Source organism: Pseudomonas sp. QL9 (genome assembly GCF_041409665.1).
Lineage (GTDB): Bacteria > Pseudomonadota > Gammaproteobacteria > Pseudomonadales > Pseudomonadaceae > Pseudomonas > Pseudomonas knackmussii.
Window position 1 is genome coordinate 5,548,216 of sequence record NZ_CP166971.1, and the last position, 112,385, is coordinate 5,660,600.

General features: G+C 66.1%; 96 protein-coding genes and 1 pseudogene (2 of these 97 only partly in view). 45 read left to right on the forward strand and 52 right to left on the reverse strand.

All coding sequences use genetic code 11. The annotated features are described in order from the left end of the window. Positions 1–198, forward strand: the end of a protein-coding gene (locus ACA097_RS25830; protein ID WP_371366945.1) for a LysR family transcriptional regulator. It extends 702 nt beyond the left edge of the window; 198 of the gene's 900 nt are visible here — the last part of the coding sequence; the start codon falls outside the window, past its left edge; its stop codon occupies positions 196–198. Between the two features lie 130 nt (positions 199–328). Then, positions 329–829 (forward strand): VOC family protein, encoded by a 501-nt coding sequence (locus ACA097_RS25835; protein WP_371366947.1) that lies wholly within the window; start codon positions 329–331, stop codon positions 827–829. Positions 830–844: 15 nt separating this feature from the next. Here the strand turns inward: ACA097_RS25835 and ACA097_RS25840 are convergent, their stop codons facing one another. After that, positions 845–1,708 (reverse strand): methyl-accepting chemotaxis protein, encoded by an 864-nt coding sequence (locus ACA097_RS25840; RefSeq protein ID WP_371370576.1) that lies wholly within the window; start codon positions 1,706–1,708, stop codon positions 845–847. Further along, positions 1,703–2,515, reverse strand: a pseudogene (locus ACA097_RS25845) (MCP four helix bundle domain-containing protein); the annotation flags it as partial. The pseudogene ACA097_RS25845 and the gene ACA097_RS25840, both read right to left, overlap by 6 nt. Before the next feature lie 544 nt (positions 2,516–3,059). Here ACA097_RS25845 and ACA097_RS25850 point away from each other — a divergent pair. From ACA097_RS25850 to ACA097_RS25885, 8 genes are read left to right on the forward strand one after another with little or no spacing between them, the layout of a single operon-like run. Further along, positions 3,060–5,462, forward strand: coding sequence for a type VI secretion system Vgr family protein (locus tag ACA097_RS25850; RefSeq protein ID WP_371366949.1), 2,403 nt, complete (start codon positions 3,060–3,062; stop codon positions 5,460–5,462). Further along, positions 5,459–6,274: a DUF4123 domain-containing protein gene (locus tag ACA097_RS25855; RefSeq protein ID WP_371366951.1), complete on the forward strand. Its 816-nt coding sequence runs from the start codon at positions 5,459–5,461 to the stop codon at positions 6,272–6,274. Before ACA097_RS25850 ends, ACA097_RS25855 begins: the two co-directional genes overlap by 4 nt. Continuing rightward, complete coding sequence (locus ACA097_RS25860; RefSeq protein WP_371366953.1) at positions 6,267–6,785, forward strand: DUF3304 domain-containing protein; 519 nt, start codon at positions 6,267–6,269, stop codon at positions 6,783–6,785. Before ACA097_RS25855 ends, ACA097_RS25860 begins: the two co-directional genes overlap by 8 nt. Next, on the forward strand, positions 6,773–9,316 hold the full coding sequence (locus tag ACA097_RS25865) for a phospholipase effector Tle1 domain-containing protein (protein ID WP_371366955.1): 2,544 nt from the start codon (positions 6,773–6,775) through the stop codon (positions 9,314–9,316). The genes ACA097_RS25860 and ACA097_RS25865 overlap by 13 nt, the downstream gene beginning before the upstream one ends. A 37-nt stretch (positions 9,317–9,353) precedes the next feature. Then, positions 9,354–9,875 (forward strand): DUF3304 domain-containing protein, encoded by a 522-nt coding sequence (locus ACA097_RS25870; RefSeq protein ID WP_371366957.1) that lies wholly within the window; start codon positions 9,354–9,356, stop codon positions 9,873–9,875. A gap of 28 nt (positions 9,876–9,903) precedes the next feature. Next, positions 9,904–10,161, forward strand: coding sequence for a PAAR domain-containing protein (locus ACA097_RS25875; protein WP_160287342.1), 258 nt, complete (start codon positions 9,904–9,906; stop codon positions 10,159–10,161). After that, positions 10,158–11,288, forward strand: coding sequence for a hypothetical protein (locus ACA097_RS25880; protein ID WP_371366959.1), 1,131 nt, complete (start codon positions 10,158–10,160; stop codon positions 11,286–11,288). Before ACA097_RS25875 ends, ACA097_RS25880 begins: the two co-directional genes overlap by 4 nt. Then, positions 11,272–14,643 carry an ImcF-related family protein gene (locus ACA097_RS25885; protein WP_371366961.1) on the forward strand — a complete coding sequence of 1,124 codons (3,372 nt, stop codon included), beginning with the start codon at positions 11,272–11,274 and terminating at the stop codon, positions 14,641–14,643. The genes ACA097_RS25880 and ACA097_RS25885 overlap by 17 nt, the downstream gene beginning before the upstream one ends. 46 nt (positions 14,644–14,689) lie before the next feature. On the opposite strand, the gene ACA097_RS25890 is transcribed toward ACA097_RS25885, so the two are convergent. Next, complete coding sequence (locus ACA097_RS25890) at positions 14,690–15,628, reverse strand: alpha/beta fold hydrolase (RefSeq protein ID WP_371366964.1); 939 nt, start codon at positions 15,626–15,628, stop codon at positions 14,690–14,692. 164 nt (positions 15,629–15,792) lie between these two features. Then, positions 15,793–16,749 (reverse strand): LysR family transcriptional regulator, encoded by a 957-nt coding sequence (locus ACA097_RS25895; RefSeq protein WP_160287338.1) that lies wholly within the window; start codon positions 16,747–16,749, stop codon positions 15,793–15,795. A gap of 118 nt (positions 16,750–16,867) precedes the next feature. On the opposite strand from ACA097_RS25895, the gene ACA097_RS25900 reads away from it, so the two are divergent. Next, positions 16,868–17,710 carry a type 1 glutamine amidotransferase domain-containing protein gene (locus tag ACA097_RS25900; protein ID WP_043252840.1) on the forward strand — a complete coding sequence of 281 codons (843 nt, stop codon included), beginning with the start codon at positions 16,868–16,870 and terminating at the stop codon, positions 17,708–17,710. Positions 17,711–17,726: 16 nt separating this feature from the next. Then, positions 17,727–18,449 carry an SDR family oxidoreductase gene (locus tag ACA097_RS25905; protein ID WP_371366966.1) on the forward strand — a complete coding sequence of 241 codons (723 nt, stop codon included), beginning with the start codon at positions 17,727–17,729 and terminating at the stop codon, positions 18,447–18,449. A 1-nt stretch (position 18,450) separates the two neighbouring features. Here ACA097_RS25905 and ACA097_RS25910 read toward each other — a convergent pair whose 3' ends face one another. Both ACA097_RS25910 and ACA097_RS25915 read right to left on the reverse strand, forming a co-directional pair. Further along, on the reverse strand, positions 18,451–18,615 hold the full coding sequence (locus ACA097_RS25910; RefSeq protein ID WP_167333369.1) for a hypothetical protein: 165 nt from the start codon (positions 18,613–18,615) through the stop codon (positions 18,451–18,453). Between the two features lie 126 nt (positions 18,616–18,741). After that, a complete protein-coding gene (locus ACA097_RS25915; protein ID WP_371366969.1) occupies positions 18,742–19,314 on the reverse strand; it encodes an HlyD family efflux transporter periplasmic adaptor subunit in 573 nt (190 codons plus the stop codon). Positions 19,315–19,637: 323 nt separating this feature from the next. Here ACA097_RS25915 and ACA097_RS25920 point away from each other — a divergent pair, with 323 nt between their 5' ends. Then, a complete protein-coding gene (locus tag ACA097_RS25920) occupies positions 19,638–20,246 on the forward strand; it encodes a ribonuclease (RefSeq protein ID WP_371370577.1) in 609 nt (202 codons plus the stop codon). Positions 20,247–20,287: 41 nt separating this feature from the next. Here the strand turns inward: ACA097_RS25920 and ACA097_RS25925 are convergent, their stop codons facing one another. Beyond that, complete coding sequence (locus ACA097_RS25925) at positions 20,288–21,616, reverse strand: OprD family porin (RefSeq protein WP_371366971.1); 1,329 nt, start codon at positions 21,614–21,616, stop codon at positions 20,288–20,290. 538 nt (positions 21,617–22,154) lie between these two features. Beyond that, complete coding sequence (locus ACA097_RS25930; protein WP_371366973.1) at positions 22,155–22,622, reverse strand: YbaK/EbsC family protein; 468 nt, start codon at positions 22,620–22,622, stop codon at positions 22,155–22,157. Positions 22,623–22,884: 262 nt separating this feature from the next. Between ACA097_RS25930 and ACA097_RS25935 the strand changes: the two genes are divergently transcribed. The 6 genes from ACA097_RS25935 (at position 22,885) to pcaD (ending at position 27,832) form a co-directional block, all read left to right on the forward strand. Then, complete coding sequence (locus tag ACA097_RS25935; protein ID WP_371366975.1) at positions 22,885–23,310, forward strand: YciI family protein; 426 nt, start codon at positions 22,885–22,887, stop codon at positions 23,308–23,310. A gap of 17 nt (positions 23,311–23,327) precedes the next feature. Beyond that, positions 23,328–23,741 (forward strand): VOC family protein, encoded by a 414-nt coding sequence (locus ACA097_RS25940; RefSeq protein WP_371366977.1) that lies wholly within the window; start codon positions 23,328–23,330, stop codon positions 23,739–23,741. A 316-nt stretch (positions 23,742–24,057) separates the two neighbouring features. Continuing rightward, positions 24,058–24,906, forward strand: a complete 849-nt coding sequence (locus ACA097_RS25945; protein WP_043252822.1) for a CoA transferase subunit A — start codon at positions 24,058–24,060, stop codon at positions 24,904–24,906. Then, entirely contained in the window at positions 24,906–25,688 is a 783-nt protein-coding gene (locus ACA097_RS25950) for a CoA-transferase subunit beta (protein ID WP_043252820.1), read from the forward strand. The genes ACA097_RS25945 and ACA097_RS25950 overlap by 1 nt, the downstream gene beginning before the upstream one ends. Continuing rightward, entirely contained in the window at positions 25,685–26,890 is a 1,206-nt protein-coding gene (gene pcaF, locus ACA097_RS25955) for a 3-oxoadipyl-CoA thiolase (RefSeq protein ID WP_371366980.1), read from the forward strand. The genes ACA097_RS25950 and pcaF overlap by 4 nt, the downstream gene beginning before the upstream one ends. Positions 26,891–27,043: 153 nt before the next feature. Continuing rightward, entirely contained in the window at positions 27,044–27,832 is a 789-nt protein-coding gene (gene pcaD / locus ACA097_RS25960; protein ID WP_371366982.1) for a 3-oxoadipate enol-lactonase, read from the forward strand. A gap of 135 nt (positions 27,833–27,967) precedes the next feature. Here the strand turns inward: pcaD and ACA097_RS25965 are convergent, their stop codons facing one another. The 11 genes from ACA097_RS25965 to ACA097_RS26015 all read right to left on the reverse strand — a co-directional run bounded on the left by ACA097_RS25965 (position 27,968) and on the right by ACA097_RS26015 (position 42,621). Beyond that, the gene (locus tag ACA097_RS25965; protein ID WP_371366984.1) at positions 27,968–29,923 is read right to left on the reverse strand and encodes an acetoacetate--CoA ligase; all 1,956 of its coding nucleotides are present in this window, start codon (positions 29,921–29,923) and stop codon (positions 27,968–27,970) included. 71 nt (positions 29,924–29,994) lie between these two features. Continuing rightward, complete coding sequence (locus ACA097_RS25970) at positions 29,995–30,765, reverse strand: 3-hydroxybutyrate dehydrogenase (protein WP_371366986.1); 771 nt, start codon at positions 30,763–30,765, stop codon at positions 29,995–29,997. Positions 30,766–30,819: 54 nt separating this feature from the next. Continuing rightward, positions 30,820–32,211: a GntP family permease gene (locus tag ACA097_RS25975; protein ID WP_371366988.1), complete on the reverse strand. Its 1,392-nt coding sequence runs from the start codon at positions 32,209–32,211 to the stop codon at positions 30,820–30,822. Between the two features lie 72 nt (positions 32,212–32,283). Further along, a complete protein-coding gene (locus tag ACA097_RS25980; protein WP_371366991.1) occupies positions 32,284–33,549 on the reverse strand; it encodes an OprD family porin in 1,266 nt (421 codons plus the stop codon). 292 nt (positions 33,550–33,841) lie between these two features. Continuing rightward, positions 33,842–35,266: a sigma-54-dependent Fis family transcriptional regulator gene (locus ACA097_RS25985; protein ID WP_160287327.1), complete on the reverse strand. Its 1,425-nt coding sequence runs from the start codon at positions 35,264–35,266 to the stop codon at positions 33,842–33,844. Between the two features lie 197 nt (positions 35,267–35,463). Then, positions 35,464–36,366 (reverse strand): hydroxymethylglutaryl-CoA lyase, encoded by a 903-nt coding sequence (locus tag ACA097_RS25990; RefSeq protein WP_371366994.1) that lies wholly within the window; start codon positions 36,364–36,366, stop codon positions 35,464–35,466. Between the two features lie 140 nt (positions 36,367–36,506). Further along, positions 36,507–38,462, reverse strand: coding sequence for an acetyl-CoA carboxylase biotin carboxylase subunit (locus ACA097_RS25995; protein ID WP_371366996.1), 1,956 nt, complete (start codon positions 38,460–38,462; stop codon positions 36,507–36,509). Positions 38,463–38,489: 27 nt separating this feature from the next. Continuing rightward, on the reverse strand, positions 38,490–39,281 hold the full coding sequence (locus tag ACA097_RS26000; RefSeq protein ID WP_371366998.1) for a gamma-carboxygeranoyl-CoA hydratase: 792 nt from the start codon (positions 39,279–39,281) through the stop codon (positions 38,490–38,492). A gap of 10 nt (positions 39,282–39,291) precedes the next feature. Next, positions 39,292–40,899 (reverse strand): carboxyl transferase domain-containing protein, encoded by a 1,608-nt coding sequence (locus tag ACA097_RS26005; protein WP_043252793.1) that lies wholly within the window; start codon positions 40,897–40,899, stop codon positions 39,292–39,294. Between the two features lie 118 nt (positions 40,900–41,017). Then, positions 41,018–42,181 carry an isovaleryl-CoA dehydrogenase gene (locus tag ACA097_RS26010; RefSeq protein ID WP_371367000.1) on the reverse strand — a complete coding sequence of 388 codons (1,164 nt, stop codon included), beginning with the start codon at positions 42,179–42,181 and terminating at the stop codon, positions 41,018–41,020. A 41-nt stretch (positions 42,182–42,222) separates the two neighbouring features. Further along, positions 42,223–42,621, reverse strand: coding sequence for a MerR family DNA-binding transcriptional regulator (locus ACA097_RS26015; RefSeq protein ID WP_043252788.1), 399 nt, complete (start codon positions 42,619–42,621; stop codon positions 42,223–42,225). Between the two features lie 246 nt (positions 42,622–42,867). On the opposite strand from ACA097_RS26015, the gene ACA097_RS26020 reads away from it, so the two are divergent. The 4 genes from ACA097_RS26020 to ACA097_RS26035 are packed head-to-tail and all read left to right on the forward strand — an operon-like array spanning position 42,868 to position 48,479. Beyond that, a complete protein-coding gene (locus tag ACA097_RS26020; protein ID WP_371367003.1) occupies positions 42,868–44,766 on the forward strand; it encodes a sigma-54-dependent Fis family transcriptional regulator in 1,899 nt (632 codons plus the stop codon). After that, on the forward strand, positions 44,766–46,499 hold the full coding sequence (locus ACA097_RS26025) for an ABC transporter ATP-binding protein (RefSeq protein ID WP_371367005.1): 1,734 nt from the start codon (positions 44,766–44,768) through the stop codon (positions 46,497–46,499). Before ACA097_RS26020 ends, ACA097_RS26025 begins: the two co-directional genes overlap by 1 nt. Beyond that, positions 46,492–47,160: a S8 family serine peptidase gene (locus ACA097_RS26030; protein ID WP_371367007.1), complete on the forward strand. Its 669-nt coding sequence runs from the start codon at positions 46,492–46,494 to the stop codon at positions 47,158–47,160. Before ACA097_RS26025 ends, ACA097_RS26030 begins: the two co-directional genes overlap by 8 nt. Continuing rightward, positions 47,157–48,479: an NAD(P)/FAD-dependent oxidoreductase gene (locus ACA097_RS26035; RefSeq protein ID WP_371367009.1), complete on the forward strand. Its 1,323-nt coding sequence runs from the start codon at positions 47,157–47,159 to the stop codon at positions 48,477–48,479. The genes ACA097_RS26030 and ACA097_RS26035 overlap by 4 nt, the downstream gene beginning before the upstream one ends. Positions 48,480–48,796: 317 nt before the next feature. Here ACA097_RS26035 and ACA097_RS26040 read toward each other — a convergent pair whose 3' ends face one another. Both ACA097_RS26040 and ACA097_RS26045 read right to left on the reverse strand, forming a co-directional pair. Further along, positions 48,797–49,501 carry a glutathione binding-like protein gene (locus ACA097_RS26040; protein WP_371367011.1) on the reverse strand — a complete coding sequence of 235 codons (705 nt, stop codon included), beginning with the start codon at positions 49,499–49,501 and terminating at the stop codon, positions 48,797–48,799. A gap of 95 nt (positions 49,502–49,596) precedes the next feature. Further along, a complete protein-coding gene (locus ACA097_RS26045) occupies positions 49,597–50,982 on the reverse strand; it encodes an NAD-dependent succinate-semialdehyde dehydrogenase (protein WP_371367013.1) in 1,386 nt (461 codons plus the stop codon). Positions 50,983–51,139: 157 nt separating this feature from the next. Between ACA097_RS26045 and ACA097_RS26050 the strand changes: the two genes are divergently transcribed. Continuing rightward, positions 51,140–52,015, forward strand: coding sequence for a LysR substrate-binding domain-containing protein (locus ACA097_RS26050; RefSeq protein ID WP_371367015.1), 876 nt, complete (start codon positions 51,140–51,142; stop codon positions 52,013–52,015). A gap of 3 nt (positions 52,016–52,018) precedes the next feature. Here ACA097_RS26050 and ACA097_RS26055 read toward each other — a convergent pair whose 3' ends face one another. The 4 genes from ACA097_RS26055 to ACA097_RS26070 all read right to left on the reverse strand — a co-directional run bounded on the left by ACA097_RS26055 (position 52,019) and on the right by ACA097_RS26070 (position 57,283). Continuing rightward, on the reverse strand, positions 52,019–52,984 hold the full coding sequence (locus tag ACA097_RS26055; protein ID WP_371367017.1) for an FAD:protein FMN transferase: 966 nt from the start codon (positions 52,982–52,984) through the stop codon (positions 52,019–52,021). Continuing rightward, entirely contained in the window at positions 52,968–55,142 is a 2,175-nt protein-coding gene (locus ACA097_RS26060) for a PepSY domain-containing protein (protein WP_371367019.1), read from the reverse strand. The genes ACA097_RS26055 and ACA097_RS26060 overlap by 17 nt, the downstream gene beginning before the upstream one ends. Before the next feature lie 16 nt (positions 55,143–55,158). Next, positions 55,159–55,629: a DUF2271 domain-containing protein gene (locus tag ACA097_RS26065; RefSeq protein WP_371367021.1), complete on the reverse strand. Its 471-nt coding sequence runs from the start codon at positions 55,627–55,629 to the stop codon at positions 55,159–55,161. 103 nt (positions 55,630–55,732) lie between these two features. Next, positions 55,733–57,283 (reverse strand): nucleobase:cation symporter-2 family protein, encoded by a 1,551-nt coding sequence (locus ACA097_RS26070; protein WP_371367023.1) that lies wholly within the window; start codon positions 57,281–57,283, stop codon positions 55,733–55,735. A gap of 305 nt (positions 57,284–57,588) precedes the next feature. Between ACA097_RS26070 and ACA097_RS26075 the strand changes: the two genes are divergently transcribed. After that, entirely contained in the window at positions 57,589–58,593 is a 1,005-nt protein-coding gene (locus ACA097_RS26075; RefSeq protein WP_371367025.1) for a DUF2860 family protein, read from the forward strand. A gap of 24 nt (positions 58,594–58,617) precedes the next feature. Here the strand turns inward: ACA097_RS26075 and ACA097_RS26080 are convergent, their stop codons facing one another. The 4 genes from ACA097_RS26080 to ACA097_RS26095 all read right to left on the reverse strand — a co-directional run bounded on the left by ACA097_RS26080 (position 58,618) and on the right by ACA097_RS26095 (position 63,427). After that, on the reverse strand, positions 58,618–59,388 hold the full coding sequence (locus ACA097_RS26080; RefSeq protein WP_371367027.1) for an N-acetylmuramidase domain-containing protein: 771 nt from the start codon (positions 59,386–59,388) through the stop codon (positions 58,618–58,620). Between the two features lie 71 nt (positions 59,389–59,459). Beyond that, complete coding sequence (locus tag ACA097_RS26085; protein ID WP_371367029.1) at positions 59,460–60,065, reverse strand: M15 family metallopeptidase; 606 nt, start codon at positions 60,063–60,065, stop codon at positions 59,460–59,462. 37 nt (positions 60,066–60,102) lie between these two features. Next, on the reverse strand, positions 60,103–61,524 hold the full coding sequence (locus ACA097_RS26090) for an MBL fold metallo-hydrolase (protein ID WP_371367032.1): 1,422 nt from the start codon (positions 61,522–61,524) through the stop codon (positions 60,103–60,105). A 4-nt stretch (positions 61,525–61,528) separates the two neighbouring features. After that, positions 61,529–63,427: a hypothetical protein gene (locus ACA097_RS26095; protein ID WP_371367034.1), complete on the reverse strand. Its 1,899-nt coding sequence runs from the start codon at positions 63,425–63,427 to the stop codon at positions 61,529–61,531. A gap of 246 nt (positions 63,428–63,673) precedes the next feature. On the opposite strand from ACA097_RS26095, the gene ACA097_RS26100 reads away from it, so the two are divergent. Then, on the forward strand, positions 63,674–64,687 hold the full coding sequence (locus tag ACA097_RS26100; RefSeq protein ID WP_371367036.1) for a patatin-like phospholipase family protein: 1,014 nt from the start codon (positions 63,674–63,676) through the stop codon (positions 64,685–64,687). Here the strand turns inward: ACA097_RS26100 and ACA097_RS26105 are convergent. The 4 genes from ACA097_RS26105 to ACA097_RS26120 form a co-directional block, all read right to left on the reverse strand. Then, positions 64,684–65,547 carry a CAP domain-containing protein gene (locus tag ACA097_RS26105; RefSeq protein ID WP_371367038.1) on the reverse strand — a complete coding sequence of 288 codons (864 nt, stop codon included), beginning with the start codon at positions 65,545–65,547 and terminating at the stop codon, positions 64,684–64,686. The two genes, ACA097_RS26100 and ACA097_RS26105, sit on opposite strands and share 4 nt — an antisense overlap. Before the next feature lie 637 nt (positions 65,548–66,184). Further along, positions 66,185–67,201 carry an IS110 family transposase gene (locus tag ACA097_RS26110; protein ID WP_371367040.1) on the reverse strand — a complete coding sequence of 339 codons (1,017 nt, stop codon included), beginning with the start codon at positions 67,199–67,201 and terminating at the stop codon, positions 66,185–66,187. 178 nt (positions 67,202–67,379) lie between these two features. After that, a complete protein-coding gene (locus ACA097_RS26115) occupies positions 67,380–68,873 on the reverse strand; it encodes an aldehyde dehydrogenase (RefSeq protein WP_371367042.1) in 1,494 nt (497 codons plus the stop codon). 210 nt (positions 68,874–69,083) lie between these two features. Further along, positions 69,084–70,760, reverse strand: a complete 1,677-nt coding sequence (locus ACA097_RS26120) for an MFS transporter (RefSeq protein ID WP_371367044.1) — start codon at positions 70,758–70,760, stop codon at positions 69,084–69,086. A gap of 377 nt (positions 70,761–71,137) precedes the next feature. On the opposite strand from ACA097_RS26120, the gene ccsA reads away from it, so the two are divergent. The 5 genes from ccsA (at position 71,138) to peaD (ending at position 78,087) form a co-directional block, all read left to right on the forward strand. Further along, the gene (gene ccsA / locus ACA097_RS26125; protein WP_371367046.1) at positions 71,138–73,339 is read left to right on the forward strand and encodes a cytochrome c biogenesis protein CcsA; all 2,202 of its coding nucleotides are present in this window, start codon (positions 71,138–71,140) and stop codon (positions 73,337–73,339) included. 201 nt (positions 73,340–73,540) lie between these two features. Further along, a complete protein-coding gene (peaA, locus tag ACA097_RS26130) occupies positions 73,541–75,106 on the forward strand; it encodes a quinohemoprotein amine dehydrogenase subunit alpha (protein WP_371367048.1) in 1,566 nt (521 codons plus the stop codon). Between the two features lie 77 nt (positions 75,107–75,183). Beyond that, positions 75,184–76,614 (forward strand): quinohemoprotein amine dehydrogenase maturation protein, encoded by a 1,431-nt coding sequence (gene peaB / locus ACA097_RS26135; protein WP_043252745.1) that lies wholly within the window; start codon positions 75,184–75,186, stop codon positions 76,612–76,614. A 1-nt stretch (position 76,615) separates the two neighbouring features. After that, positions 76,616–76,939, forward strand: a complete 324-nt coding sequence (qhpC, locus tag ACA097_RS26140) for a quinohemoprotein amine dehydrogenase subunit gamma (protein WP_043252743.1) — start codon at positions 76,616–76,618, stop codon at positions 76,937–76,939. A gap of 68 nt (positions 76,940–77,007) precedes the next feature. Continuing rightward, positions 77,008–78,087, forward strand: coding sequence for a quinohemoprotein amine dehydrogenase subunit beta (gene peaD / locus ACA097_RS26145; RefSeq protein WP_371370578.1), 1,080 nt, complete (start codon positions 77,008–77,010; stop codon positions 78,085–78,087). 40 nt (positions 78,088–78,127) lie between these two features. Here peaD and ACA097_RS26150 read toward each other — a convergent pair whose 3' ends face one another. Continuing rightward, a complete protein-coding gene (locus ACA097_RS26150; protein WP_371367051.1) occupies positions 78,128–78,289 on the reverse strand; it encodes a PSPA7_2676 family Cys-rich small protein in 162 nt (53 codons plus the stop codon). Positions 78,290–78,634: 345 nt separating this feature from the next. Between ACA097_RS26150 and ACA097_RS26155 the strand changes: the two genes are divergently transcribed. After that, entirely contained in the window at positions 78,635–79,441 is an 807-nt protein-coding gene (locus tag ACA097_RS26155; RefSeq protein ID WP_371367054.1) for an SDR family NAD(P)-dependent oxidoreductase, read from the forward strand. 81 nt (positions 79,442–79,522) lie between these two features. Here the strand turns inward: ACA097_RS26155 and ACA097_RS26160 are convergent, their stop codons facing one another. Together ACA097_RS26160 and ACA097_RS26165 are read right to left on the reverse strand one after the other, a co-directional pair. Continuing rightward, positions 79,523–80,095: a TetR/AcrR family transcriptional regulator gene (locus ACA097_RS26160; RefSeq protein WP_371367056.1), complete on the reverse strand. Its 573-nt coding sequence runs from the start codon at positions 80,093–80,095 to the stop codon at positions 79,523–79,525. 91 nt (positions 80,096–80,186) lie between these two features. Beyond that, positions 80,187–81,104, reverse strand: a complete 918-nt coding sequence (locus ACA097_RS26165) for a LysR substrate-binding domain-containing protein (RefSeq protein ID WP_371367058.1) — start codon at positions 81,102–81,104, stop codon at positions 80,187–80,189. A gap of 293 nt (positions 81,105–81,397) precedes the next feature. Between ACA097_RS26165 and ACA097_RS26170 the strand changes: the two genes are divergently transcribed. The 3 genes from ACA097_RS26170 to ACA097_RS26180 all read left to right on the forward strand — a co-directional run bounded on the left by ACA097_RS26170 (position 81,398) and on the right by ACA097_RS26180 (position 85,443). Next, entirely contained in the window at positions 81,398–82,417 is a 1,020-nt protein-coding gene (locus ACA097_RS26170; RefSeq protein WP_371367060.1) for a zinc-dependent alcohol dehydrogenase family protein, read from the forward strand. A 303-nt stretch (positions 82,418–82,720) separates the two neighbouring features. Next, positions 82,721–83,179, forward strand: a complete 459-nt coding sequence (locus ACA097_RS26175; RefSeq protein WP_160287297.1) for a (2Fe-2S)-binding protein — start codon at positions 82,721–82,723, stop codon at positions 83,177–83,179. An 11-nt stretch (positions 83,180–83,190) separates the two neighbouring features. Further along, a complete protein-coding gene (locus ACA097_RS26180) occupies positions 83,191–85,443 on the forward strand; it encodes a molybdopterin cofactor-binding domain-containing protein (protein WP_371367062.1) in 2,253 nt (750 codons plus the stop codon). 52 nt (positions 85,444–85,495) lie between these two features. Here the strand turns inward: ACA097_RS26180 and ptrC are convergent, their stop codons facing one another. Continuing rightward, on the reverse strand, positions 85,496–85,681 hold the full coding sequence (gene ptrC, locus ACA097_RS26185; protein WP_043252726.1) for a type III secretion system co-regulatory protein PtrC: 186 nt from the start codon (positions 85,679–85,681) through the stop codon (positions 85,496–85,498). Positions 85,682–85,867: 186 nt separating this feature from the next. Here ptrC and ACA097_RS26190 point away from each other — a divergent pair, with 186 nt between their 5' ends. Next, positions 85,868–86,203, forward strand: a complete 336-nt coding sequence (locus ACA097_RS26190) for a ribonuclease E inhibitor RraB (protein WP_043252724.1) — start codon at positions 85,868–85,870, stop codon at positions 86,201–86,203. Between the two features lie 150 nt (positions 86,204–86,353). Here ACA097_RS26190 and ACA097_RS26195 read toward each other — a convergent pair whose 3' ends face one another. After that, a complete protein-coding gene (locus ACA097_RS26195) occupies positions 86,354–87,001 on the reverse strand; it encodes a DsbA family oxidoreductase (protein ID WP_371367065.1) in 648 nt (215 codons plus the stop codon). 568 nt (positions 87,002–87,569) lie between these two features. Here ACA097_RS26195 and fusA point away from each other — a divergent pair. Then, positions 87,570–89,678: an elongation factor G gene (gene fusA / locus ACA097_RS26200; protein WP_371367069.1), complete on the forward strand. Its 2,109-nt coding sequence runs from the start codon at positions 87,570–87,572 to the stop codon at positions 89,676–89,678. A 47-nt stretch (positions 89,679–89,725) separates the two neighbouring features. Here the strand turns inward: fusA and ACA097_RS26205 are convergent, their stop codons facing one another. After that, complete coding sequence (locus ACA097_RS26205) at positions 89,726–90,724, reverse strand: zinc-dependent alcohol dehydrogenase family protein (RefSeq protein ID WP_371367071.1); 999 nt, start codon at positions 90,722–90,724, stop codon at positions 89,726–89,728. 114 nt (positions 90,725–90,838) lie between these two features. On the opposite strand from ACA097_RS26205, the gene ACA097_RS26210 reads away from it, so the two are divergent. Then, positions 90,839–91,747 carry a LysR family transcriptional regulator gene (locus ACA097_RS26210; protein WP_371367073.1) on the forward strand — a complete coding sequence of 303 codons (909 nt, stop codon included), beginning with the start codon at positions 90,839–90,841 and terminating at the stop codon, positions 91,745–91,747. On the opposite strand, the gene ACA097_RS26215 is transcribed toward ACA097_RS26210, so the two are convergent. Both ACA097_RS26215 and ACA097_RS26220 read right to left on the reverse strand, forming a co-directional pair. Continuing rightward, positions 91,735–92,523 carry a carbon-nitrogen hydrolase family protein gene (locus ACA097_RS26215; protein ID WP_371367075.1) on the reverse strand — a complete coding sequence of 263 codons (789 nt, stop codon included), beginning with the start codon at positions 92,521–92,523 and terminating at the stop codon, positions 91,735–91,737. The two genes, ACA097_RS26210 and ACA097_RS26215, sit on opposite strands and share 13 nt — an antisense overlap. A 16-nt stretch (positions 92,524–92,539) precedes the next feature. Further along, positions 92,540–94,222 carry a flavin monoamine oxidase family protein gene (locus ACA097_RS26220; protein WP_371367077.1) on the reverse strand — a complete coding sequence of 561 codons (1,683 nt, stop codon included), beginning with the start codon at positions 94,220–94,222 and terminating at the stop codon, positions 92,540–92,542. 242 nt (positions 94,223–94,464) lie between these two features. On the opposite strand from ACA097_RS26220, the gene ACA097_RS26225 reads away from it, so the two are divergent. Continuing rightward, positions 94,465–94,893 (forward strand): Lrp/AsnC family transcriptional regulator, encoded by a 429-nt coding sequence (locus ACA097_RS26225; RefSeq protein ID WP_043252713.1) that lies wholly within the window; start codon positions 94,465–94,467, stop codon positions 94,891–94,893. Positions 94,894–95,009: 116 nt separating this feature from the next. Beyond that, on the forward strand, positions 95,010–95,444 hold the full coding sequence (locus ACA097_RS26230) for a carboxymuconolactone decarboxylase family protein (RefSeq protein WP_043252711.1): 435 nt from the start codon (positions 95,010–95,012) through the stop codon (positions 95,442–95,444). Between the two features lie 207 nt (positions 95,445–95,651). Here the strand turns inward: ACA097_RS26230 and ACA097_RS26235 are convergent, their stop codons facing one another. After that, entirely contained in the window at positions 95,652–96,746 is a 1,095-nt protein-coding gene (locus tag ACA097_RS26235) for a GNAT family N-acetyltransferase/peptidase C39 family protein (protein WP_371367080.1), read from the reverse strand. A 190-nt stretch (positions 96,747–96,936) separates the two neighbouring features. Here ACA097_RS26235 and ACA097_RS26240 point away from each other — a divergent pair, with 190 nt between their 5' ends. Together ACA097_RS26240 and ACA097_RS26245 are read left to right on the forward strand one after the other, a co-directional pair. Beyond that, positions 96,937–98,427 carry a RimK family protein gene (locus ACA097_RS26240; RefSeq protein ID WP_371367082.1) on the forward strand — a complete coding sequence of 497 codons (1,491 nt, stop codon included), beginning with the start codon at positions 96,937–96,939 and terminating at the stop codon, positions 98,425–98,427. A gap of 130 nt (positions 98,428–98,557) precedes the next feature. After that, entirely contained in the window at positions 98,558–99,892 is a 1,335-nt protein-coding gene (locus tag ACA097_RS26245; RefSeq protein WP_043252705.1) for a sigma-54-dependent Fis family transcriptional regulator, read from the forward strand. A gap of 99 nt (positions 99,893–99,991) precedes the next feature. On the opposite strand, the gene ACA097_RS26250 is transcribed toward ACA097_RS26245, so the two are convergent. The 6 genes from ACA097_RS26250 to ACA097_RS26275 form a co-directional block, all read right to left on the reverse strand. Then, complete coding sequence (locus tag ACA097_RS26250; RefSeq protein ID WP_043252703.1) at positions 99,992–101,269, reverse strand: hypothetical protein; 1,278 nt, start codon at positions 101,267–101,269, stop codon at positions 99,992–99,994. 58 nt (positions 101,270–101,327) lie between these two features. Continuing rightward, positions 101,328–102,062 carry a hypothetical protein gene (locus tag ACA097_RS26255; RefSeq protein ID WP_371367085.1) on the reverse strand — a complete coding sequence of 245 codons (735 nt, stop codon included), beginning with the start codon at positions 102,060–102,062 and terminating at the stop codon, positions 101,328–101,330. Between the two features lie 46 nt (positions 102,063–102,108). Beyond that, the gene (locus ACA097_RS26260; protein ID WP_043252698.1) at positions 102,109–102,786 is read right to left on the reverse strand and encodes a C39 family peptidase; all 678 of its coding nucleotides are present in this window, start codon (positions 102,784–102,786) and stop codon (positions 102,109–102,111) included. A 77-nt stretch (positions 102,787–102,863) separates the two neighbouring features. Further along, positions 102,864–103,904 (reverse strand): heme utilization protein, encoded by a 1,041-nt coding sequence (locus ACA097_RS26265; protein WP_371367087.1) that lies wholly within the window; start codon positions 103,902–103,904, stop codon positions 102,864–102,866. A gap of 54 nt (positions 103,905–103,958) precedes the next feature. After that, positions 103,959–104,537 (reverse strand): adhesin, encoded by a 579-nt coding sequence (locus tag ACA097_RS26270; protein ID WP_371367089.1) that lies wholly within the window; start codon positions 104,535–104,537, stop codon positions 103,959–103,961. A gap of 1 nt (position 104,538) precedes the next feature. Beyond that, entirely contained in the window at positions 104,539–104,982 is a 444-nt protein-coding gene (locus ACA097_RS26275; protein ID WP_043252692.1) for a hypothetical protein, read from the reverse strand. A 612-nt stretch (positions 104,983–105,594) separates the two neighbouring features. Between ACA097_RS26275 and ACA097_RS26280 the strand changes: the two genes are divergently transcribed. Continuing rightward, a complete protein-coding gene (locus tag ACA097_RS26280) occupies positions 105,595–106,425 on the forward strand; it encodes an undecaprenyl-diphosphate phosphatase (RefSeq protein ID WP_043252690.1) in 831 nt (276 codons plus the stop codon). An 8-nt stretch (positions 106,426–106,433) separates the two neighbouring features. Continuing rightward, positions 106,434–107,114: a DUF1294 domain-containing protein gene (locus tag ACA097_RS26285; protein ID WP_160287286.1), complete on the forward strand. Its 681-nt coding sequence runs from the start codon at positions 106,434–106,436 to the stop codon at positions 107,112–107,114. 6 nt (positions 107,115–107,120) lie between these two features. Here ACA097_RS26285 and ACA097_RS26290 read toward each other — a convergent pair whose 3' ends face one another. Continuing rightward, entirely contained in the window at positions 107,121–108,026 is a 906-nt protein-coding gene (locus tag ACA097_RS26290; protein WP_043252688.1) for a LysR substrate-binding domain-containing protein, read from the reverse strand. Positions 108,027–108,141: 115 nt separating this feature from the next. On the opposite strand from ACA097_RS26290, the gene ACA097_RS26295 reads away from it, so the two are divergent. Continuing rightward, entirely contained in the window at positions 108,142–108,750 is a 609-nt protein-coding gene (locus ACA097_RS26295; protein ID WP_160287285.1) for an FMN-dependent NADH-azoreductase, read from the forward strand. Positions 108,751–108,932: 182 nt separating this feature from the next. On the opposite strand, the gene ACA097_RS26300 is transcribed toward ACA097_RS26295, so the two are convergent. The 3 genes from ACA097_RS26300 to ACA097_RS26310 all read right to left on the reverse strand — a co-directional run. After that, positions 108,933–109,940, reverse strand: coding sequence for a hypothetical protein (locus tag ACA097_RS26300; protein WP_160287284.1), 1,008 nt, complete (start codon positions 109,938–109,940; stop codon positions 108,933–108,935). 139 nt (positions 109,941–110,079) lie between these two features. Beyond that, entirely contained in the window at positions 110,080–111,093 is a 1,014-nt protein-coding gene (locus ACA097_RS26305; protein ID WP_371367092.1) for an alpha/beta hydrolase family protein, read from the reverse strand. A gap of 71 nt (positions 111,094–111,164) precedes the next feature. Beyond that, positions 111,165–112,385, reverse strand: partial view of an ABC-F family ATPase gene (locus tag ACA097_RS26310; RefSeq protein ID WP_371367094.1) — the 3' portion only. It continues 369 nt past the right edge of the window; the window shows 1,221 of its 1,590 coding nt (coding positions 370–1,590); the start codon falls outside the window, past its right edge — the gene reads right to left on this strand; the stop codon is at positions 111,165–111,167.

Consider the following 112,385-nt stretch of genomic DNA (forward strand, 5'->3'; position numbering starts at 1 on the left):
GGCCTGGGCATCATCCAGGCGCCGCGCCACGGCACTCTCGACTACCTGGCCGAAGGACGGCTGGTGGAAGTCCTGCCCGAGTACCGCCCGGCGCCGCTGGACATACATCTGCTATACGCGCACCGCCGTCCGCCGCCGCGGGTGCAAGCCTTCATGCAGTGGCTGCAGGAACGCGTGGAGGAAGCAGCCCGTGTCTGAGGCGGCGGCAGCGCCGCCCGGCGTCGACTGATAGGCGGTGCGGCCGGGCTTCTAGACTTGTCGATTTCGCCGTGCGCAGAACGACCAGTCGAGAGGGCGCCTGCAGCGCCCGCGAGCGAGGAGAGCCGCCATGTCCCGAATTCAACGCATCACCCCCTGCCTGTGGTTCGACGACCAGGCCGAGCAGGCCGTCGCCTTCTACGCCGCGATCTTTCCCAACTCCCGCGTGCTTGCCGTCAGCCGTTATGGCGAGGCCGGGCGCGAGTTCCATGGCAAGCCGCCGGGCACGGTGATGACTGTCGCCTTCGAGCTGGACGGCCTGGCCTTCACGGCGCTCAATGGCGGGCCGATGTTCCAGTTCAGCGAGGCGCTTTCGTTGCAGGTGAACTGCGACAGCCAGGCCGAGATCGACCACTACTGGGAACGGCTGTCCGCCGGCGGCCCGGTCGAGGCGCAGCAATGCGGCTGGCTGAAGGACCGCTACGGGGTGTCCTGGCAGATAGTCCCGAGCGTGCTCGGCGAGCTGGTCAGCAACCCCGACGTAGCGCGCGGCCAGCGCACCATGCAGGCGTTGTTGCAGATGAAGAAGCTCGACCTCGCCACGTTGCTGAAGGCTCACGCCGGCACCTGAGGGTGCCGGTTCGGCTTAAAGGCTGAAACGCTGCACCAGGCCGCTGAGCCCGGCGGCCAGGCGCGACAGCTCCTGGCTGGCGGTGCTGGTCTGCTGCGAACCGGCGGCGCTCTGGTTGGACAGGTCGCGGATGTTGCTGAGGTTGCGCTCGATGTCGCGGGCCATGTCGGCCTGGCGTTCCACCGCCTCGGCGATCATGCGGTTGCGCTCGTCGATGCTGCGCGCGGCATCGATGATCACCGAAAGCGCGCGGTCGGCGGCACCTGCCTGGCCCTGGGTATGGTCGGCCTGCTCGGCGCTGCTCTGCAGGGCCTCGACGGTACGCCCGGTGCCATTCTGGATGGCGTCGATCAGTTGCTCGATTTCGCGGGTCGAATCGCCGGTGCGCTTCGCTAGCGCACGGACTTCATCGGCCACCACCGAGAAGCCGCGCCCGGCTTCGCCAGCGCGGGCCGCCTCGATGGCCGCGTTGAGCGCGAGCAGGTTGGTCTGCTCGGCGACCGCGCGGATCACATCGAGCACCTTGCTGATGTTCAGCGTCTGCTCGGCCAGGCCCTGGGCCTGGTCGGCGGCATGGCGCACGCCGCTGCCGAGGTTCTGGATCGAATGCAGGGTCGCTGCCAGTTGCTGTTGCCCGTTCTGCGCGCTGTCGCTGGATTGGCGCGCCACCTGGGCGGTGGACTGCGCGTGCTCGGCGACGCTGCCGACTGCCTCGCTCATCTGGCTCATGGCGCGGCTGACGTTGTCGATTTCGTCGTGCTGCTGGTGCAGGCCGCGGGTGCCTTCTTCCATCACCGCGCTCATCTGCTCGCTGGCGGTGGCCAACTGCTCTGCAGCCTCGCCGATCTGGCGGATGGTGCCGTGCAGGTTGTCGCGCATGCAGCCCAGGCGGTCGAGCAGGCGCGCCGCCTCGTCGCGGCCGCGGGCGTTCATGCTGCTCTGGCTGAGGTCGCCTGCTGCGATGCGCTCGGCCACTTTCAGGGCTTCGGCGAGCGGGCGTACCAGGCTGCGGGTCAGGCTCCAGGCCAGCAGCAGGATCAGCAGCAGGGCGCCGCCCAGGACGGCCAGGACGACCCGCTTGGCCTTCTCGTAAGTGGCCGCCGCCTCACTGGTGGCAGTGGCCGCGGCCTGCTTGTTGAGCTCGCGCAGCAGTTGCACCTGGGTGTCGATGGTGTCGGCCTGCTGGTCGATGTTGGCGATCAGCAGCGCCTTGGCGTCGTCGAATTTCTGCTGCTCCAGCAGCTGCTGTTCCTGGCGGATGGTGTCGATGAACTGCTTGAAGGCTTCGTGCAGCGCATCGATGGCGCCGCGCTCGCTGTCGTCGCTGACGAGCCCTGCGTAGTCGCGGAATTCCTGTTCGATGTCGATGGCCAGCTGCTCGATGATCACCTTGTTGCCGCTGCGCACCATGGGATCGGGGTTGGCCACCTGCTGCAGCGAGCGCACGCGCAGTTGCGCCAGGTTCAGCGCGATGCTGTCGGCCAAAGCGATGCTCGGCAGCTGCACGCTGTCGATGGCCTCGCCCTGGGCGCGGATGGTCGCCATCTGGTACAGGCTGTAGCTGCCAACGCCTCCGAGCAGCAGCGCACAGACAAGGAAACAGAGGAGGGTGCGATGACCGATGCGCAAGCGGCGCATGGGTTGCCAACGGGCAAGACGGGCGAGGGCGGGCTTCAAGGTCTTCATCACAAATACCACTACTGCTGTGACGCTCTGCCGAGCTGGAGGAAAGGCGCGCAGAGCTTATGAAAGAGATGTGACAGTAGTGTGTAATGGCCAACTGCCTTGCTGCCGTTGGCCTGCGGCAAAGCCGCGAGCTAGGACGGTTTGGCGCGCCAAGCGGCGTTGGGCCGGCTCGGCGAGTTTGCCGAGCGAGGCTTCGGTGAATCAAGTGTCGGCACGGTTGCGCTGAGGCTGCTCGATCTGGAACAGCTGGAAGACGTCATCCACCTAGCCGTTGCACCACCGCATGAGTGGCTTCAATCGAAGACTCGAAGCTTGCGCGAGCGTCATCCATTTGGAGTGCGTAGGAAAATATCCAGTGGTCTGTAGGGCTTGTCTGAAGCGTAAGAGAGTACGACGCCTCGCATTGAAATGTGTCGGCAAGACGAATTTACTCCTGCCCCCATCGCGGCGAGGTAGTGCCGCGAACGGCTCGAGGCAGAGCCTGAATCCTGGTTGACTCAAGGACTTCTGCCTCGAATGCGGCAACGCAATGGAGGCTCTGTCCGTGCTCGACCCAATCCGCCCGTTCTTCGACCATTCCCGCCACAAGCTCAGCGTCGGCGATCTCGACGTTCCCCTGGATGTTCTCGCCTTCACCGGCGAAGAAGGGCTGAGCCAACCGTTCAGCTACCACATCGAATTCACCAGCAGCGCGGGCGATATCGCCGCCGACGCCATGCTCGGCCAACGCGCCAGCTTCAGCCTGTACGCGGCACCCGATCCGACGCCGAAATTCAGCTTCAACCCCCAGCCGTTGTTGCCGCTGCGCACCCTGAATGGCGTGATCACCGCCTTCAAGCGCCTGTCCGGCTCGCGCGACGAGGCTCGTTACGAAGTGCGGCTGCAACCGCGCCTGGCGCTGCTCGATCGCGGCCTGCAGTACCGCATCTACCAGAACCAGAGCGTGCCGGAGATCGTCGAGCAGGTCCTGCGTCGGCATCAATTTGAGGGATACCAGTTTCACCTCGACCTCTCGCGCACCTACCCGGACCGCGAGCAGGTCATGCAGTACGCCGAGAGCGACCTGGCCTTTCTCCAGCGCCTCTGCGCGGCCCAGGGCATCTGGTACTGCATCCGATTCGATGAGCGGATCAAGCTCGACGTGCTGGAGTTCCACGACAGCCCAGGCCACTACCAGCGCGGCTTCAGCTTGCCGCTGCGCCCGCAGTCGGGTTTGCAGAGCAACGCCGCCGACGGCGTGTGGAACCTGCAGGCCAGCCACCAGGTGGTTGAAACCGGCGTCTTCGCCCGCAGCTACAACCCCCGCGAGGCCTGGGCCGATCTCGATGCCGAAGTCGACCTGACCCGCGGCGCGAAATCCACCTACGGCGAGGCCTACCACTACGCCGAGCCCTATACCAAGCCCGGAGATGCGTTTGCCTTCGCCCACGAGCACAGCAGCGACGAGGGCTTCTTCCACGCGCGCCTGGCCCACGAGCGTTACCTGAACCAGCAGACCCGCCTGAGCGGCACCAGCAGCAGCGCCACCTTGGTTCCCGGCCAGGTGCTGAAGATCGACGGCGGCGCACCGCAAGCCTTCGAAAAGGGCGCGCTGATTGTCAGTCTGACCTGCAAGGCCGCCCGCGACAGCAGCTACGAAGTCACCTTCGAAGCGATCCCCGACGCCGACCACTACAGCTTCCGCCCGCCGCCGCCCAGGAAGCCGAGCATCGCCGGCACGGTGCCGGCCCGCGTCACCAGTAATCGCAAGAACGACCCGTACGGCCACATCGATAAAGAGGGTCGCTACAAGGTCAATTTCCTCTTCGACCGCGACGCCTGGCCCGCCGGGCAGGAAAGCCTGTGGCTACGCCTGGCTCGGCCCTACGCCGGCGATACCCACGGCCTGCACCTGCCGCTTCTCGCAGGAACGGAAGTGGCGGTGGCCTTTGAGCAAGGCGACCCCGACCGCCCCTACATCGCCCACGCCCTGCACGACAGCCGCAACCCGGACCACGTCAATCTCTACAACTACAAGCGCAACGTCCTGCGCACGCCGGCGAACAACAAGCTGCGCATGGACGACGAGCGCGGAAAAGAGCACGTCAAGCTCAGTACCGAGCACAGCGGCAAGAGCCAGCTGAGCCTCGGGCATCTGGTCGATAGCGAGCGACCGAACCCCAATCCGCGCGGGGCCGGTTTCGAGCTGCGTACGGATGGGCATGGGGCGATTCGGGCGGGCAAGGGGCTGTTCATCAGTGCCGATGAGCAGTTGAACGCCCAAGGCAAGCAACTCGACATGCAGCCGGCGAAAAGCCTGCTCGAAGGGGCCATGCAGCAGATGCTTGAGCGGGCCGAGGTTGCCGAGGCGCATCACAATCCGATGCCCGACACTGCGAGCCTCGAACGCTTCCAGCAGGCGGCCACCCAGCTCGAACAACCCGCCATGCTGCTGAGCGCTCCCCAGGGCATCGGCGCGCTCAGCCCACGCGCGGTCCTGCTCGGCAGTGGCCAGGCGCTCTACCTGCAAAGCCAGGGTGAGCTCAACCTCGCCAGTGCCGAGCGCTTGGCCGCGCACAGCCGGCAAGCCATCTCGCTGCTCGCGCAGCAGGAAGGCATTCGCCTGGTCTCCGGCAAGGGCCCGCTGGAGCTGGAGTCCCACGGCGACACGCTATCGCTCACGGCCTTGCAGGACATCACCGTGCAATCGGGCGAAGGCCATCTGCAGCTCACCGCGAAGAACGGCATCACCCTGGCCAGCGGCGGTGCCTACATCCACCTCAGCCCGCAAGGCGAGATACAGGTGCATAGTCCTGGCCTGCTGAGCCTCAAGGGGCGGCACCGGTGGGCGGTGCCAGGCAGCCAGGACTTCCCGCTGCCGGAATTGCCCAGCTCAGTCTTCAAGGAGTGCCTGCGCCGGGCCCGCGAGGCGGCGCAGGGCTTCCTGCCCAGGGAGGGTTCGGTATGACCAACCAGCCGACCGCGGCCTGGCTCGACCTGCTCGCATCCGCCTGTGCCCGTGTAGCAACGACCCAACTCCATCTGATCGTCGACCAGGCCGGCAGGCCGCCCTTGCTTGCAAGCGTGCGCAGTATCGAACCGCCGATTGCCGGCCACTCGTTGTTCAGCGGCCTGCCCGAGGCCGCCGCCGAGGAACTGGCACCGTTGCTGTTGCGCATCGACCTTGAAGAGCCCCTGCAACGCCAGTGGCTGCTCGGGCTGCTGGCGGACTACGGCCCCCAGGCGCGCGTGCTGGCATTGGCCTCGGCCTGGCCCTTCGAGGACCTGGCCGGCTACCTCGGCCGCTGCCTGGAGGCGCGCAACGGTGGCCAGCTCGGCCTGCTGCGTTACTACGACCCGCGTCTGTTCCCATTGCTGTTCAGCCACGTGTTGGCACCAGAGCAACAGCAGCAGTTGCTACGCCCCGCGCTGTTCTGGAGCTGGCTCGACCGCGACGGTGCACCCCGGCTCATGCCGGGTCATGGCGAAGCGGTGGAGCGGGGCGTCGATTTCGGCCTCATCGAACTCAGTGACGAGCAGCTGGAAAACCTCGGTTGTGCCAGCGATGCCACGCGCGCCCTCAGCAAGCTGAGAAGCGCAATTGCATCGGAGTTGCCATCCGAGCAGGCCTTCCAGACCTGCTATGCCGCCATGCTCGACGCCACCCGCATCGGCCTGCTCGACGACAGCCAGCGCGAGGCCCACGCCCTCGACCACCTGCATAAAGCCGAGTCATCCCCTGATCCGCTCGCCACGCAAGGAATTGGACGCCATGCCTGACATCTCGCTTCGTCGCTTTCTGCTCATTCTCTTTGCCCTCGTAGCCGGCCTGCTCGCCGTTGCCGCTCAGGCTGGGACCATCTACGGGGTCAACCATACCCACTGGGCGATCAACCACTTCAGTGTCGATGGGCGTTCGGCCGTCGACATCATCGGTCCCTATCAGGGAGGCGGGGGTGGCTGGGGCTATTCGCCGCCGGCGCAATGGCGACCGGGGATGACGGTGCGGGTGGATTGGGAGACCGGAGTGGCCTACTCCGATGACTTCCCTGGATTTGCGGATAGAACCAAATACAAAGCCTGGTTAGCAAAAATCGACGCGCAAACGCGTCAGCACAGCACAGTAGTTCCCGTGCCGGATTACGGCAGCCAAAAGGTCTGCGGCATCACCGTGCATTTCCTTCCTTGTGACCAGCTGCAGGTCACTACCTCCTGCTACCCCTACGGTGCCCCCGAATACCCGATCAAGACCCCGCTGCACCTGCCGGAGCCGACCTCATGTCCGAAATGAAATTCGCCGACCTGCTCTGGTATCCGCCGCAGTTTCCTGAGCAGGGGCGCTTGCCCAGTCATTCTTTGCAGGTATGGGAAAACCGCAAACACCAAGAGAGCTGGGAAGTCGGCTACCACGATGCCCTATGCCAGGCCGCTCAGCGGCGAGTGGAGCGCCCCTGCTGCAAGACCGTGCATATCAGCCTGTTCTTCGACGGCACCGGCAACAACCTGAACCACGACCTTTTCGTGACCGATCCGGCGCACCCGACCAATATCGCCCGGCTGTTCCGCGCCACCATTGGCGCCGGCTATGCCGGTGGCACCGCCGGTGCCGGCAGCCAGGCGCAGGGGCTGACCGATAGCTTGGATGAAGGCAGTAACCAGTTCTTCAAGTACTACATGCCCGGTGTCGGCACGCCCTTCCCGGAGATCGGCGACCTTGACTTCAGCGGCCTTGGCCTGGCCACCGCGCTATATGGCGAGGAACGCATCAACTGGGGCCTGCTGATGATCATCGATGCTTTGCGGCGCATGGCCAATCTGCCCAGCCTGGATGTGCCGACCTTGAAGGAGTCGGTGGCGGCCATGACCACGCCGATGGCAGCCCTGGATATGGGCGGCACCAGCTTGCGCCGGCGTGTGTTCGAACGGCTGCTGAATGCGCCGGATTTGGCGCCGCGGCTGCGTATCGCGCTGGCCCAGCCAACGCCGGGTACCTCGAAGCTGCTCGGTATCAAGCTCTACGTCTACGGCTTCTCCCGTGGCGCGGCCGCAGCGCGGGCCTTCGTCAACTGGTTGGCGCAGTTCCTCCATCGACCGGACTCGGAGCAGCCCGCCGAGCACTGCCTGCTACTCGGTACGCAGAAGCTGCCATTGAGCATTGAATACCTTGGCCTCCTGGATACGGTGGCCTCGGTGGGTGTTGCTCATATCGCCCCGGTCGCCGAGGGGCATATGAGCTGGGCTGACGGCACCATGGAGTTGCCGGATGAAGCGGGTTACGGCGGATGGATCAAGCGCTGCCTGCATCTCGTTGCGAGTCACGAGCAACGCCTGTGTTTCCCGCTGGACTCCATCCGCCGGACCAATGGGCACTACCCATCCTGTGCGGTGGAGGTGCTGTATCCGGGGGTGCATTCCGACTTGGGGGGGGGTTATCCGCCGGGAGACCAGGGCAAGGCCTACAGCGAGGACAAGACGGATGGCGACAGCTTGCTGCTATCGCAGATTCCGCTGAACGATCTCTATGCCGATGCCTTTGCTTACGGTGCTCCATTGAAAGTGCCTAAGAACATCTTGCCGCAGGAGTTGAGCAACTACCTGTGGCTGGCAATGGAAGTCGGAGTGATGCGTGAGTTTGATGCTTCCTCGACTCTTGTCAACCGCTTCAACGCCTGGCGCCAAGTCACCTTGGGCCTGCACGCCGATCCGCAACCCCTGCGCGATTCGCTGGCCAACCACTACGAACCGGTCCGCGCCGCCACCAGCCTGGAAAAGGCCCTGCAGGAGCAGATGGGCTGGATCACCGCCTGGCGCATCGACCGCTATGCCTTCCTGAGCCTGGAGGGCTGCTCCTTCTACCAGGAGGCCACCGACAGCCAGAGCGACGAGCAGGTCCGCAAGCTGGCCGAAACCTTGCGCAACGACGAACAGCGCGAGGTCGAGAAGCGTCGGCTCGCCCAACTGGAGCAGGAGGACGACCCGCGGCGCCCGAGCAAACCGCTGGAACCGGGGCCCAAGGACTTCGACCCGGACATGGCCAAGACCCAGCTGCGCCAGGCCGCCCAGGAGTTCGGCGAGGACTATCGCGGCACCCGCCGCACGCCCACCGGTACCTTCGAATGGGCGCTGGACAGCATCCCGACCACCGCCATCTACCTGCTCAACAGCGACGATGAGCAAGTGGAGTACGAGCGCATGAAGAAAGCCGGCCAGCGCCTGGTCAAGGAGCTGTTCCCGCCCCGGCCGGGGTATAGCTGCCATGACAACGAAACCGAGCGCGGCCAGGTGGACGAAAGCCGCAACGCCTCGCTGCAAAGCGGCCTGCTGCGCGCGCTGTTCGATGACCAGGTGCACGACTCGCGCGCCTGGTTCCTGCACTACGCCCTGAAGGGTTCGCGCGAGCCGTGGACCAGCTACTTCCGCGAACGCATGGTGTATTTCGGCGAGGCCTGCAACAAGCCGCTGTCGCTGCTCAGCGTGGCCGGCGGCGTGGTGGGCGCGGCGACGCTCAGCGCCTCGGTGGTTTATGTCATCCGCCGCGGCAGCCCGGCCGAGCGCCTGGCCCTGGCCGGCGCGGCGAGCCAATACGGGGCGAGGGACCTGACCAGGCTGGTCTCGGTGCTGGACCAGACCACGGGGTTGGCGTTGCCCATGCGCGATGATGCCGCGCACCTGCGCGCGCCGACCGAGGCCATCGGCACCTTGGTGCGCGAGCAGCGCCCGGCCATCCGCCAGCAGCGTATCGCCCAGGCCCAGCGGGAAATCGCCGAGCTGTGGGCCGCCCATGAGGCCAAGACCCGCGAGGTGCCCGATGTGCCGGCCTGATCCACACCTTTGTCGTCCCGCCCAAGGAGGGAATCGTATGTTTCCAACCGTTCGCTGCCGCGCGCTACGGGCCCTACTCGGCGGCCTCGCCGCCGGGCTCGCCGCCACGGCCCAGGCCGGAACCATCTACGGGATCAACCACACCCAGTGGGCGATCAACCACTTCAGCGTCGATGGCCATTCGGCCATCGACATCATCGGTGCCTACCAGGGCGGCGGAGGGGCCTGGGGCTACGCGCCGCCGGCGCAATGGCGACCGGGGCTGACGGTCAGAGTGGATTGGGAAACGGGGGTGGCCAGTTCAGAAGGCTTTCCCGGCTTTGCTGATCGGGAAAAGTACTACGCGTGGCTCGACAAGATTGATGCGCAAAAGCGCCAACACACCCAGCTAGTCCCCGTCCCGGACTACAGTGGGCAGAAAGTCTGCGGCATCACCGTGCACTTCCTGCCCTGCGACCAGTTGCAGGTCAGCACCTCCTGCTACCCCTACGGCGCGCCCGAATATCCGATCAAGACCCCGCTGCGGTTGCCGGTGCCCAAGACGTGCCCGGTGAAGTGACGCGTATCGACCTACAGGAGGCGTTTCCATGAAACCCGTGATCCGCCAGGGCGATGCCTTGCGCGAATATGGCGGCCAGGTGCTGGAAGGCCGCTACGACTGCCTGGGCAAGCCCATCGCCTGCCAGGGCGATGCGGTGTTGTGCAACCTACATGGCCTGAACCGCATTGCCGAGGGCAGCAGCCTTGCCCAGGTCGACGGTCTGCCGGTGGCCCTGGATGGCCACCGCTGTGCCTGTGGCTGCTCCCTGGTCAGCTCGGCGCCCGACTTCCTGGTGGAACCGTGAAGCCCGAACCGCACTTCGCCGCTTTTCCCATGGCCAACCCACCCAGCTACTCGCGCTGGCTGGCCACGGGGTCGACGTTGCTGGCGCTGGTCGGCGGTGGTGGCGTGCTGCTGCGTCCGTTTTTCGAACCGCGTGTGACCGCCTTGTTGGCTGCCGGCGTATTGCTGGCGTGGTTCCTGGCGCTGCTGGTGTGCACCTTGTCCTTCCGCCTGAACCGTCATACGGCGCAGTGCTATCGCGAGGAAACACAGCAAGTCTCGCAGGCTTGGTGGGCGCAGCATCGCCGGCAGGTTGCCCTGGTCGAAAGCGTGCTGATCGGTGCGGCCGGCACGACGGATCTGCATTGGCGGCGCGTGCTGGCGGGCAAGGGTTCGCCACCGTCGGTGCAGGAGGAAAGCGGCGGTCAGGCGATCCGCCTGCTGCAGGTCTTCGGCGCCGATCTCGTCGAGCGCGAGCGGCAACTGGCCCGGCAGTTGGCGACAACCTGGCAGCAACAGCGCAAACCCGCCGCGCTTCCAGCATTGCAGTGCTATTGGCAGGGCTCGCCGGCAGGCTGGAGCGCCTTCGTCCAGCAAATGGCACAGGAGTGCCCGGATGTGCAGTTGCCGGAGCATCCCGAGCCTTGGCAGGGCATGGCCAGCCTGGACGCGATCATCGAGCGCCTGCACGGCGCGCCGGCCGAGGCACGGATTCTTTGCGCCGGTTGCCAGTCCAGCGCCTCGAGCCGTGACGCGCGCCTGCCCGCCGGGGAAGCCGCCGTGCTCTGGCTGCTGGGCACGCAGGGCGGTGCGCGTTTCACCTGTGGCGAGCGCTTCGCGGCAGAGCAGGACGACCTCGCCGAGGTTGCCCTCCGTGCCGTGCGGCAAGCCGAACTGGAAAAGCCGGCCGAAGCCTGCGTGGCCTTTTCGCAACCCGAGGTCACCCAGTTGGGCGAGTTGGGCTGGCCACTCAACCAGCACCAGCAGGACGCCTACTGGGGCGAACTCGAAGGCCTGCAGGCAATGGTCGTGCAGACCCTGGCCGCCTGCCATGCCGAGCAGCACGCAAGCCCCTGCGCCTGGCTGGCCAGCGACCCCGATCACACCCTGGCACTTGGAGTGGTGCAACCCGATGACGCAAGTTCCTGAACCCCGCAATCCGTCCCTTCTCGGTACCTTCCTGCTCATGGCGCTGCTGGTGGCCGTTCTGGTGTTGGCCGGCAGCGTCGCCTGGTGGTTGTGGGAGGGATCGCCCTCGCTTGACCGTGCTGCGCTGAAAACCCTTCTATTCAGGGGGCTGCTGTGCTGGGCGGTGCTATTTGCTCTGGCTGCGTTGGTCTGGTTTTGCGTGCAGAAGGGCATCCGCCAACTGATACGTGGCAGGCGGCCAGTGAAGGTTCCAAGCTCCGCCGAGGTGCTCGCGCTAGCGCCGAAACAAAAACTGGCGGAGCGCCTGCGTAGCGATTACGGGCTTTTCTGGCCGCTCAAGGTTCGCCTCCTGCTGGTCGTCGGCGAGCCGGCAGAGCTCGACGCTGTTGCCCCCGGCCTGAGCCCAAACAAGTGGCTGGAAGGTCAGGGCACCGTGCTGCTCTGGGGCGGCAGTTTGGGTGGGGAAATGGAAGCTTCGACGCTGGTCTTGGTCAAGGGCCTGCGCCGTTGGCGGCCGCTGGACGGCATTGTCTGGGCGCTGAATGAGGCGCAGCGCGACGACGTCGAGGCGCTGGGCACAGGCGTGCGCCGTCTTCGCGATATTGGCCGGACCTTGGGTTGGCAAGCGCCGCTTTACCTCTGGCAGGTCTGCGCCAGCGACTGGTCGCAGGCGGAGCGCAAGGCCCAGCCGGTGGGCTGCTTGTTCCCGGCTCGGGCCTCGGCGGAGCAGGTGGAAGCGTCGCTGCGCGGGCTGCTGGAGCCTTTGCGTCAACGCGGCTGGCGGCAAATGCAGGAAGAGGGCAGCCGCCACGATTTCCTCCTTCGCCTGGGCCAGGAACTGGAAGGGGGCAGCATCGCGCATTGGCGTTTGGCGCTGATGCCTTTCCTTGGGGATTGCAGTCGTCGTTTGCCGCTGCGTGGCCTGCTGTTCGGCCTGCCGCAGAAGTCTCCCGAGGGGCTGCTGAACAATGCCTGGTGGCCGAACGCGGCCTGGCAGGCTGTGTTGGATGATCGGGAACCTCGCGGCCGCCGCCTGGGCTGGTCCGTGCCGCGCCTGACGTATTGCCTGGTGCTCGGTCTGGCGGCCCTGTGGGCCCTGGGCCTGTTGCTGTCGTTCGCCAACAACCGCAGCCAGATCGCTGATGCGCAGGCGGCGCTGAGCGTGTTGCGGCAACCGGGCGACCTGGATAGTCAGATATCCGCCCTGCATGAGCTGACCCGCGAGCTCGGCCGGCTGGATTACCAGGCGCAGCAGGGCGTGCCCTGGTTCCTGCGCTTTGGCCTGAGCCAGAACGATGCACTCCAAACCGCGCTCTGGCCCGCTTACACCGAAGCCAACAATCGCTTGCTGCGCGATAGCGCCAAAGCCCATCTCGAACGCCAACTGACCGACCTGGCCGCGCTGCCCCCGGGCAGCCCCGAGCGCGCCGCGCGCGCCGTTGAAGGCCATGACCAACTCAAGGCCTACCTGATGCTGGCGCGTCCGGAAAAGGTCGATGCCGCCTTCCTGACCAAGGCGCTGCACAGCCTCGAAGCCGACCGACCCGGCATCAAGCCCGGCCTCTGGCAGGGCCTGTCGCCAAGCCTCTGGGCCTTCTACACCGAACACCTGCAAAGCCACCCCGACTGGCGTATCCAGGCCGATTCCAAGGTGGTGGCGCAGGCGCGCCAGGTGCTGCTCGGGCAGTTGGGCCAACGCAACGGCGTGGCCAGCCTGTACGAGAAGATGCTGGAGGGGGCGGGCAACAACTACGCGGACCTGAACCTGCTGCAGATGGTCGGCGAAATCGATGCGCAGGCGCTGTTCGATACGCCCAACAGCGTGCCCGGCGCCTTCACTCGTCAAGCCTGGGAAGGGCATGTGCGGGCTGCCATTGACGAGATCGCCGAGGCGCGTCGCGAGGAGATCGACTGGGTGCTCAGCGACCGGCAGAACAAGGTCGCCGATGAGCTGAAGCCCGAAGCGCTAAAGGCGCAGCTGACCGAGCGCTACTTCCAGGAGTTCGCCGACTCCTGGCTGGCCTTCCTCAACAGCCTGCGCTGGCGGCGGGCAGACAACCTGCCCGAGGTCATCGACCAGCTCAGCCTGATGAGTGACGTGCGCCAGTCACCGCTGATCGCGCTGATGAACACCCTGGCCTACCAGGGCCGCACCGGTGCCCAGGGCCAGGCGCTGGCCGATTCGCTGATGAAGTCGGCGCAGCAACTGCTCGACAAGGATAAGCAGCCGGTGATCGATCAACGCGCCCTCGGCCTGCACGGTCCCTTGGACGCCACCTTCGGCCCGCTGCTGGCCTTGCTCGGCAAGGAGGAGGGCGCCACCAGCAACGATGACAGCCTGAGCCTGCAAGCCTTCCTGACCCGCGTGACCCGCGTGCGCCTGAAGCTGCAGCAGGTGATCAACGCCGCCGATCCGCAGGCGATGACTCAAGCGCTCGCGCAGACGGTATTCCAGGGCAAGAGCGTCGACCTCACCGACACCCGCGACTACGGCAGCCTGCTCGCTGCCAGCCTCGGCGAGGAGTGGAGCGGCTTCGGCCAGAGCCTGTTCGTGCAGCCGCTGGCCCAGGCCTGGGAAGGCGTGCTGCAGCCCTCGGCGCAGAGCCTGAATCGGCAGTGGCAGCGCTCCATCATCAGCAACTGGAATCGCGCGTTCGACGGCCGCTATCCCTTCGCTGGCAGCGGCAGCGACGCCTCGCTGCCCATGCTCGGGCAGATGATCCGCGGCGGTAGCGGACGCATCGAGCAATTCCTCGCCGGCCAGTTGGGCGGCGTGCTGCGCAAGGAGGGCAGCCGTTGGGTGGCGGATGCCGGCAACAGCCAGGGGCTGCACTTCGATCCGGCGTTTCTCAAGGCGATCAACGAGCTCAGCGCCCTGGCCGACCTGCTCTATACCGACGGCGGCATGGGCCTGACCTTCCAGCTGCAGGCCAAGCCGGTGCGCGACGTGGTGCAGACCACGTTGATCGTCGACGGCGAGCGCCTGGAGTACTTCAACCAGATGGAGTTCTGGCAGTCGTTCAGCTGGCCGAGCCGCATCGATCATCCCGGCGCCTCGCTGAGCTGGACCAGCGTGCGCACCGGCGCCCGGCTGTATGGCGACTACGCCGGCACCTGGGGGCTGATCCGCCTGCTGGAGCAGGCCCAGGTCACGCCGCTGGATGACAGCGACACGCGCTTCCAGGTCGTGCTGAAAGCCGCCGACGGCCTGCCGCTGACCTGGCACCTGCGCACCGAGCTGGGCCAGGGGCCGCTGGCGTTGCTACAGCTACGGGGCTTCAAGCTGCCGGAGCGGATCTTCGCGACCCAAGCGAACAGCGCCGATCCCTATGCCATCAACGAGGAATACGAATGAGTTGGCAGGCAGTCTCTGGGGGATGCGGGCACGCAGCTGAGTCGAGTCAGCAGGTAACCGGCTGGTGCTGCGGCTCCTTGACCAGGTAGACGCTAAGGCTGTCGTCCACCCGGCCATCGCGCAACCAGCGCAGCGCGATGGGCCAGAGGCTGTCCTGGAAGCGGCTGTGGAAGAAGGCGAAGTGGCCGATGGCTTCGAAGCCCAGGGCCTGCGGCGGCAGGCGCAGGTGCTGGCGCGGGCTGTTGCGGTAGTAGGCGAGCAGGCGCTCGATGGCGGCGCGGGTGCCGAATTCGTCGTCGGTGATGCTTAGCGCCAGGGTTGCGCCGTGCAGGTGGGCGAAGCCTTCGGCCAGGGTCTTGCGCTCGGCGGCGGGCATGGTTTGCGGGCCGCGGCGGTAGGCGTCTTCGAAGCGCGGGCTGCGGTGGGTCCAGTCGCGTACCACGCCCGTCGGGGTGTCTTCCATCCAGCCCAGGCGCTTGGCCGGGAAGTAGCCGAACAGCCGGCTCAGGGTCGGCATCGCCACATGCCACTTGAACAGCATGCCGAGGCGTCGTTGGCGGTCGTAGTCACGCCAGTGGGCGAATTGCGCGCCCATGCTGAATACGCGCTGCACCTGACCGCAGGAAGGCGCCAGGCCGATCAGGAAGCCACCGACGCTGTGCGCCACCACTTGCAGCGGCTGACCGGGAAACCGCGCGGCGCTCCAGCGCAGCACGCCCTCGAAGTCGAGGCGGCCCCAGTCCAGCCAACTGGCGTGGAAGCCGCGCAGTGAGGCCGGGCGCGAACCGCCGATGCCGCGGTAGTCGTAGCAGACCACGTCGAAGCCTTGCCGGTGGAGGTAGTCGGCGAAGCGCGCGTAGTAGTCGCAGCGCACCGAAGTGGCCGGGTTGACGATCACCACCGGCCGTTGCGGATCGCTGTCGGAATGGCGCCAGACACGCCCCCTGAGCGGGTAGCCGTCGGTCGCGGGGATGCTCGCCTGCATGCTGGGTTCCCGGTTCGCTGCGTCGCTCGACTCTAGCCGCTCGGCCCGTGGAACGACCAGTACAGTTGCCGGGAAAAAAGCCGCCGCAGCCCGGGGCGTGCGACCACAGGGATGCGGCGGATGGCAGCTGATCGGTGCAGGGGAGGTTTCCGTGCCGATCGCGGTCAGTTTGCGTCCTGCGCCGGCGCCGAAACAGATTCAGATGTACCGGCAAAATGCGGATCAGCCGCTGCCTCGCCGAGGAAGTCGATCAGTGCCCGGCTTGCGGCGGACAGCTGGCGGTGCGGCGGATAGAGGATAGAGAAGGGCCGGCTGCTGCCTTCGTGCTGCGGCAACAGGCGGACCAGTCGGCCCTGGCGCAAGGCGTCGGCGACGATGAATTCGTAGGTCTGGCAAAGGCCCATGCCGGCGATAGCGAGCGATACCGTACCGAGCACATCGTCGGCCAGCAGCGGGTTGCCGCGTGGCACGAACTCACGTTCCGCGCCCTCTTCGCGGAACAGCCAGAGTCCGGGCTTGCCGCTGCTGGGCATGATGAACGGCAGGCAGTTGTGCGATTCCAGATCCGACAGGCTGTGCGGCGTGCCGGCGCGGGCAAGGTAGGCCGGCGCGGCCACCAGGCACAGCCGGGCGTCCTCGAGCTTGCGGCCGATCAGGCCACTGTCGGGCAGGCGGCCCAGGCGGATGGCCAGGTCGTAGCCTTCGGCGATCAGGTCGACGTTGCGGTTGGCGATGCCCAGCTCCAATTGCACCTGCGGGTAGCGCAGGGCGAAGGCGGCGAGCAGCGGCGGCAGGCGGTGATGACCGTAGGTGGTCGGCACACTAAGGCGCACGCGGCCCTGTACGGGGCCGGCGCCGCGCAACTCGCGCTCGGCGGCTTCGATCTGCGCGAAAGCGGCGCGGGTCTGTTCCAGGTAGCGGCTGCCGCTCTCGGTCAGGCTCAGGCGCCGCGTGGTGCGGCGCAGCAACTGGCTGCCCAGGCGCGTCTCCAGGCGGGCGACGGCCCGGCTGATCACCGACGGGGTGGTAGAAAGGGCGATGGCGGCGGCGCTCAGAGAGCCGTGCTCGATGACGGCAAGAAAGGCCTCGACGTCGCCGAGGTGATCGAAGCGGCGGGGCATTTGTATCTCCAGAGCAAAGATGATTTGGCCGGAAGCGAGTTTATCGCCGTCAATGGCATCAATACAGTGGCGACCCACGCGCCGGCCCTTGCCTGGCGCCCCTGATCGGAGACTCGCCATGAAAGCCCTGAAATCCCTCGCCCTGGCCGCCGCAGTCGGCAGCGCCAGCCTCGGTGCCCATGCCGCCAACGTGCTGGTGGTGCTGTCGGACGCGAACCACCTCGATTTGCGCGACGGCAAGGTCTACGCCACCGGCTTCTACCTCAACGAACTGCTGGAGCCGACCAAGGCGCTGCTCGATGCCGGCCACCAGGTCACCTTTGCGACGCCCAGCGGCGTGGCGCCAACCCTCGATCGCAGCTCGGTCGATGCGCAGTTCTTCGGCGGCGATGCCAAGCGCCTGGCCGAGTTCGAGGCGCTGCTGGCGAAACTGAAGCTGACCTCGCCGGGCGAGTCGCCGGTGATCAGCCTCGCCCGCGTCGAGCAGATCGGCTTCAAGCATTTCGATGCGGTCTACGTACCCGGCGGCCATGCGCCCATGCAGGACCTGCTGCGCGATCCGGCCCTCGGTCGCCTGCTGCGTGCCTTCCATGCCGAAGGCAAGACCACTGCGCTGGTCTGCCACGGCCCCATCGCGCTGCTCTCCGCGCTGGACCAACCGCAGCGGCTGATCGATGCGCTGGAGCGCGGCGAGAAAGTGGCCGCGCCGCGCGACTGGATCTATTCCGGCTACCGCATGACGGTGATCAGCAACCAGGAAGAGGAACAGGCCAAGGGTCTGCTCGGCGGTGGGCAGATGAAGTTCTACCCGCAGACCGCACTGGAGCGAGCCGGCGGCAGCTACCTGAGCAACGCCACGCCCTGGACGCCCAACGTGGTGACGGATCGCGAACTCATCACCGGGCAGAACCCGGCTTCGGCGGCGGCCGTGGGCAAGGCCATACTGCAACGCCTGCATTGATCGACAGGAGAGCGCCATGAGCAGCCGTACCTTCCTCGTCACCGGCGCCAGCAAGGGCATCGGTCGCGCCATCGCCGAGCAATTGGCCGCCGAAGGGCACAGGGTGGTGGGCATTGCCCGCCAGGCCGAGCGCGGCGACTTCCCTGGCGAGCTGGTGGCGCTTGACCTGGGCGATGCCCAGCGTAGCGCCGCGGGCTTGGCGGAGCTGGCCGCCCGGTACGCCTTCGACGGGCTGGTGAACAACGTCGGCCTGGTCAAGCCGCAGGCCTTGGGCAACATCGACCTGGCCAGCTTCGATGAGGTCATGCAGGTCAACCTGCACCCGGCTATCCTCGCCACCCAGGCACTGCTGCCGGGAATGCGCGAGCGCGGTTGGGGCAGGGTGGTGAACATCTCCAGCCTGACCATCCTCGGCATTGCGCAGCGCACTGCGTATGCGGCGGCCAAGGCGGCCTTGGTCAGCTTCACGCGCGGCTGGGCGCTGGAGCTGGCACAAACCGGCATCACCGTGAACGCGGTGGCGCCGGGGCCGACCGAGACCGAACTGTTCCGCGCCGGTAACCCGCCGGGCAGCGCCGGCGAAGCGGCCTACCTGGCCGCGGTGCCCATGGGGCGCCTCGGCCAGCCACAGGAGATCGCCGCCGCGGTGACCTTCCTGCTCTCGGACCGCAGTGGCTTCATCACCGGGCAGACGCTCTACGTCGACGGCGGCGCCTCGATCGGCAAGGCCGCTTTCTGACTCAGCGGTGGGCTTCGAAGCCCGGACCGCCATGCCCGCCGCCGCCACCCATGTGACCACCGCCACCCCCGCCGGGGCCGCCGAAGGGCGGGAAGAACGGCCAGCAGCCGGAAAGCGAGGAGAACAGGGCGAGGACGAGGGCGGTCTTGAGGGCCTTGGAAAGCATGTGACACCGGGCATACGGGAAATTCGGGCGCGCATTTAACGCTCGCCCAAGTCTTGCCGTCGCGGGGAATCGGGTATCGGCAGGGTAAAGACTGTATCGCTGCCGATACCCGCGAAGGCGCCGGGGTCAGAACCCGCTTTCGCGCATCACCACCGCTGCCAGGTGTTTGCCGCCCTCGACCAGAAGACTGCGGCGCTGGCCTTCGATCTGCAGGTGGCCGCGGGTTTCGCGCAGGTTCGGCGGCGGGCCGTCGAGCTGCACCAGGATGTGGAACAGCGGAGTGGTCGGCACCAGGTGCTCACCTTGCGGGTTCACCGCCAGCGGGCCGCCGTGGCGCGAGGCGAGGGCCGGCTGTTCCAGCTGGTTGATGCGTGTAGTGCCGATCTGCCGCACATGCCCGGCGATAGCGGTCGGCACGCCCTCGGGATAGAAGCGCACCGGGCTGCCTTCGGTCAGGCGTGGGACTTCGTCCGGGCCGACATAGGCGTCCACCTGCCAACTGCTCGGGTCGATCAGCACGCCGAGGGATTCGCGGCTGCCGATCCACTGGCCGCTGCGCCAGTTGGGGTTCGAGGGCCAGGGCCTGGCCGCGGGGACGGAAAAGGGAGGCAGAGCGGGGCTTGTTCGGCAAATCCATAGCGATACCCACATAAGAAAACGGGACTCTAGAGCGGTGCCCGTACTTCCTAACGCGAGCATTCCTGGCCCTGAGCCTAGACAGGGGGTAGGAATTTTTCTGCTTTCTTACAGAAAATTCTTAGAGAAATTTCGATCTGATCTATGCCTGGACCTTACTACTGGTCATGGGCACAAAACGACCTTTCGGTCGGAACTTGAGCGACTTGGCGCTGATTGGCATGAACTGTGCCGGCTACCTCCATGCACGGAGGCTGTCGGTCGATCTGTCAGACGAGCGTGAAGCGGGGCTCTATAAATACCGTGGACTGCATTCAACCTGATGAGGGAGGTCGGCCGTGGCCAGGTTCATCACCTGCCTGCTCAGCCTGGTTCTCGTCCTGGCAATGGCCGGGGATGTCCAGGCGCGAAGCAGGCAAAACCAGCCGCAAGGGCGAGCCGGTGTATTCGACTACTACGTTCTTACCCTGTCCTGGTCGCCGACTTTCTGCCTGACCAACCCGCAGAACGAGCAATGCGACGGCAAGGGCTATGGCTTCGTGCTGCATGGCCTGTGGCCGCAATACGCCAGCGGTGGGTGGCCGCAATATTGCGAGTCCGATACCAGGCTATCGGCCAGCGACCGCGCGAAAGGGAAGTCGCTGTTCCCGACGGAGGGTTTGCTCAAGCATGAATGGGCGACCCACGGCACCTGCAGCGGGTTGGGCGCGCCAGGCTATCTCGATGCCGCCGACCAGGCGCTTGGCCGGGTGAAGGTGCCGGCGATTTTCGAGCCCTCGCGGGAGCCGCATTACCTGCCGGCCGCCGAGATCGCCGAGCTCTTTCGGCGGAGCAATCCCGGTCTGCCGGAAGATGGCATCGCGGTCTCGTGCAGCGGACCCGAGCTCAAGGAAGTGCGTGTGTGCCTGACGAAGGACCTGCAGCCGACTTCCTGCGGGAAGGGCGTGCGCTCGAACTGCCGCTCGGGGCAGATCAGGGTGCCGGGCGTTCGCTAGCGATGGACGTTGCCCCGGCCGAAGCCGGGGCAACCTGCGGCTCAGAGGATGGAGATCGGGTAGTCGACGATCAGGCGGAACTCGTTGTTGTCGCCTTCGGCCTGGTCGGCGTTGCCGCGGTGGATGGCCTCGCGCAGGCGGAAGGACATGTCCTTGACCGGCCCGCTCTGCACCACGTACTTGGCTTCCAGGTTGGTCTCGTGGTGGCTGCCGTCGTCGCCGTAGCCGTAGGCGCGGTAGGGGCTGTCCGCCGCCATCTTCGAGCCGTCGATGCCGTGGCCGTTGACGTAGCGCGCCATGAAGCTCAGGCCGGGCACGCCGTAGCTGCTCATGTTCAGGTCGTAGCGCAGCTGCCAGGACTTCTCTTCCGGGCCGTTGAAGTCGGAGTACTGCACGGAGTTGGCGAGGAAGATCGAGTCGGCGGTATCGCCCGGGCCGTTCTGGCCGAAGGCCACATAGTCGAACGGGGTGTCGCCGTGGACCTTCTGGTAGGCCAGGGTGACGGTGTGCGCCGTGAGGAAGCTGTAGGCGGTGGCGAACGACCAGGTGGTGTTGTCGATCTCGCCGGCCTTGGCGCTGCCGTCGTCGAGGGTGCGGTAGAGGTTGAAGTCGAAGTTCAGCGACTGGTCGCCGGTCAGCGGCAGGGTGTAGTTGGCGTTGGTGTAGTACTGGCGCCAGATGTCCTCGAGCTTGGAGGCGTACAGCGACAGGCTGAGGGCGTCGTTCACCGCGTACTTGCCGCCCAGGTAGTCGATGCTGCTGGCCTCGACGTTGGCGTAGGAAGCGAACAGGCCATGGTTGCCGTTGGTGGTCACCGGGCCGTTGCCGCCGGTGAAGTGCCCGGCGTCCAGGTCCAGGCCCTGGATCTCGCTGCTCAGCACGTTGAAGCCGGTGGCTGTCTGCGGGAACAGTCGAGTACCGCCGGCGGCGAAGACTGGCGCGGTGGGCTGCAGGTCGCCCCAGCGCAGCTCGGTCTTCGACACGCGCAACTTGAGGGCGCCGCCGGCGCGGCCGTATTCGCTTTCCGGCGAGCCGTCGTCGCGCACCGGCAGGTTGCCGGTGCCGGAGGTGCCAGCACCACCGTCCAGGCGGATGCCCCAGTTGCCGAAGGCTTCCACGCCGAAGCCCACGGTGCCCTGGGTGAAACCGGAGCTGTAGATGGCGGTGACGCCCTGGGTCCAGTCCTTGCGGTCGCCGCCGCCGTTCTTGCCGTCACGGTTGAAGTAGTAGTTGCGCAGCAGCAGGTCGAGCTTGCTGTCCTCGACGAAACCCTTGGCCTGGGCCTGGTCGCCGACGGCATCAGCCAGGGCGAACTGCAACGGCGCACCGGCGATAAATAACCCCAATAGCGAAAGTCTGAATGCAGACATGGTCTACCCCTTTGTTTGAATTGTCATGGCAGGTCGAAAGTGGGAAAGGGCGATATATGTTGTCGTGAGTGGATATATCGGCTCCCGAAAAAGAGCGCGAAACAGATATCAGCCGAGTTGTGCCGTCTCAAAGCGAACGCGTCGATAGTCACTATCGAGACGATTCATGCGGGGCGCCGGAAGGGGCGGGATAGACTGGCGGCGATGAGGTCAAGGTTTCCGGTGCTGCGCCAAGGCGCGGTACCTGTGGCTGCTCCGCTTCATCGATCCTTTGGTACGTATTCGGCCGCTCCTCACCGGGCGGCCGTTTTTTATTTGGAACTTCGGTACAGCAAATGGCCTGTCGTTAATCAAGAGAATTGGCTGCCTTTTAAATAAGGCGGGATGCTCGAAAGTTACTTTTGCCTAATGCCGCAACAAATAAGCGGCATAGGCAAAGTATTGTCTGAACAAAGTTCGATAAAGGCGCATCGCCGTAGAGAGTGCGACAGGGCATCGTTGCCGGTCGCTGTCGGCGATGCCGCAGTGACCGGCCGCCTCAGGCCGGGTCCTGGCAGACGTCCACCCAGTCCGCGTCGACCAGGCTGGCCATGCGCTCCGGGGCAATGCGCACGGCACTGTGCAGGGCTCCGGCTGCCGGCAGCACCTCGTCGAAGGCGCGCAGCGAGACGTCGCAGTAGACCGGCAGCGGCGTGGCCAGGCCGAAGGGGCAGACGCCGCCCACCGGGTGGCCTGTCAGCGCCGCGACATCCTCCGCGCCGAGCATCTTGGCCTTGCCGCCCAGGGCTTCCTTGAGCTTGCGGTTATCCAGCCGCGCGTCGCCGCGGGCCACCACCAGCACGGTGCGTTCGCCGACGCGCAGCGACAGCGTCTTGGCGATGCGCCCCGGTTCCACGCCGTGGGCCTCGGCGGCCAGGGCCACGGTGGCGGTGCTGGTGTCCAGTTCGATGATGGCGATGTCGGGTGCCTTCTCGGCGAAGAAGGCGCGGACCGATTCCAGGCTCATGCCAGGGCTCCTTGCGGTGTTCGAAGCTGGCCAATCTAGGCAGTGGGGGCGACGCCTGTCCAGCGGTCTCCCCCAGTCGGCCGGCACCTTGCCAATGCTTCCCACCCGTCTATCGTTTTGCAGCCACTCGCTGCTGCGGTCGCTCCTGTCTGGCGACGAACGGTATCGCGGGATGTCGATTTCGCTGCGCGCGCATCGACCAATTGGCAGAGCAGGGCGAATGCCCGCTCGTCCCTCGCACAACGATAAAAGGAGAACCGATATGCGCTTCATGGCGATAGTCCGTGCCACCGCCGACTCCGAAGCCGGCGTCATGCCCAAGGAAGAGCTGCTGGCAGCCATGGGCAAGTTCAACGAGGAGCTGGTCGCGGCCGGTGTGATGCTCGGCGGCGACGGCCTGCATCCCAGTTCGAAGGGGGCGCGGGTGCGTTTCGACGGCGCCACGCGAACGGTCATCGACGGCCCCTTCACTGAAACCCACGAGCTGATCGCCGGCTTCTGGATGCTGCAGTGCGACTCGCTGCAGGAGTGCATCGACTGGATCAAGCGCAGCCCAAATCCCTTCGATATCCCCTCCGAGATCGAGATCCGCCAGGTCTTCGAGGCCGAGGATTTCGGTGCCGAATTCACCCCAGAACTGCGCGAACAGGAAGAACGCCTGCGCGCCCAACTGGCCGGCAAGGCCTGAGCGGAACGAGACCCCTCATGAAGATCAACACCTACCTGATTTTCGACGGCAACTGCGAAGAAGCCTTCAAGCGCTACGCCGAGGTGCTGCGCGGCAACATTCCCATGCTGATGCACTTCGGCGATGCGCCGGACCAGGGCCAGATGCCGCCCGGTTCGAGCAATCTCGTGATGCACGTGCGCCTGGAAGTGGGCGACCAGGTGCTGATGGGCTCGGACAACTGCCCGCCGATGCCCTATGAAGGCACCAAGGGTGTGTCCGTCTCGCTGAACGTCGACAGCAAGGCCGAAGCCAAGCGCATCTTCGACGCCCTGAGCGAAGGCGGCCAGGTCGGCATGCCGCTGCAACAGACCTTCTGGGCAGCGGCCTTCGGCATGTTCACCGACCGCTTCGGGGTGCCGTGGATGGTGAACTGCGAGCAGGACCATTAAGGAGCCCTGGTCTTCGCAGGAACAACTGTCTTTGGGCTCCCGCGTTCGCGGGAGTGACGGGATTCAGGTTCGTTTTACCCTACGTCATCCCCGCGAACGCGGGGACCCAGAAAACACGTAGGAGCGAGCTTGCTCGCGAACCGCTTCGCGGCGAGTTTGGTTCGCGAGCAAGCTCGCTCCTACAGGTTTGGAACCGTAGAAGTGTTCGATAACCGCACCGATAGTCGATAATCGCATTGTTTGACCGCCAGCCACGGCGCTACTGTCTCTCCATCGGCATCCCCGGATGCCCTGAACGACAAGACGAGACCGAGCAATGGCTGAACTCCTGACCCTCCGCGAAGCGGTCGAGCGTTTCGTGAACGACGGCGATACCGTCGCCCTCGAAGGCTTCACCCACCTGATCCCCACCGCCGCCTCCCACGAAATCATCCGCCAGGGCAAGAAAGACCTGCACCTGGTGCGCATGACCCCCGACCTGGTCTACGACCTGCTGATCGGTGCCGGCTGCGCGCGCAAGCTGACCTTCTCCTGGGGCGGCAACCCCGGCGTGGGTTCGCTGCACCGCCTGCGCGACGCGGTGGAGAAGGGCTGGCCGAACGCCCTGGAGATCGACGAGCACAGCCACGCGGACCTCGCCAACTCCTACGTCGCCGGCGCCTCGGGCCTGCCGTTCGCGGTGCTGCGCGCCTACGCCGGCTCCGACCTGCCGAAGGTCAACCCGAACATCAAGTTCATCAACTGCCCGTTCACCGGCGAGCAACTGGCTGCCGTGCCTTCGGTGCGCCCGGACGTCACCGTGATCCACGCGCAGAAGGCCGACCGCAAGGGCAACGTCCTGCTGTGGGGCATCCTCGGCGTGCAGAAGGAGGCCGCCCTGGCTGCCAAGCGCTGCATCGTCACCGTCGAAGAGATTGTCGATGACCTGAACGCGCCGATGAACTCCTGTGTGCTGCCGACCTGGGCGCTGAGCGCGGTCTGCCACGTCCCCGGCGGTTCGCACCCGTCCTACGCCCACGGCTACTACGAGCGCGACAACCGCTTCTACCAGGCCTGGGACCCGATTGCCCGCGACCGTGAGACCTTCACCGCCTGGATCGACGAGTACATCCGCGGGACCAAGGATTTCAGCGAGTTCCAAGCCAAGATCGCGGAGGGCAAGTAATGAGCGCCTATAGCACCAATGAAATGATGACCGTGGCCGCCGCCCGCCGCCTGAAGAACGGCGCGGTCTGCTTCGTCGGCATCGGCCTGCCGTCCAAGGCCGCGAACCTGGCGCGCCTGACTTCGTCCCCGGACGTGGTCCTGATCTACGAATCTGGCCCCATCGGCGCCAAGCCCACGGTGCTGCCGCTGTCCATCGGTGACGGCGAGCTGGCCGAAACCGCCGACACCGTAGTGCCCACCGGCGAGATCTTCCGCTACTGGCTGCAGGGCGGCCGTATCGACGTCGGCTTCCTGGGCGCGGCCCAGGTCGACCGCTTCGGCAACATCAACACCACCGTCATCGGCGACTACAACAAGCCGAAAGTGCGCCTGCCCGGCGCCGGCGGCGCCCCGGAGATCGCCGGTTCCGCCAAGGAAGTGCTGATCATCCTCAAGCAGTCGCACCGCACCTTCGTCGACAAGCTGGCCTTCATCACCTCGGTCGGCCACGGCGAAGGCGGCGACCACCGCAAGCAGCTCGGCCTGCCGGGCAAGGGTCCGGTGGCGATCATCACCGACCTCTGCATCATGGAGCCGGAAGCCGGCAGCAACGAATTCATCGTCACTTCGCTGCACCCGGGCGTCACCCGCGAGCAAGTGATCGAGAACACCGGCTGGGCGATCCGCTTCGCCGAGCAGGTCAAGGAAACCGCCGCGCCCACCGAGGTCGAGCTGGAAGCCCTGCGCGCCCTGGAAGCCCGCACCGCGGCCGCCCACGGCCAGCAAGGGGGTGAGGAATGAGCCGCGAAGTCTACATCTGCGACGCCGTGCGCACGCCGATCGGCCGCTTCGGCGGTTCGCTCGCGGCGGTGCGCGCCGACGACCTGGCCGCCGTGCCGGTCAAGGCCCTGGTCGAGCGCAACCCGCAGGTCGACTGGAGCCAGCTGGACGAGGTCTACCTCGGCTGCGCCAACCAGGCCGGCGAAGACAACCGCAACGTCGCGCGCATGGCGCTGCTGCTGGCCGGCCTGCCGGAAAGCGTGCCCGGCGTGACCCTCAACCGCCTGTGCGCCTCGGGCATGGACGCCGTGGGCACCGCCTTCCGTGCCATCGCCAGCGGCGAGGCCGAGCTGGTCATCGCCGGCGGCGTCGAGTCGATGTCCCGCGCGCCTTATGTCATGGGCAAGGCGGAAAGCGCCTTCGGCCGTGGCCAGAAGATCGAGGACACCACCATCGGCTGGCGCTTCATCAACCCGCTGATGAAGGCCCAGTACGGCGTGGACGCCATGCCGGAAACCGCCGACAACGTCGCCGACGACTACAAGGTCAGCCGCGCCGACCAGGACGCCTTCGCCCTGCGTAGCCAGCAGCTGGCCGGGCGCGCCCAGGCCGCCGGCTACTTCGCCGAGGAAATCGTCCCGGTGGTGATCAAGGGCAAGAAGGGTGAAACCGTGGTGGATGCCGACGAGCATCTGCGCCCGGACACCACCCTCGAAGCCCTGGCCAAACTCAAACCGGTCAACGGCCCGGACAAGACCGTCACCGCCGGCAACGCCTCGGGTGTAAACGACGGCTCGGTGGCGCTGATCCTGGCCTCCGCCGAAGCGGTGAAAAAGCACGGCCTGAAAGCTCGCGCGAAAGTGCTGGGCATGGCCAGCGCCGGCGTCGCGCCGCGCGTCATGGGCATCGGTCCGGTGCCGGCGGTACGCAAGCTGCTGGAGCGCCTGAACCTGTCGGTCGCCGACTTCGATGTCATCGAACTGAACGAAGCTTTTGCCGCCCAGGGCCTGGCCGTGACCCGCGAACTGGGTATCGCCGACGACGACGCCCGGGTGAACCCGAACGGCGGCGCCATCGCCCTCGGCCACCCGCTGGGCGCCAGCGGCGCACGCCTGGTCCTGACCGCCGTGCACCAGCTGGAGAAGAGCGGCGGCCAGCGCGGCCTGTGCACCATGTGCGTGGGTGTGGGGCAGGGCGTGGCCCTGGCTGTCGAGCGCGTTTGAGCCAAGTTGCCGGGCTCCCGCGTTCGCGGGAGTGACGGTGGAAGCTGGGGTATTTCTCCCGTCTTCCCCGCGAACGCGGGGACCTAGTAAATGAGCGACAATCCCGGCGCCCGCCCTCGAGCGGGCGTCGTTCATGATCTACGGGAGTTCCCGATGCCTACCGTCAAACTCGCCGATGGCGAACTGAACTACCTCCTCGAAGGCCCGGCCGGCGCGCCGGTGCTGGTGCTGTCCAACTCGCTGGGCACCGACCTGCACATGTGGGACGCGCAGGTTCAGGCCTTCACCCAGCACTTCCAGGTGCTGCGCTACGACACCCGCGGCCACGGTGCCTCGCTGGTGACCGAAGGCCCCTACAGCATCGAGCAGAATGGTCGCGACGTGCTGGCCTTGCTGGACGCGCTGGATATCGCCAAGGCGAGCTTCTGCGGCCTGTCCATGGGCGGCCTGATCGGCCAGTGGCTGGCGATCAACGCGCCCGAGCGCATCGAGCGTCTGGTGCTGTGCAACACCGCCGCCAAGATCGGCACCCCCGAGGTCTGGAACCCACGCATCGACAGCGTGCTCGCCGGCGGTCTGCAGGCCATGCGCGACCTGCGCGACGCCTCCATCTCGCGTTGGTTCACCCCCGATTTCGCCGCTGCCGAGCCGGGCAAGGTCGAACCCATCGTGGCCATGCTCGCGCAGACTTCGCCGCAAGGTTACGCAGCCAACTGCGCCGCCGTGCGCGACGCCGACTTCCGCGAGCAGTTGGGCGCAATTCGCGCGCCGACCCTGGTGGTCTGCGGCAGCGGCGACCCGGTGACCACCACCGAGCACGGCCGCTTCATGCAGGAACGCATTGCCGGCGCCGAGTTGGTGGAGTTCCACGCGGCGCACCTGTCGAACGTGCAGGCCGGCGATGCGTTCAGCCAGAAAGTGCTGGGCTTCCTGCGAGGCTGAGACATCGGCTAGACGGCGTACAACCGCGAACGGTTGTACGCCCCACGGCTACAGGCTTTTCGTAGGAGCGAGCTTGCTCGCGAACCGCTTCGGCACACAGCCCGTTCGCGAGCAAGCTCGCTCCTACAGGTAGGGTCACGTCCGCAGCGCTTCCAAGTCCCGGTACAGCTCCAGCGCTTCTGGGTTGGCCAGCGCATCGGTGTTCTTCACCGGGCGGCCGTGGATGATGTTGCGCACCGCCAGTTCGACGATCTTGCCGCTGATGGTGCGCGGGATGTCGGCCACCGCGAGGATCTTCGCCGGGACGTGGCGCGGCGTGGTGTTGCTGCGGATGGTCTGGCGGATGCGTTCACACAGGGTCTCGTTCAGCGCGATGCCTTCGCGCAGGCGCACGAACAGCACCACGCGCACGTCGCCCTGCCAGTCCTGGCCGATGGCGATGGATTCCAGCACTTCCTCGATCTTCTCCACCTGGCGGTAGATTTCCGCCGTGCCGATGCGCACGCCGCCGGGGTTGAGCACCGCGTCCGAGCGGCCGTGGATGATCAGCCCGCCGTGTTCGGTTTCCTCGGCGTAGTCGCCGTGGGCCCAGACGCCGGGGAAGGTGGCGAAGTAGGCGTCGTGGAATTTCTCGCCGCTGGCGTCATTCCAGAAGCCCACCGGCATCGACGGGAAGTGCTTCACGCAGACCAGCTCGCCTTTCTCGCCATGCACCGGCTGGCCGGCGTCGTTCCAGACCTCCACCGCCATGCCCAGGCCCTTGCATTGCAGTTCGCCGCGCCACACCGGGGCGGCCGGGTTGCCGAGGGCGAAGCAGGAGACGATGTCGGTGCCGCCGGAGATCGACGACAGGCAGACCTCGGGTTTGAAGTCGCGGTAGACGTAGTCGAAGCTCTCGTGGGCCAGCGGCGAGCCGGTCGAGAGGATGGTCTTAAGGCGCTCCAGGTCGTGGGTATGGCGCGGGCGGACGTTGGCCTTCTCCAGCGCTGCGATGTACTTGGCGCTGGTGCCGAAGACTCTGATGTTCTCGGCGTCGATCAGGTCGATCAAACGCTCCGGGCCTGGGTGGAAGGGCGAGCCGTCGTAGAGCACCAGGGTGGCGCCGACCAGCAGGCCGGAGACCAGCCAGTTCCACATCATCCAGCCGCAGGTGGTGTAGTAGAACAGCGTGTCGTCCGCGCCGAGGTCGGTGTGCAGCGCGTGTTCCTTGTAGTGCTGCAGCAACAGCCCGCCGGCGCCGTGGACGATGCACTTGGGCACGCCGGTGGTGCCGGAGGAGTAGAGGATGTACAGCGGATGGGCGAAGGGCAGCGGGGTGAATTCCGGCTCGCCGCCGCTGCGGTAGAAGTCCTGCCACAGGCTGACCTTTGCCGGCGTGCGGTAGTCCTCGGCGCGCGCTGAGGGGCGGGCGTAGGGGACGATCACCAGTTGCTGCAGGCTCGGCAGGCGTTCGAGGATCTCGTTGAGCTTGGCGGTGAGGTCCAGCGTCTTGCCGGCGTAGCGGTAACCCGCGCAGGCGATCAGCACCTTGGGTTCGATCTGGCCGAAGCGGTCGATCACGCCCTGGGTGCCGAAGTCCGGCGAGCAGCTCGACCAGGTGGCGCCCAGGCTGGTGGCGGCGAGCATGCCGACCACCGTTTGCCAGGTGTTGGGCATGAAGGCGGCGACGCGGTCGCCAACGCCCACGCCCGCATCGCGCAGGCTGCGCTGCAGGCCGGCGACCTGCGCGGCCAGCTCGGCGTGGCTGAGCACTTCGCGAGACTCGTCCTCGCCGACCGCAATCAGTGCCGGCTGGTGGTCGCGGCGGCGCAGCAGGTGCTCGGCGAAGTTCAGGGTGGCGCCGGGGAACCAGCGTGCATCGGGCATCGCCGCGCCTTCTTCGAGCACGGCGCTGGCCGGGCTGTGCAGGCGCAGGCCGAGGTCTTCGGCGATCAGTGACCAGAAGGCCTCGCGCTCGGCGATGCTCCAGGCGTGCAGGGCGGCGTAGTCGGGCAGGTCCAGGCCGAAGCGCTGGTTGACCTGGCGGCGGAAGGCGTCCATCCGGGTGGCGGCGACGCGTTCGGCGGAGGGCGTCCACAGCGGCTGGTTCATCGAGGTCTCTCCAACATCCGATTCGGGCGATGCCAATAAGCATGGCACGCCCGAAGGCGAGACGGCACGGCTCAGCGCGCGAGCCAGCCGCCGTCCATGTTCCAGGCCGCGCCGCGCACCTGGTCGGCCGCCTCGCTGCAGAGGAACACCGCGAGAGCGCCGAGTTGCTCGGGGGTGACGAAGTCCAGCGACGGCTGCTTCTCCGCCAGCAGCGCTTCGCTGGCTTCGGCTGGGCTGGCGCCTGCGCTGATGCGCATATCGATCTGCTGTTGCACCAGCGGCGTCAGTACCCAGCCGGGGCAGATGGCGTTGCAGGTGACGCCGGTGGTGGCGGTTTCCAGGGCGACCACCTTGGTCAGTCCGACCAGGCCATGCTTGGCGGCCACGTAGGCGCTCTTCTGTGCCGAGCCGACCAGGCCGTGGGCCGAGGCGATGTTGATGATCCGCCCCCAGTTGCGCTCGCGCATGCCCGGCAACAGCAGGCGTGTGGTGTGGAAGGCCGAGGACAGGTTGATGGCGAGGATCGAGTCCCAGCGTTCCACCGGGAATTCCTCGATGGGCGCCACATGCTGGATGCCGGCGTTGTTCACCAGAATGTCGACGCGGCCGAAGCGTGCCTGGGCGAATTCCACCATCTCGGCGATCTGCTCGGGGTTCGACATGTCCGCCGGATGGTGCTCCACCCGCACGCCGCAGTCGGCCACCGCCTGCAGCGCCGGCGCGGGGTTGCCGAAGCCGTTGAGCAGAATGTCCGCACCGGCGCGGGCCAGGCTCAGGGCGATGCCCAGGCCGATGCCGCTGGTGGAACCGGTGACCAGTGCGGTCTTGCCTTTGAGGGTCATGGAATTTCTCCTGCCTTGCGGGGCGGCCGGCGCTGGGCCGCCCGGTGAATGGGATCAGACGATCCCAGTGGTATAGAACACTGCGATGACGAGGAACACCGCCAGGGTCTTGATCAGGGTGATGGCGAAGATGTCCTTGTAGGCTTCGCGGTGGGTCAGGCCGGTGACCGCCAGCAGGGTGATCACGGCGCCGTTGTGCGGCAGCGTGTCCATGCCGCCGCTGGCCATCGAGGCGACGCGGTGCAGCACTTCCAGCGGGATGTTGGCGGCGTGGGCGGCGGCGATGAACTGCTCGGACATGGCCGCCAGCGCGATACTCATGCCGCCCGACGCGGAACCGGTGATGCCGGCCAGGGCGGTCACGGTGATGGCCTCGTTGACCAGCGGGTTGGGAATGCTCTTGAGCGCATCAGCCAGCACCAGGAAGCCCGGCAGCGAGGCGATGACAGCGCCGAAGCCGTATTCCGAGGCGGTGTTCATGGCCGCCAGCAACGCGCCGGACACGGCGGTCTTGCTGCCTTCGGCGAGGCGGCTGCGCACGGCGCCGAAGCTGGTGAAGAGCACCAGGAGGATGCCCAGCAGCAGCGCTGCCTGGACCGCCCAGATGCCGGTCAGCTTGCTGACGTCGCTGACCACGGGCGCAGCCATGCCGGCGAGTTGCAGGCTGTGGCTCTTGCCGTAGAGCTGCGGAATCCAGTGGGTGAAGGCCAGGTTGGCCACGCCCACCAGCACCAGCGGCGCGAGGGCCAGCAGGGGATTGGGCAGGGCGATGTTGGCGGCGGTTTCCGGCTCGTTGCGCAGCTCGCTGCCGTAGCCTTCGCCACGCGCCTGCGCGCGGTTCAGCTGGCGGCGCAGGAAGAGCATGCCGGCGGCGAAGACGAACAGGCTGCCGATCAGGCCCAGCCAGGGCGCTGCCCAGCCGTTGGTGTTGAAGAAGGTGGTGGGGATGATGTTCTGGATCTGCGGCGTGCCGGGCAGCGCGTCCATGGTGAAGGTGAAGGCGCCCAGGGCGATGGTCGCCGGGATCAGCCGCTTGGGGATGTTGCTCTGGCGGAACATCTCGGCGGCAAACGGGTACACCGCGAACACCACCACGAACAGCGAGACGCCGCCGTAGGTCAGCAGGGCGCAGACCAGCACGATGACCAGCATGGCCTGGCTGGTGCCGAGCAGGCGGATGGCCGCCGCGACGATCGAGCGCGAGAAGCCCGACAGCTCGATCAGCTTGCCGAACACGGCGCCGAGCAGGAACACCGGGAAGTACAGCTTCACGAAGCCGACCATCTTCTCCATGAACACGCCGGTGAAGGTCGGCGCCACGGCGGACGGATCGGTGAGCAGCACGGCGAGCAGCGCCGCGATGGGGGCGAAGAGGATGACGCTGTAGCCGCGGTAGGCGGCGAGCATCAGCAGGGCAAGGGCAGCGAGGGCGATGACCACGCTCATGGGGCGGTTCTCCTGGGTCGCGCGGCGTGCGAGCCGCGCGTGGTTATTGTTGTACGGGTTGCGGCGCGCGGCTTACCAGAGCGGCAGCACGTAGCTGAGGATCAGACGGTTCTCGTCCAGGTCGTTGCCGAAGTGGCTCGAACGCACGGTCGCATTGCGCCATTTCACGCCGAAGTTCTTCAGCGGACCGCTCTGCACCACGTAGCCGATGTCGGTATCGCGTTCCCATTCCTCGCCTTCGGGCTTGCCGGCGCCCAGTTCGATGTTGTCGCCGGACAGGTAGCGGGTCATGAAGGTCAGGCCCGGCACGCCGAGGGCGGCGAAGTCGTAGTCGTAGCGCGCCTGCCAGGATTTCTCGTCGCGGTTGGCGAAGTCGCCGATCTGCACGAAGTTGACCAGGAAGGCGTCGGTGCCGCCGATGTAGGCGTAGCCGGTGTCGCCGCTCATGGACTGGTAGCCGGCGCCGAAGGCATGCGCCCCGACTTTGTAGGTGAGCATGGCACCGAAGGCGCGGTTGTCGACGTTGCTGCGGCCGTCGTCTTCCGAGCGGGCGTAGCGCAGGTCGGTCTTCAGCGACTGGCCCTGGGCGATCGGCAGCACGTGGACGAGGTTGAGCACGTGCTGGTCGTAGAGGTCCTCGAGCTTCGCGTAGTGGTAGGCGGTGCTCAGCTGCGGCGTCCACTGGTAGGTCAGGCCGCCGAAGTCGAAGCGGTCGCTGGTGCCGCTGGCGACTATGCCGCGTGCGCTGCCGGTGGTGACGGTCATGTCCTCGCTGTCCGAGGAGTCGCGCTGGCTCACCTGGCGCAGCTGGCCGGCATCGATATTCAGCCCGGCCAGCTCGGTGGAGTTCAGGTAGGCGCCCTGGAAGGTCTGCGGCAGCAGGCGGCTGTCGTTGGCCAGGACGGTAGGCAGCTTGGGCAGCAGGGTGCCGATCTTGAGCACGCTCTTCGAGGCGCGCAGCTTGGCGGTCAGGCCGAGTTCGCTGTAGTCGTCGGCGGCGCCATTGACCTTCTCGCGGTCGCGCGGCAGCAGGCCGGAGCCGGCGCGGTCGGGGCTGGAGTCGAGCTTCACGCCGAGCAGGCCCAAGGCATCGACGCCCACACCGATGGTGCCGTCGGTATAGCCGGACTCGTAGCGCAGCAGGAAGCCCTGCGCCCACTCTTCCTGTTTCGACTGGGGGGCGGCGTCCTGGCGGAAGTCACGGTTGAAGTAGAAATTACGCAGTTCGAGGCTGGCCTTGCTGTCGGCGATGAACTCGGCGTGGGCTTGCAGCGGAACGCCCAGGCTGGCGCCAAGGGCGGCGAGGGCGGTGGCACGGGCGAGCGGGGAAGGGCTCATGTCGCGGGGACTCCTGGCGTTGCGCATCGCGAACCGGGGTGGGCCGATGACCCCGTGGGTAGCGTTCGGACGCGGACGTCGTTGGTTGTTGTTATGTCGGCGTGCGGCGGATGGCCGCAGGTGGCGACATAGCGAGAACCGTGCCAGTGTCTTAAGTATTTGTTTTTAAAGGATATTTATAGTCTATTGGTGCTTGAGGAAACTATTTTGTCTCTAAACGGAGACAGAACTTGAGTTCGCCCCAGGATTCAGAGGAATCGTCCAAGTCTCAAAACGCAGACAAGTCTCTAAATCAGGACGAAAGCCCAAGGGCGGCGAGCTTCTTGTAGAGCGTGGAACGGCCCAGGCCCAGACGCTTGGCTGCTGCATCGACGTTGCCGGCGTACTCCTCCAGCACGCCGGCGATCAGCTCGCGCTCGAAGGCGTCGCGGGCGGCGTAGAAATCCTGGTCCGGCGCCAGCAGCGGGCTTGTCGCGTTGGACTGTTGCGGCACGGGTTGCAGTGGGCCGAGGGCTGCGCGCAGGGATTCGGCGTCGAGCTGATTGCCGTCATTGAGCAGCACCGTGCGTTCCAACAGGTTGCGCAGCTCGCGCACGTTGCCCGGCCAGGCGTGGCGGGCGAGCAGGGCGAGGGCGGCGCTGTCCAGTTCGTAGAGCGCGTGGTGGTCCTCGCGCAGGTCGTCGAGGATCGCCTCGCACAGTGCCGGCAGGTCTTCCAGGCGCTCACGCAGCGGCGGGATCTCGATGGGCAGCACGTTGATGCGGTAGTAGAGGTCGGCGCGGAAACGGCCTTCGCGCATCGCCTTGTCGAGGTCGATGGAGGTCGCTGCGACCAGGCGAATATCACTGCGCAGCACTTCGTTGGAGCCCACCGGCTCGAATTCCTTCTCCTGCAGCACGCGCAGCAGCTTGCTCTGCAGCGGCAGGGGCATGTCGCCGATCTCGTCGAGGAATAGGGTGCCGCCCTGGGCGATCTGCAGCTTGCCCGGACGGCCCTTGCGGTCGGCGCCGGTGAAGGCGCCCGGCGCGGTGCCGAAGAACTCGGCTTCCAGCAGGGTTTCCGGGATGGCCGCGGCGTTGATGCTGACGAAGGGCTTGTTGGCCCGCGCCGAGGCGCTATGGATGGCGTGGGCGAGCAGTTCCTTGCCGGTGCCGGTCTCGCCCAGCAGCAGCACCGGCGCGTCGCTGGCCGCGCCACGCCGGGCGCGGCGCTTGATCTCCAGGCTCGCCGGGCTGTTGCCGATGAAGTGCGCGAGGCTGTACTTGGCCTGGCGCGCCTGCAGCAGCGAGCGGGTCGAGGCCAGTTCGGCCTGCATGCGCTGGTAGCGCGTGAGCAGCGGCGACAGCGAGCGCAGCTCGTCGAACAGGGCGAAGCCGATACCGCCGATGACCTGGCCGGCGTCGTCGCGGATCGGCATGCGCATGACCACCAGCGGGTCCTTGGGCATGTCGAGGATGTCGAGCAGCATCGGCCGGCCGCTGCTGACCACTTCGCGCATCAGGCTGCCGGGGATCACCTGTTCCACCGGGCGGCCGATGGCCTGTTCGGCATTCTCCAGGCCGAAGCGCTGGGCGTAGCGTTGGTTGATCCAGACGATGCGCGCCTCGCGGTCGACGATCAGCGTCCCCTCGCTGAACTGCTCGAAGATCTCGAACAGCGAACGGATCGCCAGCTGGCGCACGCTCTGGTAGTCCGTGAGGGAGTAGGTGTCGGTCATGCTGGGCCCGGCCGCGAAAGTAAACACGAGGGCGCACTCTACCGGGATGTGGTGGGCGGGTCAGCAGGGAGGGTCGGCGAGCGGAGCGGTTATTCGTAGGAGCGGATCTTATCCGCGAAAATCTCAACCTCCATGCCCCTGTAGGAGCGGGCCATGCCCGCGATTCGCGGACAAGGTCCGCTCCTACAAGGTTGGGATCAGGCTTTTGCCAGGCGCGCGCGGGCCACGCGCGAGCCGTTGGGCTTGTCGAGCACCGTGCAGATGCGTTGGCCGGCGTCGATCAGCTTGTCCAGGTCAATGCCGGTGTGGATGCCCAGGCCGTTGAGCAGGTAGAGCACGTCTTCGGTGGCGACGTTGCCGGTGGCGCCCTTGGCGTAGGGGCAGCCGCCGAGGCCGGCGACCGAGCTGTCGAACACCGCGATGCCTTCGAGCAGGCTGGCGTAGATGTTCGCCAGGGCCTGGCCGTAGGTGTCGTGGAAGTGCCCGGCAAGGCGCTCGCGCGGCACGCGCGCACCGACCACTTCGAACATCTTGCGCGACGCGCCGGCGGTGCCGACGCCGATGGTGTCGCCCAGCGAGACTTCATAGCAGCCCATCGCATCCAGTTCGGCGGCGACGGCAGCGACCTGCTGCAGGTCCACCTCGCCCTGGTAGGGGCAGCCCAGCACGCAGGAGACGTAGCCGCGCACGCGGATGTCGTGCTCGCGCGCGGCGTCCATCACCGTCACGAAGCGCTCCAGGCTCTCCTTGATCGAGCAGTTGATGTTCTTCTGCGAGAAGGCTTCGGAAGCAGCGGCGAACACCGCGACTTCCTTCACGCCGGCTTCCAGCGCGGCTTCGAAGCCCTTCAGGTTGGGCGCCAGGGCGGCGTAGGTGATGCCCGGTTTCTGCTGGATGCCGGCGAAGACTTCGGCCGAGCCGGCCATCTGCGGCACCCATTTGGGCGAGACGAAGCTGCCGACTTCGACGTAGGCGAGGCCGGCGGCGGTCAGGTCGTCCACCAGGCGTACCTTGTCGGCGACGCTGATGGGCTGCTTCTCGTTCTGCAGGCCGTCGCGCGGGCCGACTTCGACCAGGCGGACGGATGTTGGCAGAGTCATGAATAGTCCTCTTCAGGTTCAGGCGAAGGGCAATTTCCCCTGTAGGAGCGAGCTTGCTCGCGAACCCGCTTCACACCGGACGCTCATGGTGCGACGCGTTCGCGAGCAAGCTCGCTCCTACGAAGAACGGGGCGCCGGAGTTATGCCGACGCTTCTTCCAGCTCCACCAGCGACGTGCCTTCGGAAACCAGCTCGCCTTCGCGGCAATACAGCGATTTCACCACGCCGGCGTGCGGCGCGCGAATGCTGTGTTCCATCTTCATGGCTTCCAGCACCACCAGGGCGGCGCCGGCTTCCACCGCCTGGCCGGGCTCGACCAGGATGCGCACGATGCTGCCGTTCATGGGCGCGCCCAGGCCACCATGATGCGCGTGGGCGGCTTCGGCTTCGGCGATGGCGTCGAAGCGGCGCACTTGCACCAGCTCGCCGTTCCATTCCAGGTACAGGCTGTCGCCCTGGCGCAGGGCCAGGTGACGACGACGGACCCCGCCAATCGCCACGTCCAGCCATTCGCCGTTCAGGGGCGCGCCACGCACGCCGTCGGCGTGACGCAGGCGCACCACCTGGGATTCGCCTTTCGCCAGCAGGTGCAGGTCGGTTTCGCCCGGCAGGCCGCTGCGCCAGCCGTCGCGGGAGCTCCATGGCGAGTGGGCGTCGTCGCCGCGCACGCGCTCGGCTTCGCTCTGTGCCCAGGCTTCGCCGGCCAGTTGCCAGAAGGTTTCCGGCAGCGCGCTGGCGGCCGGCAGCAGTTGCTCCTGGTGACGGGCGATGAAGCCGGTGTCCAGTTCGGCGGCGGCGAAGGCCGGATGGGCCAGCACGCGGCGGAGGAACGCCAGGTTGGTCTTGAAGCCGCCGACGGCGGTTTCGCAGAGCATCGACAGCAGCCGCTGGCGGGCTTCTTCACGGTTCTCGCCCCAGGCGATCAGCTTGGCCAGCATGGGATCGTAGAACGGCGAGATCTCGTCGCCCTCGCGGATGCCGCTGTCGACGCGGCGGCCAGGGCCGGCCGGCGGTTCGCGGTACAGCGCGAGGTGGCCGCTGGCGGGCAGGAAGCCGCCTTCCGGGTCCTCGGCGTACAGCCGTACTTCGATGGCGTGGCCGTTCAGTGGCACCTGTTCCTGGGTGATCGGCAGCGGCTCGCCACGGGCGACGCGGATTTGCCAGGCCACGAGGTCCAGGCCGGTGATGGCTTCAGTGACCGGGTGCTCCACCTGCAGGCGGGTGTTCATCTCCATGAAGAAGAACTGGTTGCTGCCTTCGTCGTAGAGGAATTCCACGGTGCCGGCGCCGACGTAGCCGATGGCCTGGGCGGCGCGCACAGCCGCTTCGCCCATGCCGCGACGCAGCTCGACGGAAAGGCCGGGGGCGGGCGCTTCCTCGACCACTTTCTGGTGGCGGCGCTGGATCGAGCAGTCGCGCTCGTTGAGGTACAGGCAGTTGCCGTGCTTGTCGGCGAACACCTGGATTTCCACGTGGCGCGGCTTGGTCAGGTACTTCTCGACCAACATGCGCGAGTCGCCGAAGCCGGACTGGGCTTCACGCTGGGCGGACTCCAGGGCTTCGGCCAGTTCGCTTTCGCGCTCGACCATCTTCATGCCCTTGCCGCCACCGCCGGCGGCGGCCTTGAGCAGCACCGGGTAGCCGATGCGCGCGGCCTCGCGCTGGAAGGTCGCGTAGTCCTGGGCCTCGCCGTGGTAGCCGGGCACCAGCGGCACGCCGGCGTCCTCCATCAGCGCCTTGGCCGCGGACTTGCTGCCCATGGCGTCGATGGCGCTGGCCGGCGGGCCGAGGAATACCAGGCCGGCCTCTTCGCAGGCGCGGGCGAAGCCGGCGTTCTCGGAGAGGAAGCCGTAGCCGGGGTGGATGGCCTGGGCGCCGGCGGCTTTCGCCGCAGCGAGCACGGCATCGGCGCGCAGATAGGACTCGGCCGGCTTGGCGCCGCCCAGGTCGATGGCGATGTCTGCCTCTTCGACGTGGCGGGCGTTGCGGTCGGTGGCGCTGTGCACGGCCACGGTGGTCAGGCCCAGGGCCTTGGCGGTGCGCATCACCCGGCAGGCGATCTCGCCGCGGTTGGCCACCAGTAGGGTCGTAATCATTGTTCTAGCTCCTGATGTGGTGGCGGCTCAGTTCTGCCAGGCCGGCTTGCGCTTCTCGAGGAAGGCGTGCAGGCCTTCCTGCCCCTCGGGGCTGATGCGGATGCGGGCGATGGCGGCTTCGGTGTAGCGGCGCAGGTTGGGGCTCAGCTCGCCGGCGCCGATCTCCTGGAACAGCGCCTTGCAGGCCACCAGCGCGGCCGGACTGTTGTTCAGCAGGTTGGCGATCCAGGCCTCGACCTTCTCGTCGAGTTCCTCTGCGGCGTAGCACTCGTCCAGCAGGCCCAGTTCACGGGCGCGCTGGCCGCCGAAGCGCTCGGCGGTGAGCGCGTAGCGGGTGGCCGCGCGCTGGCCGATGGCCTTGGTGACGAAGGGGCCGATGGTCGCCGGGATCAGGCCGATGCGCACTTCCGACAGGCAGAACTGCGCCTGCTCGCTGCCCAGGGCCATGTCGCAGCAGGCCACCAGGCCCACGCCGCCGCCGAAGGCCGCGCCTTGCACCACGGCGAGGGTCGGCTTCTTCAGCAGGTGCAGGTTGTTCAGCAGTTCGGCCAGTTGCTGGGCGTCGGCCAGGTTGCCCTGGTAGTCCAGCTTGACCGCTTCCTGCATCCACGCCAGGTCCGCGCCGCCGCAGAAGTGCTTGCCACGGCCACGCAGGACCAGCAGGCGCACCTTGGCGTCGTCGGCGACCAGGTCCAGCGCCTGGATCAGTTCGGCGATGGTCTGGGCGTTGAAGGCGTTGTTCTTGTCCGGGCGGTTCAGCCAGAGGCTGGCCACGCCGCGTGCATCGATCTCGAGCTGGATGTTCTGGAATTCGCTCATGGCAGCGGCCTTACATGCGGAAGACGCCGAACCGGGTCGGCTCGATGGGCGCGTTGAGGGAGGCGGAGAGGGCCAGGGCGAGGACCTCGCGGGTCTGCGCCGGGTCGATCACGCCGTCGTCCCACAGGCGCGCGCTGGAATAGTAGGGATGCCCCTGGCGCTCGTACTGGGCAAGGATCGGTGCCTTGATCTTGGCTTCCTCCTCGGCGGAGAGCGCGTTGCCGGCGCGTTCGGCCTGCTCGCGCTTGACCTGGGCCAAGACGCCTGCGGCCTGTTCGCCGCCCATCACGCCGATGCGTGCGTTGGGCCACATCCACAGGAAGCGCGGGTCGTAGGCGCGGCCGCACATGCCGTAGTTACCGGCGCCGAAGCTGCCGCCGATGATCACGGTGAACTTCGGCACCTGGGCGCAGGCGACCGCCGTGACCAGCTTGGCGCCGTGCTTGGCGATGCCGCCGGCCTCGTATTTCTGGCCGACCATGAAGCCGGTGATGTTCTGCAGGAACACCAGCGGGATGCCGCGCTGGCAGGCCAGTTCGATGAAGTGCGCGCCTTTCTGCGCGGCTTCGGCGAAGAGGATGCCGTTGTTGGCGAGGATGGCGACGGGGTAGCCGTGCAGGTGGGCGAAGCCGCACACCAGGGTGGTCCCGAACAGCGCCTTGAACTCGTCGAATTCGCTGCCGTCGACCAGGCGGGCGATGATCTCGCGCACGTCGAAGGGCTGCTTGCTGTCCACCGGAATCACGCCGTACAGCTCTTCGGCCGGGTACAGCGGCGCGCGCGGGGCGAGGGTGTTGAGCTTGCCCTGCTTGGTCCAGTTGAGGTTGGCGATGCAGCGGCGGGCGATGGCCAGCGCGTGCTCGTCGTCCTCGGCGTAGTGGTCGGCCACGCCGGAGGTCTTGCAGTGCACGTCGGCGCCGCCCAGGTCCTCGGCGCTGACCACCTCACCGGTGGCGGCCTTCACCAGCGGCGGGCCGGCCAGGAAGATGGTGGCCTGGTTGCGCACCATGATGGTCTCGTCGCTCATCGCCGGCACGTAGGCGCCGCCGGCGGTGCAGGAGCCCATCACCACGGCGATCTGCGGGATGCCCTGGGCGCTCATGTTGGCCTGGTTGAAGAATATCCGGCCGAAGTGCTCGCGGTCGGGGAAGACCTCGTCCTGGCGCGGCAGGTTGGCGCCGCCGGAGTCCACCAGGTAGATGCACGGCAGGCGGTTCTGCTGGGCGATGGTCTGCGCGCGGATGTGTTTCTTCACGGTCAGCGGGTAGTAACTGCCGCCCTTAACCGTGGCGTCGTTGCCGACAATCATGCATTCCACGCCTTCGACGCGGCCGATGCCGGCGACCACGCCGGCGGCGGCTACGTCTTCGCCGTACACGTCATGGGCGGCAAGGGCGGAGACTTCGAGGAAGGGCGAGCCCGCATCGAGCAGGCGGTTAATGCGCTCGCGCACCAGCAGCTTGCCGCGCGCGGTGTGCTTGGCCTGGGCGGCGGCGCCGCCGCCTTCATGGATGCGGCCGAGCAGGGCGCGCAGGTCCTGGACGTTCTCCAGCATGGTCGCGGCGTTGGCGGCGTATTCCGGGGAACGGGTGTTGAGTTGGGTGCCGAGGATGGTCATGGCGTCTCCACGAGCGGGAAGGGTGCATTTCGTAGGAGCGGAGCTTCTCCGCGATGCTCTTGTCCCGGCGTTGCCGGGATTTCGCGGACAAGGTCCGCTCCTACGGGAGCAGTTGGGTTCAGCGGGTTTCGTTGAACAGCTCGCGGCCGATCAGCATGCGGCGGATCTCGCTGGTGCCGGCGCCGATCTCGTAGAGCTTGGCGTCGCGCAGCAGGCGGCCGGCCGGGTACTCGTTGGTGTAGCCGTTGCCGCCGAGCAGCTGGATGGTGTCCAGGGCCATCTTGGTGGCCATTTCGGCGGTGTAGAGGATCACCGCGGCGGCGTCCTTGCGCGATTCCTCGCCGCGGTCGCAGGCCTTGGCCACGTTGTACAGGTAGGACTTGGAGGCATTCATGCCGGCGTACATGTCGGCCAGCTTGCCCTGCACCAGCTGGAATTCGCCGATCGACTGCTTGAACTGCTGGCGCTCGTGCACGTAGGGCAGCACCACGTCCATGCAGGCGGTCATGATCCCGGTCGGGCCGCCGGAGAGCACGGTGCGTTCGTAGTCCAGGCCGCTCATCAGCACGGCCACGCCACGGCCTTCGGCGCCGAGGATGTTCTCCTCCGGCACTTCGACGTCTTCGAACACCAGTTCGCAGGTGTTGGAGCCGCGCATGCCGAGCTTGTCCAGCTTCTGGTGGCGGGAGAAGCCCTTGAAGTCGCGCTCGACGATGAACGCGGTCATCCCGCGCGAGCCGGCGTTGACGTCGGTCTTGGCGTAGATCACGTAGGTGTTGGCGTCCGGGCCGTTGGTGATCCACATCTTGTTGCCGTTGAGCACGTAGCGGTCGCCTTTCTTGTCGGCGCGCAGCTTCATCGACACCACGTCGGAACCGGCGTTTGGCTCGCTCATGGCCAGCGCGCCGACGTGCTCGCCGGAGCACAGCTTGGGCAGGTACTTGGCCTTCTGCTCGTGGGTGCCGTTCTTGCGGATCTGGTTCAGGCACAGGTTGGAGTGGGCGCCGTAGGACAGGCCGACCGAGGCGGACGCGCGGCTGATCTCTTCCATCGCCACCACGTGGGCCAGGTAGCCCATGTTGGTGCCGCCGTACTCCTCTTCCACGGTCATGCCCAGCAGACCCATGTCGCCGAACTTGCGCCACATGTCCATGGGGAACTCGTTGTCGCGGTCGATCTGCGCCGCACGCGGGGCCAGCTCGGCCTGGGCGAACTGATGGACCGAGTCACGCAGCATGTCGATGGTTTCGCCGAGGCCGAAGTTGAGGGTCGGATAGCTCATGGTCTGCACCTTTCTTGTACTTGGAATGTGGGGGAGGGCGCTCACACGGAGGCGCGTTGCTTTTTCTCGGTCTCGTCGAGGGCGGCCAGGCAGCGTTCCTCGGCGGTGTCCAGTTCCAGTTTCATCTGCTCGATGTCGAGCATCTGCTGCTCAAGCTGGGCGCGCCGGGCGGCGATCTTGCCCATGAAGGTCTCCAGCTGCTTGCGGTTGCCGCTGCTGGGGTCGTACAGGTCGATCAGCTCCTTGCACTCGGCCAGCGAGAAGCCGATGCGCTTGCCGCGCAGGATCAGCTTCAGCGCCACCAGGTCCTTGGGGCTGTAGATGCGCTCCTGGCCCCGGCGCTCCGGGCTGAGCATGCCTTGCTCCTCGTAGAAGCGGATGGCGCGGGTGGTGACGTCCAGTTCGCGGGCCAGGTCGGAAATGCTGTAGGTGGTCGGCATCGGGCTCTTGCTCGTTCGTTTACCTTTACGTTAACGTAAACCTGCGTTCGGTCACTGTCAACAGACTGCGAAAGGTGGTGACGAGCGAAGCGCGGGCGGCTCTGGCGCGGGAATTGCCTCACAGGAGGCTTCCCCGTTTCCCGCAAGGTGCTTCCTCTTTACTGACACCGATTGCGGGTGTACACAGCCCTGACCAGCTTGCGAGTTTCGTGCCCCTTCATGGCGCACGGCCCACCGGAGCGATGCATGACAACCACAAGAACAATAAGCAGCGACACGCTGCAGGAAGCCCACCGCGCCCGCGAGACCTTGCAGCGCGAAGGCGAAGTGCCGGCCGGCGTCCTGCGCGAAGAAATCGACGCCTCCTGGCGGCGCAGCCTTGGCCATGGCCTGAATTGCAACCGCGGCACGGAAGAGGCGCTGGACAACCGCATTGCCACTGACGCGCTGCTCGCCAACAACCGCGTGCTGCTCGACGCCGCCACCCCGGAGCTCGATTACCTGCAGCAACGCCAGGGCCATGACGGCGTGATCATCCTCGCCAACGGCGACGCCACCATCCTTTCCGTCGAAGGCGCCCGCGAGCGCATGCGCAATATCGGCCTGGCCGACGTCACCCAGGGCACCTGCTGGAGCGAAGCAGCGCGCGGCACCAATGCGCTGGGCACTGCACTGGTGGAAGGGCGGCCGACGCAGATCGACTGCGGCGAGCACTACCTCGACCGCCTGAGCCGTTTCTCCTGCACCTCGGTGCCGATCCAGGGCCCGCAAGGCACACTGCTCGGCGTACTCGACATGACCCGCGAAGGGCCACTCTCCGGCCCGCGCGAAAGCCTTTCGCTACTCAGCCTCGCGGTGTTCCACATCGAGGCGCGGCTGTTCGGCGCAAGCTATCCGGGGCAGATCGTCCTGGCCTTCCATTCCCGTCGCCAGTACCTGGATTCGCCCTGGCAAGGCCTGCTGGCCCTCAGCCTGGAGGGCCGCATCCTGGCGCTCAGCACGCCGGCCTGCCAGCTGCTCGGCGCAGCGCGCGAACAACTGGTCGGACGGCGCTGCGAAGACCTCCTCGGCAGCCGCGGCGAACAGCTGCTGGCGCGCCTGCAGCAAGGCGCCGTCGGCAGCCTGCAGACCGCCAAGGGTGAACTCTTCTACAAGGTCCTGCAGGCGCCGCTGCGTGCGCCGGCGGTATCGGTACCCGCGCGCCCGGTCGTCAAGCCGGTGGCGCCCGACCTGGAGGCTCTGGCCGGCGGCAACGCCCGCTACGCCCGCGCCCTGCGCATGGCCCGCCAGGGGCTGCTGAACGACCTGCCGGTGCTGCTGCTCGGCGAAACCGGCAGCGGCAAGGAAGTGGTCGCGCGCAACCTGCACCTGTCCAGCGCGCGTGCCGACAAACCCTTCGTTGCGGTGAACTGCGCGGCCATTCCCGAAGGCCTGATCGAGTCCGAACTCTTCGGCTACCGCGAAGGCGCCTTCACCGGCTCGAGGCGCGGCGGCATGATCGGCCGCCTGCAACAGGCCCACGGCGGCACCCTGTTCCTCGACGAGATCGGCGACATGCCACTGGCCCTGCAAGCGCGCCTGCTGCGCGTGCTGCAGGAGCGCAAGGTGGCGCCGCTGGGCGCCGGCGAGGAGCAGGACATCGACATCGCGCTGATCTGCGCCACCCACCGCGACCTCAAGCGCCAGGTGGAAGAAAAGCTCTTCCGCGAAGACCTCTACTACCGCGTCAACGGCATCAGCGTGCGCCTGCCCGCGCTGCGCGAGCGCGACGACTTCCGCGAACTGGCCGCCAGCCTGCTGGCCAAGCTGGGCGCGCCCGGCGTGAAGCTGGGCGAGGAACTCGCCGGGCTGCTCGCCGAGTACCACTGGCCGGGCAACATCCGCCAGCTGGAGATGGTCCTGCGCACCGCGCTGGCCATGCGTGAGGAGGGCGAGACCTGCCTGGGCCTGGAACACCTGCCCGACAGCACCCTCGACGAACTCAGCGCCGGTGAACGCCAGCCCTGCGGCAGCATTCGCGAAACCGAGCTGAAGCTGATCCGCCAGTCGCTCGACCGCCACCAGGGCAACGTCTCGGCTGCGGCCGACGCGCTCGGCATCAGCCGCGCCACCCTGTACCGCAAGCTCAAGCAGCTGAGGGCTTGATGTTCTTCGTCCGCTTCATCGACAACGACGATCCCAAGGCACTGCGCGAGGCACTGAACTGGCTCTACGGTTTCGTCAAACCGCAGCGCCTGGCCATCCTCGGCCTGCTCGGGCTGTCGTTCTGCGCCTCGCTGCTGGTGCTGGCGCAACCCTGGCTGACCAAGCTGGTGATCGACGACGGCCTGCTGGCGCGCGACTTCCCGATGCTCGCGCTGCTGGCTGGGGCGATGATCCTCGTCGGCCTGGTCGGCACCGTGCTTTCGGGGCTCAACCGCTACCTGCACACGCGGCTGTCCGGGCGCATCCTGTTCGCCCTGCGCGATGCGCTGTACCGCCATTTGCAGACCCTTTCGCCGACCTTCTTCGCCCGCCGCCGCATCGGCGACCTGATGTCACGGCTGGACGGCGACGTCGCCGAAATCCAGCGCTTCGCCGTGGACTCGCTGTTCTCGGCTGTTTCCAGCGTGATCGGCCTGGTCGGCTCGCTGGCGCTGTTGCTCACGTTGTCGTGGAAGCTCTCGGTGCTGGTGCTCGTGCTGGTCCCGCTCGACGTGCTCTGGCTGCGCTGGATGCGCCGCAAGGTCGAGCGCGAGGCGCGCAACCTGCGCGAACGCTCGGCGGACATGTCGTCGTTCTTCGTCGAGACCCTGCCGGCGATGAAGTTCATCCAGTCGGCCGGCCAGCAATCCCGCGAAGCCGGACGCCTGGAGGGGCTGGGGCAGAACTACCTGGGCCAGTTGCTGCGCCTGCAACTCACCGAATTCTTCACCCAGGCCGTGCCGGGGACGCTGATGTCCTTGTCGCGCGCCTGCGCCTTCCTCGTCGGCGGCTATTGGGTCGTGCAGGGCAGTTGGCAGCTCGGCTCGCTGATTGCCTTCTCCACCTACCTGGGCATGGCCATCGGGCCGGTGCAGAGCCTGCTTGGGCTGTACGTCGCGCTGCAGCGAATGACCGTCAGCCTCGGTCGGGTCATGGAACTGCGCGGCGAGGCACCGGGCGTGAGTTCTCCGGCACAGCCCAAGGCGATGCCCAACGTCGGCGAACTGCGCCTGGACAACCTCGGTTTCAGCCACGTCGGTCGCAACCAGCCGGTGCTGCACGACATCAACGTGATCATCCCGTCCGGACGGAAAGTTGCCCTGAGCGGCCCCTCCGGCGTCGGCAAGTCGACCTTGATCGATCTTTTGCAGCGCTTCTACGACCCCGACCAGGGCCGCATCCTGCTGGACGGAGTGGACCTGCGCGAACTCGACCTGCTGCAGCTGCGCCGGCGCATCGCCGTGGTCAGCCAGGAACTGGTGCTGTTCCGCGGCAGCCTGGCCGACAACCTGAGCTACGCCGCGCCCCACGTGACCCGTGTGGACATCGAGCGGGTCGCCGCGCTGGCCCAGCTCGACAGCCTGATCGCCAGCCTGCCGGAAGGGCTCGACAGCCCATTGGGCGAGCGCGGCCAGCAACTTTCCGGCGGGCAGAAACAACGCATCGCCATTGCCCGCGCACTGCTGCAGGATCCGCTGATCCTGGTGCTCGATGAGGCCACTTCGCAGGTCGATGAAAGCACCGAGCGCGAAGTGATTGCCGCCATCGACCGGCTGTTCGCCGGGCGCACGCGCATCCTCATCAGCCACCGGCCCTCGACGCTGGCGGAAGCCGATCTGCGCCTGGAGCTGCAGGAAGGCACGCTGCGGGAGCAGGTTGCGAACGCTGTCGCTGCAGGAGGCGAGGGTGCCTGAACTGCGCATTGGCATTGTCGATAGCGGCCACTCGGATGCCCATGCTGCGCTGGTATTGGACGGGCGCTGCTTCCGCCTGGCCGATGAGGGGTTGGACGAACTGCCACTCACGCCGGATGTGCTTGGCCACGGCTCGGCGGTGATCCAGGCGATTTCGACGCGCGCTCCAGAAGCTCGCTTCAGCGTCGCCCAGGTGTTCGACGGACGCGGCGTGACCAGCCCGCTGCAAATTGCAGCTGCGCTTCACTGGCTGGGCGAGCAGGGCGTGCGCCTGGTCAACCTCAGCCTGGGCGTTCGCCAGGACCGGCCGATTCTTCGCGAGGCGGTGGCCGATCTGCTGGACGCGGGCGTGCTGGTCTGCGCCTCCAGCCCGGCGCGGGGCGAGCCGGTGTTTCCGGCGGCCTATCCGGGCGTGATTCGCGTGACCGGCGATGCCCGCTGCGTGGAGGGTGAATGGTCCTGGCTGGATAGCCCGTTCGCCGATTTCGGTGCTGCCGTGAAGGTGGGCGGGCAGGCAGGCGCGAGTCTGGGTTGCGCGGCATTCTGCGGGCATCTGGCGGCCTTGCTGGCTGAGCAGCCGGGGTTTTCGAACGAAGCGTTACTGGGGCTGATGCGCGAACGCGCGGCCTACAAGGGCATCGAGCGGAAGGTCGGGCCGTGAGCGGACCGCAGGTCCTCATCCTCGGCGCCGGCCCCGCCGGCACAGCGACCGCCATCGGCCTGCGCCGCCTCGGCTACGCGGTCACCGTCATCAGCGAATGGCGCCGCTTCGCTGCCGTCGAAGGCGTCTCGCAACGAGTACTTGAAGGGCTGCAGCACGCCGGCCTGAACCACGCGCTGGACTGCGCCGCGCCGCCCTCGCAAAGGCGAGTGCGCTGGAACAGCCAGGAAAGCGCGCAGAACGTCGAGTTCCTGCTGGACCGCCCGCTGTTCGACCAGGGCTTGCGCGAGGACCTGCGCGTGGCCGGTGTCGAGATCGTCGAGGATCGGGTACTCGCAGTGGAGTCCAGCCCTGATGGGCACAGCATCCGACTCGAAAGCGGCACTGAACTGCAGGGCGACTTTCTCGTCGAAGCGCGCGGCCGCCAGGCGCCGCTGAACCAGAAGGGCGGCAAGGCGCGGCGCGGCCCGGAAACCCTCAGCCTGCTGAGCCGCTGGCAAGGCGAGCCGGGGCCGGTGGCCAGTGCAGTGGAGAGCCTGCCCGATGGCTGGGCCTGGATGGCGCGGCTGGCCGATGGACGCTGTTACTGGCAGCTGACCCTGGACGTGGCCAGCAGCGAATTGCCGGGTAAGGACCAATTGCCGGCGTACTGCCGCGAACGGCGCGCGGCTTCGGCGCTGGTATGCGAATTCTTCGGCACTGCCGAGGAGCGCGACCTGGAACTGCACGCCCGCAGCAGCACGGCGATCCTCAGCCTGGGGGCCTGCGGCGACAACTGGATTCGCGTGGGCGATGCGGCCATGGCGGTTGATCCGCTGTCCGGCAATGGCGTTTTCCAGTCGCTGTCCTCGGCATTGCAGGCGCCTGCGGTGATCAACACGCTGCTGCAAAAGCCGGAGCGCGCGGAGCTGGCGCGGCGTTTCCATCAGCGCCGGGTCGAGCAGTTGTTCCTGCGTTTCGCCCGTGTAGGCCGGGATTTCTACGCCGACGAGCAGCAATGGCCCGAGCAGCCGTTCTGGCAGGCGCGAAGCGCTTGGCCGGATAGGGTGGCCAGCCATCTGCCGGCGGATTTTTCCGCCTTGAGCATCGAGCGCGCGCCGGTGTTGCGCGACGGCTTCGTCGATGAGGCGGAGGTGGTGGTCAGCCCCGACCAGCCGCTGGGCATCTGGCATCTGCAAGGGCTGGAGCTGGCGCCGTGGTTACGGCGCCTGCAGAGCGAGCCGGAAGCGCAGGTGCTGGCCGCGTTGCCGCCAGAGCAGCGGCGGGTGTTCCAGGGGTGGTTGCTGTCGCAGGGGTATCGGCCGGGGCAAGGTTCGTAGGACGGCTGCCCATCAATTGGGTTATTCCTCTTCGGGCCAGCGCAAGCGCTGGTCGCGATGAAGCCGCGTCCCGCGTTCGCGGGGACCACGCAAGGAGAACGGCACTCTCATCCCGTCATCCCCGCGAACGCGGGGACCCAGCAAACAGCCCAAGAGCGCATAGCCGTTCGATGGTCCGCAGCGGCTAGCGAACCACACGGCACGAATGCGAAACCTGTAGGGCGAATGACCCCGAAGGGGTTATCCGCCGTTGTCATGCCGAGTGGCGGCGCATAACCGCGAACGCGGTTATGCGCCCTACGGGTGGGTCGGTGCGCTCAGATCTTCCCGAGGCTCGCCGCCGTTTGCCCGAAAAGCACCTTCTTGCCTTCCTCCGTCACCGACGGGCGCGACGAGTAGGGCTGGGCTTTCTCATAGGCGCGAACGGTCGCCGGCCGTGCGGCGATGTGGTCTAACCAGCGCTTGAGGTGGGGAAACTCCTCGATGTTCTGCAACTGCCGCTTCCACGGCACTACCCAGGGGTAGCTGGCCATGTCGGCGATGCTGTAGTGCTCGCCGCCGAGGAAGGGGGCTTTCGCCAGGCGATGGTCGAGCACGCCGTACAGGCGGTTGGTCTCGCGCACGTAGCGGTCGATGGCGTAGGGCAGCTTCTCGGGCGCGTACTGGGCGAAGTGGTGGTTTTGCCCGGCCATCGGACCGAGGCCGCCGACTTGCCAGAACAGCCATTCCAGGACCGTCTTGCGGCCGCGTACATCGGCCGGCAGGAAGTGCCCGGTCTTCTCGGCGAGGTAGACGAGGATGGCGCCGGACTCGAACACCGTGATCGGTTCGCCGCCGTCGGCAGGCGCGGTGTCGATGATCGCCGGCATGCGGTTGTTCGGCGAGAAGGCGAGGAATTCGGGCTTGAACTGGTCGCCGGCGCTGATATCCACGGGGTGGATGCGGTAGTCGATGCCGGACTCTTCGAGGAACAGGGTGATCTTGTGGCCGTTGGGGGTGGGCCAGTAGTACAGCTCGATCATGGGACCTCCTTAAGGGGAAACGCCCCGGCGAAGTGCCGGGGCGGACTGCGTCCGCGCCGAGGAGAACGGCGTAGGACGAGGGCTGAGGATAAGCCTTACTTGCGGTCGACCCAAACGGTCTGCGGGTTGAGGAACTCGCGCAGGCCGAAGTGCGACAGCTCGCGGCCGAAACCGCTCTTCTTCACGCCGCCGATCGGTACGCGCGGGTCGGAAGCGGAGAAGCCGTTGATGAACACGCCACCGGTGACCAGGCGACGGGCGATCTGCTTGGCCTTTTCCTTGTCGGCGGTCCAGAGCGCGCTGGACAGGCCGAACTCGCTGTCGTTGGCCAGCTCGACGGCATGCTCGGCGTCGCGGGCGACGATCAGCGAGGCCACCGGGCCGAAGATTTCCTTGGCGAAGGCGGTGTTGCCCGGCTTCACGTCGGCCAGCACGGTCGGCGCGTAGTAGTTGCCTTCGCCTTCGATCTTGTGGCCGCCCAGCAGCAGGGTGGCGCCGTCGGCGATGGCCTGTTGCACCTGGCCGTGCAGTTCGTCACGCAGGTCGAAGCGGGCCATCGGGCCGACGAAGGTGTCGTCCGCCAGCGGGTCGCCGATCTTCAGCGCCTTCACGGCGGCCAGCAGCTTCTCGGTGAAGGCCGGGGCGATGGATTCTTCCAGGATCATGCGCTTGGCGGCGATGCACACCTGGCCACAGTTGCCGAAGCGGCTGGCAACGGCGGCTTTCACGGCAGCGTCGAGGTCGGCGTCGGCGAGCACGATGAAGGGATCGGAACCGCCCAGCTCCAGCACGCACTTCTTCAGCGCGGCACCGGCCTGCGAGGCGATGGCGGCACCGGCGCCTACGCTGCCGGTCACGGCGATGGAGGCGATGCGGTCATCGGCGATGGCCTTGGAAACCAGCGGCGGCTCGACGTTAAGCACGGCGAACACGCCTTCCGGCAGGCCGGCGTCCAGCCAGGCTTTCTGCAGCTGGTAGGCGCAGCCCATGACGTTCGGCGCGTGCTTGAGCACGTAGGTGTTGCCGCCGAGGATGATGCTCACCGCGCCACGCATGACCTGCCAGGTCGGGAAGTTCCACGGCATCACGGCCAGGACCGGGCCCAGCGGCAGGTAGGAAATCCAGGCGCCTTCGATGCTGGTCTTCTCGTCTTCCAGCATCGCCGGGCCGTGCTCGGCGTACCAGTCGCAGAGGTTGGCGCACTTGTTGATCTCGCCGCGGGCCTGGGTGACCGGCATGCCCATTTCCTGGGCTTCCATGCGGGCCATCGGCTCGACGTTGGCGCGCAGCACTTCGGCCATCTTGCGCAGCACGGCGACGCGCTCGGCTACCGAGGTCTGGCTCCACTGGCGGAAGGCACTGTCGGTCGAAGCCAGCACGGCTTCCAGCTGGTCGGCGTCCTGGAAGGGGTAGCGGGCCAGTTCCTGGCCGGTGGCGGGGCTGCGCGAGATGGCAGCCGGGATCGCGGCGATCTGGTTCATCGGATGTTCCTTGTTAGCAGGTGAGGTGGCCGCCGTGTGTCGGCGGCGACGGTGATTCGGCCAGCGCCCCTGGCGTCGGCATGGAGAAGAAAGTAAGGTGGCGCATCATTCATGACAAATGAATAATTCTGAAAGAATCATTCTTCAGGAGAGAAATGTGGACCTGACCCAGCTCGAGTTCTTCCGCGCCGTCGCCCAGGACGGCAGCATCACCGCCGCGGCGAACCGTCTACACCGCGTGCCGTCGAACCTGACCACGCGCATCAAGCAGCTGGAAAGCGAGCTGGGCGCCGAGCTGTTCATCCGCGAGAAGTCGCGCCTGCGCCTGTCGCCCACTGGTCGGAGTTTCCTCGACTACGCCGAGCGCATCCTCGATCTGGTCGAAGAAGCGCGGCAGGTGGCCAGCGGGGCGGAACCCCAAGGCAGCTTCGCCCTGGGCTCCATGGAGAGCACCGCCGCCGTGCGCATCCCCGAGCTGCTGGCGCGCTACCACCAGCGCTTCCCCAAGGTGCAGCTGGACCTCTCCACCGGCCCCTCCGGCGAGATGATCGACGGCGTGCTTTCCGGGCGCTTCATCGCCGCCTTCGCCGACGGCCCGGCCAACCACCCGCAACTGGATGGCCGCCCGGTGTTCCAGGAAGAGCTGGTGCTGATGAGCGTGCAGGGCCATGCGCCGGTGCGCGATGCGCGCGATGTGGCGGGGGAGACGGTCTTCGCCTTCCGCGACACCTGCTCCTACCGCAAGCGCCTGGAAGGCTGGTTCGCAGAAGACCGCGTGGTGCCGGGCAAGATCATGGAGATGGAGTCCTACCACGGCATGCTCGCTTGCATCGCAGCCGGCGGTGGCGTGGCGATCATTCCCAAAGCGATGTTCGACAGCCTGGCCGGCGGGCGCAACGTGACCATCCACCACCTGGCGCCCAAGCATGCCGAGGCCACCACCTGGCTGTTCTGGCGGCGCGGCACCGATACCCCGGCGCTGCGGGCCTTCATCAGCCTGCTGGAACCGCAGGCGAGCGCGCAGGTGGCCTGAACCTCAGTCCTGCACCCGGCCGTCGAGAATCCACAGCTGGCGGATGGCGTCGCCGTCGCGCAGCAGGAACAGGGCGCTCATGCCGCGCTCGCAGGCCAGCGCCGGGCCGGCTTCGGGGCCGAGCACCAGCAGCGCCGTGGCCCAGGCGTCGGCCAGCATGCAGCTGGGCGCCAGCACCGAGACCGAGGCCAATGGGTTGTCCAGCGGCACAGCGCGGCGCGGGTCCATGGTGTGGGCCACGCGATGCCCGTCGATTTCGTGGAAGTGGCGGTAATCGCCTGACGTCGCCAGAGCGCCATCGCCCAGTTCCAGCACCGAGAAGGCTTCGCGCACGCCAGCCTCGGGCTTCTCGATAGCGACCGTCCAGGGGCTGCCGTCGGGCTTGCTGCCAGCGGCGCGCAGTTCGCCGTCGATGCTCACCAGGTAATCGTGGATGCCGTGGCGCTCCAGGCAGCGGGCCAACTGGTCGACGCCGAAGCCCTTGGCGATCCCGCCCAGGTCGAGGCGCACCGGTAGGCGTTTGCGCACCCGTTGGGTGGCGAACTCGAATTCCAGTGCGGCTGCAGCGCTGACGCGCGCTTGCCTTTCCAGAGCCGCGCGGCTGGAGCAGTCAGCCGGTTTGCGGCCTGGCCCGAAGCCCCAGGCCTGCACCAGGTCGGCCACGGCGATATCGAAGGCGCCGCCGGACTCCGCACCCACCTGCACGGCGGTTTGCAGCACCCAGACCAGGTTGGCCGGCAGGGTCATCCATTCGCCGGGCGGCAGGGCGTTGAAGCGCATCAGGTCGGAATCCGTTCGCCAACTGGACATCTGCCAGTCGACGTCGTCGACCGCCTCGTACAGCGCCTGGGCCAGCGGCACCGTGTCGAACCCCTGCGCGGCATGGAATACCGCGCTGTAGCGGCTGCCCATGGTCGGGCCGTTGAGGCTGTAGCGCTGCAGGGGGGCGAGGTCAGAACAGGTCTTCACGGTAGCGGCCTCCGGCGCGCAGGTGTTCGACGCTCAGCGCCAGGGGCGCGAGCATTTCATCGAAGGCCTCGCGCACGCCCTCGGCCATGTTGCGGCCGCCGCACACCAGGATCTGCGCGCCGTCGACGACCAGTTGGCGCAGTTGCTGGGCGTCCTGGCTGAGACGGTCCTGCACATAGGCGCGTTGCGGGCCGGCGGAGTAGGTGGTGCGCAGTTCGCTGATGCGGCCTTCGGCCAGGGCGCGGTCGAGATGCCCGTCGAAGGGCACCCCGGCTTCCGGCACGCGGCCGCCCCAGTAGAGGTAGAGCGGGCGCTGGCGGGAGTTGCGCCGGGCGAAGCCGACCAGCGGGCCGATGCCGCTGCCGGCGCCGATCAGGATCAGCGGCGCGCTGCCCGGCGACGGGCGGAATTCGCGATGGGCCTGGACGAAGCCGTCCAGCGTCGCGCCCGTTTCCAGCCCGTGCAGATACCCCGAGCAGCGCCCGCCGTCGCGCAGGCGCACGCAGATCTCCAGCACACCGTGGGCGCTGTCGCTGGCCAGCGAGTAGTAGCGCGGCGTGGTGGCGCCCGGTGCCATGACGGCCAGCAGGTCGCCGGCCTGGTAGTCGCTGGCGGTGCCTTCAGGTTCCAGGCGCAGCACGGCCAGCGGCTGGTCGCCGGGGGCCTGGTGGATGCGCTTGTCGAGCAGGCGGAATTGGCCCAGCGGCGGGGCGTCGGGCTCGTGGGCCAGGTCCAGGGCGATGCCCAGGCGGTCGCCGAGGTCGCGGCCCCAGGCGTGGAAGGCTTCCAGCGAGCCGGCGTCGATGTCGCGGCGCGGCATCAGGGCGTGGAAACCGAGGGCCAGGAGGGCGCCCTCGACGTCCACGGCGTGCTGGCAGAAGCGCGGGAAACGGCGGTCGCCGAAGCCGAGCACGGCGACCCGAGCGGCCTTCGGCAGACGCAGATGTTCAAGGCGTTCGAGGAAGCCAGCGGCCGACTGCGGCGCACCGCCGTCGCCATAGGTGGCGGTCAGCACCAGCAGCTCGCGGGCGGCGGGGAAGTCGCGCGCGCCCTGGCTCATGGGGGCGCTGTAGACCACCCGGCCGGCGCCCTCCAGCGCGCGTTGCAGGGTGCGGGCGAAGGTCCAGGTGCTGTTCGATTCGCTGCCCACCAGGATCACGCAATGGGCGTCCTCGGCGGCAATTTCGCCCTGGTGCTGGGCGGCACGGCGGCGGCGCAGGAACAGCACCAGGCCGGTGAAGCCGAGCAGCGGCACGCTCAGCGCGGCCAGGCCCATGAGCGGGCCGAAGACGCCGAACAGCTCGCCAGTATGCAGCTGGTAGATGAACTCGTAGATTTTCCGCGCGGTGCCGTGGGGCTGGTAGCCGAGCAGGGCGCCATTCACCGCATCGACATAGCCGTCGCCCTGGGCGGTGCGCAGGGTGAAGACGTCGGCGGGGTCGTCCTGGGCCGGGAAGTCCAGCTCGCGCAGGTCTTTCAGGGGGACGTCACGCAGGGCCTTCAACTGGATCGGATCGGGGCGTGCGCCCTTGGCCACTTCCGTCGGCATGGCGGGTTCGTTGTCCATGCCGTCGGCGACCAGGCCGAAGTTGTCCGCCGACAGGTAGGCGCCGGAAATGCCCAGGGCGAGCAGGACCGGGAGCAGCAGGCGGCTGACCTGGCTGTGCCAGCGCGACGGGCCCTGGCCATGGACCGGCTTGGCCAGGTTGCGCCAACCGCCCTGGCGGCGGGCCAGCATCACCACGCCGGAAAGGCACAGCAGCAGCATGCCGAGGGCGCCGAGGCCGGCCAGGGCGTGGCCGGTGGTGCCGAGCAGCAGGCAACGGTGCAAGTCGCGGGTCCAGCCGTAGATCGCCGGGGTCTGGTAGGTGCCGAGCACCACGCCGCTGTTCGGGTCGATGCGCACCGCGCCATGCTCGCTGCCGCGCTGGTAATGGGCGACCAGCAGGCCGGACGGGTGGCGGTCCAGGCGCTCGATGCCGGGTACCTGGCGCGCCACTTGCGAGGCCAGTACGGCGACACTGGCGGTTGGCGCGCTGGCCGGCGTGGCAAGGCGCTCGGCCAGCGGCTGGGTGGACAGCAGCGCGCCGCTGGCGGACAGGATCAGGAGCAGTAGGGCGAGGACAACCCCCGGCCAGGCGTGCAGCTGACGAAGCATGGTGGCCTCCGAAGTCTCAGAGCTTGTAGCTGAAGCTGCCGACGTAGCCGCTGCCGGCCACTGCCTTTCCGGCGCCGGCGAGGGTCAGCGGCACCTTCACCTCGGCGCCGTTTTCCTGCTGGTCTTCCACGGCGCTGTCGATGCGGATCTCGTAGCCGGCGTCGATCAGGTTGTCGGCGATCTGCGCGCTCACGGTCAGGTTGTCGCCGCCGCCGACGCTGGCGCCGCTGAGACCGTCGAACTCACTCGGATTAAGGCCGCTGCCGTGGGCCCAGTCGCGGAGGTGGCGGTAGTACTTGGGTTTCTTGCCGGCCACATAGAGGGTCTTCTGGTAGTGACCCTGGGCGTCGGTGAGGTAGATGGCGAGGTATGCCTTGCGGCCGCTGTAGTCCTTCAGCGTGGTGCTGAGAGTGACTTCGCCGGCCTGGGCGAAGGCGGGGCCGGCAATGGCGCCGGCCACGGCGAGGGTGATCAGGGGTGCTTTCATGAGCCGAGCCTCCGGAAACTGAAGGCTCGACTGTAGGACGTCGCGCTTAATGCAGTCTGAATGATCCTGAAGACATGCTTCAGATTTCCTTCAGAAACCTCTGCTAGGCGCTGCTGTCGCTGGTCTGGCGCAGCGCGCCGGGGCCGGGGTGACGAGGCTGTGGCGCCGGATGGTCGTGCTCGTCACCGAGCACCGGCACTTCGTTGCCGTCCTTGTCGTACAGCTTGCCCTTGAGGAAGTAGTCGCCATCGTTCAGTCCAGCGATGTCCTGGTAGCGCAGGGTGCGGTCGCTGGCGGCGACGAACACCGACTGCTGGTCGGAATTGCCGGCGGTGAAGTGGTTGAACACCAGGTTGAGCAGGATGGCCATGATCGCCGCCGAGCTGATGCCCGAGTGGAAGATGGTCGAAACCCAGCTGGGGAAGTGCTCGTAGAAGCTCGGCGCGGCGATCGGCAGCATGCCGAAGCCGATGGAGGTGGCGACGATGATCAGGTTCATGTTGTTGCGGTAGTCGACCTTCGACAGCGTGCGGATACCGCTCGCCGCTACCGTCCCGAACAGCACCAGGCCAGCGCCGCCAAGCACCGACGGCGGCACCGCGGCGACCACCCGGCCGATCACCGGCAGCAGGCCGAGGGTGACCAGGATCAGCCCGCCGGTGGCTACCACGTAGCGGCTCTTCACGCCGGTCACGGCAACCAGGCCGACGTTCTGCGCGAAGGCGCTCTGGGTGAAGGAGCCGAACACCGGCGCGATCAGGCTCGACAGCATGTCCGCGCGCAGGCCGTTGCCCAGGCGCTTGGAGTCGACCTTGGTGCCGATTATCTCGCCGACCGCGAGGATGTCGGCCGAGGTTTCCACCAGGGTCACCAGGATCACGATGCACATCGAGATGATGGCGGCGGCATGGAAGGTCGGCGCGCCGAAATGGAAGACCGAGGGCAGGGCGACCATCGGGCCTTCGCTGACCTTGGAGAAGTCGGTCATGCCCAGGGCGAAGGCGATCAGGGTGCCGATGATCATCGACAGCAGGATCGACAGGCGCGAGATCGAGGCGCTGCCCAGCTTGCTCAGGGTCAGCACGATGAGCAGGGTGACGGCCGCCAGGCCAATGTTCGCTGTGCTGCCGAACTCGGGGGACTGGGAGTTGCCGCCCATGGCCCAGCGCGCCGCGACCGGGATCAGCGTCAGGCCGATGGTGGTGATGACGGTGCCGGTGACCAGCGGCGGGAAGAACTGGGTGACGCGCGAGAACACCGGTGTGATCAGCAGGCCGATAGCCGCGGCGCACATCACCGCGCCGAGCACCGCCGGGATGCCACCGCCGGCATAGCCGCCGCCGAGGATGGCGATCATGGTGGCGACGCCGGAGAAGGACACGCCCTGCACCAGCGGCAACTGGCAGCCGAAGAAGGGGATACCGAGGGTTTGCAACAGGGTGGCGAGGCCGCCGGCGAACAGCGAGGCGGCGATCAGCATGCCGATCTCGCCGGGGGAGAGCCCGGCCGCCTGGCCGAGGATCAGCGGCACCGCGACTATCCCGCCGTACATGGTCAGGACGTGTTGCAGGCCATACGCCAGGTTGGCGCCTATTCCGAGATTCTCGTCTTCCGGACGTGCGCCGGCGGACGCTACAGCTGAACGATCATTCATGGCTGGAGGACTCGCTTTTGTTTTTGTGCACGCACTGTAGACACGAACATCCGTGTTTGGCTACCGATTTGTATACAAAAAAGCGTCCGCATGTCTGGAAAGTGACCTCCGCCACAAGCGGGGAGGCTCTGCGCCAACCCTTCTGCCTGGGTGAGCTCGTATCCAGTCATGGCGCCACGTGCGCGCCGGACGCGCGGAGTCTGCAATCCGTCAGCTTCCAGGTGCGTTCGTGCCGCCCTTAATAGTGTCTTCAGCTTCGCGGCGCAGCTTCGCCCCACCTTCACGACCGCAAGGAGCCGGACAGCATGCGCCATCTCTTGTTCATCCCGCTGGGAGGCGCCATCGCCCTCAGCGCCCAGGCCTACGACCAGATTCCCCAGCAGGACGGCCTGAGCGGCAACGTCTCGCTGGGTGTCACCAGCGACCAGATGAAGACCAACCAGATCGCCACTGTCACTGGCACCCACGTGTCGGACAAGAACATCGACTCGCTCGGCGGCAGCCCCGACAGCAAGAGCTACACCAAGGTCGTCCCGGCCTTCGGCCTGTCCTACACCCTGGCCGGCAGCCGCACGCAGTTCTTCGCCGGCACCGCGATGGAAGACTTCATCAACGAGGACAGCGTCATCGACCTGGGCGTGCGCCAGGGCATCGGCGACCCCGGCAACCTGCGCTTCAGCCTGCTCGGCTCCACGCCCCAGGAGGTCTGGAAGGACCCGTACGTGTCCGGCGCCGACCGCAAGACCACCGACCGCACCAGCAACGGCTTCCGCCTGGGCTGGGAAAACATCTTCCAGTCCGACTTCGACGTCACCTACACCCAGCGCAAGATCGACCTCAACCACGAGCGCAGCGGCACCGCCCTGGGGCTGAACCAGGACCAGCAGGACCTGCTCGACCGCAACGGCAAGGACAAGAAGCTCGACGTCAGCTACCGCTGGCAGATCGACAAGGACAACGTCCTGACCCCGACCCTGAGCTACATCGACCGCGACCTGGACGGCAACGCCATGAAGATGGACGGCTACCAGGCCGACCTCGGCTACAGCTACCTCGGCCTGCAGGGCTGGCAGTTCGGCGCCGATGCCTTCGGCGGGCACCTGAAGAGCGATCACACCAACCCTATCTACGACCAGAAGCAGAGCGTCGACCGTTACGGCGTGTCGCTCTCGGCGACCTACCTGGAACCCTTCGGCCTGAAGGACTGGAGCACCCGCGCGGCAGTCAACTACGGCGAAGAGAACAGCGACATCAACTTCTATGACACCCGCCTGGGCAGCGTCAGCGTCGGCATGTCGTACAACTTCTGAGCCGCAAGCGCCCGGGCCAGTCCGCTAGGGAAACGCCTTCGCCTGCAAGCGGGCGAAGGTGTCTTGGTCGAGCAGCCCGCTCTCCGGCAGCCCCTCGCCGTGCTGGAAACCGATCAGCGCGGAAGTGGTCTGGCGGCCGCGAATCCCATCGATCGGCCCGGGGTTGAAACCGAGGTACTTCAGCGCCGCCTGCGCGGTGCGCAGTTGCAGGTCAGGCAGCAGCACCTGGTACTTGGCGTGGGCGGCGGCCAGGCGCGTGTCGTACTCGTTGCGCTTGAAGTCGGGGCCGTTGTAGCCACGGGCGAACGACACCCAGTTCTTGCGTTGCAACGCGGCGGCCAGGCCGTTTTCCTTGATGAAATTGGCCATGGCCAGCAGTTGGCTGTTCTCGTCCTTGACCATGCCGGCGACGAACTTGTCGGTGGAGGCGTAGCCGGCGGTCTTGAAGTTGAAGCCCATCACCTGGCCGATGCCCCATGAAGCGCTCTGCAGCGCGTTCGCCTTGTCCAGCGCAATTGCCTTGGCTAGCCGGTCGTACTCGCCGGCGCCGCCGATGTAGCCGCCGGGAGTGACGTTGCTGATATCCGCGTTGCCCGCGTCGAACTTGCCCTTGGTCAGGCGGTGGAAGACGTGCCGCTCGAAGAGGATCTGCGGGCGCCGGTCGGTGAGGAAACCGAAGCCGCGCGTCTCCACCGTCAGCACCGCCCAGACCTCCGCGTCGGCCACGCCCAGGGCCGCGCACACCTGATCCATGCCGCTGTCGTCCAGCGGCACACCTCTGCCTTGGTAGTCCATGTTCGCCTCCTGCCCGCCAGTCGCTGGCGGGCCTGCTTGGCGACATCCCTGTCCGGGTTGCCGGCCTTCGCTCAGGCGTACACCGCGCGCCCATCGGCCTTGCGCCGACGCAGCTCGGCCAGCATGTCCCTTTCGCTCATGTCCGCCGCCCAGGTCGGGCGCAGCTGGAAGTGCGGCTGGTCGACGATGCTCTTCCAGTTGCCGCCCCATTCCAGGCCGAGTTCGATGCCGAGCGCGCCCACCGCCTTGTACTTGGGCGAGTCGCCCAGGTACTTGTTGCCCTCGAATACGCCGACGTCGAAGGCGATGCCGAAGTTGTGGTTGGACTGGCCGGCCTTGGCGTTGGTGACGACCGTGCCGGGCGCGGTCCGCCCCTGGGCGTACAGCTTGTCCTGCTCCTCATAGGTGCGCAGGGCGCTGATGACCTTGATGCGAATGCCCGCGGCCGTGGCCTTCTGCACCAGCGCGCGGGCATAGGGGCGCACTTCCGGTAGCAGGGTGGCGATCAGCGTTTCGCTGCGTGGGTCCACTGCCGAGATGTTGGCTTCCTCGGCTTCGGCCGGCAGCGGGCCGACGATCTTCGTGTAGACCGCGCCCCAGGTCTGCGGGCCGGCGCGGCCGTCCACGTCGATGCCCAGGGCCTGCTGTACCGCCGAGATCATCGCCTCGATTTCCATCTGCTCGTCTCCTCGCTCGCCGGAGCGGGCGTGTCCGTCAGTGCCGGCACTTCTCGTAGGGAATGCTCACCTCGACCCAGAGCCCGTTCGGGTCATGCGCGACTTGTGCCGGATAGCGTTCATCACTGGGCTGCGCCGTGAAGGCAGCCTTTTCCTTCGCCGGGTCGCCGTCGCCGCTGACGATGCGGCCCTCGGTGCGCTGCAGCAGGGCCTGCAGCAGGTCGGGGTAGGGCATTTGCCATTCGTTCTGCTGCGCCACGGCTTCCACCAGCGGGAGCATCGCCACCAGGCGCGGCGAGGTCATTTTCTCCAGGCCGAATTCGCGCAGGGTGGCGTTGTGGCTGCCGTGGTGGCCGACCTTGTACAGGCTGACGCGGGCGAGGATGTCGTCGCGGGTCGCTGGCGTCGGTTGCTCCGCGCTCGCTTGCGGCGGGTAGGTCTGGTCGCCCCAGGACAGCCAGTTGCCGACCTGGGCGTCACCGGGGAACAGCAGCACCTGGCGGTCGGCCAGTTCGAAGGCCAGCACCAGGCTGGTGTTGTTGGTGTCGGAGTCCATCTTCAGACCCATGGCCTCGGCGCCGTCGAGCCATTCCGCCTCGATGCGCCGCCAGTCATTGGCTTCCGTGAAATAGAGCTGCTCGACGCCGCCGTCCGCGCTCGCCGGGATCTTGCGCGCATCGTCGAGCAGGCGCTGGTAGGGCCGGGCGAAGGGCAGCTCGCTGATCAGCGGCTCTTCGCCCAGTTCGCGGCGGGCACGGTCCTCGATGGCGAAGGCTTCCTCGCCGTCGGTGAGGTAGACCTCGCGCCCCGTGCCTTTCGACGGGGCGTCCTTGCGCAGGCGCTGTTCGTCGCGGGGTGGGCCGAGCACCAGGGTCTTGAGGCTCGGCAGGCGCTCCGGCTGCAACACGTCGCCCGGCTTCAGATAGCGCGTGGCGCTGCCGCCGGCCTTGTCCTTGAGCAGGTCGAGGGTGCTCTTGCGCGAGCCGTCCGCCGGCAGCGGCTCGACGAAGGCCGAGAGCCCGCGAAGCGTCTCGATACGCGGGTCCTTGGCCAGCGCGGTGAGCTGCACGACCTTGCTCAGCGCGGCTTTGCTCTTGCTGAAGCGCTGGTGCAGGGACACCGCCAGCGCGTCGTTGGGGTCTTCGGTCCAGGCCAGCCAGAGTTCGTGGATGTCGAAGTCCTGGCCGAAGAAGCGCGCCTTCTCGTAGCTGAAGCCCGAGAGGTGATCGTGGTGTTCGTGGGTGACTACCACCAGGTCGAGCTCGCCCTGGGTGAGCGCGTGGATGTCCTCGACAATCGCCTTCATGAGCTCGCGTGCGCCTTGCACGCCCTGCAGGACCCCGCAGTCGATGAGGATATGGCGGGCCTGGCCGTCTTCGTCGTGGCGCAGCAGGAAACAGTCGCCGAGGATGCCGCGATACATGCGCACCGCGATGTTGCTGCAAGCCGGTTCGCGCATGGCATCAGACTCCCCGGTGGGTCATGGCGAAGGGGTTGTCGCCACGCCGAATGCCGCGATAGGTCAGCGCCAGCGACGCGCTGCCGGCTTGCAGGAAGCGCCGTTGCGCCTCCAGGCGGTCGTTGTCGTCGATGCTCTTGCGCACGATGTAGCGCAGCGCGCCGTCGCGCAGGTCGATGATCAGGGTGGCGCCGCCACGGAAGGTGAAGTCGCCGCCCTCGCGGTGCGCCAACGGCCCGCCATCGCGCAGGCGCTGCTGCGAGGCGTCGAAGTAGCCTTCGCGGCGCTGGGTGACCTCGACTATCAGCTGGCGCAGGTCCTGGCCGTCGGGCCCGGAGCGCCGCGACGAGCGCACCGAGTGGACTTCCACTGCCGGTGCGTTGCGCGCCGAGTTGGGGAACAGGGTGCCGAGGACCTTGCGCGCGCTGGACGACACCAGGAACACGCCCAGCGCCTGCTCCCACTCGACGCGCTCGCCCTTGCACTTGAGCAGCCAGTGCCAGATCTGCCGGCGGTTCTCCTTGGCCTGCTGGTAGCTTTCCGGGCGCCGGTACTGCGGCGTCAGGTCGAGCTTCGCACCCTTGCTGTCTTCGCCGGCGGACACCGGCAGGCGCAGCTCGCCGAGCTTGCCCGAGGGCGTCTCCCACAAGAGGCTGTCCGGCGCCAGCGACAGGCACTTGTCCGGCAGGATGCCGCGTCGGCGGAAGGCCTGGATCATCGCCAGGCGGTAGTTCAGCGGGTCGTTGGGTATCAGGTCGTTGTCGGCAGTGACTATCGCGCGAAGGAATTCGCCGAAGTGCACGTCCACCGGAGGCAGGTAGTCGAGCGCGCGGATGCACATGCGCAGCACATGGTCGGCGGCCTTCACCGCCTCGCGGGTCAGGCGGTCGACCAGCTCGACCGGCAGCGCCGTCTGCGTGGTTTCGACGCGCGCCAGGCGGAAGAGGTCCGCGGTGCGCTTCTGGTAGACGGTGACGAAGGCGTCGAACACCGCAGCCACCAGCACGGCGCCGCGCTCGTGAGGTTCGCTCAGGTGCGCCAGGCGCATCGGGTCGGGCTGGCCGTCGCTGCCCTTGTCGTCGATGGCCTCGCGCAGCGCCGCGTAGCGCCCGGTGGCCTCGCCGAACTGGCGCGCCAGGCCGCTGAGCCAGGTGCGTTCGGCGAGGTTGCCGTGCTGGGCGGCGAGCTGGCTGGACACCGCCTCGGGCAGGGTGAAGTGCATCAGCAGCGCGACTATGTCGGCGAACGCTTCGTGGAAGGCCAGGCTGTCCACGCTGGTCGGCTCGCTGTAGCGACGGTGCAGGCCGTCGAGGATGGCGTGGGTGGTCTCGTGGGCGATGATGTCGTGGGACAGCGCGGTGAACACCCAGCCGCCGGGCAGGTTCACCCCCGGGTCGGTCAGCGAGGCCTTGAAGTAGCCGAACAGCAGCGCCTTCTTCTGCGGGTCGTAATAGGCGTTGGCCTCGCGCAGCGCGTGGGGGTAGATGCGCAGCTTGCGCACCTCCTCGTAGCTGCCGTCCTCCAGATGGCGCTCGGCCCAGAACACCCGGCGGCCGAGGGCGCGCTCGAAGACCTTGATGGTCTTCATGGCGACCGCGAAGACCATCTGCTGGTGGAAGCGCGGATCGCCCTCGGAGGGCGACAGGCCGTCCTGGGCGAGCACGTGGGGATCGTCGAGGTCCAGCGGCGGGTAGAACTGGCCGCTGGAAGGGTCGATGTCGACCACTTCGAGGTATTCGTTGGTCGGCCCCGGCAGCACCGGGTCGTCCCAGCGCGGCTCCCAGGGGATCTCGATGGTGGCGTGGCTGATCTGGGCGGTCTCGATCAGCGTCGCGGCTTGCGGATCGAAGGCATAGACGCGCAGGCGGCGCATCGCCGGTGGCGGATAGTCCGACTTCGCCATGCGCTGCCTCCTTGCCTGACCGGCCATGCACGCATGCTTTTCGCCGGTGCGAAACCGGCCGGCGAAGGGTTGTCATGACTGCTCTCAGGCGCAGTGAAGGCCCGCGCACCGGGGGTGTCAAAAACTCCGCCTAGAATTGCGACGTAAGGTCTACACGTGTTTCACCGGGGTAACGCCGGACAACCTGCCGGCGCTCGCCAGGACTTCCGGTGCCATCCAGGGGCCATCATCAGGAGGGCCAGGAACATGTCGATCCAAGTCAAGGGAGTGGAGAAACGCATCGGTCTCGCGCTGTCGGGCGGCGGTTATCGCGCCGCCGCTTTCCATCTCGGCGTGATGCAGCAACTGCAGGCGCTCGGCCTGCTCGACAAGCTCGACCTGCTGAGCTGCGTGAGCGGCGGCAGCATCGCCGGCGCCACCGTCGCGCTGAACTGGGGCAGGGCGGACAAGCTGGACCTGCTGAAGCAGTTCCTGAGCACCAAGTCCATCGCGGTGTCCTCGGTGCTCGGCGGCGTTCTCGATCCGTTCTCCTCGCGCATCCTCAAGCTGGCCGAGTCCTACGACACCCACCTGTACGGCAAGCAGAAGCTCTCGGCGCTCAGCGGCGGGCCGCGCATCTACCTCAACGCCACCAACCTCGCCACCGGCAACCTGTTCTTCTTCGTCGCCGGCGGCGGCAAGCCAACCGAGATGGGCGAACACGAGATGGGCGTGGTGGCGGCCGACAGCTTCCCGATCAGCCAGGCGGTGGCGGCGTCCTCGGCGTTTCCGCCGGTGTTCCCGCCGCTGCGCCTGGATGCGAACGTCTACGCCCCGGCGGCGACCACCGAGTACGTGACGCTCAGCGATGGCGGGGTCTACGACAACATGGGCGTGAATCCCGTGCTGCGCGACCGCAACGCGCTGGACTACGTGATCGTGAGCGACGGCGGCAAGCCCTTCGCCATCGACAACCGGCCGACCGAATCCGGCGCCATCGTCCTCAAGGAAGGGCTCGACATCATGATGGAGCAGATCCGCGGCCTGGAATTCGACCGCCTGCAGCATCGCTTCCTGGCCGGCAAGGGGCCCAAGCCGATGTGGTTCTCCATCGACAGCCGGATCGGCGAGGCGCAGCCGGGCGATGCCGCCTTCTGCTCGGTGATCGGCACCAACCTGGCGAAGCTGTCGGCGGAGGAGATGACCGTGCTGACCCGCCACGGCGGCGCATTGGTGAAGGCGCGCATCAGCCTGTACGCGCCGGAACTGCTGGGGCCCTAGGGCGCGCCGAAGACCATGGTCCAGTAGATGCCTTCATCGCTGCGCGCGTTGCTGGCGTAGGCCGCGCCGACCTGAGTGAACATCGGGTTCATCAGGTTGGCGCAGTGCCCGGGGCTGGCCAGCCAGCCGGCCATCGCCTGGTTCACCGAGCCCTGGCCGGCGGCGATGTTCTCGCCGATCTTGCGGCCGCGATAACCGGCGGCGCGGGCGCGGTCGTCGGGCATGTCGCCGTCCGGGTCGCGGTGGTCGAAGTAGTTCTCGCTGGCCATGTCGCGGCTGTGCGCCTGGGCGGCCGAGCCCAGCGCATTGTTCCAGCTCAGCGGCCGGGCGGCGCTGAAACGCCGCGAGCCGCACATGCGCGAATGTGCGCGGGCGGCATTGACCTGCGCGAGCAGCGCCTTGGCCGCCGAACGAGGGTCTTCGAGCTTGCCGCCACTACCCGCGCCGGAGCTGGCCAGCACCAGGCGCCACTCGTCGTCCTCGCGGGTCACGCCGACATCGGTGTACTGCGGGGCGAGCAGTGCCGTGCAGTAGCGGTCGCGCAGCATGTCGAAGGCCTGCCCGGCATCCTCGGCACCGGCCAGGCGGATGCTGCGGACCTCCTGCGCCATGTAGCCGGCATCACGCAGCTCCTCACGCAGCCCGCCGCTGAAGTCGATAGGCAACTCCAGCCCGCCCCGCGAGGTAAGCGGCGGCAGGCGCCGCGCCGCACTCGCGCCGCAACCCGAAGGGTGGGCGCGATAGGCATTGATCGAAGCGACCAGTTGGCGTTCCCCGCTGGCGTGGGCCGGGGGCGAGAGGGAAATCAGGGCGAACAGGCAGGACGGCAGCAGGCGGAAGGCGCTGGATGTGGGGCGCATGAAGGGCTCGAAAGGCTGGTTACGCCAGGGGCGCAAAGGGTTGGGCGAGCCTCAGACTGCGGCCTTCGAGACAAGGTTCAGCGGCCAGGAAGGTAATTCGTCGGCAAGGAGCAATGGCTTTTCGCAGGTGCGAGCTTGCTCACGAAATTCCGCCTGTAGGAGCGGACCTTGTCCGCGAATCGCGCGCATGGCGCGCTCCTACAAGGTTGCATCGGCGCCGGGATTTTCGCGAATAAGATCCGCTCCTACGGCAGGGTTCGTAGGGCGCATAACCGCGAGGCGGTTATGCGCCGATTGGCCGAGCTCGCCGGCAAGCGCGTGGTCGGGCGGGGCGGCGGATAACCCGTAGGGTTATTCGTATATGGACTCCTCCCGGCTTGCCAGTGTTTTGGCGGAGATTTCGAGCCTAGGTACGACTGCGTCCGTATATCCGGCTTCATGGAGCGGTGTGGCAGCTCCCGAGCCCTGATGAAATGCGCGCCTGTATGTCTGATCGCCCTAACGGCTTTGCTTCACGGCAGCAGGGAGCCCGCGGATAACTCAGGTTTCATACAGGCCGGTTCGACCGGTTCGTCATCAATGCCATTCACTGTGCAATCGTGGTGGAGCGTTTCTACAGCGGTGTTGCCGGTAACGCTCAGGCGGGTTGGTAGGTGGTTTCCCGACTGAGCAGGGCCCAGACGATCCGGGCATTCTTGTTGGCCAGGGCAACGGCGACGGCGTTGGCATTGCATCGTTGCAACAGGCCTTGCAGCCAGCGACTGCGAGCATCGGTCTTGTTGGCGCAACAGCGTACGACCGAGCGGGAGCCATGGGTGAACAAGGTGCGCAGGTAGGTATCGCCACGCTTGGTGATCCCGCCCAGGCGCTGTTGCCCGCCCGTGGAGTGTTGCCGTGGCACCAGGCCCAGCCAGGCGGCGAACTGACGCGCCGTGCGGAATTGCCGGGCATCGCCGACCGCTGCCACCACCGCGCTGGCGGTGAGCGGGCCGATGCCTTCCACGGCCAGCAGGCGCTGGATGCGCGCATCCTCGCGCGCACTGCGCTTGATCACTCGCTCCAGTCGTTCGATGCGGGCATCCAGCGCCTGCAACTCCTCTTTCAAATCGCTCAACAACTCGCCCATTGGCGCCGGCAAGGGCACCGGCTCGGCAGCGGTGACCGTCTCGAGCAGTTCGACGGTCGCCGCGCGCCCGCGTCGGCTGGCGATCAGGCCAAATTCGCCGAGCAAGCCGCGAATTTCGTTGCACAGTGCCGTACGGGCCCGGACCAGACGGCTGCGAATGCGATGCACGGACTGCCCGGCCTGCTGCTGCGCACTCTTCACCGGCACAAAGCGCATGCTCGGACGGCTGGCCGCCTCGCAGATCGCTTCGGCATCGTGGGCATCGTGTTTGTCACCCTTGACGTAAGGTTTGACGAACTGCGGTGCGATCAAGCGAACCTCATGCCCCAGCCCCTGCAGCTCTCGCGCCCAATAGTGCGCACTGCCGCAGGCCTCCATCGCTACCAGGCAGGGTGCCAGCTGGCGAAAGAAATCCAGCATCTGCGCCCGCTTGAGCTGCCGGCGGCACACCACGCGCTCGTGGCTATCGACGCCATGTACCTGGAATACCTGCTTTGCCAGATCCAGACCAACGCGACTAATGTTCATGCTGACTCCCCCTCCGGGACTTGTGGCTACACCATCAGTCTGGCGCTTGACGCCGTAGGAGGGAGGAGTCCATTTCATTGCCCTACGGGTCGAGCAAAAAAATCCCCCGGCCGCTGCTGCGGCTCGGGGGATGGGAAAGCCGGCGCGGGGGTGGTGCGCCGGCGGTTGACCACGCAGGTCAGAGGCGGATCAGCACCGATTTCAGTTCGGTGTAGTGCTCGATGGCCGCGGCGCCCATTTCGCGGCCGACGCCGGAGAGCTTGTAGCCGCCGAAGGGCAGGGCCGGGTCGAGGGCGCTGTGGCAGTTCACCCAGACCGAGCCGGACTTGATCTTCGGAATCATGCGGTGCACCGCGCTCAGGTCGTTGGACCAGATGCTGGCGCCCAGGCCGTAGGGGCTGTCGTTGGCCATGCGGACCACTTCGTCGAGATCGTCGAAGGGCATGGCGACCAGCACCGGACCGAAGATTTCTTCCTGCACCACCGCGCTCTTCTGGTCGACGTCGACCAGTACGGTCGGTTTGACGAAGTAGCCGGGGCCGAACTGTTCGCCGCCGCAGGCGATGGTGGCGCCTTTCTCGCGGCCCAGCTCGATGTAGTTGAACACGCGTTGCTGCTGGCGGGCGGATATCAGCGGGCCCATGTCCACGCTCGGGTCCAGGCCGTTGCCGAGCTTCATGCCGTTGGCGATGCCGGCGATGTCGGCCACCACGTTGTCGAAGTGCTTGCGGTGCACGTACAGGCGCGAGCCTGCGCAGCAGACCTGGCCCTGGTTGAAGAAGATCGCCTGGGCGGCGCCGGCGGCGGCGCTGTTGAGGTCGGCGTCGGCGAGGACGATGGTCGGCGACTTGCCGCCCAGCTCCAGGGTCACGCGGGTCATGTGGTCCATGGCCGCCTTGCCGATTTCCTTGCCCACGGCGGTGGAGCCGGTGAAGGTCAGCTTGTCGACCAGCGGGTGGTGGGTGAGGGCCGCGCCGGCCTTGACGCCGGTGCCGGTGACCACGTTGAACACGCCGGCCGGGTAGCCGGCTTCGAGCACCAGCTCGGCGAGCTTGAGGGCGCTCAGCGGGGTTTCGTCGGCGGGCTTGAGGACCACGGTGCAGCCGGTGGCCAGCGCCGGGCCGAGCTTCCAGCAGGCGAGCAGCAGCGGGAAGTTCCAGGCGACGATGGCGCCGACCACGCCTACCGCTTCGCGGCGGATGAAGCCGTGGAATTCTTCGCCGGGCATCAGCGGCATGGACACGTCGACGCTGGAGCCTTCGATCTTGGTTGCCCAGCCGGCCATGTAGCGCAGGAAGTCGATGCCCAGCTGCACGTCCATGACGCGCGCCACGGCGGCGCTCTTGCCGTTGTTCAGGCATTCCAGCTCGGCCAGCAGGTCGGCGTCGCGCTCCATCAGGTCAGCCAGCTTCCACAGCAGGTTCTGCCGGTCGCGGGGCTTGGCGCGGCTCCAGGGCGAGTCGTCGAAGGCCTGGCGGGCGGCGCGCACGGCGCGGTCGACGTCGCTGGCGCTGGAGGAGGGAACCTGGCACAGCACTTCGCCGGTGGCGGGGTTGCGCAGGTCCATCAGCGCGCCGTCGGCGGCGCTGGTCCAATCGGCACCGATGAGCATGCGCGGCGCGCGCTGGAGGAAGGCCTGGCTGGCGGGCTTGATGGGCAGGAGAACGGACATTTCGGGTGCCTCTTGTTGAGTTGTCGAGGCAGCTATCGCAACCGCTATGCCAACCTTTCGAAAATGCCTCAATGCCTTGATCTAGACGGCTTTCGATTCGATCTCTGCGAATCGGCCCGGCCCAGGCTGTCGCAGCTTGCGACACCGCTGAGACAGGCGCAGACGAAACAGCCCGGGCGTGCCGGGCCGTTTTTTCGCAGGGTTGAAGGCTCAGGCGTGGTGGATTTCGCGGTCCTTGGTTTCGGGCAGGAACAGGGTGCCGATCACCGCCGTCATCAGTGCGACCACGATGGGATACCAGAGCCCGTAGTAGATGTTGCCGGTCGCCGCGACCATCGCGAAGGCCACGGTCGGCAGGAAGCCGCCGAACCAGCCGTTGCCGATGTGGTAGGGCAGCGACATGGAGGTGTAGCGGATGCGTGCCGGGAACAGTTCCACCAGCCAGGCGGCGATGGGGCCGTAGACCATGGTCACGTAGATCACCAGCACGGTCAGCAGCAGGAGCACCGCCAGGTGGTTGATCTTCGCCGGGTCGGCTTTCTCCGGATAACCCGCTTCCTTGAGCGCGCCACCGAGCTGGCCGGTGAAGGCTTCGGTCTGCGCCTTGAGCTCCGCCCCGGCAAGGCCCGTGCCCTCAAACACCGGGATCACCTTGTCGCCGACATGCACCTGGGCGACGGCGCCGGGCTCGGCCTTGATGTTTTCATAGGGAATGGCCTTCTTCGCCAACAGGCTCTTGGCGATGTCGCAGGAGCTGGTGAAGCGCGCCTTGCCCACCGGGTCGAACTGGAAGGAGCACTGCGCCGGGTCGGCCACGACTGTGACAGGGCTCTTCGCCTGGGCGACGAAGACATCCGGGTTACCGTACTGGGTCAGCGCATGGAAGATCGGGAAGTAGGTGGCCGCTGCGATCACGCAGCCGGCCATGATGATCTTCTTGCGGCCGATGCGGTCGGACAGGCTGCCGAAGAAGATGAAGAAGGGCGTGCCGAGCAGCAGCGAGCCGGCGATGAGGAAGTTCGCCGTCTGCGGGTCGATCTTGAGTATCTGCAGCAGGAAGAACAGCGCGTAGAACTGCCCGGTGTACCAGACCACAGCCTGGCCTGCGGTGCCGCCGAACAGGGCCAGGAGGACGATCTTCAGGTTGTCCCAGCGGGCGAAGGATTCGGTCAGCGGCGCCTTGGAGTCCTTGCCTTCTGCCTTGATGCGCAGGAACACCGGCGATTCGTTGAGTTGCAGGCGGATGTACACCGAGATGATCAGCAGCAGGATCGAGATCAGGAAGGGAATGCGCCAGCCCCAGGCCTCGAAGGCTTCGCTGCCCATCGCCGAACGGCAGGCCATGATCACCAGCAGCGAGAGGAACAGGCCGAGGGTCGCGGTGGTCTGGATCCACGCGGTGAACTGGCCGCGCTTCTTCTGTGGCGCGTGTTCGGCGACGTAGGTGGCCGCGCCGCCGTACTCGCCACCCAGCGCCAGGCCCTGCAGCAGGCGCAGGCTGATCAGGATGATCGGCGCCGCCACGCCAATGCTGGCGTAGCTGGGCAGCATCCCGACAATGGCGGTGGACAGGCCCATGATCACGATGGTGATGAGGAAGGTGTACTTGCGCCCGACCATGTCGCCGAGGCGGCCGAAGACGATGGCGCCGAAGGGGCGCACCGCGAAGCCGGCGGCGAAGGCGAGCAGGGCGAAGATGAAGGCGGTCGTCTCGTTGACGCCCGCGAAGAAGTGCTTGGCGATGATCGCCGCCAGCGAGCCGTAGAGGTAGAAGTCGTACCACTCGAAGACCGTGCCGAGGGAGGAGGCGAAGATGACCTTGCGCTCCTCTGCCGTGACGCCTTGATTGGGGGCTTTGCCCGCGGTGGGGCTGATTGTCTGCGCCATGTTCTTCTCCGTCTTGTTCTGCTGATGGGCCGGAGGTTCTTCACTGCCCTGGCCGTGCTCGGGCCCTGGGGCCGACTCGTTGGGATTCGGACTGCGCGAAGCGCGAATGCGGGCGGGCTTCATAACCGATCAATTCAGTCGGGTATTGATCAAGCATATCCGCCGATGGGTAGCTGTCCACTTGCCATCCCGCTGCGCTGTCTCAGCGCGCTTGCGACTGTCTCGATTTGCAACGCGACCAGGCCGGCCGTCGCCTTGCCGGCTTTTGACAAGTCGCTGAGCGGTCGAGGATTTCCGTCTTTGGCACGCAACCTGTAAGAGCAACCTTCCACCGCCGCGCCGGTGGCTATAACGATAAGGACTGCCGAGGTCGCGCCATGGAAAGAACCGTATCGCCTGTTGCGCAACGCCGTTGGCCAGCCGTGGGCTGGGCCGCTGCCGCGTTGTGCTGCGCCTTGCTCTGGCTGCTGCCTCAACTGGGCAATGCCTTGCTCTGGGGGCTGGCTGCGCTGATAGCGGCCGGTGCGCAGCGTGCGCATTGGCGCGGCAACTGCTGGAGGGTCGCGGCGGGCGGCCTCTATGGCGCCTGCGTGGCGCTGGCTCTGCACCTGCTGGCCGACCATTTCCAGCTGCGTTATGCGTGGCTCTACAGCAGTGCCGCGCTGCCGGGCTATCTCAAGTTGTCGAACCTCTGGGGCGGCGACGAAGGCACCATCCTGCTGCTGGCGACCTTCTGCATGACCACCACGCTCGCCAGCGAGCGCCTGGCTGGCTGGGCTGGGCGCGGCAACGCCCTGATCGCCGCCTGGTACACGGCAACGGCAGCCTGGCTCGGCCCGTTCAGCGCGACGCCCGAGGCCTGGCTCGCGAGCCAGCCAAGCCAGGGCATGAACGCGCACCTGCAGATGATCTGGATGAGCTTCCATGCGCCGCTGATCCTCTGCGCCTACGCCTGGGCCCTGGCACCCGCCGGGGCCGCGCTGGGGGCCTTGCGCAAGGGCGATCCTGCGTACGCTGGCGTAGCTGCGGTCTATAGCCGGCGCGCCTGGCTGCTGCTCAGCGCCGGCATAGGCGCGGGCATGGTCTGGGCGATGGAGGACTTCACCTTCGGTCAGTTGTGGCACTGGGACCCGGTGCAGACCTCGGCGTTCGTCATCTGGGCGCTGCTTGGTGCGGTGCTGCACGGCGTGCGCCGCTGGCGGCCGGATGGGCGCCACCGGAGGCTGCTGCCAGTGCTGAGCCTGCTCGCGGCGGCCATGGCCTGCGTCGCCATGACGGTTACGCGCAGCACCGTACTGGTGAGTTCCCACCGTTATATCGGCACCACGTCCTGGTTGAGCCATCTGCTACTGGCGACGCTGTTGTTGATGTTCGCCGCCTGGCAGCTGTTCTCCGGGCGCCGTGCGCGCCAGCCCGGAACGCGGCGCTCGGCGGCGGACTGGACGCTCGACGTGGCCATCTACCTGTTCGCCGGCAGCGCGCTCTTCGCCATTGGCGCGCTGGTTCAGGCGCACATCTACGAGTGGCTGGGCCTGCCGCGTCCGACGACGCTCAAGCCGTACTTCGAGATGCTGCTGCACTGGGCGACCACCGATGAGATCAACAGCCTGCGCAGTGCCTACAACCAATGGGACGTGGATGGCTACGGCCTGATCCGCTGGCTGCTGCCGCTGCTCTCGCTGCTCGGGCTGATCGGCGGCTACAGCTTCCTGCGACGCTGCGGGCGCCCGCGTATCGGCTTGCTCGCCACCGTGCTGATGGCTGCGTGCATGGGCTTCATCGCCTGGCATGGCGGCTGGCTGAATGCCGATTACAGCGGCGAGGGCATGCTGTCGCAGAACGTGGTGGAGGTCCTGCCCTGGCTGGACGCCGCGGTGCTCGGCGGCTTCTTCCTGATGGGCTCGTGCCTGCTGTGGTGCGTCGTCAGCCTTTGGCGCAGCCGGCGCCTGGGCAACCTGCGCTACAGCGGCGGCCTGGCGCTGGTGCATGGCGGGGCGGTGCTGGCATTGGTCGGCGGGCTGACGGCGACGGCGCTCAACTCCTACCGTCAGGTGGTCATACCCGCCGGCGCTTCCGTCGAGCAGTGGCTGCCGGTGACCGACGACATGCAAGTGCGTGTGCTGCCGGACCAGGTCGAGGAGAACTACTCGGGCTATCACGCGCTGGCGCGCGTCGAACTACGCGACGGCGGGCGGGTGCTAGCCGGGCACGCGCTGTTCCAGGACGGTCGCGGCCGGCCGCCGGCCTACCAGGGGCCGGTACGCCAGCTCTGCGAGATTCTCGACTATCACTACGCGCGCTTCGCTTCGGATCGTGGCTATGTGTTGCACCCGTTCATCATCCGCGGCTGGAGCCGCGACCTGCAGGTCTGGGTGCCAGCTTCCACCAGCCTGCTGCGCAAGGGCGATAACGACAATGAGAGCCTGGTGGTGATCCGCCGCTATCCGTTGCTCTCGTGCGTCTGGCTCGGGTTGCTGCTGATGCTTGGCGGCGCGCTGTTGCTTTCGCCGGGCGGCGTTTTGCGAAGGGCCGACCATACTTCGTCCGAGGCGGCTGTCGCAGGGCTGTCTCAGAGTTAGACAGCTATCGCGAAATTAGACGCCGGTGCCGCCTGTCCGAATCCCCATCTACAAGCCGCAAGCCTGATGCGGCGGGGCTTTCGGTGGAGTGGCACACAACCTGCTAAACAGCTTGGGAGCACGACGGAACCCGCTGTTCGCCCATCGGTGGGCGCAGAACAATTTCAAAAAGAAGAATACCGAGGAGGCCTGATCTTGAAGATGACACGACTTCGGCACTACCTGGGCGCCGGAACCCTGGCCGCAATGGCCTGGGCCATCCAGCAACCAGCCCAAGCCGCCGATGGCCAGACCATCGTCAACGCGAAGTGCATGGCGTGCCACACGCCGGACGGCAACAATTCCCTGAGTCGCATCAGCCACCAGCGCAAGACGCCGGAAGGCTGGCTGGCGACCATCGCGCGGATGCAGCTGATGCACGGCTTGCAGATCAGTGACGACGAGCGGCGCGAAGTGGTCAAGTACCTCGCCGACAAGCAGGGCCTGGCGCCCAGCGAGACCGACGGCGTGCGCTACGCGATGGAACGTCGGCTCAATACCGTCGAGAAATTCGATACCCAGTTCGAGCAGATGTGTGCCCGTTGCCACTCCGGCGCGCGCATCGCCCTGCAGCGCCGCCCGGCGGCCGAATGGGAAAAACTCGTGAACTTCCACCTCGGCCACTGGCCGTCGCTGGAATACCAGGCCCTGTCGCGTGACCGCGACTGGTTCGACCTGGCGAAGAAGGAGATGGTCCCGGAACTGGCCAAGCGCTATCCGCTGGAGAGCAAGGCCTGGACCGACTGGGAAAAACATCGTCCGGACGCCAAGACCCTGGACGGTGCCTGGAGCTTCGCCGGGCACATGCCGGGTAAAGGCGACGTTTCCGGCGTGATGACCGTGGCCAGCAGCGGCGACGACCAGTTCAAGGTCAGCGTCAAAGGCAAGTACGCCGACGGCAGCGCTTTCGACGGTGAAGGCAGCGCGCTGCTGTACAACGGCTACGAATGGCGCGGCAACGTGAAGATCGGCGACGTGACCATGCGCCAGGTGTTCGCGGCCATGAAAGGCCAGATGCAAGGCCGCATGTTCGACAAGGCGCACGATGAGCGCGGTATCGACTTCGTCGCGGCGAAGGAAGGCACCAGCCAGGTCCTGGGCGTGCAGCCGGCCTACCTGAAGGCAGGCGAGGAAGCCGAAGTCGCGGTGATCGGCAGCGGCCTGAAAGGCAAGCCGTCGTTCGGCAAGGGCGTGCAGGTGGTGTCGGTGGTTTCCGAAACCCCTGAGCGCGTGACCGTGAAGGTCAAGGCCGATGCTTCCGCGCTCGGTGCGCACGACGTCAGCGTCGGCACCGCCAAGGGCGGCAGCTTCGCCGTCTACAAGGACGTCGCCGAAGTGAAGGTCGTCCCCGAACTGCTGGTGGCCCGCATCGGCGGCAACGGCGGCTCGACCCCGAAAGTGCAGGGCGCCTTCGACGCCGAGGCCTGGGGCAAGGGTGCCGACGGCAAGCCGTTCCGCATCGGCGTGTTCCCCGCCAAGTGGAGCGTCGAGCCCTTCGACGACCGCGCCAAGGAAGACGGCGACGTCAAGTTCGCCGGCGTGATGGATGCCGACAGCGGGGTCTTCACCCCGGGCGATGCCGGTCCCAACCCGCAACGCAAGATGATGACCAACAACGCCGGCAACCTGAAGGTGGTGGCCGCGGTGGACGACGCCGGTCAGACGCACAAGGGCGAAGGCCACATGTACGTCACCGTGCAGCGCTGGAACAACCCGCCTATCCCATGATCCGGGGTGGGATGAACTGAACGCATGAACCCCCGCCCGCCGGGCGGGGCGTACCAAGCAAGTTCCGGGAGGTCGCCATGGGCGCCATCTTGAATCTGGTCGAACGCAACCTGCATGAAGTGCAGGTGGACGCCGACCGCCTGTTGTTCCACATCCCCAGCTCCTCGCTGTTCGCCAGCGACGAGCTGACCGGCGGGATCATCGATGCCCTGCGTGGGCACGCCTGCTCGCCGGAAGAGCTGACCCAGCGCCTGGCCGGGCGCTTCGAGGCCAACGAGATCGACGAGACCCTGCGCGAGCTGATCGCGCTGGAGCTGGTCAGCGACGGCTCGCCGCTGACGCCGGAAATCGCCCTGAAGAAGGTCGATCGCACGGCGCTCAACACCGTGGTGCTGAACGTCAACACCGGCTGCAACCTCAGCTGCACCTACTGCTACAAGGAAGACCTGGACAAGCCTTCCGCTGGCAAGAAGATGGGCGCGGAAACTGCGGAGGCCTCGGTGGAGATGCTGCTCAAGGAATCGCCCGACGAGAAGCGCTACACCGTGGTGTTCTTCGGTGGCGAGCCGCTGTCCAACCGCCCGCTGATCGAGCACATGGTGGATTACTGCGAGCGCCGCTTCGGCGAGCTGGGCAAGCAGGTGGAGTTCGTCATGACCACCAACGCGACCCTGCTCACCGAGGAGATCATCGACTACCTCAACGCGCATCGTTTCGGGTTGTCGGTGAGCATCGACGGGCCGAAGACCGTGCACGACCGCAACCGCATCACCGTGGGCGGGCAGGGCACCTATGACGTGGTGCGGCGCAAGGCCGACATGCTGCTGTCGCGCTACAACAGCCGCCCGGTCGGCGCGCGGGTGACCCTGACCACCGGCGTCACCGACGTCGAGACGATCTGGAATCACCTGTTCAACGAGATGGGCTTCGCCGAAGTCGGCTTCGCCCCGGTGACCTCCGGTGATATCAGCAGCTACAACCTGACCACCGAGGAGCTGCACGAGGTCTTCGCCAACATGAAGGCCCTGGGTCGTCGCTACCTGGCCGAAGCGCTGGAAGGCCGCAACATCGGCTTCTCCAACCTGCACCAGCTGATCACCGACATCCACGAAGGGCAGAAGAAGGCCCTGCCGTGCGGCGCCGGGCTGAAGATGCTGGCGGTCGACCACAAGGGCGAGCTGAACCTCTGCCACCGTTTCACCGGTTCGTCGCTGCCGACCTTTGGCAACGTCCACGAAGGGGTGAAGCAGGCCGAGCTCAATGACTTCCTCTCGCAACGCCTGGATCGCACCGACACCGGCTGCGCCAGCTGCCGCATCCGCAACCTGTGCTCCGGCGGTTGCTACCACGAGAGCTACGCGCGCTACGGCGATCCGGCGCACCCCACCTACCACTACTGCGAACTGATGAGGGATTGGGTCGACTTCGGCATCGAGGTCTACAGCCGGATCATGGCGGCTAACCCCAGCTTCATCGACCGCCACATCACTCCGCGGAAGGCGCACTGACATGAAACATCTGAAGCCGATCAACAACAAAGCACAGAAGCTGGAACAGGCGGCCGCCGAGGATCGCATCGAGGACGTGGTGGCGATGAACTCGGTCGCAGGCTGCGCCTCGACCACCGACCCGGGCTGGGAAATCGACGTGTTCGGTGGCGTGTCTTCCCTCTGCCAGCCGATGGAAGCGGACCTCTATGGCTGCTCCGACCCTTGCTGGTGGCCGGCCCAGGTGCCGGACATGATGAGCACCTACCCGAACTGGAACAAGGACGCGCAAGCCTCGGCCGAGGACTGGCGCAACCTGGGCACCGTATTCCCGGACGACAAATGAGCGGACAGAAGAACAAGAGGAAAAACTGCATGTCCAGAAAAGCATTCACCGCCGTCCTGGGCGGAATCATGGCCGCCGGCGCGCTTCAGGCGTACGCGGCCGACGAGGGCAAGGCGCTGGAGTCGGGCCACGAATACATGGTCACCAGCAACTACCCGGACAACCTGCACGTCATCGACCTGCAGTCCGACAAGCTGTTCAAGACCTGCAAGGTCCCCGGCGCTTTCGGCCCGGGCGTAATCCAGCTGTCGCCGGACAAGAAGATCGCCTACATCCTCAACAACCACTACGCCGACATCTACGGCATCCAGCTTGACGACTGCAAGGCGGTGTTCCACGCCACCATCGCGCAGCAGCCGGGTGAGAACGCGAAGTCCATGTTCGCCATGACCGTCAGTCATGACGGCAAGGAGGTCTATGCGATCGCCAACCCGACCAAGATCCTCAGCGACCATTACGAGGTTCAGCAGCCGCGCCTGCAGGTGTATGCCGCCGACGGTGGCATGGACGCCAAGCCGATCCGTACCTTCCCGGCCCCGCGCCAGCTGACCATCATGCAGACCGCCGACGACGGCACCCTGTACGTGGCCGGCCCGGACATCTACAAGGTCGACGTGAAGACCGGCAAGTTCGACGTGGCCATTCCCAGCCGCAACTGGAAGCGCCCGAACTACTCGCCGCCGGACGTGCTCTACGTGTGGGACCAGCAGACCTACAGCCGTGACTTCACCCTGCTGTACACCACCGCCCGCTTCAAGGATGCCAAGCAGGACCCGGCCACCGCCGATTTCCTCTACGGCTACTTCAACGTCAACCTGGCCACCGGGAAGACCGAGACCACCGATTTCGGTCCGGTCACCGAGGTCTACTTCAGCGCCATGCGATCGCCGACCGATTCCAACCTGATCTACGGCGTGCTCAACCGGTTGACCAAGTACGACATCAAGGAGCAGAAACTGCTGGCCGCGGCCAACCTCGACCACTCTTACTACTGCATCAACCTGAACAAGACCGGCAAGAAGATCTATCTCAGCGGTACGCTGCACGATATCGCCATCTTCGACGCCGATAGCCTCAAGCCCCTGGGCAAGATCGAACTGCCCGGCGGCGACATGGCCATCACCAACAGCCAGGTCTTCATCCGCTGAAGAACGCAGGCGCCGCCCGGCGGCGCCTGGCTGTCCCTCCTCAGGAACCGGGGTCGGAAACTTCCGCCTCCGGTTCTTCCACGCTCAGGTAGCGCTGAGCGCCGCAATGACTGCAGCGTTGGTAGATCATCGGCATCCCGCCCACGTGGGCGAGCACGCCTTCGCTCCATTGGCATCCCAGGAAAAAGCAGCGCAATCGCATGCGACCTCCCGTCGGGACCCTGTCCCGACCTGGCGAACAGGCAGAGGTGTGAACGATGCCTCCGAGCTTGTTCTTGTCTGGAGACGGTCGCCGTCGAGCATCCTCCTGGCGCTCTAGAATGGGCAATCTAAACCCTCAAGGCCTAGTGTGGCGCGCGCTCTGGCGGTACTCACGGTAACCCTCGGACCGTTGGTCGGGCATCGCCGAAGGCGTATTCGTGGCGGTTGACAGAAAAAATTATGGGCATAATATTCGCCACAGAGATGACGGGCGTAATTTAAAGGCGCCGCTATCCTTTCCTTACCCTTACAGCAGCCGGACCCTGCCGGCGCAATGGAGAAGACCATGAGTTCCAACAGCAAGCTCGGCCGTGCCCTGATTACCGGTGCTTCCTCGGGAATCGGCGCTACTTACGCGCAGCGTCTCGCCAGCCAGGGCTACGACCTGTTGCTGGTGGCCCGCGACCAGGCTCGTCTGGCTGACCTGGCCGAACGCCTGCAGGGTGAATACGGCATCGATGTGGCCGTTCTGCCGGCGGACCTGACCCGTCGCGAAGACCGCGCCCGCGTCGAAGCGCGCCTGGCCGAAGATGCGAGCATCAGCCTGCTGCTGAACAATGCTGGTGTGGCCATGAACGGCAGCCTGGTGGAGTCCGACCTGGATCGCCTGGAGAGCATGATCGAGCTCAACGTCGTTGCCGTAGCCCGTCTCGCCGGTGTTGCCGCCAAGGCGTTCACCCAGCGTGGGCGCGGTACCATCATCAATGTCGCCTCGGTGCTGGCCCTGGCTCCGGAAATGTTCAACGGCGCCTACAGCGGCACCAAGGCCTTCGTGCTCAATCAGAGCCTGTCGATGCACCGGGAGCTGTCCCCGGCCGGCATTCGCGTACAGGTAGTGCTGCCGGGTGCGACCCGCACCGAAATATGGGATCGCTCCGGCACCGGTATCGAGAACCTGCCCGAAGAAATGCTGATGGAAGTTGGCCACATGGTCGACGCGGCCCTGGCCGGCCTGGCGCAAGGGGAGGTGGTGACCATCCCGGCGCTGCCCGACGCCACTGATTTCGAAGCCTTCACCCAGGCCCGCCACAAGCTCGGCCCGAATCTTTCGCTGCGCCTGCCGGCGGAGCGTTACGGTGTGAAGAGCGCCTGATTCCTTCCGCGCAAAGGCTAACGCCCCGGCCAGTGCCGGGGCGTTTTCGTTTGCGGCTTGCGGCGGATAATCGCTACGCGGTTATTCGCCGGTGTTGCCCGGCAGCTCGCGCTTCAGATAGCGCTTGGTACTTTGCAGCAGGCGCTCGGACAGCTCCTTGTCCGCCACGCTGCGCGACAGCACCAGGGCGCCGACCAGGGCGGAGAGGGTGGCAATCGCCTGGTCCGGATCGTGTTCGGCGGGCAGCGCGTTCTCGATCATCTCCAGGCGGTTGCGCACCGACTGGTCGGTGGTCGGACTGGGCTGGCCGCGGGCGCCGAGCTCCGCGCTGAGCGTGGGAAAGGGGCAGCCGCTTTCCGGATGGTCGCGGTGCGACTCGGAGAGGTAGCGGTCGATGAAGTTCGGCAGCGGGTCCGGTCCCTCGAAACTCTTGCGGGAAACCTCGCGCAGCTGCTCGGCGGCAGCCTGCAAGGCGATCTCCACCAGTTCGTCCTTCGACTTGAAGTGTGCGTAGAAGCCGCCGTGGGTCAGGCCCAGAGCCTTCATCAGCGTCTGCAGGCCGGTGGCCTCGACGCCTTCGCTGCGGAAGCGCCGCGAGGCTTCGTCGATGATTTTCTGGCGGGTCTGCGCCTTGTGATCTTCGGGGTAACGCATGGGGCGGACTCCTCGGTGGAATGACATGCTGATCGTCATTCTAACTCGAAAGTCCGCGCCCGCGTTGATCGCGGGCAAGTCGGGGAATGAATCAGTTCAGGCTGTCGGGGTCGCCGACGAACATCGTGATACGCGAGCGCAACCAGCGCTCGGCGGGATCGTTGTCCTGCGCGCCCCGCCAGACCATCGACAGCTCCGCGGGGCGCGGGGTGAACGGCGGCTCGTCGGCGCGCAGGCCGCCGGCAGCGGTCAGGGCCAGGGCGGCGTAGTCGGGCACGGTGGCGATCAGGTCGGTTCCGGCGAGCAGCGCACCGAGGCCGTTGAACTGCGGCACCGCCAAGACCACCTGGCGCTTGCGCTCGAGGGTGGCGAGCTGTTCATCGACGAAGCCTTCGAGGTCGCCGGCGTAGGAAACCATGGCATGCGGCCGGGTGCAGTAATCGTCGAGGGTGATGGCGCCGGGCACCGAGTCGGCGCGCAGCACCTTCCACTTGCTACGGCGCAGGGTCTTGCGCTTGGCGTTGGCCGGCAGTTCGTCGGTGTAGCTGACACCCACGGAAATCTCGCCGGAAGCCAGCAATTGCGGCATCAGCAGGTAGTTGGCGCGGCGCACCACCAGGACGATACCGGGCGCTTCGGAGCGCAGGCGGCGCAGCAGGGCCGGCAACAGGCCGAATTCGACATCGTCCGAGAGGCCGATGCGGAATACTGCCTTGCTCGTGGCAGGATCGAAGTCGGCGGCGCGGCTGAGCGCGGTGGAAATAGAGTCCAGGGCCGGCGACAGGTGACCGAAGATCTCCTGCGCCCGGGCGGTCGGCTCCATGCTGCGGCCGGTGCGCACGAACAGCGGATCGTCGAACAGGCTGCGCAGGCGCGCCAGGGCCGCGCTGATCGCCGGCTGGCCGAGGAACAGCTTCTCGGCGGCGCGGGTCACGCTGCGCTCATGCATCAGCGTCTCGAAGACGATCAACAGGTTGAGGTCAACCTTGCGGAGGTCGTTGCGGTTCATGGAGGCTCCCTGGCGATGGGGGAAAAGTGAAGCGCGAAGCGTCTGACGTCAAGGTCTGACAGATAAGTCCTTGATCATTTTCCGCATTCTTCCTTAGCAAGACGCGCTTCTGCCGGTATTCTTCCCACAGTGTGCTGGTCCTTTTTCGGACGTGGTCTTGCGTTCCGCCCCGCACACGCGGCCGCCGGCCGAATCATCGGCATTTATGTCGACTATCGATGGCGGTAGGTAGCAAGCACAACAAAGCCCGGATAGAGTCCGTGGCTATAAAGCACTACAAGGCGAGGTATGTGATGTCCCGCATGATCCGTTTCCACCAGTTTGGTGATGCCTCGGTTCTCAAGCTCGAGGAAGTTCCGACTCCGCAACCGGGGCCGGATGAAGTCCTGATCCGCAGTCAGGCGCTCGGCGTCACCTGGCGTGACGTGCTCTGGCGGCAGAACCTGGCCCCCGACCAGCCGAAACTGCCGGCTGGCATCGGCTATGAGGTGGCCGGCGTGGTTGAGGCCGTGGGCAAGAATGTCACCGACCTGGAGCCCGGCATGGCTGTGGCCAGCTTCCCGGCCGACTCGCCGAACCTGTATCCGGCCTGGGGCGATCACGTGCTGATGCCGCGCACCTCGCTCACCCGCTATCCCGAAGTGCTGAGTCCGGTCGAAGCGTCGGTGCACTACACCGGCCTGCTGTCCGCCTACTTCGCCTTCGTCGAGCTGGCCAAGCTGCAGCCCGGGCAGACCGTGCTGATCACCGAAGCCGGCCATTGCCTGGCGCCGCAGTCGGTGCAACTGGCCAAGGCGCTGGGCGCAAAGGTGATCGCCACCACCAGTCACGAAGGCTCTCGCGACTTCATCCGCAGCCTGGGTGCCGACAAGATCATCTACACCGAGGAGCAGGACCTGGTCCTGGAAGTCGAGCGCTTCACCGAGGGCAAGGGCGTCGAGGTGATCCTCGACCAGTGCGCTGGCCCGCAGATGAAGCTGCTGGGGGACGTTGCCGCACAGCGCGGCAAGCTGATCCTCTATGGCATCAATGGCGGCAACGACGCAGCCTTCCCGGCTTGTGCGGCGTTCAAGAAGCACCTGCAGTTCTATCGTCACTGCGTTCTGGACTTCACCGGCCAGCCGGAGATCGGACTGACCCGCAACGACGAAGCGGTACAACGCGCGCTGCAGGCGATCAACCAGATGACCGCCGACCAGCTGCTCAAGCCGAATGTCGACAAGGTCTTCGACTTCGCCCAGTACCGCGACGCCAGCTACTACATGGAAACCTGTCCGGGCGGTGGACGGGTGGCGATGAAGGTCGCCGACTGACGCTGCGAGCGCCGCACTGAAAGAAGCCACTCCCCGGAGTGGCTTCTTCTTTTTCGCCCGGCGATTGCTGTAGGAGCGAGCTTGCTCGCGAACCTGTCGGAGCTGGGCTGTTCGCGAGCAAGCTCGCTCCTACAAGGTCTGGCGACAGGATCAGGCAATCCGTCGCAGGACCGGGCAAACCGTTCGGCACCTTTTCCCCTTATCTTTCCGGCAATCAGCCGGACCCGGACCTAGGCTGAATCCATTCACGCGCCTCGGCTCCGCCGGCGCTCGACCCATCACCCTGCAGAGGTGAAACGCCTGATGATCAAACTCACCCTCAACGGCAAGGACCACGAATTCGACGCGCCCGGCGAAATGCCGCTGCTCTGGGCGCTGCGCGACGTGGCTCTGCTCACCGGCACCAAGTACGGCTGCGGCATGGCCCTGTGCGGTGCTTGCACCGTGCATGTCGACGGCCAACCCACGCGCTCCTGCGTAACGCCGTTGGCCTCCGTGGCCGGCAAGAAGATCACCACCATCGAGGCGGTGGCCGAGCAGCCGGCCGGCAAGGCCGTGCAGGAGGCCTGGCGCAAGCTGGACGTGGTGCAGTGCGGCTACTGCCAGTCCGGCCAGATCATGTCGGCCACCGCGCTGCTGGCGAGCAACAAGTCGCCCAGCGACGCCGACATCGATGGCGCCATGAGCGGCAACATCTGCCGCTGCGCCACTTACGTGCGCATTCGCGCGGCCATCCACGAAGCAGCCAAGAGCCTGGCCTGAGGAGACGCGAAATGAGCGAACTGCAGACCTCCCTCGGCGAGCCGGAAGAGAACGCCGGCGGCATTCTCAACGTCAGCCGCCGGCATTTCTTGCGTGGCGCAGGCGGATTGGCACTGGGCATCTATTTCGCACCGCTGCTTGGGCGTTTCGGCGTGGCGGAGGCGGCGGCCAAGTCTTTCGAGCCCAACGCCTTCGTGCGCATCACCCCGGACGGCATGGTCACGGTGATCGCCAAGCACGTGGAAATGGGGCAGGGCAGCTACACCGGCCTGGCCACGTTGCTGGCCGAGGAGCTGGACGCCGACTGGAACCACGTCGTCGTCGAAGGCGCGCCGGCCGATGCGAAGCGCTACGCCAACCTGGCTTTCGGGACCCTGCAGGGCACCGGCGGCAGCAGCGCCATGGCCAACTCCTTCGAACAGATGCGCAAGGCCGGGGCGAGCGCGAAGGCCATGCTAGTTGCCGCCGCAGCGCAGCAATGGAAGGTGCCGGCGGAGCAGATCGAGGTTCACCAGGGCGTCGTCGAGCACAAGGCTTCCGGGCGCAAGGCGAGCTTCGGCGAGTTGGCCGAGGCTGCGGCGAAGCAGCCGGTGCCGGCCGAGGTGAAGCTCAAGGAGCCGAAGGATTTCGTCCTCATCGGCCAGCAACAGCTGCCGCGCAAGGACACCCCCGACAAGACCGACGGGAAGGCGCACTTCACCCAGGACGTGCACCTGCCGGGCATGCTGGTCGCGGTGGTGGCGCACCCTCCGCGCTTCGGCGGCGTGCCCAGGAAGGTTGATGACAGCAAAGCCAAGGCGGTGCCCGGCGTGGTCGCGGTGGTCGAGTTCCCCGGCAGCGAGCGGCGTTTCGCCGGGGTGGCAGTACTGGCGAAGAACACCTGGGCGGCACGCCAGGGCCGCGATGCTCTGCAGGTCGAATGGGACGAGAGCAAGGCATTCCGCCTGGGCAGCAAGGAGATATTCGCCAAGTACCACGAACTGGCCGGCAAGCCCGGCGTGGTGGCGCGCAACGAAGGCGACGCCGCCAAGGCGCTGGAGAGCCCGGCCAAGACCATCGAGGCCGAGTTCCGTTTCCCCTATCTGGCGCACGCCTCGATGGAACCGCTGAACTGCGTGGTCAAGCTCTCTGACGGCGCCTGCGAGATCTGGAACGGCGAGCAGTGGCAGACCGGCGACCAGATGGCGGTGGGGCAACTGCTCGGCATTCCGCTGGAGAAGGTGGCCATCACTCAGCTGTACGCCGGCGGCAGCTTCGGACGGCGCGCCAACCCGCACTCGGACTATGTGCTGGAGGCGGTGGCGATCGCCAAGGCCGCGCGCGAACAGGGCCACAAGGTGCCGATCAAGATGGTCTGGACCCGCGAGGACGATACCCGTGGTGGCTACTACCGCCCGGCGTTCCTGCACACCGCGCGCCTGGCCCTGGACGCCAACGGCAACCTGGTGGGATGGCAGCAGCATCTGGTCGGCCAGTCGTTCATGGTCGGCACGCCCTTCGAGAAGGTGCTGGTCAAGGACGGCGTCGACAAGGTCGCGGTGGAGGGTGCGGCGGATCTGCCCTATGCAGTACCGAACCTGCGGGTCGAGCAGTCCCTCGCCGAAGGCATTGGCGTGCCCACGCAGTGGTGGCGTTCGGTAGGCCACACGCACACTGCCTATTCGACTGAAACGTTGATCGACGAAGCGGCGATCCTGGCCGGCAAGGACCCTTACGAGTACCGTCGCGCGCTGCTGGACAAGCATCCGCGGCACCTGGGGGCGCTCGACCTGGTGGCCGAAAAGGCTGGCTGGAAGCAGCCGCTGGCGGCCGGTGCCGAGGGCGAGAAGCGTGGCCGTGGGATCGCGGTGCACGAATCCTTCGGCAGCTTTGTCGCGCAGGTGGTGGAAGTCACGGTGAAGGCCGACAAGAGCTTCAAGGTCGACCGCGTGGTGTGTGCCGTGGATTGCGGCCTGGCGATCAACCCCGACGTGATTCGCGCGCAAATGGAAGGTGGGATCGGCTTCGGCCTGGCGATGGCCTTGCACAGCGCTATCACCCTCAAGGATGGCGTGGTGGAGCAGTCCAACTTCCACGACTTCCAGGTCCTGCGGATGAACGAGATGCCGGCGGTCGAAGTGCACATAGTCCCTTCTGCCGAGGCCCCGACCGGGGTCGGTGAGCCGGGTGTGCCGCCGTTGGCGCCGGCGTTGGCCAATGCCCTGGCGGCGGCGACCGGCAAGCGCATTCGCAACCTGCCCATCGCCAATCAACTGCAGGCCTGAAATGCGCGCGGCCCGCTTCCCTGACGGAAGCGGGCCGCAACGTTACGGGTATTCAGGCGGCCTGGCGGATCAACTCGCGCAGTGCGCGGCGCTCGTCCGGCAGGGTCGGCGCTTCGCGCAGAACCAGCTCGCCATCAGCATCCTCGAAAGCCACCTGGGTCTCGAAGTGCAGGCTCATCTCGTCCAGCGTGATGTAGGTGATGCGGTAGGCCTCGTGGCCTTGGGCGTCGTCGTTCATGGCAGGGGCCCTCGCGGTTCGTAGGGCGATAATGCGGCGAGGCGCCGCAGGGCAGAAGTGAACGCGCGTGATGGTCGATATCAGCGATAGCGATGCAGTGAGAAATCGGGCGCGCGCGCGCCACTCCGTTTATCCTTGTAGGCATGCGCCCGGCTGGGCGTACTTTCCCTTGATTGGAGCAGTGACATGACCCGCGACAAGCAACTTTTCCCGGACGACGAGATCGGCGACGCCCTCTGGGCCCTGCAAGAGGACGGCGAGGATCTTTCGTTCGAGCGCGAAGTGGAGTTCGCCGTGATCTTCCCGGACGAACAGGCGGCGCTGGATTTTGCAATCATGCTGCTGCAAAACGGCCAGAAGGTGGCCTACTCGGAGTATGACGGCGACGAAAAACTGCCCTGGCAGGTGCTGGCCTACCCGGTGATGGAGCCGAGCCACGAGAACATCAGCGGCTACGAGCAGCTGCTGGCCGAGCACTCGGAGCCGCTGGGCGGCAAGACCGACGGCTGGTCGGCGCTCTAAGCGCTTTCCAGGTGTGAAAAAGCCGGGGCAGGTCCCCGGCTTTTTTGTGCGCGCCGCCCGCTCCCGTAGGAGCGGATCTCATCCGCGAACGACGCAGGAGTCTCTGGCCATCGCGGACAAGGTCCGCTCCTACAGGTGTTCGTGGCAGTTTCAGACCTTGCTCGCCACCTGCCGCAGCGCCTGCTCGTAGTAATCCGCCGATTGCGCCCCGGAAATCAGCTGGCGGCCGTCGATGATCACCGCCGGCACCGCGCGGATGCCATGGCTGGTGAAGAACTCCTCTTCCTCGATCACTTCGCTGGCGTAGGCGTCGCTGTCGAGGATTTCGCGGGTGCGTACCGGGTCCAGCCCTACAGCGGTGGCCAGGTCCAGCAGCACCTCGGCATCGCTGATGTTGCGACCCTCGCCGAAATAGGCGTGGAGCATGGCCTGTTTCAGCGCCAGGCCGCGATGCTGCTCGCTGGCCCAGTGCAGCAGGCGGTGGGCATTGAAGGTGTTGTAGATGCGGTTACGCTTGTGCAGGTCGAAGTGGAAACCCACCTCGGCGCCGAAATCGCGGATGCGTTGGTGATTGCCGGCGATCTCCTCGGTACTGCCGCCGTACTTGCGCTGCAGGTGCTCGACCAGGTCCTCGCCCTCGGCCGCCATGTCGGCGTTCAGCTCGAACGGCTTGATGTGCAGTTCGACCTCCACCTCGGACTCGACGCGGCGAATGGCCTCCAGCAGACCGGTCAGGCCGATGGCGCACCAGGGGCAGACCACGTCGGAGACGAAATCGAGGGAAATGGTGGCGCGCATGGCAGAGCTCTCCGGCAGAAAGGGCAGGCATCAAGCATGGACCCAGGAGTGCCGGGGAATCCAGCGCAGTCGCCTGGGCTGGCGAAGCTGTGTGATTTTGATTCTAGATTGTAAGTGTAAAGTATTGATAATTAACGAGTTAGAATTTTCTAGAAATTACTTTAACTGGGTAGCACCGCTGTCCGTCCAATCGCTTGAATGTCAGGGTGTTCGGCTGTGGCAAGCCAATCAATAGTGAATCCGTATTCTAGAAAAGAATCATAAGATATTGATTCTAAAAGACTGTTATTTGAGTGAATCGCTAGGCGTGGCCGCCGAGCCGGATAGGGGCGCCATGCTTTGGCGCATTGCCGGCCAAGCACCAGGGCAATAGCCGAGCACCCCCTTCGCAAGCAGCCGGTCGGGGGCTGCGTCGGCAGTGGAAAGCCGCACTGGAATTGCCACGCAGACGCGCTAACGTGAGCCTGTCCCGAATGAAATTTCCGAAGGTTGGCGGTCTTCAACGGGGCCTCCCGCGGGGACCCGAGGTCGTCGAAGTCTCAGTCATTCAGCAGATACGGAGCAGATCATGGCTCGCACCACGCCCATCGAGCTTTATCGCAACATCGGCATAGTCGCGCACGTGGACGCCGGCAAGACCACCACCACCGAGCGCATCCTTTTCTACACCGGCGTCAATCACAAGATGGGCGAGGTGCACGACGGCGCGGCGACCATGGACTGGATGGTGCAGGAGCAGGAGCGCGGCATCACCATCACCTCGGCCGCCACCACCGCCTTCTGGCAGGGCTCGACCAAGCAGTACCCACACAAATACCGCTTCAACATCATCGACACCCCCGGCCACGTCGACTTCACCATCGAGGTGGAGCGTTCGCTACGCGTGCTCGATGGCGCCGTGGTGGTGTTCAGCGGTGCCGACGGCGTCGAGCCGCAGTCCGAGACGGTGTGGCGCCAGGCCAACAAGTACCACGTGCCGCGCCTGGCCTACGTGAACAAGATGGACCGCCAGGGCGCCGACTTCCTGCGCGTGGTCGCGCAGATCAAGCAGCGCCTGGGGCACACGCCGGTGCCTATCCAGCTGGCGATAGGCGCCGAAGAGAACTTCAACGGGCAGATCGACCTGGTGAAGATGAAGGCCATCTACTGGAACGACGACGACCAGGGCACCAGCTACCGCGAGGAAGACATCCCCGCCGAGCTGCAGCCGCTGGCCGAGGAATGGCGCGCACACATGATCGAGGCCGCCGCCGAAGCCAACGAAGACCTGATGAACAAGTACCTCGAAGGCGAGGAACTGAGCCTGGAGGAAATCAAGGCCGGCCTGCGCCAGCGTACCCTGGCCAACGAGATCGTTCCGGCGGTGCTCGGCTCATCCTTCAAGAACAAGGGCGTGCCGCTGGTGCTCGACGCGGTGATCGACTATCTGCCGGCCCCCTCGGAGATCCCGGCGATCAAGGGCACCCACCCGGACGACGAGGAGAAACACGACGAACGCCATGCCGACGACGGCGAGCCGTTCTCGTCGCTGGCCTTCAAGATCGCCACCGACCCCTTCGTCGGCACCCTGACCTTCGCCCGCGTGTATTCCGGCGTGCTGACTTCCGGCGATGCGGTACTCAATTCGGTGAAGGGCAAGAAGGAACGCGTCGGGCGGATGGTGCAGATGCACGCGAATCAGCGCGAGGAGATCAAGGAGGTACGCGCCGGTGACATCGCCGCGCTGATCGGCATGAAGGACGTCACCACCGGCGACACCCTGTGCGACCTCAACAAGCCGATCGTCCTCGAACGCATGGACTTCCCCGATCCGGTGATCTCGGTGGCGGTGGAGCCCAAGACCAAGGCCGACCAGGAAAAGATGGGCATCGCCCTGTCCAAGCTGGCCCAGGAGGACCCGTCGTTCCGCGTGAAGACCGACGAGGAGACCGGGCAGACGATCATTTCCGGGATGGGCGAGCTGCACCTGGACATCATCGTCGACCGCATGCGCCGCGAGTTCAACGTCGAAGCCAACATCGGCAAGCCGCAGGTGGCCTACCGCGAAGCGATCCGCAAGAAGTGCGAGATCGAAGGCAAGTTCGTCCGCCAGTCCGGTGGGCGTGGGCAGTTCGGCCACTGCTGGATTCGCTTCGAGCCCGGCGAAGAGGGCAAGGACGGCCTGGAGTTCGTCAACGAGGTGGTCGGCGGGGTGATCCCGCGCGAGTTCATCCCGGCGATCCAGAAGGGCATCGAGGAGCAGATGCAGAACGGCGTGCTCGCCGGTTATCCGCTGATCGGCCTGAAAGCCACGGTGTTCGACGGCTCCTACCACGACGTCGATTCCAGCGAGATGGCCTTTAAGATCGCCGCCTCCATGGCCACCAAGCAGCTCTCGCAGAAGGGTGGCGCGGTATTGCTGGAGCCGGTGATGAAGGTCGAGGTGGTGACGCCGGAGGACTACATGGGCGACGTGATGGGCGACCTGAACCGCCGGCGCGGCCTGATCCAGGGCATGGAGGAAACCCCGGCGGGCAAGGTGATCCGCGCCGAGGTGCCGCTGGGCGAGATGTTCGGCTATGCCACCGACGTACGCTCCATGTCCCAGGGGCGGGCGAGCTACTCGATGGAGTTCACCAAGTACGCGGAGGCGCCGGCGAGCATCGCCGAGGCCATCGTCAAGAAGAACAACGGCTGACCGGACGTCATGGTCACAAGGGCGCCTTCGGGCGCCCTTGTCGTTGCTCAGATATCGACCACCACCTTGCCCCGGGCTTCACCACGCAGGACTCGCTGATGGGCAGCCTCGGCGTCGTCGAGGGAAAAGCGTTGCTCATCCAGACGCACCCGCAGATCGCCGGCATCGACCCGTTGGGCGATCGCGGCGAGGATCTCGCCGTGGTGTGCCGCGTTGCGCCCGCTGAGCAGCGGTAGCAGGGTGAAAACGCCCGAGTAGCTGGCGCCGCGGAACGACAGGGGGGCCAGTTTGTGTTCGCCCCAACCCAGGCAGCTGACCACATGCCCGGAGTAGTAGCGGGCGGCGGCGAAGGCGGCATCAAGCGTGGCTCCACCGACGGTGTCGTAGACGATGTCGAAGCCTTCGCCCTCGGTCAGCCGCTGCACATACTGCTCCACGGTTTCGTCACGGTAATCGATGGGGCTCGCACCCAGCGCCTCGATGGATTCGCGCTGGGCAGCCGAGCCGGTTGCAAAGACCTCGGCGCCGAAGGCACGCGCCAGTTGTACGACGATATGACCAACGCCGCCTGCGCCGCCGTGCACCAGAACCTTGTGCCCGACGCCGACCCGCGCGCGGTCCACCAGGCCCTCCCAGGCGGTGATGGCGATCAGGGGCAGGGCGGCAGCCTCGCGCATCGACAGGCTGGCGGGTTTGCGTGCGAGCAGGCGGGCGTCCACGGCAACGTATTCCGCCAGCGAGCCCTGGCGGCCGCCGATACCGCTGGCCATGCCGTAGACCTCGTCGCCTGGGGCGAAAGTGGTGACACCTGCACCGATCGCCTCGACCACGCCGGCCAGGTCCATGCCCAGAACCGCCGGCAGCGGTTGCCGTGCGTGGGCGCCTTGCCCGGCGCGGATCTTCAGGTCCAGCGGGTTGACGCCGCTGGCATGCACGCGCACCAGCACTTCACCGGCCGCAGCTTGCGGGCGAGGCAGTCGAACCGGTTGCAGTGGGCCGCCGGGTTGGGCGACGAGTTGGGCGCGCATACTGGTCGAAGGGTTCATGGTCGTGCTCCGTCGAGGGGGTGTGGGACTATTCTCCGGCGTCGCTCTCATGCCGATAAGACGCCTAATCGCTATAGTTGGCATTCCATATCGGCATGAGTTGGAGTCCCCTCCATGGATCGCCTGGAAGCCATGCGAATCTTTGTCCGGGTAGTTGAACGCGGAAGCTTTTCTGCCGTCGCACGTGAGTTGGGTAGCAGCCAGCCGAACATCAGCAAGCAGATTCGCGCGCTGGAACAGGCTCTCGGTGGAAGCCTGCTGGCACGGAGCACGCGCAGCCTGTCGCTGACAGACGAAGGGCAGCGCTATTACGCCGATTGTCGGCAGATTCTGGCCGCGGTGGATGCAGCCGAGCGCAGTTTCCAGAGTGGCCGCGAAGCGGTGGCCGGGCCCCTGCGGATCGCCTCCTCGGTGAGTTTCGGCCGTGCGCAGATCGCGACCTGTTTGCCGGCGTTCCTCGAGCACTATCCCCAGGTGCGGGTCGAGTTGCAGCTCAGCGATCGCAACGAGGACCTGTTGGGTGAGGGCGTGGACGTAGCTGTCCGCATCGGCGAGTTGCGCGACAGCAACCTTGTGGGCCGCTCGCTGGGGACGCTCTCGCGGGCCCTGCTGGCATCACCGGCGTACCTGGAGCGCCATGGCGAGCCGGAGACGCCAGAGGCCCTTCGGCAACACAACTGCCTGGTCTTCAGCCAGCTGGCCGACCACCATCGCTGGCGCTTGCGAAGTGGCGAGCGGCAAGTTTCGGTCAGCGTCAGCGGCAATGTATCGAGCAACAATTCGGAGGCCATCCGCGAGTTGGTGCTGGCCGGGCAAGGCATCTCGCTGTCGCCGCTCTGGGCGTTTCGCGCCGATGTGGAGGCAGGTCGGGTCCGGCTGATCCTGCCGGCGTGGCGACCGGAGGCGTTGCCGATCCATGTGCTGTATCCGCCTAACCGGCGGCAGTCGGCGCGAGTGCTCGCCTTCGTCGAATTCCTTGGCGAGCACCTGCAGCAGGGGGCGGTACTGGATCAGGGGCGATAGAGCGTCGGCCGGCGTAGCCGCAGGTAGCTGAAGCCTTCGCGAACCATCGCGATGCGCTCAGGCTCCAGATCGGCGATCAGCAGTTGCTCCGGCTCGCGGGCGCGGGCAAGGATCTGGCCGTCCGGCGCGACCACGCAGCTGAGCCCGCAGTAGTCCAGCTCGCCTTCGGGGCCCTGGAAGTTCGCGTAGGCGAGGAACACCTGGTTCTCGTAGGCGCGGCAGGGCACCACCACTTCCGGCACGAACTCGTAGGGACGCATGTTGGCCGTCGGCACCAGCACCAGGTCGGCGCCGGCCAGCGCCAGGGTACGCACCGCTTCGGGGAATTCGACGTCGAAGCAGATCAGCAGGCCGAGCTTCCAGCCATCCAGCTCGAACAGCGCCGGCGGCTCGTCGGAAGGGCTGAACTGACTGTTGTCGAGGTCGCCGTAGAGGTGCGTCTTGCGGTAGTTGGCATGGCGTTCGCCGTGGCGGTCGATCAACTGCACGCTGTTGAAGGGCGCGCCGGCCGGGTTGCGTTCCGGGTAGCCGTAGAGGATGCCCAGGCGGTTTTCCCGGGCGATCTCGGCGATCGCCTGGGCGGTGCTGCCGGCGGCGTCCTCGGCGAGTTCGGCGACCCGCGCCGCGCCGATGTTGTAGCCGCTGACGAACATTTCCGGGCAGACCAGCAGATCCACCGACTGGGCGGCCGCGCGTTGCGCGGCCTCCCGCAGCCGGCGCAGGTTGCCGGCGAGGTCATCGGGCCCGGGTGGGCACTGGTAGAGGGCAAGGCGCATGGCGCTCACTCCTTGGTCAATCGGGCAGGGCGATCGGGCCCAGTTCGGCATAGCAATCGCCGGGGCCGGGGTTGTCCGCATGGGTGGCGCCGCCGAAGTGGCGCATGATGCCCCACACGGCGTTCAGCGAGGTCTGCACCGCGCCTTCCACCCACGCTGGAGTCCAGGATACATCGTCGCCGGCGATGAAGATGCCGCGCTGCTCGGCGGGCAGGTCGTCCTGCATGAAGTGCGAGTACATGCGGTGGTTGTAGCGGTAATGGCCGGGCAGGGCGCCCTTGAACGCACCGAGGAAGTGCGGATCGGCCTCCCAGGAAACGGTGATCGGGTTACCGATGATGTGGCTGGCGATGTCCACCTTCGGGTAGACCTTCTTCAGCGCATCCAGGGCCAGCTGCACGCGCTTCTCCACCGGGTGCGGCAGCATCTTCATGGCGTCGCTCATCCAGGAGTAGGACAGGCAGATCACGCCCGGCTTGTCGTCGCCGTTGTCGAACAGATAGGTGCCACGGGTGAGGCGGTCGGTCAGGGTCATGCTCATGACGTCGCGGCCGGTTTCCGGGTCCTTGTCCTTCCAGAAGGGCCGGTCGACCATGACGAAGGTCTTCGACGACTGCATGTAGCGGGTGCGGTCCAGGGCCATCCACATCTTCTGCGAGAACAGCGCTTCCTCGCATTCGATCTGGGTGGTCAGCAGCCAGCTCTGGCAGGTGGTCAGCACCGCGGCGAATTCGCGGGTGTCGCCCCAGTAGTCGGTGACCGCCAGGTTGCCGTTGGCCACGCGGGCAATCTTCTTCACGCCCGGGCGCGGCGCGCCGTTGTGCAGCTTGGCCAGGGAGGTGCCGGCCGGCCAGTGTGCGCATGCTTCCGGCTCGTGGCTCCAGATCCCGCGCGGCACCTGCTCGACGCCGCCGACGACCAGGTGCTGGTGGTCGTCGCAGTTGGTCATCACCACGCGGAAGATTTCCAGCATGGAGTTGGGGAAATCGGAGTCCCAGCCGCCGGTGCCGAAGCCGACCTGGCCGAAGATCTCGCGGTGCTGGAAGGACAGGCGTGAGAAGGCCTTGGAGCTGGCGACGAAGTCGTAGAAGGTGCGGTCGTCCCACAGCGGCACCAGCTCATCCCACAGGGCCTTGAGCTTCACGGTATCGCGTTCGCGGATGGCGTCCTGGATCTCGCCGAAGCGCGCGCCGTCCTCAAGGGCGTCGGCCCAGGCCTGGGCGACGTCGCGGAAGATCTGCGGCAGGTCGTCGATCTTCTCGGCGTAGTGGCTGGTGCCTTCGAGATCGACCACGGTGCTGCCCGAGGCCGAAGTCAGCGGGTTCGGGAAAGGCTTGGTTTCCAGGCCCAGCTTGTCGACGTAGTGGTAGAAGGCGGTGCTGGAGACCGGGAAGCGCATGCCACCGAGCTCGGCGATGATGCCCTCGGCGCCCTCGAAGGATTCCGAACGCAGGCGTCCGCCCATCTTCGCCGCTTCGTAGACCACCGGCTTCAGGCCGAGCTTCATCAGCTCGTAGGCCGCCACCAGGCCGGAAATGCCGGCGCCGACGATGGCCACTTCCTTGCCGTGGTTTTCGGCCGGAATGCTGCCCAGGCCGGCCGGGTGCTCCAGCCAGTCGTCGAAGGCGAAGGGGAAGTCCGGGCCGAAGATGGTGACGGGTTTCTTGCCGGGGGTGTGGGGGTGGCGGTTCTTGTGCATTGGAATCTCCCAACTGGATGGCGGGTCGGCCTGGCTATCAGCATTGCCCGGAAGCAGGGTCTACGCCCTGTCGCACGCAGCGCGCCGGACGCGTTCCGATGGACGGCGACGCGAGCGGCGCGGGGCTCAGCCGCCAGGTCGACGGTGGCGCCCATGGTTGCAAAGCCCGTCGTTGAAATGAATCCGTAAATCTGCAGAATGATGAAGCTTTTTTAGCTAAATCAACTAGGCGGATAAGCAAAATGTCTAAAAGCACAGACGCGCTGCTCCTCAACCTGTTGCGCGCCAACGCCCGCGAGTCGGTTTCCGAGTTGGCGCGCAAGCTGGGGGTGTCGCGCTCGACGGTGCAAAGCCGCATCGAGCGCCTGGAACAACAGGGGATCATCAGCGGCTACGCGGTGAAGGTGGCGGACAGCTATGCGCAGTCGCTGGTACGCGCGCATGTGCTGGTGACGGCGCTGCCCAAGCTGTCGCACCAGGTGGTGCAGGCGCTGGAGAAAATTCCCGAGGTGCGCACCCTGCACTCGGTCAGCGGCAACTTCGACATGATCGTGATCGTCGAGGCCCAGTCGATCCGCGACCTCGACGCCTTGCTCGATCGCATCGGCGCGCTGGATGGGGTGGAGCGCACCATGTCGTCGATCATTCTTTCCACGCGCATCGACCGCTGAGGCGGATTGGCTCCATTGGACTCCGTGGATTGCCCGACATTGGCTATTCGACGCCGGCGAAGGCGCGGCTAAGGTATCTCCATTCCCGCAGCCCGCGGGCCCCACTGGAGAGAACCATGAGTGCACGAATCGACTGGGCCAAAGTGTCCCCCGACGCCTACAAGGCGCTGATCGGCCTGGAGCAGGCCCTGGCCAAGACCGGCCTGGAAAACTCGCTGATCGAGCTGATCCGCCTGCGCGCCTCGCAGATCAACGGCTGCGCCTACTGCGTGAACATGCACGCCAACGATGCGCGCAAGGCCGGTGAAAGCGAGGCTCGCCTGCAGACGCTGAGCGTATGGCGTGAAACCCACTTCTTCAGCGCTCGCGAACGCGCCGTCCTGGCCTGGGTGGAAAGCCTGACGCTGCTGGCCGAAAAGCATGCGCCGCAGGACCAGTTCGACGCCCTGCGCGAACACTTCAGCGACGCCGAGATCGTCGGCCTGACCCTGGCGGTGGCCACGATCAACACCTGGAACCGCTTCGGCGTCGGCATGGCCATGGTGCCCTGACTGCACGCCCCGGGTGGACAGACGCCAAGGGCGCCCGTGCAGGGGCGCCCTTGGCGTTTTTGCAGCATGTAGGAGCGAGCTTGCTCGCGAACCGCACGGCACGATGTTCCCCTGTAGGAGCGGCCCATGGCCGCGATTCGCGCGCATGGCGCGCTCCTACAGGTTGGAATTGGTGCGGGGATTTTCGCGGATGAATCCGCTTGCTCTTCAATGCTTGAACAGCATCACCGCCGCGCGCAGCTTGCTGCGCCCGAAGCGGCTCATCTTGTCGAACTCGGCGTGGCTCACCGGGATGTGCTGGCAGTCCAGCGGCTCGCGGTGCTGGCTGTGGTCGACGTCCGGGTCGTGCAGGTAGATGAAGTCCTCGTCGCAGCCGGTGATCAGCACCCAGTGCGGCGCCTTGGATCGGGTCAGGCGGTAGCTGCTGATCAGCACCAGCGGCAGGCCGCCGGCATCCAGGGCGCTGACAATGTTCAACTGGTTGACCAGCAACTGCTCGACTTGGCTTTGCGCGAGGTCGTCGGCGAAGTCTTCGTGCACCAGGCGCATCACTTCGCGCTTTTCCTCGCTGCGCACACCGTCTAGGAACAGCGGCCCGTCTTCCGTCAGCTCCAGGCGCACGCGGTAGCCGCGTCGCCATGCCGCCAGCGCCAGGCCCTGCGGGCTGCAGCCGCCATGGCCGGCAGTCATGTAGATGGTCGTGGCTTCGCGCCACAGGCGCAGCTCCTCGCGGCGTTCCATGGCGCGTCCGGGGCTGAGCGCGGCCATGGCCATCAGCAGGCACGCCGGGCCGCAGGTGAAGTCGGTGGTCTGCCGGTAATAGGGCACGTGGGCCTGGGCGTGGTTGCCCAGGCGGCGGATGCGCTTCTCGAAGCGCTGGGCCTCGCTGTGGTCTTCGTAGTAGTCGCGCACGGTGGCGAAGGGGCGGTAGCCGTTGCGCTCGTAGAGGCGGATGGCGCCGACGTTGTCCGGGCGCACTTCCAGGCGCATGTAGGCGCAGTCGTGCTCGATGGCGGTGGTTTCCGCGGCATCCAGCAGCTTCTGGCCCAGCCCGATGCCGCGCGCACGCTCGTCCAGGGCGATGGAGTAGAGGCGCGCCAGGGAGGTGCCCAGGTGGAACAGCACCAGCACGTAGCCCAGCAGATTGTCATCGGCTTCGGCGACGATCAGTTCGGCGTGGGCGCGATTGATCATCCACTGGAAATTGCGTCGGGAGAGGCGGTCGTATTCGAAGCAGCGACCTTCGAGGTCGACCAGCGCGTTGAGGTCGTCGAGGGTCGCGGTGCGCAGTTGGAGGTTCATGCCGGTCCGGAAAATGCTGCTGATCGCTGGAGTGAGTGCGCGTCCTGGGCTTTATTCGTACGGCAGGTTCTAGCCCTGAACGGCGCGCCGCGGGCGCGGTCGAAGGCCCTGCGGCGCCAGTGAAGAAGTATTGACGCGCACCACCCGGCGAGCAAGGCCGGTCCCTTGGTTTGCAGAGTTCGGAGGTGTCGTGAGCAAGCTGTACATCATCGTCGAGCGCAAGGAGGACTGGGCCTCCTACTATCCCAGCGAAGACCTGTTGAGCGCCCAGGAGTACCTGGAGTCGCCCAACGACGACGACACGGGCAAGCGCGTGCAGGTAATCAACCTGTGTCGCAACTACAAGTACCTTGGCCACGGCTATTACTGCTCGCTGCTGGCCGAGGCGCGCGGGCACAAGGTGATTCCCTCGGTGCGCACCATCAGCGAGTTGGCGCGCAAGTCGCTCTACGGGTTGGCCCTGGAGGATCTCGACCGCACGCTGGACAAGGCGCTGGCGGCCCATCCCTACGGCAGTACCGATGGCTTCACCCTGACGCTGTACTTCGGCCGCACCGATATCGAGCCCTTGCAGGATCTGGCACGCCAGCTGTTCGAGGCTTTTCCCTGCCCGATGCTGCTGGTGGAGTTCCGCAAGGCGCGCGGCTGGCACATCGAGGGCATCAAGCCGGGCAACATCCACAAGTTGCGCGAGGAACAGGAAGACCTCTTCGCCGCGGCCCTGGACAGCTTCAGCCGGCAGATCTGGCGCAAGCCGCGCTCGCGCAAGCAGTTCCGCTACGACCTGGCGATCCTCCACGACCCGGCCGAAGCCTTCCCGCCCTCCGATGCCAAGGCGCTGAAGGCATTCATTCGCGTTGGCCGCAGCCTGGGCATCGACGTCGACCTGATCGAGAAGAAGGACTACTCGCGCCTGGCGGAGTACGACGCCTTGTTCATTCGCGAGACCACACGGGTGGACAACCACACCTATCGCTTCGCCAAGAAGGCCGAGAGCGAGGGGCTGGTGGTGATGGACGACCCTGTATCGATCCTGCGTTGCACCAACAAGGTCTACCTGGCCGACCTGCTGCGCAGCCACAAGCTCGGCATGCCGGCTACCGAGATCCTCTACCGCGACAATCCGCAGGACCTCGAACGGGTCGAACGCAGCCTGGGCTTTCCGCTGGTACTGAAGATTCCCGACGGCAGCTTCTCGCGCGGCGTGATCAAGGTCGAGAACCGCGAAGCGCTGCAGGTGGCGGCGGCGGAACTGTTCGAGCGCTCGGTGCTGATCCTCGCCCAGGAGTTCTTCTACACCGAGTACGACTGGCGAATCGGCGTGCTCAACCAGAAGCCGATCTTCGCCTGCCAGTACTTCATGTCCAAGGGCCACTGGCAGATCTACGACCACAGCCCCGATGCCCAGGAGCTGAGCGGTGATTTCCGCACCATGGCCGTGCACGAAGCACCGCGAAAAGTGGTCGATCTCGCGCTGAAAACCGCCAACCTGATCGGCGACGGACTCTACGGCGTGGACCTCAAGCAGGGTGGGGATCGGGTGGTGGTGATCGAGGTGAACGACAACCCGAACATCGATTGCGGGGTGGAGGACGTCTTCCTCGGCGACGACCTCTACAAGCTGATTCTCGAGGAGTTCGTCCGCCGCCTGGAAGTCAAGCGGCGAGGGCACGGGTGGTGAGACTGTTTTGGCATTGGCTTTATAGGAAAACGATCAATGCGCGCGTCAATATATTGCTAACTTTACAGAATGGAGCGCCAAGCAACTGTTTTTTAAAGTTTTTCAAATTAATGGCGCCAAGGAAAGGAGCATGCTCGAAGCCACGTCGAATCGACGGCGGTTGCTGGTGGTCGATCCCTGTGACGACTGCCGACGACTACTGCCCGGACTCCGGGCTGCAGGGTGGGAGGTAGACAGTTGCGAGCTCGAAACAGCGAGCGAACGCAGCTGCGACGTCGGCCTGCTGCGCCTGCTGCCGGAACATCTTGAGCGCCCCGAGGCGATCAAGGAAGTCATCAGCCGCAGCGGCACGGAGTGGATCGCGGTCCTCAGCCCGGACGCCTTGCCGATCCACGAAGTCGGCGATTTCGTCTGCGAATGGTTCTTCGACTTCCATACCTTGCCTTTCGACGTGGCGCGGGTGCAGGTCACCCTCGGCCGCGCGTTCGGCATGGCGCGCCTGCGCGGGCGCGGCAGCGCGCAGAGCCTCGAGCATCAGCACGAGCTGCTGGGCGAGAGCCGCTCGGTACAGGAGCTGCGGCGCTTGCTGACCAAGTTCGCGCCCACCGAGTCGCCCGTGCTGATCCGCGGCGAGAGCGGGACCGGCAAGGAGCTGGTGGCGCGCACGCTGCACCGCCAATCGAGAAGGGCCAGCCGGCCATTCATCGCGATCAACTGCGGCGCGATTCCCGAACACCTGATCCAGTCCGAGCTGTTCGGCCACGAGAAGGGTGCCTTCACCGGTGCGCACCAGCGCAAGATCGGCCGTTTCGAGCAGGCCAACGGCGGCACCCTGTTCCTCGACGAGGTCGGTGACCTTCCGCTGGAGCTTCAAGCCAACCTGCTGCGGGTGCTGCAGGAGAAACAGATCGAGCGGGTCGGCGGCAGCCAGCCGATCGCTGTGGACGTCCGCGTACTGGCGGCCACCCATGTCGATCTGGAGGCGGCCATTTCCAGCGGGCGCTTCCGCGAAGACCTGTACTACCGGCTTAACGTCCTGCAGGTGTCGACGGCGCCGCTGCGCGAACGCAATGGCGACCTCGCGCTGCTGGCCAACCACTTCGCCCACCTGTACAGCGTCGAGACTGGCCGCCGGCCGCGGCGCTTCAGTGATGACGCGCTGGCAGTGATGGCCGAGCACAGCTGGCCGGGCAATGTGCGCGAGCTCGCCAACCGTGTGCGCCGTGGTCTGGTGCTGGCCGAAGGTCGGCAGATCGAGGCGCGCGACCTGGGGCTGGAACGCGAGCGGGGCAAAGGTGCGAACCTGCCGTTGGTGACGCTGGAGGAGTACAAGCTGGGTGCCGAACGGCAGGCGATGTGCGATGCCCTGGCGCGGCATGGCGACAACCTGAGCGTTGCCGCGCGCATGCTGGGTATCTCGCGGCCGACCTTCTACCGGCTGCTGCACAAGCACCAGTTGCGCTGAATAAGGAAGGGTGAACGGAGGCGGGGAGCGATCCCCGCCTTTTTTTGCGCCCAGCGCTAATGAAAACGGCCCCCGAAGGGGCCGTTGTCGTTGTTGCGATCAGAAGTAGTAGGGGAATTTCACGCTGACGCTGTAGTCCGGTGCATCCGGGCTGATGCCGATGGACAGGTTGGGCACGATGGTGAGGTTCTTGCTCCAGGCGTAGGTCATGCCCCAGTTGAAGTACGCGGCGTTGGCGTCGCTGCTGGTAACGCCTTGCCAGTCGCCGCCGTCGGGTTTGATCTTGGTCTTCTCGGCGATCAGGTCGGAGAAGGAGAACGACATACTGGTCTTCTCGTTGAGCGCGAAGGCCGCGCCGGCGCCGACCTGGAACCAGTCGCCCAGCTTGACCTTGCCGCCCAGCTTGGTGCCTTCCTGCGGGCTGATGTCGCTGAACGAATCCTCGATGTTGTAGGTGTAGCTCAGGCTGCCGAACAGCACGACCGGGTCCACGGTCTTGACCAGGGAGATCCCCGGGGTGACCGACCACACACCGTTGCCGGTGGGCAGTTCCTTGGGCACGTTGAGGTTGTCGTTGTCGCTCGCCCGTACCAGCTTGATACCGTAGGGGTCGGTACCCGTGGGTGCCTTGACGCGCAGGCTGACCACAGCATCGGGGCGCGACTCGGTTTCGTCCATGAACTTGTAGGCGATACCGAAGTTGACGTCGCCCCAGGTCGGGTCGCGCTTGACCTTCTCGTCGGTGGACTGCGAGGTGGAGTTCCCGGCGCCGGCCGACTCGAAGATGCTCTGCCGGTAGACCACGGGCACGTCGATGTCGAACTGCCAGCGGTTGTTCCAGTTGTAGCGAGTGGTCAGGTCCAGGGTCCAGGTATCGGCATTGATGTTGTCCACGCCGATGTTGCCCAGGAAGATGGTGTCCAGCGCGAGGAAGCCGTTGAGGGTCAACTGCCTCGAATCATAGTGGGTGTAGGTGATCCCGGTCTCGAAGCTCCAGGTTCCATTACCGAAGAAACCGTTGGCCTCGGAGTAGAGGTCATCCACGCTCTTGGGCGGCTGGCTGTCGTCCTTGAGCGATTCGCCGTAAGACGCACCGGTGCTGACATTAGAGCTGGTGCCCGGTGGTGTGGGTTTGTTGGTGGAAGTCACGAGGCGCTTGGGCTGGGCCGGTTGAGCGGCTGCAGGCTGTTCCTCGACCTGGCGGACGCGCTGTTCCAGCACCATGAGGGCCTTCTGCTGAGCCTCGTAACGTTGTTTGAGCTCAATGAGCTCCTGCTTCAAAGCATCCACCTCAGCCTCCGAAGCCGCGAAGCTGAAGGTCGAGGGGAGTAGAGCGGATAGACAAACTGCGGTGCGAAGCGAAAGTGATCGGTGCATGGCGCGCTGTCCCTTTCTTTATATGTAATGTTTAGTCACATCCGCGATTGAGCGTAGATCACATTCCCATACTGCGTAGACCTTTGAGTTGAGTCAGGTTGCAGTCCAGGGCGCCCACCGTCGGAAGGTTGTTGCGCAGGACGACGTTCAGTTGAGTCACGTTGTTAACCAGGTTGCTGCTGCCCAGCATGTTGGTGGCCTGGAGCATGCCGCCGCTGGCCAATTGCTGGACAGTATTGCCCTGGCCGTTGGCGTTGATTGCCATCTGGATACCGCCGCTGCTCGGATTGACGGTGACGGTTCCGGCGCCATTGGTGGCGCTGTAGGTGCCGTTGAGCGGTACACCTTGGTTGTTGATCGCAGGCGCTTGGTCGGCCTCGCTGACGTTGATGCCCACGTTGTTCGTTGCGCTGTTGTAGTCACCCGCCGAGCGGGCGCTCTGAGTGACCCCTTGGGTCTGGTTCAAGCCGGCGCCGCCGGTAATGCTGCCGGTGGCCGCGTTGGGTGTTCCTCCGTTACCGGCCTCGTTGGTGGAGGTGACATAGAACTGCGGTTTGATGGTGGATTCCTGGATTTGCATGCTCACTCTGGCGCCAATGTTGTCGCCGACGGCGTTTTTCCAGGTGCTGCTCATGACGACGCCGAAACTGATGATTCGACCGGGCATTACATAGCGCCCGCGCAGCTGAGCCAGCTCCTGGTCTTTTAGCTCGATCGGGCGGAAGGTTTCCGCGGCTTGGATCGGCAGGCAGATGACCAGGCAGGTGGCGGCGAGCATCGGGATGGTCTTCATCGTTATCTCCCGGAGAGGATCCAACCCCTCGCTATCTTTTTTAGACTCAGAGGAAATCGCTCTGGATGAAACCGAAATCCATGAGCTCTGCGTCCTTGACCGGGTAGAAGGCATTCAGTCGATCTTTTGCGGTCAGGGGTTCCGGCGGCCGCAGCAGCGCGTTGGCCTTGTCATAGCCGGGACCAATGATGGCGAAGATGATGCCGTTCCAGCCCTTGAGAAAATCTTCTTGCGTGTAGCGCTTGTGACCGAGCACCGGGTCACCGATGTACATGTGGCCTTTGTAGGTCCGCTGCAGCACGACGAAATGCTTGTAGCCGCGCACGTCGAGCAGGACGATCACCGGAACGGCCAGCTTCTCCAGCGACGAAGGTGGTATGCGATATCCGCGGGCGCGCATGCCGATGCTTTCCAGGTAGACCTTCATGTCCAGCATCGAGAAGCCCTGGGTACGAACCAGGTTGGGGTCGGCCTTGACCAGCATGCCCTTGATCACGAATTCCTCGTCCACGTCCAGGTCGTAGGCTTGGCGCAGGATGGTGGCGAGGGAGGCGGCACCACAGCTGAAGTCGGTCTTCTGCTCGACCAGGTTGGCGAAGCGACGTTCGCGGACACTCTCGACTTGCTTGTAGGCCAGCATTCCGCCCGGCAGGGGGACAGCCAACTGGCCGGCCTGGCTAAGGCCGGAAAGAGCAGTGAGCAGGAGAAAAGCGAACGTGCGCATGATCGTCACGCCTGTGCAAGCGCTAGGAGAAGGAGGGGCTCCGTTGCCGGAGCCCCCCAAGTACAGCAGCTTTTCGCTTACAGGCCAGTGCAGGCCTTGCAACCTGCGGCGATGGACAGCGAGTTGCTTTGTTGGTTGCCGACACCGGCAGCCACGTTCACACCCACGTTACCCGAGGCGTTGTTGAGCGAGTTGCTGATGGTGGCGTTGTTGGTGACAGGGTCTTTCCAGCCAGTCGGAACCAGCACTTGGTAGGTGGCATAGCCACGCAGATCCACGGTGCCGGACTCGCTGAAGTACAGCGGATCCTTGTCCACTTTGCCGTGATCGTCGCCACCGCGGCTGTCCATGCTCGGGCCACCATGGCCACCATGGCCGCCATGACCTTTTTCCGGATCGTCCAGCACTACGCCTTCGCCATGGCCCTTGTAGGTGCCATGAGCCGAGAACTCGGAGCGCAGGGTTTCCTTCGAGTAGGTCAGGAAAGCAGCGTTGAGGACGTTGTTGCCAGTGGAGGTTTGGCTGGCGCCGCTGGAGGCGTCGGCGGTACGACCACCGGACACGGCTGCGGCCATGTCGTTTTTCTGTTGGTTGAAGTTGCCGGCGGCCATGTTGATGCCCATGTTGCCGGAGGCGTTGTTGGCCGAGTCGGTCAGAGACGCCTTGTTGGCATTGGAGAAGTTCCAAGCGTTGTTGTTGTGATTGTTCTGGGTCACGTCGGTGGACGCTTCTGCCGAACCGAAGATGAAGTGCTCATCCGCGGTGGCGAGGGCGGCGGCGTTGGCTTGTTGGTTCATGTCGCCAGCGGCCACGTTAGCGCCGACGTTACCCGATGCACCCTTCAGCGAATTATCAACAGTGGCGTTGTTCTTGGTGCCCATGTTGGTAACGTTGTTGTTGTAGCTCTCTTGGGTGTCAATCACAGAAGCGGTTGCACCAGCCGGAATCCGTGGGTCCTTGTAGGGGTCGTAGGGCTGATGTTGGTGGTGGTTATCATGGTCGTGGCCATGACCGTGGCCGTGCCCATGATTGTCGTTGCGGTTATCCGCGTGAACAGCTACAGCCAGAACCGCTGCTACCGCGAAAACCAGAGGCTTGAGAGCCATAGTCGGTTTCATGGTGATTCTCCTTGCATGTTGGCGTGCTTAGTGTTTTTGGTTGTTGGCATTGGGTCAGTCTGCGACCCGGATCGTCAGGGTGTTGGCAATGCGATTGCCGACCCCCGCGCTCTGGCTCACCTGGACCACCCCACGGTTGCCGGTAAAGGCCTGATCGCTGGTGACGATCTGCCGGCTGCCGGTGGATGAACCCGATGGACCGGAGTTCAGTGACAGCGTCACGTTCTGCTGCGAGAGCACGTCGTCACCGACGCTCTGCGGCACCGCGTTCACGCTGATGCTCATGGCATTGACCTGCTGGTTGGCAGATCCGGCGGACTGGTTCACGCCCAGTGCACCGTTGCCGTTGGAGAACGAATTGCCGGTGATCGAAGCCTTCGCCGCCTGGGTTGGGTCGACGATGGCGATCACTTTCTGATTGAACTGGGTGCGGGCACCGCCTTCGGTACCGATGGCAATGGCGCGGCCGTTGGCCTGCTGCGTTTCATCGCCTGCCGCCTGGTTGACACTGGCTACGCCGTTGTAGCCCCGGCCGCTGTTGTCGATGCTGGCGTTGTTGACCAGTTGCGGGTCCTGGGCGAAGGCGGCCGAGGCGCTGAGCAGGAGCAGGGAAAGTGCGTGATGGGCTTTCATCTCAACGATCCCCCGTCAGCATGCGCAACGGCGACAGGCCTTGCTGGACCGTGCGGTTGACCGAATTGGAGATGCCCGCGCCACCGCCGCCGCCACCGCCGAGCGGGTTGTTCGTCAGGCTCTGGTTGGCGCCGTTGTCCATGCCCACGAGCTGGCCGTTGGGCAGGATGCGCTGCTGGAGGCTGGAACCGCTGGTGACACCTGCGAAATCGGTATCGCTGAGCTCGTTGGTCTGTTGAATGACCTGGCGGGAGACGTTCGGATTGACGGTGGTCGGGTTTGGATCAGGCACCATGGTCGGCCGGGTGGCGACCCGGGGCTGCACGTCGCGTTGCAGAACGATGGTGCCGTCGCCGGCGTTGGCTACCGGGACTATGGTGGCCGTCGTGGCCACACATGCGAGGCCGACGAGCAGTCCGACGATCCTTGAATCGAAGTTCCCCATGATGGCGGTTCCTTTTTGGTGCGCTGTGCCCTAAACAGCTGTACCGGGATGGAGCAGAAGCCGTGCCTGTTTTGAATTTCGCTTTGGATTCAAAGGCTTGAGGAAATGAGCTGAGTGCAGGGTGAGGGTTGTTGTTTCGCATCTGATACAGCGACAGCCCCTGTTCCGGGGGGTAATCAGGCAGAAGAGGCTCTAGGGCGGGGCTTTGCGCAAAAGCGTTTCAGCGCTGAAACAGAATTTTGTGATGTTCTCGATATTTGCGCTGCGCGTGCCTTTGCGGGCACATGCGTTGTATCAACAGCGAAACAGATGACGCGGAAAAAAGCCTAGTTGGTACGGCAGTACTCTTGAAATTCAATGACTTAGTTGCATTTTGCACGGCTGTAAAGGGAATGAACCCATGAGGCGACGGTCTGTATGTCCGCTCCGTCCGTATCAGCCTCGGCAGAGGCCTTGGCGAGCCGTGAGAAATTTCCGTTACAGGGGCTCCCAGGGCGGTGCAATGCAGTAGCATGCCTGACCCCCGCAGCCCGGAGCCTGGCTCCAGAGGCCGCGGGCAGGAGAAACACACTATAAAGATCGCGGCAGCGGCCGCACCTTGGGGGAAGCAGTATGGAAATCTGGAATGCCGTGCAGGCGTTCATTCTAGGGGTGGTCGAGGGACTGACGGAGTTTCTCCCGGTGTCCAGCACCGGACACCAGATCATCGTCGCCGACCTGCTGGGCTTCGTTGGCGAGCGTGCGCAAGCCTTCAACATCATCATCCAACTCGCGGCGATCCTCGCGGTGGTCTGGGAATTCCGCAGCAAGATCATCGAGATCATCGTCGGCTTGCCGACGCAGCGCCGCGCGCAGAAGTTTACCGTCAACCTGCTGATCGCCTTTGCGCCGGCCGTGGTGCTGGGGGTGGCCTTCGCCGACAAGATCCACAAATACCTGTTCAACCCGATCACGGTGGCTGCCGCGCTGCTGATCGGCGGCCTGATCATGCTCTGGGCCGAACGCCGCGAGCATGCGATCCGTGTCGACCAGGTCGACGACATGACCTGGCGCGACGCGCTCAAGGTCGGCTGTGCCCAGTGCCTGGCGCTGATCCCCGGGACTTCGCGGTCCGGCGCCACCATCATCGGCGGGCTGCTGTTTGGCCTGTCGCGCAAGGCCGCCACCGAGTTCTCGTTCTTCCTCGCCATGCCGACCATGGTCGGGGCGGCGGTGTACTCCGGCTACAAGTACCGCGAGCTGTTCCAGCCCAGCGACCTGCCGGTGTTCGCCATCGGCTTCGTCACTTCGTTCATCTTCGCGATGATCGCCGTGCGCGGCCTGCTGAAGTTCATCGCCAGCCACAGCTATGCGGCCTTCGCCTGGTATCGCATTGTCTTCGGCCTGCTGATCCTCGCGACCTGGCAGTTCGACCTGATCGACTGGAGCAGCGCCAAGTCGTGATTGCGGGCGTGGAGAAGAGCGGCGTGATCAGCCGCTGGGACGACGACAAGGGCTTCGGCTTCATCCGCCCGCAAGGCGGTGGCGCGGAGCTCTTCCTTCACATCTCGGCGTTCCGTGGCGACCGTCGCCCGCAGCAGGGCGACGCCGTGCGCTACACAGCCGGGAACGACCGTCAGGGCCGGCCGCGTGCCGAACACGCGCGCCTGGCCGGGTTGGCCGTCGATCTGCCGGAAATCCGCCAGAAACCTCCTGCCCAGGCGACCCGCGCGAAAGTGCGCAGCGGTCGGCAGATCGCCGAGCCAAGCCGGCCCGGCAACCTTGGTCGGGCCCTGGCGTTGCTCGCCGCGACCACACTGGTGCCGCTGTTGGGCGCCGGCTCCTGGCTGATGAAAGGCGACGCGCCCTGGTGGCTGCTCGCTTATCCGTTGCTCAGCCTGGCTGCCTTCTTCGCCTATTGGCGTGACAAGCGCAGCGCCGAGCGCGGCGCCTGGCGTACGCCCGAGCAGACCCTGCACCTGCTGGAACTGTTCGGTGGCTGGCCCGGCGCGCTGCTGGCGCAACAACTGCTGCGGCACAAGACACGCAAATTCAGCTTCCAGCTGGTGTTCTGGCTCATCGTCCTGCTGCACCAGCTGTTCTGGCTCGACCATCTCAGCGGCGGTGCTATCGCCGCCCGCCTCTTGGGCTGATCGCCCTTACAAGGGGAAGTCGCTGCGGGCGAAGCCATCTGCCAGGTAGTCGAGCAGCGCCCGAACGGCCGGCAGCAGGCCGCGCCGGTGCGGATAGACGGCCTGAAGGAAGGCCGGCGGCTCGTGCCAGTCCGCCAGCACCCGCACCAGTTGCCCCTGCTCCAGTTCCTGGATGCAGTAGTAGAGGGGCAGGGTGGTGATGCCCAGCCCGGCCAGCGCCACCGTTTTGCGCAGATTGAAGTCTTCGGCGGCGAGGCGAGGCTCCAGGGCGACTTCGCGGCGCTCGCCACCTGGGCCGATCAGGTTGAAGTGAACCTTGCGATCGTTCCCCACCGCGCCGAGCACCGGCAGGCCGGCCAGGTCCTCCGGCTCATTCAGCGTGCGCCCCTGCAAGAGCTGTGGCGCCGCCACCAGCGCGGCTGCCGCCTGACGCAGGCGGCGCGACACCAGGGAAGGGTCTTCGTCACCCGGCGCGCGTACGCGCAGCGCCACGTCCACGCCTTCGTTGACCAGGTCGACGCGGCGGTTGGTCAGCAAGAGATCCAGGTTGACCTGCGGATACTGCGCGAGAAAGCCCGGCAGCATGGCGTTCAGCGCGGTTTCCGCCAGCGCCACCGGGCAGGACAGGCGCACCCGTCCGCGCGGCTCGGCACTCAGGTGCGCGGCTACCTCGTCGGCCATTTCGGCTTCCACCAGCATCGCCTGGCAATGCCGGTAATAGCGCTCGCCGATGTCGGTCAGCGCCAGCTTGCGCGTGGTGCGCTGCAGCAAACGCACATTGAGGCGCGCCTCCAACTCGGCGATGCGCCGCGACAGGCGCGACTTCGGCAGGCCCAAGTCGCGCCCGGCGGCGGCGAAACCGCCTGCTTCGACAACCTTGGCGAAGTAGTAGAGGTCGTTGAGGTCCTGCATGAGATTGTCCTACTGGTGGGACGAATCATCACATTCTTACCGACTTATCGGCGATTGCCTACATGCGTAGCATCCATTCCATCGACTCCCACCCCACAGTTACCCGGAGCACCGCATGAAACTTCTGCACATCGATTCCAGCATCCTCGGCGACGCTTCCGCCTCCCGCCAGCTGAGCCAGGAAGTAGTCCAGGCCTGGCGTGCCGCCGAGCCGGGCGTGCAGGTGACCTACCGCGACCTCGCCGCCGATGCCATCAGCCACCTGTCTGCCGCCAGCCTGGTCGCCGCCGGCACTCCGGCCGAACTGCGCGACGCTGCGCAGAGGCACGAAGCGGCCCTGGGTGAAAGCAGCATCGAGGAATTCCTCGGCGCAGACGCCATCGTCATCGGCGCGCCGATGTACAACTTCACCGTGCCGACCCAGCTGAAGGCCTGGATCGACCGCGTCGCGGTTGCCGGCAAGACCTTCCGCTACACCGAAAGCGGCCCGGAAGGCCTGGCAGGTGGCAAGAAAGTGATCATCGTCTCCACCGCCGGCGGCGTGCATGCCGGCCAACCGAGCGGCGGCGCCCACGAGGAGTACCTGAAGCTGGTTCTGGGCTTCCTCGGCATCACCGACATCGAGGTGGTCCGCGCCCAAGGCCTGGCTTACGGCGACGAACCGCGCCAACAAGCTATCAGCGCCGCTCGCCAGAGCATCGCGGAAACCTTCGCCCAGGCCTGATTCAGGCAGGGTGATCGAAAAGCCCCGGCAGTGATGCCGGGGCTTTTTCGTTTCGCCGCCTTTCTTTTGATTCCCGAGAAAGATCGCATTCATGGATGCGCTTCGCGGACATGGGCCGCTCCTGCAGGATCGGCATTTGCGGTGGGCGGTTCGCGAGCAAGCTCGCTCCTACAGATGCGTTTTCAGCGCAGCATGGCCTGCATCGGCGCGGAGGCGAGCTGCTCGGCAAAGAAGCGCGAGGCGTCGTCGATCAGGTCGCGGTGGATGGCCTGGCGGTCGACGCCCTCGGCGTCCAGGCACAATCCGGGGGTTGCGGCGGTTTCTGCGTCGTTGCATGGCGCCATGAAGACGAAGTGCCCGGCGCCGCTGAGCACGTGGAAGTTCGCGCTAGGCAGTTTGCGGGCGAGGGCGCCGGCGTTGCGGGTCCAGTCGAGCACCTGGTCGTTGTCGCCGCTGTAGATCGACACCGGCACGGCCACGCTTTCCAGCTCGTGGCGGCCGAACATGAGCCCCAGCGGGGCCAGCAGCATCACTGCGCGCACTCGGCCATCGGCTTGCGGGGCCAGGTCGATTCGGTCGGCCAGCAGTTCGCCGTGGGCGCTGCAGGCATCGCGGTCTTCGGGGCGTTTGGTGCAATAGTGGCGCAGGCGCTCCAGGCGCGGCTGGGCGCCGGCGAGGATCAGCGCGGTTTCGCCGCCGGCCGAATAGCCGATCACGCCGATGCGCTGCGGATCGATGGCAGATGCCAGGCGGTCGTCACGCAGGGCCGCGTTGATTGCTTCGGAAACCTGCAAGGGCCGGCCGTAGAGGTTGCTCAGCGCGCCCAGGCGGCTCTGGTCATGCAGGTTGTCGCCCGGATGTACGAGGGTCACCACTATGAAACCGCGCTGGGCCAGGGCCAGCACAAGGTCGCGCAGGGCCAGCGGGGTGCCGCCGTTGCCGTGGGAGATCACCAGCAATGGGTGTGCCTGGCCCTGCATGGGCGCGTCTTCGGCCAGCGGCAGGGTGAACAGGCCGATGGTGGTCGGTTGCGCAGGTGCTTGAGTCGGATAAAAGGCGATGGCGCGCATCGCCTTGTGGTCCAGCGGGTCGCTGAGCTGCAGGCGATGGAAGCCGACGTTGAGCGCTTCGGCGCCTGCGTCGAGTGAGAAGATCAGTAGCAGAACGAAACAGACGAGTCGCCCCAACATGGTGCTCTCCATCCTGGCCGCAGTCTCTGGGTCGGGCGTTGCGCACAGGGGACGCTGTACGGACGCCGGGATCGAGGCATCCGTGCATAGTACGCGCCAAGTCGAGTCATGAAGCGGTAATGGACGACTGGCAGGACGCTCAGCGCCAGGAGGCTTGCACCGGATCGACGCGCAGCTGGCTGGCGAAAAAGCGCGCCGCCTCGCCATTGAGGCTGCGGTGGATGGCCTGGCGATCCACGCCGATGGCGTCTTCGCACAGTTCCGGGGTCTCGGCATCTTCGTCGGCGGAGCACGGCGTCATGAACACGAAGTGACCGGCGCCCTGCAGCACATGGTATTCGGGCGGGTTCGGCAGGCGGCGCAGCAGGTGCCCGGCATTGCGCGACGGGTCTAGCACCTGGTCGCGGTCGCCGGTATAGAGCAGCACCGGGATGGTCACGGCGGCCAGGTCGTCATGGCCGAACATCAGGCTGAGTGGCGCGAGCAGGAGCAGGGCGCCAACTCGAGGGTCGGCGTGCGCTTTGAGGTCCGGTCGGTCGGCGCGCAGCTCGCCGTTCTCGCTGCAGGCGTCCTCATCGTCGGGCCGCTCCTGGCAATAGCGCAGCAAACGTTGCGGATTCGGCGTGGCGCCGGCCAGGATCAGCGCGGTTTCGCCGCCGGCCGAGTAGCCGATCACGCCGATGCGCTGCGCATCGATGCTGCTGGCGAGGTGCGTATCGGCCAATGCCGCGCTGATGCTGGCAGAAACCTGCAAGGGCCGGCCGTAGAGATTGCTCAGTGCGCCCTGGCGGCTTTGGTCCTCGGGGTTGTCGCCAGGGTGCAGCAGGCCGATCACCACGAAGCCGTTGCGCGCCAGGGACAGCAGCAGGTCGCGGTGGGCCAGTGGCGAGCCGCTGTTGCCGTGGGAGATCGCCAGCAGCGGGAAGCGTCCCTTGGCCGGCGCGGCGTCGAGCGCAACCCGAAGGCTGTATCCGCCGATGTGCAGCACACGCGGCTTGGACCGGGTGGGGTAGAAGATGACCGCCGGAATGGGCTTGCCGCTCAACGGGTCCTGCAGGGCCAGGCGTCGTGCGCCGGCATTCCAGGGCTGCGGCACGTTCGCCTGGGCCAGGCTGGCCATGAGCAGGAGCAGAACCAGCAGCACGCGCGCCATCCAGAGCCTCCGCAGAAACGAAAAGGGGATGCCGGCTGGCATCCCCCTTCAGCTTAGGCGCTGCTTTCGCCTCAGACGATCACACCCTGGCTGCGCAGGTAGTCGTCATAGGTGCCGCTGAAGTCGGTCACGCCGTTTTCCGACAGCTCGATGATGCGGGTGGCCAGGGAGGAGACGAACTCGCGGTCGTGGCTGACGAAGATCAGCGTGCCAGGGTAGTTCTCCAGCGCCAGGTTGAGCGCCTCGATGGATTCCATGTCCAGGTGGTTGGTCGGCTCGTCCATCACCAGCACGTTGGGCTTCTTCAGGATCAGCTTGCCGAACAGCATGCGGCCCTGCTCGCCACCGGAGATCACCTTCACCGACTTCTTGATATCGTCGTTGGAGAACAGCATGCGGCCGAGGGTGCCGCGCACCAGTTGCTCGCCGCCCTGGGTCCACTGGGCCATCCAGTCGAACAGGTTGTAGTCGTCCTCGAAGTCCTCGGCGTGGTCCTGGGCGAAGTAGCCGACGTCGGCGCTGTCGGTCCATTTCACTTCACCTGAGGTCGGCGCCATTTCGCCGACCAGGGTGCGCAGCAGGGTGGTCTTGCCGATGCCGTTGGGGCCGATGATGGCGATGCGCTCGCCGGCCTCGACCTGCATGCTCAGGTTCTTGAACAGCTCGACGCCGTCGAAGCCCTGGCTGACTTTCTCCAGGGTCACCGCCTGGCGGTGCAGCTTCTTGAATTGCTCGAAGCGGATGAACGGGCTGACACGGCTGGACGGCTTGACCTCTTCCAGCTGGATCTTGTCGATCTGGCGCGCGCGGCTGGTGGCCTGCTTGGCCTTGGAGGCGTTGGCCGAGAAGCGGCTGACGAAGGTCTGCAGTTCGGCGATCTGTGCCTTCTTCTTGGCGTTGTCCGACAGCAGGCGCTCGCGAGCCTGCTCGGCGGCGGTCATGTACTCGTCGTAGTTGCCCGGGAACAGGCGCAGCTCGCCGTAGTCCAGGTCGGCCATGTGGGTGCAGACGCTGTTCAGGAAGTGACGATCGTGGGAAATGATGATCATGGTGCTGTTGCGCGTGGTGATCACGTTTTCCAGCCAGCGGATGGTGTTGATATCCAGATGGTTGGTCGGTTCGTCGAGCAGCAGCAGGTCCGGATCGGAGAACAGCGCCTGGGCCAGCAGCACGCGCAGCTTCCAGCCCGGGGCCACGGCGCTCATCGGGCCGAAGTGCTGGTCCAGCGGAATGCCCAGGCCCAGCAGCAGCTCACCGGCGCGGGATTCCGCGGTATAGCCGTCGAACTCGGC

What these genes read in the sequence shown, in the direction of transcription:
- ACA097_RS26020 (WP_371367003.1), top strand. Translation starts at nt 42,868, where the DNA reads ATGACAACCACAAGAACAATAAGCAGCGACACGCTGCAGGAAGCCCAC.
- ACA097_RS25860 (WP_371366953.1), top strand. Translation starts at nt 6,267, where the DNA reads ATGCCTGACATCTCGCTTCGTCGCTTTCTGCTCATTCTCTTTGCCCTC.
- ACA097_RS25985 (WP_160287327.1), bottom strand. Translation starts at nt 35,266, where the DNA reads ATGACCGACACCTACTCCCTCACGGACTACCAGAGCGTGCGCCAGCTG.
- ACA097_RS26230 (WP_043252711.1), top strand. Translation starts at nt 95,010, where the DNA reads ATGAGTGCACGAATCGACTGGGCCAAAGTGTCCCCCGACGCCTACAAG.
- ACA097_RS26045 (WP_371367013.1), bottom strand. Translation starts at nt 50,982, where the DNA reads ATGAACCAGATCGCCGCGATCCCGGCTGCCATCTCGCGCAGCCCCGCC.
- ACA097_RS26060 (WP_371367019.1), bottom strand. Translation starts at nt 55,142, where the DNA reads ATGCTTCGTCAGCTGCACGCCTGGCCGGGGGTTGTCCTCGCCCTACTG.
- ACA097_RS26155 (WP_371367054.1), top strand. Translation starts at nt 78,635, where the DNA reads ATGAGTTCCAACAGCAAGCTCGGCCGTGCCCTGATTACCGGTGCTTCC.
- qhpC (WP_043252743.1), top strand. Translation starts at nt 76,616, where the DNA reads ATGAAACATCTGAAGCCGATCAACAACAAAGCACAGAAGCTGGAACAG.
- ACA097_RS26180 (WP_371367062.1), top strand. Translation starts at nt 83,191, where the DNA reads ATGAGCGAACTGCAGACCTCCCTCGGCGAGCCGGAAGAGAACGCCGGC.
- peaA (WP_371367048.1), top strand. Translation starts at nt 73,541, where the DNA reads ATGACACGACTTCGGCACTACCTGGGCGCCGGAACCCTGGCCGCAATG.
- ACA097_RS25980 (WP_371366991.1), bottom strand. Translation starts at nt 33,549, where the DNA reads ATGAGCCCTTCCCCGCTCGCCCGTGCCACCGCCCTCGCCGCCCTTGGC.
- ACA097_RS25995 (WP_371366996.1), bottom strand. Translation starts at nt 38,462, where the DNA reads ATGATTACGACCCTACTGGTGGCCAACCGCGGCGAGATCGCCTGCCGG.
- ACA097_RS25855 (WP_371366951.1), top strand. Translation starts at nt 5,459, where the DNA reads ATGACCAACCAGCCGACCGCGGCCTGGCTCGACCTGCTCGCATCCGCC.
- ACA097_RS26015 (WP_043252788.1), bottom strand. Translation starts at nt 42,621, where the DNA reads ATGCCGACCACCTACAGCATTTCCGACCTGGCCCGCGAACTGGACGTC.
- ACA097_RS26160 (WP_371367056.1), bottom strand. Translation starts at nt 80,095, where the DNA reads ATGCGTTACCCCGAAGATCACAAGGCGCAGACCCGCCAGAAAATCATC.
- ACA097_RS26225 (WP_043252713.1), top strand. Translation starts at nt 94,465, where the DNA reads ATGTCTAAAAGCACAGACGCGCTGCTCCTCAACCTGTTGCGCGCCAAC.
- ACA097_RS26085 (WP_371367029.1), bottom strand. Translation starts at nt 60,065, where the DNA reads ATGGAAATCGAGGCGATGATCTCGGCGGTACAGCAGGCCCTGGGCATC.
- ACA097_RS26235 (WP_371367080.1), bottom strand. Translation starts at nt 96,746, where the DNA reads ATGAACCTCCAACTGCGCACCGCGACCCTCGACGACCTCAACGCGCTG.
- ACA097_RS26100 (WP_371367036.1), top strand. Translation starts at nt 63,674, where the DNA reads ATGTCGATCCAAGTCAAGGGAGTGGAGAAACGCATCGGTCTCGCGCTG.
- ACA097_RS26080 (WP_371367027.1), bottom strand. Translation starts at nt 59,388, where the DNA reads ATGGACTACCAAGGCAGAGGTGTGCCGCTGGACGACAGCGGCATGGAT.
- ACA097_RS26210 (WP_371367073.1), top strand. Translation starts at nt 90,839, where the DNA reads ATGGATCGCCTGGAAGCCATGCGAATCTTTGTCCGGGTAGTTGAACGC.
- ACA097_RS25965 (WP_371366984.1), bottom strand. Translation starts at nt 29,923, where the DNA reads ATGAACCAGCCGCTGTGGACGCCCTCCGCCGAACGCGTCGCCGCCACC.
- ACA097_RS26000 (WP_371366998.1), bottom strand. Translation starts at nt 39,281, where the DNA reads ATGAGCGAATTCCAGAACATCCAGCTCGAGATCGATGCACGCGGCGTG.
- ccsA (WP_371367046.1), top strand. Translation starts at nt 71,138, where the DNA reads ATGGAAAGAACCGTATCGCCTGTTGCGCAACGCCGTTGGCCAGCCGTG.
- ACA097_RS26070 (WP_371367023.1), bottom strand. Translation starts at nt 57,283, where the DNA reads ATGAATGATCGTTCAGCTGTAGCGTCCGCCGGCGCACGTCCGGAAGAC.
- ACA097_RS26190 (WP_043252724.1), top strand. Translation starts at nt 85,868, where the DNA reads ATGACCCGCGACAAGCAACTTTTCCCGGACGACGAGATCGGCGACGCC.
- ACA097_RS25895 (WP_160287338.1), bottom strand. Translation starts at nt 16,749, where the DNA reads ATGCCCCGCCGCTTCGATCACCTCGGCGACGTCGAGGCCTTTCTTGCC.
- ACA097_RS26255 (WP_371367085.1), bottom strand. Translation starts at nt 102,062, where the DNA reads ATGAAGACCATCCCGATGCTCGCCGCCACCTGCCTGGTCATCTGCCTG.
- pcaF (WP_371366980.1), top strand. Translation starts at nt 25,685, where the DNA reads ATGAGCCGCGAAGTCTACATCTGCGACGCCGTGCGCACGCCGATCGGC.
- ACA097_RS26195 (WP_371367065.1), bottom strand. Translation starts at nt 87,001, where the DNA reads ATGCGCGCCACCATTTCCCTCGATTTCGTCTCCGACGTGGTCTGCCCC.
- ACA097_RS26075 (WP_371367025.1), top strand. Translation starts at nt 57,589, where the DNA reads ATGCGCCATCTCTTGTTCATCCCGCTGGGAGGCGCCATCGCCCTCAGC.
- ACA097_RS25890 (WP_371366964.1), bottom strand. Translation starts at nt 15,628, where the DNA reads ATGCAGGCGAGCATCCCCGCGACCGACGGCTACCCGCTCAGGGGGCGT.
- ACA097_RS26220 (WP_371367077.1), bottom strand. Translation starts at nt 94,222, where the DNA reads ATGCACAAGAACCGCCACCCCCACACCCCCGGCAAGAAACCCGTCACC.
- ACA097_RS25910 (WP_167333369.1), bottom strand. Translation starts at nt 18,615, where the DNA reads ATGCTTTCCAAGGCCCTCAAGACCGCCCTCGTCCTCGCCCTGTTCTCC.
- ACA097_RS26110 (WP_371367040.1), bottom strand. Translation starts at nt 67,201, where the DNA reads ATGAACATTAGTCGCGTTGGTCTGGATCTGGCAAAGCAGGTATTCCAG.
- ACA097_RS26265 (WP_371367087.1), bottom strand. Translation starts at nt 103,904, where the DNA reads ATGAAACCGACTATGGCTCTCAAGCCTCTGGTTTTCGCGGTAGCAGCG.
- ACA097_RS25920 (WP_371370577.1), top strand. Translation starts at nt 19,638, where the DNA reads ATGGCCGGGGATGTCCAGGCGCGAAGCAGGCAAAACCAGCCGCAAGGG.
- ACA097_RS26120 (WP_371367044.1), bottom strand. Translation starts at nt 70,760, where the DNA reads ATGGCGCAGACAATCAGCCCCACCGCGGGCAAAGCCCCCAATCAAGGC.
- ACA097_RS26115 (WP_371367042.1), bottom strand. Translation starts at nt 68,873, where the DNA reads ATGTCCGTTCTCCTGCCCATCAAGCCCGCCAGCCAGGCCTTCCTCCAG.
- peaB (WP_043252745.1), top strand. Translation starts at nt 75,184, where the DNA reads ATGGGCGCCATCTTGAATCTGGTCGAACGCAACCTGCATGAAGTGCAG.
- ACA097_RS26095 (WP_371367034.1), bottom strand. Translation starts at nt 63,427, where the DNA reads ATGGCGAAGTCGGACTATCCGCCACCGGCGATGCGCCGCCTGCGCGTC.
- ptrC (WP_043252726.1), bottom strand. Translation starts at nt 85,681, where the DNA reads ATGAACGACGACGCCCAAGGCCACGAGGCCTACCGCATCACCTACATC.
- ACA097_RS26275 (WP_043252692.1), bottom strand. Translation starts at nt 104,982, where the DNA reads ATGGGGAACTTCGATTCAAGGATCGTCGGACTGCTCGTCGGCCTCGCA.
- ACA097_RS26270 (WP_371367089.1), bottom strand. Translation starts at nt 104,537, where the DNA reads ATGAAAGCCCATCACGCACTTTCCCTGCTCCTGCTCAGCGCCTCGGCC.
- ACA097_RS25975 (WP_371366988.1), bottom strand. Translation starts at nt 32,211, where the DNA reads ATGAGCGTGGTCATCGCCCTCGCTGCCCTTGCCCTGCTGATGCTCGCC.
- ACA097_RS26250 (WP_043252703.1), bottom strand. Translation starts at nt 101,269, where the DNA reads ATGCACCGATCACTTTCGCTTCGCACCGCAGTTTGTCTATCCGCTCTA.
- ACA097_RS26105 (WP_371367038.1), bottom strand. Translation starts at nt 65,547, where the DNA reads ATGCGCCCCACATCCAGCGCCTTCCGCCTGCTGCCGTCCTGCCTGTTC.
- ACA097_RS25930 (WP_371366973.1), bottom strand. Translation starts at nt 22,622, where the DNA reads ATGAGCCTGGAATCGGTCCGCGCCTTCTTCGCCGAGAAGGCACCCGAC.
- ACA097_RS26065 (WP_371367021.1), bottom strand. Translation starts at nt 55,629, where the DNA reads ATGAAAGCACCCCTGATCACCCTCGCCGTGGCCGGCGCCATTGCCGGC.
- ACA097_RS26280 (WP_043252690.1), top strand. Translation starts at nt 105,595, where the DNA reads ATGGAAATCTGGAATGCCGTGCAGGCGTTCATTCTAGGGGTGGTCGAG.
- ACA097_RS26205 (WP_371367071.1), bottom strand. Translation starts at nt 90,724, where the DNA reads ATGAACCCTTCGACCAGTATGCGCGCCCAACTCGTCGCCCAACCCGGC.
- ACA097_RS26005 (WP_043252793.1), bottom strand. Translation starts at nt 40,899, where the DNA reads ATGACCATCCTCGGCACCCAACTCAACACCCGTTCCCCGGAATACGCC.
- ACA097_RS26300 (WP_160287284.1), bottom strand. Translation starts at nt 109,940, where the DNA reads ATGTTGGGGCGACTCGTCTGTTTCGTTCTGCTACTGATCTTCTCACTC.
- ACA097_RS25915 (WP_371366969.1), bottom strand. Translation starts at nt 19,314, where the DNA reads ATGCTCGCGTTAGGAAGTACGGGCACCGCTCTAGAGTCCCGTTTTCTT.
- ACA097_RS25840 (WP_371370576.1), bottom strand. Translation starts at nt 1,708, where the DNA reads ATGCGCGACAACCTGCACGGCACCATCCGCCAGATCGGCGAGGCTGCA.
- ACA097_RS26290 (WP_043252688.1), bottom strand. Translation starts at nt 108,026, where the DNA reads ATGCAGGACCTCAACGACCTCTACTACTTCGCCAAGGTTGTCGAAGCA.
- pcaD (WP_371366982.1), top strand. Translation starts at nt 27,044, where the DNA reads ATGCCTACCGTCAAACTCGCCGATGGCGAACTGAACTACCTCCTCGAA.
- ACA097_RS25900 (WP_043252840.1), top strand. Translation starts at nt 16,868, where the DNA reads ATGAAAGCCCTGAAATCCCTCGCCCTGGCCGCCGCAGTCGGCAGCGCC.
- ACA097_RS26260 (WP_043252698.1), bottom strand. Translation starts at nt 102,786, where the DNA reads ATGCGCACGTTCGCTTTTCTCCTGCTCACTGCTCTTTCCGGCCTTAGC.
- ACA097_RS25885 (WP_371366961.1), top strand. Translation starts at nt 11,272, where the DNA reads ATGACGCAAGTTCCTGAACCCCGCAATCCGTCCCTTCTCGGTACCTTC.
- ACA097_RS26305 (WP_371367092.1), bottom strand. Translation starts at nt 111,093, where the DNA reads ATGGCGCGCGTGCTGCTGGTTCTGCTCCTGCTCATGGCCAGCCTGGCC.
- ACA097_RS25970 (WP_371366986.1), bottom strand. Translation starts at nt 30,765, where the DNA reads ATGACCCTCAAAGGCAAGACCGCACTGGTCACCGGTTCCACCAGCGGC.
- ACA097_RS26150 (WP_371367051.1), bottom strand. Translation starts at nt 78,289, where the DNA reads ATGCGATTGCGCTGCTTTTTCCTGGGATGCCAATGGAGCGAAGGCGTG.
- ACA097_RS26165 (WP_371367058.1), bottom strand. Translation starts at nt 81,104, where the DNA reads ATGAACCGCAACGACCTCCGCAAGGTTGACCTCAACCTGTTGATCGTC.
- ACA097_RS25925 (WP_371366971.1), bottom strand. Translation starts at nt 21,616, where the DNA reads ATGTCTGCATTCAGACTTTCGCTATTGGGGTTATTTATCGCCGGTGCG.
- ACA097_RS26170 (WP_371367060.1), top strand. Translation starts at nt 81,398, where the DNA reads ATGTCCCGCATGATCCGTTTCCACCAGTTTGGTGATGCCTCGGTTCTC.
- ACA097_RS26245 (WP_043252705.1), top strand. Translation starts at nt 98,558, where the DNA reads ATGCTCGAAGCCACGTCGAATCGACGGCGGTTGCTGGTGGTCGATCCC.
- ACA097_RS26295 (WP_160287285.1), top strand. Translation starts at nt 108,142, where the DNA reads ATGAAACTTCTGCACATCGATTCCAGCATCCTCGGCGACGCTTCCGCC.
- ACA097_RS25865 (WP_371366955.1), top strand. Translation starts at nt 6,773, where the DNA reads ATGTCCGAAATGAAATTCGCCGACCTGCTCTGGTATCCGCCGCAGTTT.
- ACA097_RS26025 (WP_371367005.1), top strand. Translation starts at nt 44,766, where the DNA reads ATGTTCTTCGTCCGCTTCATCGACAACGACGATCCCAAGGCACTGCGC.
- ACA097_RS25875 (WP_160287342.1), top strand. Translation starts at nt 9,904, where the DNA reads ATGAAACCCGTGATCCGCCAGGGCGATGCCTTGCGCGAATATGGCGGC.
- ACA097_RS26090 (WP_371367032.1), bottom strand. Translation starts at nt 61,524, where the DNA reads ATGCGCGAACCGGCTTGCAGCAACATCGCGGTGCGCATGTATCGCGGC.
- ACA097_RS25905 (WP_371366966.1), top strand. Translation starts at nt 17,727, where the DNA reads ATGAGCAGCCGTACCTTCCTCGTCACCGGCGCCAGCAAGGGCATCGGT.
- ACA097_RS25945 (WP_043252822.1), top strand. Translation starts at nt 24,058, where the DNA reads ATGGCTGAACTCCTGACCCTCCGCGAAGCGGTCGAGCGTTTCGTGAAC.
- ACA097_RS25990 (WP_371366994.1), bottom strand. Translation starts at nt 36,366, where the DNA reads ATGACTCTGCCAACATCCGTCCGCCTGGTCGAAGTCGGCCCGCGCGAC.
- ACA097_RS25950 (WP_043252820.1), top strand. Translation starts at nt 24,906, where the DNA reads ATGAGCGCCTATAGCACCAATGAAATGATGACCGTGGCCGCCGCCCGC.
- fusA (WP_371367069.1), top strand. Translation starts at nt 87,570, where the DNA reads ATGGCTCGCACCACGCCCATCGAGCTTTATCGCAACATCGGCATAGTC.
- ACA097_RS25835 (WP_371366947.1), top strand. Translation starts at nt 329, where the DNA reads ATGTCCCGAATTCAACGCATCACCCCCTGCCTGTGGTTCGACGACCAG.
- ACA097_RS25935 (WP_371366975.1), top strand. Translation starts at nt 22,885, where the DNA reads ATGCGCTTCATGGCGATAGTCCGTGCCACCGCCGACTCCGAAGCCGGC.
- ACA097_RS26215 (WP_371367075.1), bottom strand. Translation starts at nt 92,523, where the DNA reads ATGCGCCTTGCCCTCTACCAGTGCCCACCCGGGCCCGATGACCTCGCC.
- ACA097_RS26175 (WP_160287297.1), top strand. Translation starts at nt 82,721, where the DNA reads ATGATCAAACTCACCCTCAACGGCAAGGACCACGAATTCGACGCGCCC.
- ACA097_RS25870 (WP_371366957.1), top strand. Translation starts at nt 9,354, where the DNA reads ATGTTTCCAACCGTTCGCTGCCGCGCGCTACGGGCCCTACTCGGCGGC.
- peaD (WP_371370578.1), top strand. Translation starts at nt 77,008, where the DNA reads ATGGCCGCCGGCGCGCTTCAGGCGTACGCGGCCGACGAGGGCAAGGCG.
- ACA097_RS26040 (WP_371367011.1), bottom strand. Translation starts at nt 49,501, where the DNA reads ATGATCGAGCTGTACTACTGGCCCACCCCCAACGGCCACAAGATCACC.
- ACA097_RS25940 (WP_371366977.1), top strand. Translation starts at nt 23,328, where the DNA reads ATGAAGATCAACACCTACCTGATTTTCGACGGCAACTGCGAAGAAGCC.
- ACA097_RS26010 (WP_371367000.1), bottom strand. Translation starts at nt 42,181, where the DNA reads ATGAGCTATCCGACCCTCAACTTCGGCCTCGGCGAAACCATCGACATG.